Genomic DNA, 111,563 nt, shown 5'->3' on the forward strand with positions numbered 1-111,563 from the left:
TAGCTGAACAGCGACCCGCTCGTCTCGTCTGTCCCCCGCATACTCACCCCCGCCGCTAACGTGCTGAGGGTGAATCATGTTCTCAAACCGCTGTCGAGACAGGACTATTTCAGCAGCCTGTTAAGATTGTCTGATCTGGGAACGCGACTGATTTCCAGTGAGGGCGAGATCAGATTGCTCCAAATTCTCATTCCTGCAGATGAGACCACCGACACATTGATAACCCGGCTGGCAGGGATGATGGGCGTTCCTGGGAATAGGTCACACTACAAGGTCGCGCATTTCACGGCACTCACCAAGGATGCTGAGGGGAATGACCAGGTCAAGACGTCCTTCTTACTGGTCGACAGCGACAAACTTATCGACGCATCCATTGGATGGAGCGCGAAACCAGGTGGGCATCCCCTTTTGACCGACGAGCAGGCCTCTGTTGGCGCATGGGCAAATGCCGAGCTCTTCAAGCCCCTGGGCATCAGGGCTCTTCTGCAGATGGGGCTGCCAGCGTATTTTGAGTTTCAGCTCGAGGCTGTGGAAGACAATGTCTTTGACGGAGCCGGCCGACGGCTGGTTGAAGAGGCGCAAGACACGGGAATTTCAGCAAGGAAGAAAACACCTCGTGCCTACAAGCCCAAGATGTTCAAGCTCGTGCGCGCCCTGCGTTACCCGCGCAGGAACCTTGTTCCTGAAGAAATTGGATTTGAAGCAAGGGTTTTGTCTGGATCTCCACGAAAGGAACCGGAGACGCAGGTTTCGGTCAAAGGATTTTGGCGGCGTATTGGAGAGGGTTCGATTGGACGAGGCCCTGATGGCAACCCCGAAGTAGGAAGAACCTGGGTTGCTCCCCATGTGCGATGGGGAGACAAACCGCCAGCTCCTGAGTTGCCATATGCGAAGGAACCCTTGATGCCACATGTGACTGATCCGCGTCGCAAATCCAATTCTTCCTCGTGAGGTAAGTGAGCCGAGCTCGGCTTGAGCAAAGTCCGGAACTCGGTTCATATTTCTCAGAATCTCTACACTGTCCTGGACAGAAAGAGGTCGGCCTCACGAATTGCTGAGAGCTTGTCGTCGAGCGCAATCTTGGCTTTTTTGAACTGCTTCCAGCGATATGCGAGGTTCACATACTCGACGACTTTCTGATCTTGTTCCCAGACCAGATCCACGTCCTGCGTTATTGCTGTATCACCTTTGCCATCACGAATTTCATTCAGGGTTCTGCGGATCTGTTCACCCATGACGTCGATTAGATCCTGGTCGATCTGCTGAAGCCCCTGGCGCTCTCGGAGGGATTGAAGGCTATCCAGGATGGTTGATCTAATGGATCCTTTGGGGGTCAGGCTGCCTGCGAGCCATTCTTCGGCCAACAATCGCCCCAGAACGATTGCGTCGAGTGTCAACTTGTGTACGTCGCGTTCGATTTCGATGTCCAATTTGGTCTCCTTCGGTTTGAGAGGTCATCTGTCAGTGGTGAGCCGGCATTGCGCTGGCTCTCAAGTCGCCAACCCCAGATTGACAGGGGGTGACGCTGCGCCGTCATGCGACAGGATCTGTTTCGATCAATGCGATCAGATCCGGGTCCTGGTGCTGACAGATTGCTTCTTTCAATCCTTCGATGAGTAGACAGAGCTCCTCCATGATGGGCGATGCCGGGTCGATTTCGGCGAAGTATGCCGCTTCGAGAGTCTCGATGTCATGCACATTGCTCAGAGACAGAAGACCATGGAGTGCAGCAATCCTGTATCTCAGTCTTCGTGTCAGACTGCGTGCGCTCATGAGGTCGCCGAGTAGGGCCTGCGTCCGACGAAGGGCGGGCTGGCCACCTAAAAGGAGGGAAGCATTTTGCAGGGCTTGGTTATGAGACGACATGAAATCCCGAAGGCCTTTCAGTGCGTCCTGGTGAAAGTCGAACATTGTGTTCTCCTATGCAGCGCCAAAGCATGATGCCGTGGCTTCAAGGCGACTGAATTTCCTTTCGAATGCGCGGTTGTCGTGTGAGAGGCTGCTTTTCTCTCGGTTGATGGCTGGGCTGGTTGTTTCTTCGGGGTTCATGTCGAAATCCCGACGAAACACCTGCCGCTGCCAGTTCATCCTATTTGAATTCAAACATCTCGAGCTCTCCCTGGTTGGCTATCTCGCGGAGCTCGGCCTGTCCTTTCATGCGTTGGGCCATCGCCAGAGCTTCACCTTGGTATGCCTCAGCTGTCGTATGGTTACGTTGTCCGCTGGATGCCATCGCCAGGTCTGTTCCTGCTTGTCCCATTTCTATTCCCATGAAAGTGTGCAGAACCGTACGAGCGATGTGCTCTCCGGTTCCCACTTCTCGCCGCCAGCAATCCGAAACATATCCATAGGCGACAGGAGTTCCGTCGTTGTTGATAAACAGGGAACGTTTCTCTGCGAGGCAGGTCTGGCGCATGTGATCGAGCCAAGCTGGATTGGCACCACGCAGGATGAGAGCGTCGATCAGGAAATTGAGCCGTGGATCAATGTCTGTTGTCCACGCATAGCCGCTCTTGGAGAGTTCGGTTTCAATGGTGTATTGGGTGCCGGTCCAGAGCAGGTTTTCGCCAAAGACAAATCGCGTGTCAGCAAGGCGGACCGGCATGACGGAAAACAACGCCAATGCTGCCGCGCGGTTGCGCTGCGCATGGCGGCTTCTTGGGCAGTCGTGTTCTTCAGCACCCTGCAGAGTGTCACGAGCTTGCTCGATCAGCGCCACCGGCGAGTATCCGGTTTTCTGCAGGTGGTTGAATTTCTTGCCTTTCGTCTTGCGGGCTTGAGCTTCGTAAATTCGAACGAGATCGGCCAACAGATCGAGTGTTTCAGTACCAGCCGCCACGTACCGAGCGAACTTTTGCACAGCTGCGAACGAAGACCGGAGGGTTCCCGGGGCCACTCCTCGATTTCGAAGATCGCGTGCATATGCGCGCACTGCCTCGGTGGACAGAGCATCCGGTAGTCCAGCTGCGCGGGTCGAAAAAAGGAACTGACGCATTTTCATTTTGTGGGTATCCATCATTCCTTCTGCAGGGGGTAGTTCTCCGTTTTGATCGAAACCCGCATCCATGTCCGCGAATGCTTTTCGCCAGGCCGACGGCAATTGGTTGAACTCCACAGATTTGGACAGCCGGCGCGATTTGGGTTTCGACTTCTTCTTGCGTTTTGCTTCGCGCGATCGGATGGCTTCCTCCAGGGCCAAAACCGAAGGGTGGCTCGGGAAAATCGACATGATCGCATGTTTGAGACGACGAAGTCGGCTCTCCGATCCATTCCTGGCATCAAACTTCAGGAATTCCTGTGCAGACAGGGCTTCCATCGACGAAATTCCGCGTGTTTCGAGATAAGCCAGAAGATCATCGACCAACCTCAATTCCTGAACAGTGGCCGCGGCCAAATTGGGATCTCCAATCAGGAGATCCCAGCGTTGAAGCCTAAGAATGTCGTTTTTCGAGCGGTAGTCTGGGGTTTTCATCGGCTGAGGCTCGACAGATCCAGAATGAATTTTTGAACTTCCGAGCGTTTGGCGCGTTCATTCACCCAGGCATAATTCTTGCGAACGGTTGCGGGGGTGTCGTCGAGCAATCTCTCGAGGAGGTCCCATCTGCCTGGGTTATGTTGCAACAGAAGCGAGGCGAGGCCATGCCTGAATTTATGCGGTGTCATTGGCAATCCTGCGCTTCGGGTTTGGCGCTTAAACCAGCCCAGGAAGGTTCTGTATTCCAGTGCTTCTCCGTATTTGAAACCAGGAAACAGGTGAACGCTTTCTTCGTGGTTGGGAAAGAGGGGGCGAATTTTTTCGAGATACCAGAGGATGACTTCGAGGCCATTCAAATGGTTGGGCTGTATCGGGGCCCAGATCTCCACATCGTTCTTGGTGTGCTCGGGCCCGAGATCGATTGTGGCATGCTTGGTTTTTCGTGACGGGAGATGGAAGGTTCTGCCCGGGCCGCGAAATATCAACTCCAAAGCACTTTCGATTCTTATGGGAGCCCCGCGTGTTTCGAGGGCGCAGATGGCAGCGACCGTTCCGATCTGTCGGATCCGCGTAATCTCCTGCGATTTCGGGTTGAATTCAACGCCAGTAAGCCGGTCGAGCAGTTCATTGACCTGATTGCGCAAATGAACATGCATCGACAGGAATTTCATGGTCTGCTGTGGTGATGCCAATAGATTCTCACAGAATTTGCGTGAAGTGGGTGACATGTCGTTGCTGGCCTTCTTCCCATTTCTCAGGAACCGGTTGGCTCTGAGATGGCTTTTCATGAGGGAAGGATCGACGTCATTTCTGGCCATGACGACGTAGTTGGATTTGAGGTAGTCATACGCTGTTCTTGCCGAGATATGGCCCTTTTGATCTTCATGTTGGCTCCAAAACCGAACGACATCGGTCGCATACTCAGGCGTCATGAGGTCCTGTAGACCCAATTTTGTATGTGGCTGTAGCCGACCACTGCGAAAAAGTGTGCTGACGAATTTCCGCATCGCTGCCAGCTTGAAATTTACGCTCGAGACCGAGGCGGTGTTCACATGTTCCTGCTCAACAGGATCGAATTCGGTCAGCGTGGCGTCGCGCACCCAATCATCGATTTCATCAGCGATATGAGGAGGAATGAGATGAAGGTTATCCTGGCGGCGAGGTTCAGGGGAAGGAAAGGGAGCGACGGGAAGATAGCGGCACACATTGTCGTCGTGGCGGAATTTGTTCAGCGTCTTGAATGCGCGCTGAAGAGTTTTCCACTCGTTGGTTTCCAGGGTTGGCGAAACGGCGTCCAACCAGTCCTGACACACCTGGCTCGGTTTGATGTCGCTTGCCCGCGCTACGTCAGCCAGCTTCCTGACAGGGATGAGAATCTGTTTGGCGCGGTGTTTCCGTTCGCCTTCTGTGACGGCGTGAGGTTCCAGGGCGGTCAGAAGTTCCGCCCATTCGTCGACCCGGGCACGGCGTTCTCTGGCTGCTTCAGCTTCGCCTGTCGCGTTTTTGACCGCTGCAATGATCTTTCGCCTCGTTGCTTTGTAGGCCTTCTCTGATTTGCTGAGAGAGGGATCGAACCCATGGAGTGGCAGTTGCTGTTTTATCAACATCAGATCTGCGGGGATTTGATTGAGAACTGCACCATCAGTCAGGTGCGGGTAGCGACCTACAGCGTTGGCGTAGTCATTATTGCCTGCCGCCACCTCTCGGTCTTGAACGTCTTGCAGGGTCATTGCGGTGATTGGTTTATGAAAGCTCATTTGGGCCTCTTTTTTTGTCCGCTAAATGACAAATTGGCCGTTATCGCTGAAACCAAAGCGAAAAATGACAAAAACCTGCGGATAGTCCGGAACCGAATATTCGGCGGTGTTTGTCATTTTGCCCGCTATCGGTGTCATTGACCGATAATCATCCAATTCCGCGCCGGAGAGTCATTTTGCGAACGGAATATTGTTCAACCTTTTGGCGCTTGGCGTCGCAAAAGATTCCTTAAACGACAGGATGGAAGTGGGTCCAAATGACGGTTCGTGGAAATTGTTCGGAGACCTATTTTGCTGCGTTCGGAGGGAGAAAAATGGCTGTGACCGATGGGCGTGTGCCTGTGGGAGCAGGTTCATGCCTGGGGTTGTCCGTCTGGTGCGTTGGTGGCATCTCTCCGCGAAGAAAGGGATGCATAAGCTCATTCTTCCGGACAAATTTGGGTTGGGTGCCTGCGAGCCAAGCCTCAGCCTCGAAAGGAAAGATCATCCGTTTGCGGGGGCCGAAACGTAAGAAGTTAGTGAAGCTTTTGTCTTTGTGGGCGCCTTCGTACATGCGCCCAATTGTTTTCTCACATTCTCCTGTCTTCTTCGCTGCTGCTGGAGCATCAAGCAGGGTGCTCCAAATCTCCGGCGCATGGACCGGGTACGGTTGTTCGAACCCAAATGCTGCGAATATTCGGAGCCTGGGATAACCTTTCCCACGCTTTGGAATGTCGAGGTTTTTCATGAGGTTTCGAGCAAACCCGTCCGTAGAATTTAGAAATCCAGCAAGATCCTTCGTGCTGATTAGCAGTGCATGATCCTTTGCTGATTGATCTGAACACATTTCGATCTCCCTGACGTCTCGTCGGGAAGATGGGTGCATCGGCGTCAAACGAAAAACTTCTTTGGGCCTCAGATGGATTGACAGTGCATTGGTTCAAACAGTTGGGCAGCATGCCTTTAGGGCTTTAGGGGATTCTGGTGAACAATTAGCGCACTCGTTGGTTGAGTTGCATCAATGAAAGTGGAAAAACTGTGTGCAACAAGAGGGTTGCCAGAAAGACGATACCCTCAGATTTGGAGACGAAATGGATTTTGAAAGCGTAGGCGTCTGGGTTCGGGACTTTATCCTGTCGGCGGCCAACATGATCGTTGACGAGCACTGGCCTGGAATCATCAGCGCGGTTCTTTTCACAGCTATGATGCTCTTCGTCATTTGGGTCTCCTTCATTTCGCGGTCGCGCAAGCGAGCGCTTGCTGCCGCGCTGAAAGATGCAGAACGCGCTTCCGACAGTTCGGGTCATGGCCTGGATGCAGAAGCTCTGAGAGCCGCACTCAAACACCGGAAGGGCGCAGCTGACCGTGCATTGTCGACTGGATTTTCGGAATATTGTGAAACGCTTACAGTTGTCGGCAGGGGCGACGAGGCGCGGATTCACAACTCAATACGCCCATCAGCATTCTTGAACGTGGATGATCTTGGATTTTCTTTGAAATCTTTGCGATGGGTTCCGGGAGTCTTCGTTTCCCTTGGTCTGCTATTGACCTTCCTTGGTTTGGTGGCAGTGCTTCAACAGACCCAGGGTTTATTGAATGGCAACGATGCCGCAACAGTAAGTGCGTTGCGTGAACTTCTGGGGCAAGCTTCAGCCAAATTCACTATGTCTTTGAGTGGGCTGGCCTGTTCCATCATAATCAATTTTTGTCTGCGGTACTGGTCGACCAAGGTTGAAAAGGGGGCCGATTCCTTTGCCGCTGTACTTGAGAAAAATATGGCGTTCATCAGCTTGGAGGATCTTGCAGGGAAGCAGCTGAGGGCAATCGAGGACCAAACAGTACAACAGGCTGAACTGAATACACATTTGGTTGCGAAGCTGAGCGAGCCATTGAACAGGGTGGTGGAACAGTCGGTGCAGAATGTAGGCACCATGGTCGATCAACTGGGCAAAGACATTACCTCGGGGATTGGCGGTTCGTTGGACTCTGTTTCAGAGAGGATGGAAGCTGCTGCAAATGCCTTGTCTTCAATCGGAGACGACCTGAACTTGGCGGGTAAACAATTTGATGAGGCTCTTTCTTCTTCCACGAAGTCCCTGATTTCCGCACTCTCACGTCTCGAGGACGTGTCCGAAAAGCTGACAAGCGCAAGCGGAATGGTTGGCGACTTGGCCCCAACGGTCATGGAAACCGTCAAAGAAGGAAATGCGGCGAACTTGCGGGTAGCCGAAGGCGCAACCGAAATGGTTCACGCCGCCAAGACTGCGATTTCGGAGGAGAAACAGGTCGTTTTGGAGGCGATGCTGTCTATCAAAGGCCTGATTGAAGCCTTCGAGAGCCGAGCAGCCGCCTATGATGGGCAGCTTGAGAAAGCCTTTCAGACCTACCAGGTCGAAGTGGGTAAGACGATCGACAAGCTCGAAGATCACGGAAACGGCGTACAGGAGAGGTTCGCCGATGCGTTGTCAACTCTCCAGGCGGTCATAGAAAATGCGAAGGCGTTCGAGCCGGAAAGCCAGCCCAAGCCCTCGGTTGAGGCAATTGCAGAATGAGGCATGCGTTTCGCCAAAGGTTGTCGGAAGAGGAGGAAGAATCCGTCTTCGTGTCGATGACGGACATGACAGTGAGCTTTTTGTTCATCGTCATGATTTTGCTCGCCTTCTTCGCCACCCAGATTACGCCAGGGGAAACGGTTCCGAAACATATGCTCGATGAAGCAGAAAGCGTCATCGAGCAGCGGGATCTTCAGGTCAGACAGCTCCTTGAGGAGTTGGAAAGCTTTCGTTCAGGAGGCCCAAGCATCATCCCTAAGTTGCAGGCTGAAAAAGCGCAGCTTGAGGCCAGAGTGCGTGCGCTGGAAGAAGATATCGACGCAATTCATGCAGAGTTGGAACTGGCGGATGGGGACACCGCCGTGGCACGTATTTCACTGCTCCGAAACGAGCTGCAACGCTTACATGCGCTCTTAGCTGCCAGTTCAGACGAGAACTTGATTGAAAGATACAATACCGTTGTCTCTTTGCAGCGAGCCAAGATCCTTCATGTTTTGCGAGAAAGGATCGTTGCGGCTGATCCCTCAATCGATGTCAGCATTTCGCGCAACCAGGATGCACTCCAATTCAGAGGTGATGGGCTTTTTGCGTCAAATTCAACGACACCATCGCGCCAAGGACGGGCCAAAATGCGGCTCATTGCTGGTATCCTCCAGGATGTCATAGCTTGTTTCTCTCTGGGAGAACCATCGACGCTGGGCAGTACTTGCAACGAAGATATTGCTGTCATCGATGCGTTGCAGATTGAAGGTCACGCGGACAGTGTTGGAAGTGATAATCACAACATGGATCTGAGTGCCCGGCGTGGTGCGGCAATCTATGGCGAAATGATTGCGGCCAACCCGCAGTTGCTTGGGTTTATGAACCTGCGTGCACAGCCTGTGCTTTCCGTGTCAGGCTACGGCGAAGGCCGACCAATTGCTGATGAAGCCTTACCTGGTGGCCGGGATGCAAACCGGCGTATCGACATTCGTTTCATAATGTTCTCGCCGGTGGATGAAGCTTCGATACCGTCTGGTCTGGATGATCTGGCGCGCATTCAAAAACTTCTCCAGGGAGGAGAACTCGAATGAGCCTGGCCGATCGACTTGTCCTCAAACCTGACTTCAGTGTTGGCGTCAAAGGTGGAGCCCTGGATAAGGCCGCAGAACGGATCGCAGAAGCCTTTCCTGGGCTCGAGAAACGCGCGCCAGAGGATGTCCCGATCATTCTTCGTAAAGTAGAGGAGGCATATAAGGCGGGAATTTGGCAAGGTGTGACGTCCGGCGATGTTGGTATCGCGGTTTATGAGCATCTTCGAGAAAAGATCGAACTCCCACAGGAGTTGCGCCTTTTCCTGGATCAGGAAATGAAGGTTACAACGAACCCGACCCTGATCGATGCCATGTGCCGGGGATACTTTGTGAGTTGGTCAAAACGAGCGGCCAAGACACGTGTTCTTTCTAACCTTTTGCTTGAAAAGGCCTCCGTACTGCCGACGCGTTGGAAGACAATATTCGCAAAGCACCCGGCCTTTCTTGATATTGAAGATGGCGCAGAGAAGATGGCTGCACGAATGGTCGAAGCCTCGACGCCTTACCAGTGGCTCAAGTCTGAAGGTTTACCTGCCCCTCACGAAGAAGGCTTGATGAGAGAAACCCATCTCGCATTTCTCAGGCAAACCCCCATGCCACAGACTGAGATGGCCGTGGACAAGCTTCTGGGATGGGTAACGCCGCCAAACCGTCCGAAACTTTTTGACCCTTGGGCTGCTGAGACTGTCGAAAAAATTCTATCCCCCTGGGTTTCCGCCGACTGCCCTCAGAAGCTGCGCGAATTCAACCTGGAAAGGCTGGTGAATAGGTTTGGCGACCCTCGGACTGATCGCCCAGCTTTTTGGTCCATGGTCGGGCAGCCATATCGTCGGATCCTGCTGAAATGGTTGGCTCGCAAGAGCATGGAGGCGATTTTCGATATTGTAACCAGGGCAGAAGGAGGATCGGAACAGGGGCACCAATGGGCAAATCGAAAACGGTTCTGGATGGGGGTCTATGACAAGGGCCGTATTGAGGAAGCGTGGGTCGCACTCGGCAGCAAAGCCGTGCCCCATGCAAAGGAACTTTATGCTCGTACGGGTGATCCATCCTACATGAGCTTTGGCCACCAAGGCACTCGAAGTGATACCTGTCTGCTCATGATGAAGATCGGATCGAAGACAGTTGTCGAAGGCTCGCATAGTTTTCGGGTGCATGTTTTTCCGACACCATCTCGAGCAACTCCTGAGCTTTATCTCAGCAACTACGATCTTGACGATATCTTGCTGCCAGTGGGCCACCAGGATGCAAGAAGGCATGATCCACCCGGGCATTGGATGGAGTGGGTGCAAAGGCGGGTTTTGTAATGCATGAATTCCAGTTTGATATTGGAGAAAATGGCCTTCGAGTACGAATTTCACACCAAAAGGCAGGGTTGTTTGCACGCTTTCGGAAACGGGAACCTGTAGATCTAAAAACACTTGCAGGCGCTGAAAGAACCCTTGCAATTGCCCTTTCAAGGATCCGGGCTTTGGATCGTGACACAGATCATCACGAGCTTTCGGCTGATAACTTGTGGCTGGATCATTGGATGGTGTCGCGGCTGGATGACATGTCAGCTTCTGTGCTGGGCATACCCGGAAAACTCTCAGGTGTAGTGTTCCATGCGGAAATGCGAGGATCCCTTGGGAGCGAGAGCTTTGCTCTGCAGTGGTGGTGGGAGCGTGAAAAGCGGCAAATTCGGCTCAATCGTACGGGTGCGATAGTAGAATCTGGCGGCGTTTTCATGCGATTGCCTGCGCAGATTTATGACGCAATCATCTTGTCTGAAGCCTTCGACAGCGGCAGACCTCTGCCAGAACATTGGCACGCTCTTTCGGAATTTCGCGCGGCATTGGGTGATCTTGAAGATGACGGATTAACGCGGCCAGAACGTTATCTGGAAAAGGTGGAAATTGTCGCGTGTGACAAGGTGGGGTTGGCTGTCGATCCCGAGGATCCATTGGGATTTGCGCCGTTACCATTTGTATCTCAGCAAATCCGGCAAGGAGAAATGGCGTCCGAGGTTTCCGCCGCGCTCCAGGGCAATGAGCTTTCTGCGTTCAAAGACGATTCCAACCGCCGCGGCGCTCAACCAGCATATCGGGTAGGAGAGAACAGGTTCCTGATCCTGGACAAGTCTGTTGTGCCGGTTGTCGATGTGATTTCGCGCCATGCAAGAGGAACAGACCAGGAGAAGAGGAATTTCCTCGAAAATGCAGATCGCTTAGTTGCAGAAGCGATTGAGCAAGCTCTGATAGATGAGGGTCGGCTGAACGAACTGATGCCGTCTGCCGATCTGGTAGATGCGGTTGAAACAGAGTTCGAAAAAGCTTGGGCTGAAACGCGGGAGTGGACTGATCGCGTTATCGAGATCAGGAAGTGGACCAAGCCCGAGATCGAAATTCTTGAAGGATCTGGCACGTCGTGGCTGCCTGAAGACATTGACGCTGTCGTTGGTGAGATCCTGGGTACCATTCCAGAAGAGGATCTGGATACCGTGTTGAAGGCTCTCCTTGTTGCGCAGGAGAGCGGGGATCTGGAGGTCCTGCTTGAACAAGGAGTTCTTCCTGTCACGGAGTTGGTTATCCAGGCAGTGAGACGGCGTCTGGAACTGTATCTCAATCGAACCAGCCAGGATCAGGCAGAAGAAGGCGAGGTCACGGCCATTTTGCCGGTGACGCATGACAATTTCTGGGAACTCGAATTCCGCGAAAGGTTGCGCGACAGGCCATCAGCAACGGAGCAAGGGTTGCCCAGTTCGCTAAAGACATCTTTGCACGTGCATCAGAGAAACGCCTTTGATTGGCAAGTATCTGCATGGGAGGCCGGTCTCCCTGGAATCCTGAATGCTGATGAACAAGGCCTTGGAAAGACCGTTCAAACGCTTTCTTTCCTGGCTTGGTTGAATGAGAGGATGACGAAAGGTGAGTTGCCCACCAAACCGTTTCTCATTGTCGCCCCCACATCCTTGCTTAGGAATTGGGAAGATGAAACCAGGAAGCACCTTCTGCCGGGTATTATCGATGAGCCGGTTCGTCTCTATGGCCGCGAACTCAAGGCGTGGCGCGTTCAGGGTGAACGGGGCAGGGACATTCAGGATGGTCGCGCGAAACTTGACCTCTCCAGTCTTGTTGATTGCTCCGAGCCGCGACTCGTAATTACCACTTACCAAACTTTGGCAAATTACGCGGTGACCTTTGCCCAAACTCCTTTCGAAGTCGCCGTGTTTGATGAAATCCAGAATCTCAAGAACCCATCAACGTTGCGTTCGAATGCGGCGAAGGCTGTAAACGCTGACTTTCGAATTGGTTTGACTGGAACTCCCGTTGAGAATGCTACCCGCGACATTTGGGCTATCATGGATCAGCTGTTTCCCGGGGCTCTGGGTGCGCTCAACGATTTTCGTATCGCCTTTGACATTCCAAAGCAGGGTAACATGCAAGAGTTGCACCGTGCCGTGTTCTCATCGATCAACGGGTACCCGGCATTGGGCATTCGACGTACAAAAGAGAAAGCTGCATCGGATCTGCCACCCAAAGTGAGGGTGCTGCATCCACGCATCATGCCAGAGATCCAAGCGCTCAGATATGATGAGGCTCGTAAACCCGGGCAATCCCTGTTTGGCCTCCTGCACCACATCAGGAGAACATCCTTGCATCCGGGTTTGTTGGAAGGTGAAGCGCCTGAAACTTTTATCCACGCTTCAGCCCGTATTGAGGCTGCCATGGATGTCCTTCGAGCGATCCAGGCAAAGGGGGAAAAGGCGCTCGTGTTTGTCGAGAACAGGGATGTTCAAGCCTGGTTTGCTGAACTGGTCAAAATCGAATTCGGCTTGCCACGCGTCGAAATCATCAATGGATCAACACCGGTGTCGCATCGAAAGGAAATCACGGACCATTTTCAACGCCACATGCAGCATGATGAAGGTTTCGATGTCCTTGTATTGGGGCCGCGTGCGGCAGGTACGGGGTTGACCCTGACAGCGGCAAACCACGTGATCCATTTGACTCGCTGGTGGAATCCCGCGGTCGAAGAACAATGCAACGACCGAACTCACCGCATTGGACAGACCCGCCCGGTAACTGTGCATATCCCCTTGGCTATACACCCGCGCCTCCAGCGCGGTTCTTTTGATTGCCTGTTGCAGAACTTGATGAAGAACAAAAGATCCCTGGCAGACAGCGTTCTATGGCCTCCTGAAAGTGATGAAAGCGAGGTCCGCGCGCTTTACGACGCAATCGTTTCCGCTGAGGAGGAGGATGGTCTCGCCACAGATGAGGGGCTTGTACTCTCAGGCCGCCCGGACTTGGAAACGCAGGAGCTTGGCGAGAACATACTTCGGGTGTGCCTGAAGGGGGGAGGAGCCTCGGTCGTAGTAGCTCTGGATGGTGCAGACCTTCAGCGGGTTATCTTAAGGCCAGAGACGGATGCTGCGGCAATCGTCCTTTCTGACTTCCACAATCTTCCTGAAGGCACGAATGTTCCAACGTCAATTCTGGGTGGGGCTGCGCTCTGGCCAGAGTTCGTATTGCCGGATTGATGATTTGAAGTCAGTTGCTTTCCTTCCGCTCGTCCTTTCGGATCAACACGCATTCTCGTTGATCCGAAAGGCAGGGCGACTCTGGACACTATCTCTTCAACTTGCGGCTTCGAATATTGGGTCTTCATCCTCGCCAAGCGGCAGTTGGAAGTTCAGTACGTTGGAGGACGTCGATGAAATATGCAAATCTGCCGACCGGTAGGCCTCAAGCACCCTGGCAAGACGCTTCTTATTTCTCCAGTTTTCCTGTGTGTCTTCGTGCTTCTTGTTTGCCATGTGCCGCGAGTGCAAACGATCTGCAATCGTTTCGTTCTCCTGATTGAACAATGGTTGGTTATTCGGTTTTTCGAGGCTTTCAAGCAGCTCCATGATTTCCTTGATCTGGGCCGAATTCAGGATCTGACGAGCTTTGGAACTTAGGTTTTTCTGGATTTCTCGAGCAGTTGGCTCTTTGCCGGTTCTTTCGCGGTGACGCTCCCGCCGCTCAGCTACAATGCGAACCGGGTTTGACCAACCGGTGTCGTATTCCCGGATCATCACCAATGCACATTCCATGTGGTACTCTGCATAGCGCGTAGCGATCCGTGCCGTTTCAACGTCGATTTCCTTCTGCGATCTTCCGAGCAGGAAGTGAATGACCACCAAATACGACAGGACGGAAAAACCAATCCGGCGAATGAAGGATCCTGGCAGGAGGCTGTTGCCCCAAGTAGGGCGAAGCTCCTGCCACCACGCTTCAATGAAAGGCAGTGTCTCTGGGGCCAGCGTATAGTCGCCGCAGGAGTTCTTCTGCGCACAAAATGCATGCCACATTTCACGAAGGCCTTCCTGTTCTATCTTGTTCTTTTCTCCCTGGAAGAAAAGAAAATGATCGAACATGTCGGTGTCGGTCCGATTTTCAGCTATGACATAGTTGAAACGCTGGCAAAGGCCGTCGAGCATGCTCGGGAGATCAATGTTCATCTTCCACGTTTCGCGTACTGTTAGGCCCAGAAATGTGAAGTGCGGGTCGGTAACAGTGAGCTTGTTTTCCTCGCTCTTTAGCCGGTTGGCGATTTCCTCATGAGAGTACGCGTCGAGCATCCATGGTTTGATCCGCGCGTAATTTGAATGAGTTAGAACCAATTTGAAGAATTGGCCCACCTCGTCCTGGAACCAATAGGACCCGTTGTTCTCTTTCAGGTCGATAATCCATTGTGCATCGCTGCTGTATTTCGGGAACATCCGAACTGATGTGGTCTGGCCCTCACCAAACAGAGTGTCCTTAACCCGGTTTGTGGCCAGGGTTTTGGAACTTGCTGAAGAAGCCATGGCGATAGTCCAGAGGATCGGACTATGTGGCTTCATTCCTGGGATCATCAACGAGGCACCATTTTGTGTCAGCCAGGAAGACGCAATCATGATCAACTGGAACAAGGGGAGGGCGTAGCTGGTGTCTGTGGCATCGAAGTGCTTAAGCATGCGTTGGATGTAGGAGCCACGAGGCACGAGTGGCAGGATGTCCAGTGCCTCCGGGCGTTCCTTGACCGTGAGCATGGCGACGAGGTCGCTTTTCTCCTTCTCGGTCAACGCTCGCTTGCGCTTGCCATCGTTTACCCGAAGATCATTGAACAGGCTCGGCTTGGTCTTACGGGTTGTTGGGGTCTTGGATTTCTGTGCCATCTGCACGCCTTTCTACTTTTCTGCGTGCACGAGACGTGTTGTCATGAACCCAGATCAGGTAACTGGGTTTGATAGGGTGTCGAACTTCGGAAAATGCCAGGGGGCGACGACAACCGACAGTGTTTGTAAGTAACTGATATAAAAATGAAAAACTTGCAATTGCATCGCCGACAAACCGCCGACAAAATGCTGCTCAACGAGTTGCGGACAGGAAATTCCAACTTTTTTCTTTTCGATCCAGATCATTGAACCAACGATAAAAATCGGCCAAAACTCATCGCAAGGTTGTTCCGCCTCCAGGGCAGACCAGGAAGAATTTTCAAGGACAGATCATGAGCATCGAAAAGACGTTATTTGCCGCCGCTGACAAGATGCGCGGCTCCATGGATGCCGGCGAGTACAAACACATCGCCCTGGGTCTGCTGTTTCTGCGTCACGTCTCGATGTCCTTTGAGCGCTTGCACGATCAGCTCTCCAAGGAAGATTACTCCGACCCGGAGGATCCGGATGAATACCTGGCCGAGAGCATCTTCTGGGTGCCGGAAAAGGCGCGATGGTCGACGCTGGCCAAGCAATCCAAGGATCCCAAGATCGGGATCATGATCGACGATGCCATGCGGGCGATCGAAGCGGACAATGAAAGTCTCAAGGGCGCGCTGCCCAAAGTCTTCGGCAAGGAGAGCATCGACCGCACCATGCTCACCGGCCTGATCGACCTGTTCACCAACCTCAAGATGGAAGGGAGCAAAGCTGACTTCGACCTCATCGGACGCATCTACGAATACTGTATCGGCGAATTTGCCAGTTCCGAAGGCAAGCGTGGCGGCGAATTCTATACGCCCAAATCCGTCGTTGACACGTTGATCGAGATGATTGAGCCGACCAAGGGCCGTGTCTATGACCCATGCTGCGGCACCGGGGGATTCTTCGTTCAGTCCGAAAAATTCATCGACGCCCACTCCGGCCAGCGCAATGACATCGCCATCTACGGGCAGGAGCGCAACCACACCACCTTTGGCCTCGCGCGCATGAACCTGGCGATCCGGGGTATTTTTGGCGACATCCGCTGGAATTCCGAGGGTACCCTGGTTAAGGACGCCTTTGCGGACGAACGGTTCGACTATGTCCTGGCAAATCCGCCTTTCAACATTTCAGACTGGTCGGGCGAGCTGCTGCGCGAAGATGCGCGCTGGAAGTATGGTGCGCCGCCGGTAGGCAACGCCAACTTCGCCTGGATCCAGCATATCCATCACCACCTTTCGGCATCCGGAATTGGCGGTGTGGTCATGGCCAATGGCTCCATGTCGTCCATGTCCGGGGGCGAAGGCGACATCCGCCGGGCGCTGGTTGAAGGCGACGCGGTGGATGCCATGGTGGCGCTGCCGGGGCAGCTGTTCTATGGCACGCAAATTCCGGCCTGCCTGTGGATCATGGCCAAAGACAAATCCAACGGCATTGCCAAGGACGCCAAGCTGCGCGACCGGCGGGGTGAGGTGCTGTTCATCGATGCCCGCAAGATGGGTGCGCTGGTACCGGGCAGCCGCAAGCAGAAAGAACTGTCCGAGGAAGAGATCGCTCGTATTGCCACCGCCTATCACGCCTGGCGGGGAGAGCCGGACGCAGGCGCCTATGAGGACGTGCCGGGTTTCTGCAAATCGGCGGACAAAGACGAGATCGCCAAGCACAATTTCGTCCTGACCCCGGGCCGCTATGTGGGGGCAGGGGCCGCCGAGGAGGATGATGAACCCTTTGAGGAGAAGTTCACCCGCCTGATGGAAGAGCTACGCGGCCAGTTCGCCGAGGGACGCCGGTTGGAGAAGGAGATCGAGGACCGGCTGGGGGTGTTGGGATGAGCGCTTGGTGCAAAACATCCCTTGGTGAAGTTTTGGAACTTAAAAGGGGGTATGACCTCTCAAAGGCGAAAAGGCTTCCAGGACCTTACCCAGTAATCTCATCCTCTGGCCCCAGTGACTTTCATACTGAAGCCAAAGTGGATGGCCCCGGAGTGATCACTGGGCGCTATGGAACCATAGGTCAGGTGTTCTACACTGAAGTTCCGTTTTGGCCTTTGAATACAGCGCTTTACGTACGTGATTTCAAAGGAAATTGTCCCAGATTTTGTTTCTACTTTCTACAAACTTTGGACTGGAGCAAGTTCAACGACAAAAGCGGCGTCCCTGGCGTAAACAGAAATGACGCGCATCTGGAGCCTGTTGTGATTCCTCCTGTTGATGAGCAACGCCAAATTGCTGCGATCCTTGGGGCGCTGGATGACAAGATCGAGCTGAACCGCAAGACGGCAGCGACTTTGGAAGAGATGGCGCGGGCGCTGTACCGGTCGTGGTTCGTTGATTTCGACCCCGTCCACGCCAAAGCCGCTGGCCGCGTCCCAGCCCATATGGCGCCCCAAACCGCCGCCCTCTTCCCCGCCAGCTTTGGTGAGGATGGCCTGCCGGAAGGTTGGCAAGTGCAGCCACTACTTGAAGTCGTGGAGTTGTTGTCAGGTGGGACGCCGAAAACGTCGGTGCCGGAATTCTGGAATGGCGATATACCCTGGGCCAGTGCAAAAGACGTCAGTCAGTGCGGAAAGGCTTTCTTGATAACGACTGAGCGTACGATCACAGCGGAGGGCCTGAAGAAGAGTAGCACGAAGATCATTCCAAAGTTTTCCACGGTCGTCGTCGCTCGTGGGGCCACGACAGGGAGAGCCTGTATGTTTGGCGATGACATTGCGATGAATCAGACCTGCTACGCTCTAAGGTCTCGAAATGATCGACCCTTCTTTGCCAATTGCCTGTTCATGACCGAAGTCTTGGGCATAACTCTTGCCGCACATGGTTCGGTGTTTGACACGATCACGACGAAGACACTTCAAGCAGCTTCGGTGGTTTCGCCGTGCGAGGGACTGTCCGAGGTCTTTGAGAGGGAGGTTTCCCCCATGTTCAATCGAATTCTGGATTTGACCCGAGAAAACCAAACCCTCGCCACCCTCCGTGACACGCTCCTACCGCGCCTGATGTCTGGCGAATTACGTGTTGGAGAGGCGAAAGAGCGGGTGGAGGAGATCGTGTGATGGCTTTTTCGCCGGGAGATCTTCGAGACTATCTTCGTCACGTTTCCGCTTGGGTATGGCGAGAGCAGGATGATGCACTTCACTATGGCTTGAAGCTCCAGGAAGAAACGATCACTGAAATGCTCCTTCTTCGCATGGCGCGAGAGTGTTCTTCTTCAGGTTTGAACGTCAAGATGTTCAGTCGAACCGAAGAAGGTGGAAACAAGAAATACAAAAAAATCGGAAACGGAGCTGATTGGGAGTGGTTCGTCGAAACCCCATACTGTTCAGTCGGATTTCGGGTGCAGGCTAAGGTGTTGTCTTCTCGAATTACTCCCGTAAAACGGAGTTTGTCGTTTGGTAAATACGAGGGTTTTCCCCGTGACAAAAAGCAAACTGACGAGTTGATTTCGAGTGCCAGCAGCGCTGGGTACAACCCGATCTATGTTTTCTATAACCATCCCTGGATCTCTGACCGATCGATGTTTTCGTCGGCCTCCCACCCATTTTCCATAGCAGGAAGCGATTGGGGCTGTTCCATTGCTACAGCAAATTTTGTCAAATCTGCTCCAGACTACAAGTTGTCGTCTCTTATCAAAGGGATGTTGCCCTGGCACTTATTTTTTGGTGTGGATCGTGGATGCGTGACAAAGCGTGCTATGGGACATTTGCCTGGGGGACAAGATTTCATACCCGAAGCACCTCGACCAGAGTGGTTGTACTTTGCACATGATGGCCCTCATGCAGTCAATGAATACCTGATCGAGAGAAAACTCTCCGGGGTTGCGTATTTTCAATTTCAAGATTTTTGGGATGAGTAGATGTTCCAAGTAGACCTTTCAAAAAACCGTATTCAAAAGCTTGAAGAAAAAAAATTTTCTGACCTCAACCTGCGAGAACGGGAGCATCTCCAGGAATGGCTGGCTGGGCAGCCGGATGCCTTGGGCGAGGAGTTGCTGATCATCCAGAAAGAATTCGACGGTTTCGCCGACACGCGCGAACGACTCGACCTGCTGGCGCTCGACAAGGACGGGCAGTTGGTGGTGATCGAAAACAAGCTCGACGACAGCGGACGCGATGTGACCTGGCAGGCGCTGAAATACACCGCCTATGTTTCTGGGCTCACCAAAACGCAGATCATCGACATCTACCAGCAGTACCTGGACCGGTATTGCGGAGGCGGAAATGCTGCGGCGCAGATCTGCGAATTCCTGGATGTTGAAGAGCTTGGTGAGGTCATCCTGAATCCGGGGAATGACCAGCGTCTGATCTTCATCGCTGCCAACTTCAGGAAGGAAGTCACATCGACCGTCCTCTGGCTGCGTGAGCATCGCATTGATGCGCGGTGCTTCAAGGTCGTGCCGTATGCGTTTGGAGAAGAACTCTTTGTTGATATCCAGCCGGTGATCCCCACGCAAGAAGCCGCGGATTTCATGATCGGGATGGCAGAGAAAGAGACCGAGGCTAAGACTGTCCAGGGGGTTCAGCGGCGTAGCCACAAGTTGCGCCTTGAATTCTGGACCCAGGCGCTCGACGCCCTTCGGGCTCGAGGATTGAGCCGCTACAATAACATCAGCCCAACAAAAGATCATTGGTTGAGTTCAGGAACCGGCGTTTCGGGTGTCGTTTACAGCCTGATCTACTCGAAAGACGAGGCGCGGGTTGAGCTCAGTATCCAGAGAGCGGACAAGGCTGAGAACAAGTGGTTGTTTGACGAATTGAAGGAAGAGAAGGAAGAGATCGAAAGGGAATTTGGAGCCGAGCTGAATTGGAAACGGATGGACGAAAAAAAATCCAGCCGGATAGAGTACGCAAAGCCGTTTGATGGATTTAACAGAGAAAACTGGCCGGAAATGATAGATTGGCTGGCGCAGCACATTGCCAAGCTTGACGGGGCCCTCGGCGATCAATTGAAGCGCCTGAACCAGTCTCTCAAGTCAGGGGAGAACTTGATCTGATGGCCTGGGCAAGCGAAGCGGACCTTGAAGCTGTCTTCATGGAAGACCTTGGGGCGCTGGGGTACTCCGTCCACCACGGTTCTGAGATTTCGCCTGAAATGCGCAATCCGATGAGAACGAGTTTCCGAGAAACCTTTCTTCTGCCGGTGTTCTTCGATGCGCTGAAACGACTGAACCCTGAGCTGCCGGTCACTGCGGTGCAGGAGGCCGCGACGCGGGTACATGATGTCGTGTACGCCACTGACGTTGTCCAGGAAAACCGGCGTCTGCATGACCTTCTCGTCAATGGTGTGGCTCTGACCTATTTCGCCGATGGTGAAGAACGCAATGCGCGTGTTCAGATTGTCGATTGGGAAAACCAGAAGAATGACTGGCGTGCCGTCAATCAGGTTGATGTAGTCGGAAAGAACCCTCGGATACCGGATGTGGTGCTATTCCTGAACGGCCTGCCACTGGTCGTTGTTGAGCTGAAGGGGACGGAAGGGGCCGGAATTGACGCCGCCTATCGGCAGATTGACACATACAAAGAAGATATCCCTGATCTGTTTCGCACGTCGCTCCTCACCGTGATTTCGGATGGGCTGAACGCCCGCTATGGCTCGTTGTCGGCCGGATTGGATCGTTTCATGCGATGGCGTACCATCGACGGTGAAACCATAGTCGAAGAAAAAACGTCTCTTGCTCTCAAAACTCTGACCCAAGGGCTTTTGGATCCACAGACGCTTCTGGACCTGATACGCTGGTTTGTAGTGTTCGAGGATGAGGGTAGGGGACCGGTCAAGAAAATCGCCGGCTACCATCAATTCCATGCAGTACGGAAGGCGATCCAGACGATTCTGACGGCTCAGGGGGGCGATGGCAAAGGCGGTGTCATCTGGCACACACAAGGGTCTGGTAAGTCTCTGCTGATGACTTTCCTTGCCGGGCGCGTTATGCGGCACCCTGGCCTTGAAAACCCGACCCTGGTGGTTCTGACTGACCGTAATGATCTGGATAATCAGCTTTTTGCGACCTTCGGTCGGTGCAAGGATCTGTTTGGCGAAGATCCAGTCCAGGCCGACAGCATCAGTGATCTGAAAGACCTACTTAATCGTGAAGTGGGTGGCGTTGTCTTTTCCACGATTCAGAAATTCCGCCCGGAAACAGGTGAAGTTTTCCCGGAACTGACGGACCGGTCCAACGTGATCGTCATGGTCGATGAGGCGCACCGCACTCAATACGGGTTCGAGGCGAAGATGAAGAAGGAGACTGGGGAAGTCCGTCATGGACTTGCATACCAACTTCGTCAGGCGCTCCCCAATGCTGTTTACATCGCCTTCACAGGAACTCCTGTTGAGTTGGTCGGAGCTAACACAAGGGGTGTATTTGGCGAATACATTGATGTGTATGACATCGCTCAAGCCGTCGAGGATGGAGCGACGGTTCCAATCTACTATGAAGCAAGAGTTGCCAAGGTCGAGCTGGACGAGGAGTTTTCCAGGGAACTCGACGAGAAATTCGACGAAGCCACCGAAATAATGGAAGATACTGAGGCGGCGGCGATCGCTCGAAAATGGTCGCGTGTCGAAGCACTGGTTGGAGCCAACAAGCGCCTGGATACGGTGGTCGAAGACATCCTGGAGCATTTCGACGCGCGGCTTGAGGCGATGAACGGCAAGGCGATGATTGTTTGCATGAGCCGACGCATCTGCGTGGAAGTGTACAATAGGATCGTGGAACTGAGGCCTGAATGGCATGGGGACACTGACGAAACTGGTCAGGTCAAAGTCATCATGACTGGCAGCGCAACAGATCCCGCAGAATTTCGGCCCCATATTCGCTCGAAGTCCCGCCAGGAAGCGATCAGGAACCGCACCAAGGATCCAGCGGATCCGTTGAAGCTCGTCATCGTCCGTGACATGTGGTTGACCGGATTTGATGCACCCTGCATGCATACACTTTATGTCGACAAGCCGATGCGAGGGCATGGCCTCATGCAAGCTATCGCCCGGGTGAACCGTGTATTTCAGGACAAACCTGCAGGGCTGGTCGTTGATTACATTGGTATCGCTGCGGAATTGAAAAGTGCGCTTGCTCACTACAGTCAGTCCGACCAGCAACAGACAGGGATCAGTGAAGCCGAGGCCGTCGCGGCTTTCCTGGATGCGCTTGACGTGGCGCGCACCCAGTTCCATGGGTTTGACTACTCTCAAGCTTTGGGAGGGACGCCTGCGGAACGGCTTCGCGTACTACCGAGTGCTCTCGATCACATTTTGCAAAGCGACAGACTGGGTGAAGGCGGGGCAGTGAAACGCTTCAACGATGCCACTGCGGCCCTGGTAAAGGCCTTCAAACTCGCCTCAGGCAGTCCTCAAGCCACCGACCACACGGAAGAAGTAGCCTTTTTCTCTGCCATCAGATCAGGCCTGGAAAAAGTTGGGGCGGCGCCGGTTGGGCGGTCATCCCGGAATCCGGATTTCGCAATTCAGCAGCTTGTGAATCGTGCAGTTGCGTCAACAGAAGTTGTTGATATCCTTGAAGCTTGCGGCTTCGATCGTCCTGATATCAGCATTCTGTCTGATGCCTTCATGATCGAAATCCAAAATATGAAGTACAAGAACCTGGCGGTGGAAGCTCTCAAGAAGCTTCTGAACGGTGAGATCTCTGCGAAGACCAGAACGAATATCGTTCAGAAAGAGGAGTTTTCCTCTCGTCTGGAGCAAGCGATTGCTAAATATCACAATAGAAGTGTCGACGCCCTTCAGATCCTTCAGGAACTGATCGAAATTGCGAAGGACCTTCGGGATCAACCTGACGACGGTTTGTCTGCGGAAGAACGCGCATTTTATGATGCCCTGTCGCAAAATGACAGCGCGGTTGAGATCATGGACAATGATAAGTTGCGTGTAATAGCCGCGGAACTGGTGAATACGGTACGAAAGAATTCAGGTACGGATTGGTGGCGCCGGGATAATGTGCGAGCCAGGATGCGTATTGCAGTGAAGAAAATTCTTCAGCGGCATGGGTACCCGCCTGATCTTGCATCTGAGGCTGTGAAGACCGTTCTTCGTCAAGCCGAAGCCCTGGCAGTCGAGTTACGTTGAGCGACACGTTGAACCAAAGAGAGAGGCCTCACGGTCGTATGGTACCTCTTCAACTGTATCAGTTTCTTCTGACGAGCGGTGAGCGCTCTGTAATCCCGGCCTACGCGTGCCGGTGCAAATCTCATTCCCCAGAGTTTTCCTGGTGATATAGTTTGAGTGTTTTTTTGATGGAAAGAGATGAGCCATGGATGATAGAGCGCTGATTTCTGAAATTAGCAGAATTTTGGATACGCATGGTCTTGAGCATGGCAAGCGAGACGCGGCTTTGGGTGTGCTTTGGATCGTATTGCATCCAAATTCCACGCCGACCTCAAAAAAGAATATTTGCGACGATGGAAGTATCCTCAATAGTCAGCGCTGGACTCTATTCAACAATCAACGTGAGACCGAAATGAAAGTCGAACTCCACTATAATACTGACATAAAGTAGGCTTGCAGTGATTGGACACCGCCCCTTTCTCAGCAAGCTGAAATTGGGACGGCGCATCTCAAGACGGAGAAAGTGAGGATCCTTCAACCATTCGAAAATGGGGTTCGCATTGGCTGCATATCGCTGCGCCACCAGTGCTACTGAAATCCCCTGCGTCGTTGCCTGCGCTCAACTCTCGTGCTCTTCTTCGTCCGATTAAAACCCCTGCTTCCGCCCGCCCATAAATCACTCGTCAAGGCGCGGTCAGGTCGGGCTCAACGGGCGCTTGCGTCGAATGCGGCGTCTTCCCAGATAGAAACGAATTTCTCCTGCGCAGCTGTGAACTGAACGTCAATCAGTCGAGCGAGATCCGTGAGCTGTATGAATTTCTGAGCCTTCTGGCTGTTGTTCTCTACTCCAGTGTATGGCAAGCGGATGTCGCCGCCGTCGATTTTTTGCTTCAGCGTATCCGGCTTGTAGTTCAAATACTGCGCTACGTGTTCCAGCGGGATAATCGGATTTCCGCCGAAATGGGCGAGCAGCATGTCGATGGTTTTCATCTTGGTCTCCTTTGCTTGTGGAGAGGAAATGCGTTTCTGCTTCAAAAGGCGGAAAACTGGTTTGATAGGAGTTTGATGGCCGATGCATGGAACCCGGCCATCGGGGTTATCAGTGAAGTGACTTGCATCTCTCCAGGATCAGTTGATGCCAGTCCCAGTTGGCGAATTTGTCGCCTTCTTCTTCAACGTGTTCGTAGCGGTACAGACATCCACCATTCTTGTGACCTGAGATTTTTCTGACGAATGAAGCAGACTTTCCCATCTCGAATTGCCGACTGATGGCTTCGTGCCGAAAGTCATGGAAGCGCAGATCGACGACTCCGACCTTGTCCCGGTGGCGGCGGTATGCTGTCCCAACCGAGCGCGGATTGTAAGGGAAGATGAACTCAGACGTCCTGGGCATTGCCAGGATAATCTCCAACGCTTCGCTCGGAAGAGTGCACCAAACGTTGTTTCCCTTTTTTTGCCTGGGATGTTTCATGTCGCGCACGAGGATCGTGCCACTATTCACGCGCAGATCATCCCACCTCAGTCTGCAGATTTCGCTCAGACGACGCGCCGAATAGATTGCAAAGACCGCCAGGATGTCTGCAGGTATCTTCTGCCGAGGATTTTCCGAGATAGCAGTCAGGATTTTGTTCAGCTCACAGAGTTCTGGTCGGCGATCGCGCTCTTCGGATCGAGCCAGAACCTCATCTTCCCAAAGAGTTCGCATGGCCAGGCTGACCACTTCGATGGGAATCAAAGCTCCTCGGTCCTTGGCCCAGGAGAGTGTCCTCGCCAGGTGAGTCATGTATCCCGCGACAGTCTGCGGCATTCTTTCACCAGCCGACAATAGATCTGCATAGTCGTATAGCTGTTGCTGGGTCAGCGTTGATACCTTGGTCTTTCCGAACTCGTCGGCCTTGATGAACGTCAGCACTTGAAGGGCAGATCGGCCAAGGGTTTTTCCGCGCTTCAATCGATCGTCGATGACATCTGAGATTGTAGTTTCCGTCACGACTTGAATTGGAAACCCGTTTAGCTCGATGTCGCGGAGTTGGTTGTTTCGCCATTTTTTGGCGTTCGGTAAGTGCTTGAAGGTTTTCGTGAGGCTGTGCTGTTTGCCATCCACACGCTTTCGGATTTGTACCCGGTAGGAGAACTTTCCATTCTTACCTTCAAACCGAGTGATGTTCTGTTCCTCGAATTTTTTCCCAGGGATCTCCTTGCGAGGTTTCTTTTCTTTCTGCTCGGCCGACGAGATCGGCATGGTGCTTTCTGAAACCCCGGCAGCAGTCACAGTGGTTGCTTGAGAAGGGGAGCGGTGGAAGAGGTTCTGGGCAGTAATCGCTGCGAGCACATCCGTTGTGCTTTTGTTGATAGTGGTCATGGAATTCGTCCCATCTTGATTTCGATGACAGGGAATTCGGTTCGTCCACACGAAAAAAGATTCCGGGGTTTGATAGCCAAATTCCGAGGGAAGAAGGGAAGATGGAACCGGTGGTGCCCGGGCCAGGAACCAGCTGCATTTGGGCCGCTGTTTGTAGGCTTTGGATGTGCTACACCGTAGCACGCTCGAATCGAGAACCTCCGAAAATCCCCGGAAATACGGTGAAATCAGGGGAAATCGTGCTACGCCAAGTTTGGAGCTGAATGGAGTTAACGCTTTGAAAAATAACGCACAAAAAGCAGCGCGTTTAAGCGTGGCACCCATGATGGACTGGACCGACCGGCACTGCCGCTATCTGCACCGGCTGCTGAGCCAGCAGACGCTGCTGTATACCGAGATGGTCACCGCGCCGGCGCTGGTCCGGGGCGGCGCGCTGCATCTCTTGGACTTCAACGCCGAGGAGCATCCGGTTGCGCTGCAGCTGGGCGGCTCCGATCCTGCCGAGCTGGCAGAGGCCGCGCGGCTGGGGGCGCAGGCGGGCTATGACGAGATCAACCTCAACTGCGGTTGCCCCAGCGACCGGGTGCAATCCGGTGCCTTTGGCGCGGTGCTGATGCAGACGCCGGAACTGGTGGCGGATTGCGTGGCGGCCATGCGCGAGGCGGTTGAGGTCGAGGTCACCGTTAAGTGCCGCATTGGAGTGGACGAGCAGGAGCCGGAGCAAGTGCTTCCGGATTTCCTGGAGAAGATCCGCGAGGCCGGCTGCCAGCGGGTGACCATTCATGCCCGCAAGGCCTGGCTGCAGGGGCTGTCGCCCAAGGAGAACCGGGACATCCCGCCGCTGGATTATAATCTGGTGCACCGGATGAAGGCGGCCTTTCCGGATCTCCATGTCTCGATCAATGGCGGCATAGCCACGCTGGCCGATGCCAAGGCGCATCTGGACCAGGGCCTTGACGGGGTGATGGTGGGCCGTGCGGCCTATCACCAGCCTGCGGATGTTCTCTGCGCGGCAGACCCTGAGATTTACGGCATCGGTGCCGCCAGCAACCCGGCCTATGCTGTGCGGCAGATGCTGCCCTATATCGAGGCACGCCTTACCGAAGGCGCCAAGCTGAACCAGATCACCCGGCATATGCTGGGGTTGTTTGCCGGCAAGCCCGGCGCGCGCCAGTGGCGGCGGATGCTGTCCGAGGGCGCCTGCCGGGCCGGTGCAGGTCCGGATCTGGTGCTGGAAGCCCTGGCGCAGGTGGAGAGCCGCGCGGCGGCGTGACGCGGCGCCTCACGTGCGAGTGTCTTGTGAAAGAGGGCTGCGGCCGCTAACCCTTTGCCGCAGACGCAAAAGCCCGAGGTTCCTCTGATGACTGATCCTGCTGTGACCGCAGCCTTGCTGCCAGAGTCCGCTCTGCTGATGCAGATGGCGGCTCTGCTGGTTGTGATCGGCGGTTTTGCCGGTGTTCTGGCCGGGCTGTTGGGCGTCGGCGGCGGTATCGTGCTGGTGCCCGCCTTCTTCTACGCTTTCCAGACCCTGGGTTATGGTGGCGATCAGCTGATGCAGATCTGCCTGGCAACCTCGCTGGCAACCATCATCGTGACGTCACTGCGCTCTGTCATGAGCCACAACAAGAAAGGTGCGGTGGATTGGGAGATCCTCCGCAGCTGGGGGATCGGCATCGCCTTGGGCGCCGTGGTGGGCGTGCTGGCGGCTTCTGCTCTGCGCTCCACCGTGCTGCAGGGCGTCTTTGGCGGTCTGGCACTTGTGATCGGCTGTTATCTGGGGCTCGGCCGGTCCGAGTGGCGGCTGGCGGAAGAGATGCCAAAGGGAGCCAAGCGAATGGCGCTGTCGCCGGCCGTGGGCTTCCTATCGGTGCTGATGGGGATTGGCGGCGGCAGTTTCGGAGTGCCGCTGATGACCCTGCACGGGGTTGCGGTGCACCGGGCGGTGGCAACCGCTGCCGGGTTCGGCGTGATCATCGCGGTGCCGTCGGTTGCCGGTTTCCTGTTGTTGGACGTGGACCCCGCCACGCGGCCGCCTTTCACCATCGGGGCGGTCAATCTGGTGGCGTTCTTTATCGTGATTGCAATGACGCTGATCACCGCCCCCTGGGGCGTCAAACTGGCCCATGCGATGGACCCCAAACCGCTGAAACGGCTGTTCGGAGCGTTTCTGGTGCTGGTGGCGATCAATATGCTGCGCAAAGCTTTCGGGTACTAAGAGCATGAATGAGCAGTTTGAACAGTTCCAGGAGAAGGGCTGGGTGCGTTTTGCCGATGATTTGCAGGTATCGGCCTGGGCGGCGGATGCACTGCAGCATGGGGTGCGGGCGCTGGACGACCCGGCCTGTGCCGAATGGTTCCAATGCGAGCGGACCTGGTTCATCGGCGTTGATGCCTTGCCGAATGATGCCACCGGGCGGTTGCCGGATGGGCCGCCGCTGGCTGGCGCGCCGGTGGAGTTCATAACTCAGAACGTCGGCCCCATTCCGGACTTGCACCGGGCACAGGTGTCCTCGGTCTTTCCCGGCTATCCTCGGCCGCGCCCCGGCGAGGGCGAGGCCGCCTTCCGCTACCGCGTCAAACGCGATGCCGCGCATGTGGACGGGGTCAAAATGTACGGTGAGCACCGCCGCCGCAAGGTGGAGGAGCCGCATGCCTGGGTGCTGGGCATTCCGCTGAATGAAAGCAGCCCCGATGCTTCGCCCTTGGTGATCTGGGAGGGCAGCCACAGGATCATGCGCCGCGCCTTTGCAGCTGCGTTTGAGGGGGTATCGCCTGAGGACTGGGCGGATGTGGATGTGACCGATGCCTACACGGCAGCCCGCGCCGAAGTGTTTGAGACCTGTCCGCGGATCACGGTGCACGCCAAGCCCGGCGAAAGCTACCTGATGCACCGTCTGTGTCTGCACGGGGTTGCGCCCTGGGGCGAGGGGGCAAGCACGCCGGAAGAGGGCCGCATGATCGCCTATTTCCGCCCGGAGCTGGCGGATTGGACCACGGGGTGGCTGGCGGAAGGGTAGGCTTTCTGGGTAACAGAGATACAGCCGCTGCTTGCCGTGAAGATTCTACTTTGTGTCGAGATGCCGGTTTTCTGAGTCGTTCCAAAGCCGCATGCTCTGAGTCGAAAATACCACCTGCGGAGTTGTGCGCATGAAAGAAATGACCTGGAACAGCTCTATGAATACGGCCCAGCGGCTGATGCGCTACAAGGCTTGGGCAAACAACCGGACATTGGAATTTCTGGAAACCTTGCCAGAGGGCACTGCAGAGCAACCGCACAGCACGTTTTTCGGTTCTATCATCCAGACACTGCAGCACAATTACATCGTTGACGACATTTTCCGCTTTCATTGGCAGGGGGTGCCGCATGGTTATTCCTCCCGGCGCAGCGGCAATGTTCCTGCGCTGGTGCCGTTCCGGGATCAGGTGCGCGAGATGGATAGGTGGTGGATAGCTGAGGCAGATGCGCTGACGCCGGAAGCGCTGCATGAAGGAATCGACTTCAGGTTTCTGGACGGCAGCCAGGGGCATATGACCCGGCTGGAGATTGTTATGCACTTGGTCAATCATACCAGCTATTATCGGGGCTTTGCGGATGAAATCCTGGGGCAGATGGGACATGACGGTCCGGCTTGTGATCTACCTGTCTATCTGCAGGAAATGAAAGCGCCGGGCACTTGATGCCGTTGCAGCACCGGATAACTCACGGCCTAGTAGGGTAGGTCAGCATTACTGCCTAAATGTTTCGCGCGCGAAACATTGGGTCAGTGCTTATTCCGCATGATTGACAAGCGGTTACCTCACTGCGCGCCGCGTTAACCGCGCTTTAGCCTCGCGCCGCGGCCGCCGCGGCGCTTGACCAGTTTGCTGGCGCGGGCGGGCAGGTCGTTCATGATACCGGCGCGCTCTTCATTGGTCATCTTGGACCAGTCGCGGATCTCGTCGATAGAGCGGTAGCAGCCGGTGCAGATGCGGGCCTCGGGGTGGACGACGCAAATCTTGATGCAGGGGGATTGGATCTCGTCCCGTTTCCAAACGTCGTCAGTCATCTCTCACCCGTTCGTCAAATGCCGCATCCGGTCCAATGCGCCTTGCAAGATATAGGAGGCCGCGACGTGGTCGATAACCTCTGCGCGGCGTTTGCGTGTCGTATCTGCTTCAAGAAGCGCTTTTTCTGCCGCCACGGTGCTGAGGCGCTCGTCCCAGAAGCTGATCGGCAGATTGGTGAGCTGGCCCAGATTGCGGGCAAAGGCGCGGGTGGACTGGCAGCGGGGGCCTTCTGAGCCGTCCATGTTGCGGGGCAGGCCCAGCAGGATGCCGCTGATGTCGCGGGCTTGGATGATTTCCAGCAGGCGCGCGGCATCGAGCGAGAACTTCTTGCGCTTCACGGTTTCCAGTGGCGTTGCCACGGCGCCGATGCGGTCCGAGACGGCAACACCGATGGTCTTGGTGCCAAGGTCCAGCCCCATCAGCGCGTTCATCGGCGGCAGGGCGGCGGCAAAATCTTCAAAGGCGTCGTGAATCATTCTGTCAGTCCTGCCTGTGCGGCGATGGTTTCCAGCAGTGCCAGCGCTTCGGCGTCCGCCTCAAAGGCGCCGCGGGCCTCGTCATAGACGGTGCGGGCACGGTCGGTTTCGCCCAGAACCGACAGGGCACCGATCAGGCGGGCCCATTCCTCGGCGCTGCCGCCTTCGGTTGCCAGCCGGTCGGACAGGCGGGTGACCATGCCGCGGATCATTTCCTGCTGTTCTTCGGGGGTCAGTTCGCTGGCAGAGGACATCTCCTCCGCACTGGGGCCGGGCAGGGCGGGGGCGGTGCCGCCGCCGGGGGTGATCGGGCGGTATTCTACACCAGCGCGGAAGGCCATTTCCTCGATCTGGCCCTGAATGCCCTTGACCCACAGGGCATCCGCTGGGCCGTCGCGCAGGGTTGCGGCCCATTCGCGGTATGCCAGGTCCGGGCGGCCGATCTGGCCCAGCATCAGGCCCCAGTAGTAGCGGGCAGGCCCGTGGCTAGGATCAATGGCGCGGGCTTTTTGCAGGTCGGTCTGTGCCTCTGGTGACACGTAGCCGCCGGCCGCCATGATCTTGAGTTCGGCCAATTCGGTGAAGTCGCGGGCGTTCACTTTGCCCTCGGCCAGACGGATATAGTTGGTCTTGGCCTGATAGGCGGCCTTGAAGTTGCCGAGGTTGGCCTCGTGCTGGGCCAGCAGGGCCTGGCCGCGGGCATCATCTTTGCGCTCGCCGGCGGTTTGGCGCAGCTGTTCGACAAGCTGGAGATAGCCCTCTTCCACCTCGGGCCGCTGGATCGCCGGAACGTCGGCCTCGGCCTCAGCCTGCGAGGGGCGGTTTTCAGCGCGCTCGCCTGCCAGGCGGATACGGTCCTGCAGGCCCAGATCGCCATAACCCGGGGCGCCCAGCTGCCAGTACAGGCCCAGGGTGCCGCCGGTGATCAGCAGCGCGGTGGCAATGGCAAAGCCCAGTGACAGGGCACGGGGCTGGGCGGGGCCGGATTTGCGCTTTTGCAATTGCGCGTCAGCGGTCAGAATGCGGCGCGAGATCTCGGTTCGGATGCGCTCTGCGTCGGCTTCGGCAATGACGCCGCGGGCCAGATCCTTGTCCACTTCGCGCAATTGCTGGCGGTAGACACGCAGGTCGTAGGCCGCGGCAGGTTCGCCTTGCTCACGGGCGCGAATAATGATCATTGCCAGCAGCAGCGCGGCTGCAAAGGCGATTAGGGCGGTGACTGTCCAGAAAATCATGCCGTCTCCGAAGTTTGGTTTTCATCTATATGCGGGGCGGGGCGAACAAAAGGGCCAATCTGCCGCGGGATGCTGCAATGCGTCCTTTCGATATGTCGCAATAACGCAGAAACAGGGCGATAAACGGCACTGGTCAGCCATGCGTTTCGGGCATACCCGCTATCAGACACGAACCATCGGATTCGCTCATGAAACGCTATTCAGTCTTTGCTGTTGCGCGGGAAGCCCTGCGCTATCACACCGGATGGGAGCGCGCCTGGCGCTCGCCGGAACCCAAACGCCACTACGATGTCGTCATCGTGGGTGCGGGCGGGCATGGCCTCGCCACTGCCTACTACCTGGGTAAAAACTTCGGCATTACCAATGTCGCAATTATCGAGAAAGGCTGGCTGGGTGGCGGCAATACGGGCCGGAACACCACCATCATCCGCTCGAACTACCTGCAGGATCCCTCGGCTGCGATCTATGAAAAGGCGCGCAGCCTGTATGAGACCATGTCGCAGGACCTGAACTACAACGTGATGTTCAGCCCGCGCGGTGTGATCATGCTGGCCCAGACCGAGCATGAGATCCGCGGCTACAAGCGCACCGCGCATGCCAACCAGCAGCAGGGTGTGCAGACCGAATGGATCAGCCCGGAGCGCGTCAAGGAGATCGTGCCGATCATCAACCTGCACGGCCCGCGTTACCCCGTGCTGGGCGGCCTCTATCAGGAACGCGGCGGCACCGCCCGTCACGACGCCGTGGCCTGGGGCTATGCGCGTGCCTGCTCCGACATGGGCATGGACATCATCCAGAAGTGCGAAGTTACCGGTGTGCGCACCGAGAACGGCCGCACCGTGGGTGTCGACACCACCAAAGGCCCGATCGATTGCGACAAGATCGGCATGATCGTTGCCGGCAACGCCTCAGTGCTGTCGGAAATGGCGGGCTTCCGTCTGCCGATGGAATCCGTTGCCCTGCAGGCGATGGTGTCCGAGCCGATCAAACCCTGCATGGATGTGGTTGTGATGGCCAACACCGTGCACGGCTACATGTCCCAGTCCGACAAGGGCGAGATGGTCATTGGCGGCGGCACCGACGGGTTCAACAACTACACCCAGCGCGGTTCGTTCCACCACATCGAGGAAACCGTGCGCGCCCTGGTCGAAACCTTCCCGATGGTCAGCCGCTTGAAGATGCTGCGCCAGTGGGGCGGCATCGTGGACGTGACCGGCGACCGTTCGCCGATCATCTCCAAGACCCCGGTCCAGAACTGCTTCATCAACTGCGGCTGGGGCACCGGCGGCTTTAAATCCATCCCGGGTTCGGGCTGGGCGATGGCAGAGCTGATGGCCACAGGTCATTCGCCGCTGACCGAGGAGTTCTCGATCAACCGCTTCAAAGAAGGCAAGTTCATCGACGAGAGCGTCGCCGCGGGCGTGGCCCACTAATGAACGCGCTGCGCTCAATCCAGGCTGCTGCCGCTTCCAAACTTCATGTGGGGATGGGTGGTTTCGCCGTTCTTGCCGTAGGCCGTGTCATGGCCGCTGCGGCGGGGTGGCGGGTTGTCCTCCTTCCGGATTTCGGAGCGGAAGATGAACAATGCCAGAGCGCCGAAAAGCAAAAGAAAACCGAGAACTGTAATCGCTATCTCCATGCCCTCAACCTGGGCGTGCGGTCTGCAATTTTCAAGAGGGGAGTGGCAGCATGCTGATCCTTGAATGCCCATACTGCGGCGTCAAAGCCGAAGAAACCGAACTGGCCGCGGGCGGCGAAGCGCATCTGAAGCGCTATGGCCCCGGCTCCTCGGATGATGAGTTCCATGACTACCTGTTCATGCGCGAAAACCCCAAAGGCGTTCACTTTGAACGCTGGCGCCATGCCAACGGCTGCGGCAAGTGGTTCCACGCCGCCCGCTGCACCATGACGCTGGAGGTCTTTGGCACCTACACTGCACAGACCTCTGTGCCGACGCAGGAGATCCTGGACAAGATCGCTGCCAAACGCCCGGGCTGGACCTGGCGCGAATTTGCGGACGGCAAGAAATGAACCGCCGCCTGATTGAAACACCCGCTTTTCTTTTGAAAGGTCTGCGCCCATGAGCACGCGTCTTGCCAAACACGGCCGGCTGATCGACCGCTCCAAACAGATCGCCTTCACCTTCAACGGCAAATCCATGCAGGGTTTTGCCGGCGATACCCTGGCGTCCGCTCTGCTGGCCAACGGCCAGGTGATGATGGGCCGCTCGTTCAAATACCACCGCCCGCGCGGCGTCGTGGCATCGGGTTCGGAAGAGCCCAATGCGCTGATGCAGCTGGGTGTGGGCGACCGTTACGAGCCGAACCAGCGCGCCACCACCACCGAGCTGTTCTCGGGCCTGACCGCGCAGTCGCAGAACCACTGGCCGAGCCTGGAGTTCGACGTTCTGGCGGTGAACAACAAGCTGTCGCGTTTCCTGACCGCCGGCTTCTACTACAAGATGTTCATCCACCCGCGTCCGCTGTGGAAACACGTGTATGAGCCGATCATCCGGAAGTCCGCAGGTCTGGGCGCAGCTCCCGACAAGGAACTGAAGGACGCCGACACCTACGAGCATTTCTACTTCTTTGCAGATGTGCTTGTCATCGGCGGCGGTGTTGCCGGCCTGCAGGCAGCCAAGGCGGCTGCTGCATCGGGTGCCAAGGTTCTGGTGCTGGAGCAGAACAACTTCTGGGGCGGCCGCGCACCGGTCGACGGCGGCACCATCGACGGTGAAGCGCCCGAGGCCTGGATCGAAAAGACCCTGGCCGAGCTGCGCGGTATGGACAACGTCACCCTGCGCGACCGCTGCATGGGCTCCGGTGTTTATGACCACGGCTATGCCCTGGGCTATGAGCGCCTGACCGACCACGCACCGGGCCAGGGCGGACCGCGCCACCGTCTGTGGCGGATCCGTGCCTCCCAGATCGTCACCGCAACCGGTGCCATCGAACGTCCGCTGTCTTTTGCCGGCAACGATGTTCCCGGCGTGATGCTGGCGGCCTCGATGCGCGACTATGTGGTGAACTGGGGCATCAACCCGGGCCAGAAGGTCGTGGTTGCCACCAACAACGACGACGCCTACCGTACCGCTCTGGTGCTGCATGATGCAGGCGTCGAAGTGGTCCGCGTGGTCGACACACGCGAAACCGGCGGCGGCGCGCTGATGGAAGCGGTCCGCGAAAAGGGTATCCGGGTCGAACTGGGCCGGGCCATCGCCAAGGTGAAGGACGGCAAATGCGTGACCGAGGTTGCCATCTGCGCCCAGAACGGTGAAGGCGGCGCGCGCGAGACCGTGCAGGCTGACGCGGTTGCCATGTCCGGCGGCTGGTCGCCGGTGGTCCACCTGTGGTCCCACTGCGGCGGCAAGCTGATCTGGGACGAGGTGAACGCCAACTTCCGCCCCGATGCCTCCCGTCCGCCGCTGGGCGACAATGGCCAAGGCTTTGTGGTTCCGGCAGGTGCCGCAAACGGTGAGTTCGGCTTGGGTGCGCTGCTGGAAGACGCAGCTGCTGCTGGTGTGAAAGCAGCCGAAGCGGCTGGCTTCCCGGCGAAATCCGTTGCGGCTGCCAAGGGCGAGTCCGAGGCGGAAGCGCAGATGGAAGCGGTCTGGCTGATGCCTGCCAAAGCCGACATCAAGCTGCGCATGAAGTCCTGGCTGGACTATCAGAACGACGTCAAAGTGTCGGACGTGCAGCTGGCTGCCCGCGAAGGCTACGAAAGCGTCGAGCACACCAAGCGTTACACCACGCTGGGTATGGCCACCGACCAGGGCAAGCTTTCGAACATCAACGGCCTGGCCATTCTGGCCGACAGCCTGAACTCGGAAATCCCGCAGGTGGGCACCACAACCTTCCGTCCGCCGTACCACCCGATCTCGCTGGGCGCGATTGCAGGTGAGGCACGGGCCGAGATCTTCCAGCCGGTGCGCAAGACACCGATTGCCGACTGGCTGGACAAGAACGGCGCGGATTGGGAACCGGTTGGCCAGTGGCGCCGCCCGTTTGCCATCACCAAACCGGGCGAGGACCGTCATGCCGCGGTGAACCGCGAGGTGAAGAACACCCGCGAGAACCTGGGCCTGCTGGACGCCTCGACCCTGGGCAAGCTGGTGGTCAAAGGCCCCGATGCCGGCAAGTTCCTGGACATGATGTACACCAACATGATGTCCACGCTGAAGGTCGGCAAATGCCGCTATGGCCTGATGTGCACAGAGAACGGCTTCCTGATGGACGACGGCGTGGTTGCGCGCATCGACGAGGACACCTTCCTGTGCCACACCACCACCGGCGGCGCCGAGCGCATCCACGGTTGGATGGAAGAGTGGCTGCAGACCGAATGGTGGGACATGAAGGTCTATGTCGCCAACGTGACCGAGCAGTACGCCCAGATCGCCGTTGTCGGCCCCAACGCCCGCAAGGTGCTGGAGAAGCTGAACGCGGCAGCTGGCGGCGGCATGGATGTCTCGAAAGAGGCGCTGCCGTTCATGGAATGGCGCGACGGCAAGATCGGCGAATTCGACGCCCGGGCTTACCGGATCTCCTTCTCGGGCGAGCTGTCCTACGAGATCGCGGTTGCGGCCTCAGAAGGTCAGGCATTCTGGGATGCGCTGATGGAGGCAGGCAAGGAATTCGGCGTCATGCCTTACGGCACCGAGACCCTGCACATCCTGCGGGCCGAGAAGGGCTTCATCATGATCGGTGATGAAACCGATGGCACCGTGATCCCGCAGGATCTGGGGCTGCACTGGGCACTGTCGAAGAAGAAGGAAGACTATCTGGGCAAACGCGCGCAGCAGCGTTCGCACATGGTTGATCCGGAGCGCTGGCAGCTGGTTGGCCTGGAAACCGTCGACGGTTCGGTGCTGCCCGACGGCGCCTATGCACTGGGTGAAGGCGTCAACGCCAACGGTCAGCGCAACATGATCGGCCGGGTGACCTCGACCTACCACTCCGCGACCCTGGGCCGCGGAATCGCAATGGGCCTGGTCAAGCACGGTCCCAAGCGCATGGGCGAAGTGATCGAGTTCCCGGGCACTGACGGCAAGACCTACAAAGCCAAGATCGTTGATCCGGTCTTCTACGATAAGGATGGAGAGAAGCAGAATGTCTAAGGCTGTTTCCGTACTGAACGGCGCCCGTTTCTCGGGTCTAGCCACCGTCGAGGATGCCGGTCTGCAGGGCATGATCACCCTGCGCGGCGATCTGGGGTCCAAAGCGCTGAAGGCGGCTGTAAAAGCCGCCACCGGCGCCGGGGTTCCGGCACAGGGTTCCATCTCGGTTGCCGAAAACGGCGCCGCTGCGTGGATGTCTCCGGACGAGCTGCTGCTGCTGGTGCCTTATGAGGACGCTGTCGCCAAGACCGCGGAGGTGGCCGAGGCGCTGAAGGGCGAGCATGCGCTGGCAGTGAACGTCTCCGACGCCCGGGCCTTCTTCCGGCTGTCGGGCGAGGGCGCGCGCGAGGTACTGGGCAAGGTGAGCCCGGTGGACTTTGATGCCGCGGCCTTCAAACCGGGCCAGTTCCGCCGCTCGCGCCTGGCACAGGTGGCTGGCGCCTTCTGGTTGAACGAAGACGGCAGCTTCTACATCGTCTGCTTCCGCTCGGTTGGTGAATATGTGTTCAAACTGCTGAGCGCAGGGGCGCATCCTCAAAGTAAAGTGGGTGTTTACTAAAATTCTCACTCGCTTTCTGCTTGTGACGCCTTTGCGCGTCATTTACGGTGCCCTGGAGACCTTCCAGGGCACCGTTTTTTGTGGTGGCAGATCCAGGATGGTGTCTGTTGCAGGTATTGCAAACGGTTGAATTAAGGCCGTTTCCGAGAGGGGGACGGTGCGTGACGATGTTGCTGGGAGCGCCCCATGGTTCCGCTGAAATGCAGTGTCTTAATACTGGTCTTCACGCTTGCCGGGGCTGGTGTCATCGCAGGGCCGCGTTTCCAGTGCAGCTTGAAGCCTATATCGGGAAATGCGTGGATTCCCCGCGAGGTGAGCTTTCATTTCTCCGATGATTTCAAAACGGCCGAGATTAAAGATCTGGCTTTTGGCGTGCCGGTCACAGCCAGGATTGAGCGCCATAGTGAAACCTCTTTTGCGTTGAACTGGGCATTGCCGAAGCTGGCCGTAGCCGCAAATGCGGGGCTGCCGGGCCCGCGCTTCCGGGCTGTTCTGAATACCTCAAACCTGAAGATGAGCATTCAGGCAGTAAGGAAAGACAAGGACGGTGTACTGCCGCGCGGCAGCGGCCACTGCCAAGTGGATCAAAGCTTGTCTCTGCTGGCGCAGAGTGAAGGCTGATCAACAGGCCGCATTGAGCAGTGCGCTGACATTGCGCTATTTTCGAAGATTTTTTCTAACGCAGGATAACGCTTGCGACTCTTCGTTCCTGTTGCAATCAGCAGCGGGAAGAATTCGGAGAAATAGACTATGAAACGTTTAGCCCTATACGCGATTACAGCCGCCATTAGCATTTCCGGCCAGATGGCTTTTGCCGAAACTGTCTATGACTGTGAAGTTAAGCCTGCCACCAACGACGGTGGCGTTGCCCCGCGTGTTATCGTGCTGCTTGACGAAAACGGCGCCGGCGCAATGGTCTATGACGCCTTTATTCACGAAGCTGAGGGTGAACCGGTCCCGGCCAAGATCAGTCCGCGGAATGCGCACGCCTATGATTTGTCGTGGCGAGTGGATGAAATCCCGCTGCGGAACCGGGTCAGCACGACCGTTGGGCATTTTTCTGCTGTTCTGGACAAAAAGAAAAACACGCTTTCCGTGAGAGCAACATTTGCCGGTTTTGAAAACCTGTCGCGCGGCCGGGGCAAGTGCAAGGTCAAGACGGGTTAATGCCCGTGACCAATGGCCACTCCGGCTGAAGGCTGGAAATTGAAGGATATCTCAAAAGTGAAAAAGACAATTTGCGTGCTTGCAAGTTCCGCCGCGTTTTTCTCTGCTGAAATGGCACGCGCTGACACTTCGCCGGCCTCAGCATACTATTGTAAGATCGTGCCTTACGGAGGCGGAAAACCCTCTTCTGAAGGAGGCGGCGGATGGATACCGGATACCACTTCATTTGAATTTTCAGACGGCTGGAAAAGGGTGAAAGTGGAGAACTACATAGTTGAGGCATCCGCAGAAGGCGCAGCGCAAGCTGAAGTCAGGCAGCTCAAAAACGGGCTGGTTAAGTTTAAGTGGCGTTCGAGCCTGCCGACGACCCTGGATATTCCGACACCGGTTGGCTACCGGGTTGAATTCGATCCGGAGAAACTCACCGGCAGGATGCGGGCCACCGTGGCAGCGGGATACAGGTCCAGGATTGGCGGCATTATGAGTTGCAAAAAATCCTAGGCAGATGCGGGTCGATCAGGCTGCTGGAAGCGAATTTGAAGAAGCCATCGGCCGTCAGAGGCCGGGCTCCGGCAGCCGGCATATGTCCATTCGTTGTTACCAGAAATGCACATAGACCTTGCGGGGAATCTACCCCTAAGCTCTTGACCTGATAGCGCCCGCACCGCATGTATCTGCGCAGGAACGCAAACATATTTCACAGGGGGCCCAAATGGCTTTTGAACTTCCCGATCTTCCTTATGCACACGACGCTCTGGCTGCCAAAGGCATGTCGGCGGAAACCCTGGAATACCACCATGACCTGCACCACAAGGCCTATGTCGACAACGGCAACAAGCTGATTGCCGGCACCGAATGGGACGGCAAGTCGCTGGAAGAGATCATTGCCGGCACCTACGACGCCGGTGCCGTTGCCCAAAACGGCATCTTCAACAATATTTCGCAACTGTGGAACCACAACCAGTTCTGGGAAATGATGGGTCCGGGCGAAAGCAAAATGCCGGGCGAACTGGAAAAAGCACTGGTTGAATCCTTTGGCTCGGTCGATGAGTTCAAGTCGCAGTTCTCCGCTGCGGGCGCAGGCCAGTTCGGCTCCGGCTGGGCGTGGCTGGTCAAGAACGCCGACGGCTCGCTGGCGGTGACCAAGACCGAAAACGGCGTCAACCCGCTGTGCTTCAACCAGACCGCGCTGCTGGGCTGCGACGTGTGGGAGCACTCCTACTACATCGACTTCCGCAACAAGCGTCCGGCTTACCTGTCGAACTTCCTCGACAACCTAGTGAACTGGGAAAACGTCGCCTCGCGCATGTGATCGCATGACGCGGAGGAGCTTTCTCCGGGGCCTGCTGGCGGTGACGCTGGCAGGCCTTTTTACTGCTCTCTACGGGTTTTTCATTGAGCCTGCGCTGCGGCTGCGTGTCAGGAGGTGGAAGATCCGGAGGGAGGACTGGACTGCACCGCCGCTGCGCATTGCAGTGATAGCGGATCTTCATGCTGGCGAGCCCTGGGTGGGTGAGCGCCGTGTCCGGCAGGTTGTCCGGAGGGTGAATGCGGTCAATGCAGATCTGGTGCTGCTGCTGGGGGACTATGCGGCGGGGCACAGGTTCGTTACCAAACCGGTGAAGATCGCGGAAGTGGCGCCAATACTCGCGGAATGCCGGGCCAGGCACGGGGTTTTTGCTGTTCTGGGCAACCATGACTGGTGGGATGATCTTGCTGCGCAGAAACGGGGTGGAGGTCCGAACCTCTATGCCAAGGCACTTGAAACTGCGGGCATCAGCGTGCTGTCCAATCAGGCACTGCGGCTCGACGAGGCGGGCATTTGGCTCGCCGGGCTGGAAGATCAGCTCGCAATCCGCCGCAACGGCCGCTGGAACGGTCTTGATGACCTGCCGGGCACGCTGGCGCAGGTCACGGACGGTGCGCCAGTGGTGCTGATGGCACATGAGCCGGACATTTTTCCAAAGGTGCCCGCGCGCGTAGCCCTGACGCTGTCCGGACATACCCATGGCGGCCAGGTCCGGCTGTTCGGCTGGTCGCCGGTGGTGCCGTCAAGATTCGGCAACCGCTACGCCTACGGCCGCGTTCGGGAACAGGGTCGTGATCTGGTTGTCTCCGGGGGGATCGGCTGTTCGATTCTGCCGGTGCGCTTTGGATCTGTGCCGGAAGTTACGGTTATTGAAGTATCCTCTTGAAAGGCTTGCAGCTGCGGGGGAAGGCAGGATACGGATTGCCTGCGCCCGGCTTTAAAACGGGCGTTTCGTGTTTTGGGAAAAGCCCCGTGCGGTATACGCACCCGGCTGAAGCAGATGAGGGGCAATGACCGAGGCAGGCAAAGGTATTCTGGCTATGATTGCCTCCTGTACCGTTTGGGGGCTTTCGGGCATCTATTACAAGGCGCTGTCGCATGTGCCGCCGGAGCAGGTTCTGTCGCACCGGGCGCTGTGGTCCTTTGTGTTTTTTGCCATCGTGCTGCTGTGCCAGGGCCGCATCGCCGAGCTGGCGGCGGCGCTGTCCACCCGCCGCAGCGCGCTCTTACTGGCGTTTGCCTCGGCGATGATTTCGCTTAACTGGTTCATCTTCATCTCGGCTGTGCAGCTGGGCTATGCGACTGAGGCAAGCCTTGGCTATTACGTCTTTCCGCTGCTGAGCGTGCTGCTGGGTTGGCTCGCCTTCGGCGAGCGGCTGGCACCGGCGCAAGGGGTGGCGGTATGCCTGGCAGGCCTTGCGGTCGCCGTGCTGTCGTTCGGGCTGGGGGCCGCGCCCTGGATTCCTCTGGCGTTGAGCTTCAGTTTCACGCTTTACGGTGTTGTAAAGAAACAATTGCCGCTGGGGCCGGTGGTTTCCGTCACGGCCGAAGTTGCGCTGCTGTTGCCGGTTGCGCTGACAATCATTTGGATGACCGGCGGCGCTGGTTTCCTGGGCGGCGCTGGTGATGCAATGATGCTGATGTTTTCCGGCATCCTGACCGGGCTTCCGCTGATCCTGTTCGCCTACGCCGCCCGCAGGGTGCGGCTGGGCACCGTGGGTGTGCTGCAATACTTGAACCCGACGCTGCAGTTCCTGGTTGCGGTGCTAGTCTTTGCCGAACCTTTCACACCCTGGCACGGAACCGCTTTTGCGCTGATCTGGAGCGCTGTTGCGGTGTTTTCGGTCTCGGCGCTGCGTCAGGAGCGGGCATCGCGCAGGGCGGCGATGGCGGCCACAGGCGTGTCGGCCCAGATCAGGTAATCCGCGGTTTCCTGGCTGGCAAAACCCTGGCTTACCACCTGGTCCAGCAGGTCGCGCAGCTTGTCCCAGTAGCCGCCGGTGTTCAGGATCACGATCGGTTTGGAGTGCAGGCCCAGCTGACGCCACGTGAGGGCCTCGAACAGCTCGTCCAGTGATCCGGCGCCGCCGGGCAGCACAACCACCGCGTCGGCGTTCCACAGCATCACCTTCTTGCGCTCATGCATGGTCTCGGTCACCACATAGGTTGTGAGGTCGGTCTTACCGACCTCGCGCCGTTCCAGGTGGCCGGGGATCACGCCGAAGGTCTCTCCGCCGGCCTGCTGTGCCGCGCGGGCAACCTCGCCCATCAGGCCGACATCGCCGGCGCCATAGACCAGCCGCATGCCGTTTTCCGCCAGTGCGGTGCCGAATGCGCGGGCGGCTTCGGCATAGTCAGGCAGCAGCCCCGCGCGGGATCCGCAGTAGACGCAGACGGATTTGATGCTCATCGGCCAGCCTTTCCGTGGAATATCAAGGTGAAAACCAATTGGTGTTTTGACCCGTGATAGCGGGGTTGCTAGATTTCCTCAACTAAGCGGAAGGTCACATTCCGCAATTGCCGAAGGGAAAGACATGGCGGATGCATCTGGAAGCGGGGGTCTGGGGGCCCTCACACTTGGCGGTATTGCCGGGGCGGTCGTGGTTGTGGGCGGCGTCGTGCTGTATCAGCTGGGCATGTTTGGCTCAGTAGCACCTGATGGCGGGGCCGTGAGCGAACAGACAGCCGGGCAGGCATCGAATGGCGATGGTGAGTTCTCCGGTGACGGTGATGCATCCGGCCAGCCCCTGCAGAACCGTGCTGTACAGGACGCCGCCGGCAATCAGGTTGAAGCGGTGGATACGGTTGAGGCTGGCCAGTTGCTGGAAGACGCCGCGGAGACCAGCACAAATCAGCAACCGCAGATGCAAGATCAGGCCGGCGCTGTAACAGAAGGGAATGAAACGGAAACTGCCGTTGAAGGCAGAGAGGTTGCAGAGACCGCTGAAGGGGAGGCGCCGGAAGAAACCGGTCAGATCTCAGAGCAGGCTTCCCTGTCTGAGCCTGCTGAAACCGCCGTTGCCCCCGAGCTGGTACAAGAACCGGAAACAGAGCCTTTGAAGGAAGAGGTATTTGTCCTTCAGGCCCCGGAGCTGGATCTGGTGCGGGTGGACAGCGACGGCGCCGCGGTGATTGCCGGGCGGGCGCAAGAAGGTGTTCAAGTGTCGGTGCTGCTGGATGGTGAAGTTCTGGATCAGCTTGAGGTGCCCGCCGGTGGCGAATTTGTTTCTCTTGCGACCATAGCGCCAAGCGGAGCGGCACAGGTTGTGTCGCTGCGCGCCGAACATGAAGGGGAACAAGCGGCCTCAGGCGCAAGCTTCATCCTGGCTCCGGTCAGCCCTGTGGCAGCCCTTCCTTCAGAGGAGAACGAGGTGCAGGGTGAAGCGCAAGTTGCTGCGCTGGAGCAGGATGCGCCAGCGGTAGCGCCAGAGGAAGGCGGGCAAGCGGCAGATCAAGCGGGAGCAACCGGCACTGCACAAGAAACCGTGCAGGCAGGCAGTACCTCCGAAGCCGTGACACAGGCGACAGGTTCTGAGGAGTCTGTAATTGCTGCGGTGGACGGACAGCACATCACTGGAACCGAAGCCGTCGAAGCTTCACAGAGCCGTCCGGAAACCGCTCCAGAGCCCGAAGCAGCGCAGCCCCAAGATCAGGCCGTTGCAGTTCTGCGCGCGGACCAGGACGGGATCGAGGTGGTGCAGCCTGCTGTTCCGGCTGATGCTGAACTCAGCAAGGAAGTTGCGTTGGACGCTATCAGCTATAATGGCACTGGCGGGGTTGAGCTGACGGGCAGGGCGCGCCCCAAGGCGCGCGTGCGTGTCTATGTGGACAATCAGCCGGTCGCGGAATTGAATGCTGCGGAAGACGGGCAGTGGAACGGACGGCTGGAGGATGTGGCACCAGGTGTCTACACCCTTCGCCTGGATGAAATCGAAGCCGCAACCGGCAAGGTGGTGAGCCGTCTGGAAACTCCGTTCAAGCGCGAAGCGCCGGAGGCGCTGCCGCAGCCTGAGCCTGAGGAGGATCCGCAGCAGCCTGTGCCGCTGGTCAGGGCGGTGACGGTGCAGAAGGGCGATACGCTTTGGGCCATCTCACAACAGAAATTCGGCAGCGGTTTTCTGTATGTGCGGCTGTTTGAGGCCAACAAGGGTGCAATCCGCAATCCGGATCTGATCTACCCGGGGCAGGTTTTCACTATCCCCGAATGACGAAGGAAAACGCGCCCTTGCGGCGCGTTTTTTCTGCGCACCCCTCGCAAAACCGTGAACAGGTGAATATCTGGAGGTGTCTAGCCAGGAACAGCCATGACCCAGACCGATCAGGCCGCAGTGCCGCCGCAAGCCGACATTGCCCACGATGAACGCCGCTCTGGCCTGCGCACCCTGCGCAAGGTGGGCCCTTATCTTTGGCCCGAAGGCAACCGTGCCGTGAAGATCCGGGTGATGCTGGCACTGGCGGTTCTGGTTCTGGCAAAGCTGATCGCGGTCTATACACCAATGCTTTACAAGGGCGCTGTCGACAGCCTCGCGGGCGAGGGTGTTCCGCCGCTGGCACTGGGGGCCGTGGGCCTGACGGTGGCCTATGGCATGGCGCGGATCCTGACCATCGGGTTTCAGCAGCTGCGTGATGCGGTCTTTGCCCCAGTGGGGCAGCGAGCCTTGCGGCGGCTGGCACTAGAGACCTTCACCCACATTCACCGGCTCTCGATGCGCTATCATATTACCCGCAAGACCGGTGGCCTCAGCCGGATCATCGAGCGCGGGGTGAAGGGGGTAGAGTTCCTGCTGCGTTTCATGCTGTTCTCGATCGGGCCGCTGATCCTTGAACTCACGCTGGTGGCCATTATCCTGACAGTTCTGTTCGACGCATGGTATCTGGTTGTCGTGGCTGTCACCATTGGCCTCTATGTCTGGTTCACATTCGCCGTCACCGAATGGCGGGTGAAGCTGCGCCGGGAGATGAACAAGCAGGACACTGATGCCAATCAGAAGGCCATCGACAGCCTCTTGAACTTCGAAACCGTCAAGTACTTCGTTGCCGAGAAGCGCGAGGCGGAACGCTATGACAGCGCCATGAGGGGCTATGCGCAGGCGGCGCTCAAGACAGCGTATTCACTGGCGGCGCTGAACTTCGGCCAAAGCGTGCTGATCACCGCGGGCCTGGTCGGGGTGATGGTGATGGCAGCCATCGGGGTGGAGCAGGGCAATCTGACCGTCGGCGACTTTGTCATGGTCAACGCCTACATGATCCAGATCACCGTGCCGCTGAACTTCCTTGGCACTGTCTACCGCGAAATCCGCCAGAGCCTGGTGGATATGGGAGAGATGTTCGACCTGCTGGAGCAACCCGCCGATGTGAGCGACCGCCCCGATGCAGGGACGCTGCAGGTCACCGGAGGGCGCATCACGCTGGAAAACGTGCGGTTCTCATACGATGCCGGACGGGAGATCCTGAAGGGTATATCACTGGAGGCAGAACCGGGGCAGACGGTGGCCATAGTCGGCTCAACCGGGTCTGGCAAATCGACCATCGGGCGGCTGCTGTTCCGTTTCTATGACGTGACAGGCGGAGCGTTGAGGATCGACGGCCAGGACGTGCGAGACGTGACACAGCAAAGTCTGCATGAGGCCATCGGTGTGGTGCCGCAGGACACGGTGCTGTTCAACGACACCATCCGCTACAATATCGCCTATGGCCGCGACGGTGCCACCCAGCAGGAGGTCGAGCAAGCGGCGCAGGATGCGCAGATCCACGATTTCATCATGGCGCTGCCGGAGGGCTATGAAACTCAGGTGGGAGAGCGCGGACTGAAACTGTCGGGCGGTGAGAAGCAGCGGGTCGGCATTGCCCGGACACTCTTGAAGAACCCGCCGGTGCTCTTGCTGGACGAGGCGACCTCGGCGCTGGACACCGACACTGAACAGGAAATCAAGGAAGCGCTGGCACGTGCCGGTCAGGGGCGCACGGTAATCACCATCGCCCACCGCCTGTCCACAATTGCCGAGGCCGACCGGATTGTGGTGCTGGAACAGGGGGAGATTGCTGAGACCGGCACCCACGAGGAGCTTCTGGCCAAGGATGGCCGCTATGCCCGGCTGTGGCAGCGGCAGCAGGCAGACCAGGACGCAGCCTGACCGGCCTGGGCGCAGGGGGAACAGCAGCGGTTTCACAGGTGGACAGGCCGGCTCAAAGAACCGGCCTTGTTAATTTCACAGATGGTGAAGCCCGGTTTAGAAGTCTTCCCATCCTCCATTGGCTGCCTTGGCTGGCAGCGGTACTGGGCCGTCAAAATCCAAATCGGGGCCGTGTGCACTCGGCAGTTCCGGCGCAGCACTTGCCGCGGGTTTGCTGGTTACGGGGACCCCGGCCGCGCCAGAGATTTTGAACTGCGCCATCAGCTCTGCCAGCTTGCCCGCATCGCTGTGCAGCATGTGGCCGGCGGCTGTCGCTTCCTCTACCATAGCGGCGTTCTGCTGGGTGACCTGATCCAGCTGGCCAACACCGGTGTTGATCTCAGTGAGGCCGGTCGACTGTTCCGCGGCGCCTTCAGCGATGCTGGAAACCAGTTGAGAGATGTCATTGACCCGGTTCACGATGCTGGTCAGTGCTTCGCCCGTTTCACCGACCAGATCGACGCCCTGCTTCACATGTTTGGAGCTGTCGCCGATCAGGGCCTTGATCTCGGTCGCCGCGTCCGCAGAGCGTTGCGCCAATGCCCGCACCTCGCTGGCAACCACGGCGAAACCCTTGCCGGCCTCACCGGCCCGCGCAGCCTCGACACCGGCGTTGAGGGCCAGCAGGTTGGTCTGAAAGGCAATATCGTCGATCACCGAGATGATTTGCGAAATCTTGAGTGAAGACTGTTCAATCTCATTCATCGCCGTCACCGCATTGCGGACAACCTCACCGCTGGCCTCAGCCTCGCCGCGGGCATCCTGCATCGTCTGTTCCACCCCGCGGGCACCATCTGCGGAGGATTTGACCGATGCCGTCAGCTCTTCCAGCGCGGCGGCTGTTTCCTCAAGGGTGGCAGCCTGGCTTTCCGTGCGGCTCGACAGATCGTCGGAAGCGGTGCTGATTTCAGTCGCTCCGTTATGGATGCTGCTGGCCGCTGCCATTACCTGTTCAATGGTTTCCCTGAGGGTTGCCACAGTGGTGTTGAAGCTTTGCCTCAGCTGCTCGTAGTCTTCCGGGAAGACCTCCTCAATGGTGCAGTCCAGATCCCGGCGGGACAGGCGGGAGAGGTGGTCATCCAGCTTGCCCACAGCCGCACCGCGGTCGGCGATCCGGCTGGCCTCGATTTTGGCCAGCTTCTCGTCTGCTTCTGAGAGGGCTGCCCGGGTTTTCTCCATTGCACGGCTGAGCTTGCCGATCTCGGTCGTCGCTCCCAGGTTTGCGGGTTCGAAATTGAATTCTTTGCGGGCGAGCCGGTCCAGGTCTGCCTGCAAGGCACCGAACTGGCGGGTAAAAGCGGATATCAGGCGCAGCCCGATGGCGGCGCTGACAACCAGAGTCATCACGACCGCTGCAAGGGTTATGATCAGCGCTTGCCGGGCCTGGATTGCCTCCGCCGCGGAGATAGCGGTCATTTCGTCTGTTGCGGACATTTCTGCATCGCGAAGAGCGCTGACCCATTGCGTGGCCCGGCTGAACCAGTCCTTGGCGGCATAGGAGGGTGCCGGCGCGCCCGGTCCTGCCTCCAGAACTTCATCACGTATGCCCGGCAGCCCCGAAGGCGCCAGCCCCGCACGCAGATCCAATTCGGCCAGGTTTTGACCGAAGGAAAGGCCTGCAATGTCCAGCAATTGGTTTTCTACCGCGCCGGTCCGGGTGAACCAGCGGTAAAGTGTCAGATTAAAACTGCCCATGTTGAAACCGGCGGCGCCCGCTGCGCGCTGCTGCCCGGCGGCTTCCTTGGCGTATGCAAGGCTGACAAGTCCGGCACCAAGCTGTGCGATGCGGGCATTCTTCTGCTGCAGCAACAGGGCGCTGGCATCCTGCAAAAGCGATCCGATCATCGCGGAATAACGGCCCCCCATCTGACCAGGTTCCAGCGTCATGCTGCTGACCGCTTGCCGCAATGCGGTGAGTTCTGAAACGTTCTGAAGGGCCGTTGCTGCGGACTCCGGCACGTTTTGCAAAGCAGCATCAACCGATGACCGGGCATCTTCCAGCTCCGGCATGGCGGAGGCGCCACCGGAGGACAGGAAAACAGCCGACAATCCGCGTTCGACCTGCAGGTGGTGAATTACATCCATCAATGCCACAGCGCTTTGGGTTTCGCTCTGCGTTACCTGTGCATTGCTGAAACGCTCCCAGTCGGCTGCTGCCTTGAACCCGCCAATTGCGGCCAGGGCAATGAAGGGCACCGCGATGAGCGCCAGAATCTGCGCGCGTAGTGACATCGGCTTTTTCCTCAAATTGAAACACGCTATGCGGGAGTAATCCCGTTTGGAATGTTCATATGCATGTAAAGAATAACGGTGTGTGAATGATACAATTCAACGGATTGCACGAGGCGCTACTGGGCGCAGCGGTGCTATGGCAGATGCGGCAAAGTCGGAGACCTGGTGACGCAAATTGCGTTATTGATGTGGATCCGCTGTATGATTTCGGATGGTTGGAGATCTTTATTGCGAGAAAAGTATAATTAAACCAAGTGCTTGTATATAATATTGGAGCTGAGCATGTAACGTTTGGGGAATGACTAAAATATTTTCATTTTGACGCCGAAGGCAGCAGACGTTCCTGCTCCTCCTCTCATGAACAGCATCAGACAGCCGGTGTTGCGGGTTGATCGCCAGGGCGGAGGCTTCAAACGGGGAGCATTCAAACAGGATTCCCATTGACCGCCTCCCATGCGGCCTTAGGCTATGCGCACTCAGGGCCGTGGCGGCAATTGAGACTGCCGGCCCGAATACAAGGACATGTGTATGAAGACCCTACTGTTTGCAGCCTCCGCGGCTGCTCTGCTTGCCTTTCAAGCGCCCGCTTACGCCGAAGATCTTGAGTTTCTGCTGGTGAATGACAGCAGCGCCGATCTGGTTGAGTTCAATGTATCGCCTGCGTCTTCAGACAACTGGGAAGGCAACCTGATGGAAGGCGGCTACCTGGCCCCGGGTTATGAGATCGATGTGGAGATTGCGGATGGCGCAACCACCTGCGTCTATGACATCCGCGGACGCTTCTCCGATGGCTCTGAGGCTGAGGACTATGGCCTCGATCTGTGCGATTTGGGTGAATACACCTTCACCGACTGATCTTTGCTGTGCGCCGGAACCGGCGGCATGCAGAAAGGAAAAGCCCCGCCGGAGCGGGGCTTTTTTGTTTGTCTGGCTATTCCGCTGCGCGCAAGCGGCCGCTGGGGGCTGGCGGTTGCGGTTCGTCCTCTTCGGCTTCGTTCGCCTTTTCGCCGGTCTCAGGCATGGCGTCTTCCACCCACTGGATTTCGGTGGTCGGCAGCTGACGCGCCTTCTTGAACAGCTTGGAGTCCTGCGCGATGCGGCTGGAGCGGCCGCGGGTGATCCGCGACAGCATCCGGCCGAGGGCCCGCATGTAGGTGGAGAACCACACCCGGATCGACAAGAGCGAGGGCGTCACCACCAGGGTCAGTACGGTAGCGATGCCCAGGCCAAAGACCACGGCGGTCGCCAGCTGTTTCCACCACAGCGCGGTGGGGCTGTCGATTGAGTAGCCGCCGTTGATGAAGTCCAGACTGACGCCGAACATCATCGGAGTGAGGCCCGCCATCGTGGTGATAGTGGTCAGAAGAACCGGACGGATCCGTGCCTCTGCGGTGCGGATGATCGCTTCGATCCGCGGCATCTGCTGGCTGAACTCCTGATAGGTGTCGATCAGTACGATGTTGTTGTTCACCACAATGCCTGCCAGTGCAACGATGCCGGTGCCGGTCATGATGATCGAGAACGGCTGCTGCATCACCATCATGCCGATCAGCACGCCGGTGGTGGACAGCACCACCGCCAGCAGCACCAGCACCGAGTTGTAGAAGCTGTTGAACTGGGCCAGCAGGATAACGAACATCAGCGCCAGCGCGCCGGCAAAGGCCTTGGACAGGAAGGCACCGGATTCCTCCTGCTCCTCCTGGTCTCCGGTCCATTCCCAGCCGATGCTGCGCGGCAGCGGATCACTTTCCAGCCATTCGGTGAGCACCGCGATCCGCTCGTTCGGATTCACGGGGCTGATCTTGGCGCCGCTGTCTATTGCTGCCAGCACCGCGTCAAAGCTCTCGGCACCTGTCAGTTGCAGCAATTGCATGGTCTTTCCGTTTGGCGCCACCAGGGTATCACCCGTCGCAGCGCTTCCTTCCGGAAGCTCCTTGAGGACCGCCAGGCGGGTCATTTCACCGCTGTCGGCATCCTCGATCACAACCTTATTCAGGCCCGGCTCCACATCCGCCTTGACGTCATAGAAGCGCTCCTGGCCAATGCGGTTGATCTGGGCGAGCTTCGGCACCGGCTGGCGGGTCACGAAGTTCGACAGTGGCACCAGCCCGTCCGAGGTGCGGACCTTAAGGTTGTCGAGCGTTGACAGCACCCTGTCCTGTTCCGGCAGGCGGACGCGGATCTCGATCTCCTCGTCGGAGCTGTCGACCCGCATGGTGTCCAGCAGGATGCCGCGGGTGACCAGCTGCACCATCGCCCCAACGGTTGCTACATCGGCGCCGTAGCGGCCGGCCTTTTCGACGTCCACGTTGATCTGCCAGTCGATGCCGGGCAGGGGCAGGCTGTCTTCAATCAGGATCAGGCCGGGTGTGTTTTCGAACTGCTCACGTGCGCTCAGCGCCGCTGTGGTCAGATCCTCCCAGCCGTCACCGCGCAGGCGCAGATGCACCGGCTTGCCGGAGGCGGGACCCTGCGCCAGGGCGCGGACCTCGACCTCGAAGCCGGGCAGCTTGCCAAGCACCGCGTTCAGCTCGTCAATCACGGTGTTGCCGTCGTATTCCTCGGCGATCACCTTCTTTTCAAAGCCCAGGTATTTGCTCAGCAGCCCGCCAAACCATCCGTCCAGCGGCTCGCTCTCGGTGGGGCGTTCCTCCCAGGGGATGATCTCGAACTGGACCTGGCCGATGGTGTCCGGCGGCAGTTGCGCGCCGGAACTGTCGGTGTTGAGGCCGCCATCGCCGGCAAAGGAGAAGACGTTGATCACCGCATGGTGATTCAGAATCACCTCTTCGGCGGCGCGGACCATCTCGTCTTTCTCGTGCAGGGAGATGTTGCCGCGGGCCCGGACATAGGCCGTGGCCTGTTCCGGCTCCGAGTCGACAAAGAATTCAACGCCGTAGTTGTTCTCGCTGAAGGTCGAGAAGACGGTCATGATGGCAAAGCCCACAGCGGCGATGGTTACCACGGGCATCACAGGATTGCCCGCAATGAACTTGATCACATGGCCGAACGGGGTGTGGTGGTAGCCGGGGGCAACTTCCTGCTCTTCGCGCTCCATCTTGACGGAACTGAGCGTGATCGAGGCCGCAAAGGATGCCAGCGTGAACACCAGCCCGCCGAACAGCACACCCGCCATCGGAGCGGCGCCTTCGCCCAGAAGGTAGGTGGGGTTCAGCATCTGCATGGCGCCCGCGAACATGCCCCACATGGCGACCGGCACCAGCACCGCACGCAGCCACCAAGGCGCAATCATCCGCAGCGCGCGCGAGGCGCCCTCAAAGGTGCGGCTGATGCGGCCGGTGACGCCGCCCATGACGGGCAGGTAGATCAGGGCCACCACCAGCGAGGCGGAGAGAACGAAGATCAGCGTCACGGGCAGCATGCCCATGAACTCGCCCGGCACACCGGGCCAGAACAGCATCGGCAGGAAGGCGCAGAGCGTGGTTGCTGTGGACGACACGATCGGCCAGAACATCCGCTGCGCCGCCTCGACATAGGCGTGCATCGGGCCGGTGCCTTCCTTGATCCGCTTGTCGGCGTATTCCACCACCACGATGGCACCGTCGACCAGCATCCCCACAGCGAGGATCAGGCCGAACATCACGATGTTGGAGATTGAGATACCCATCAGCGCCAGGAAGGCGAAGCACAACAGGAACGACGTCGGGATCGCAAAACCCACCAAGAGCGCAGCCCGGCTGCCAAGCGCGGACAGCACCACGATCATCACCAGCGCGATGGCCGTCAGGACGGAGCCTTCGAGCTGGCTGACCATCGAGCCGACAACCCTGCTTTGGTCGTTGGAGGTGCCGACTTCAATCGCTGCCTGCAGTTCCTGCGGCCATTTGGATTTGGATACTTCCAGGGTCTCTTTCACCAGGTTCACGGTGTCGATCAGGTTGTAGCCCTTGCGCTTCACCACCTGCAGGGCAACCGTGTCCTCGCCGTTGAAGCGGGCGGTGCCCTCGCGGTCCTCGAAGGTAAAGTTGATCTGTGCCAGCTCGCCCAGCTTGACCACACGGTCGCCGTTGGTCTTGACCGGCAGCTGGTAGATGTCCTGCACGTCGTCGAAAGAGGAGGGGATCTTGACCGAAAACGCGCCCTGGCTGGTTTCGACCTCACCTGCCGCGATCAGCTGGTTGTTGTTCTGCACAACATTGATCAGCTCCAGTGCGGTGACGTTATAGGCCTCCAGCCGCAACGGATCTATCAGCACCTCAACCATCTCGTCGCGGTTGCCGGCGATCCCGGCCTCCAGCACGGCATCCAGAGCTTCAAGGTCGTCCTGCAGGTCCTTGGCGATACGCGCCATTGTCCGCTCCGGCACGGCGCCGGTCAGGTTCACGATGACAATCGGGAACTCGGAGAAGTTGATCTCGGTGATCGAGTATTTCTCGGCGCCTTCCGGGAATTCGGCCTCGGCCTTGTCCATGGCGTCGCGCACGTCGGCCATGATGGCGGTCTTGTCCCAGCCGAACTCGAACTCCAGCGCCACCCCGGCATAACCCTCGGCGGCGGTTGAGGTCATTTTGTCGAGCCCGTCGAGGTCGGCAAGCTCGGTCTCCATCACCTTGACCATCAGCGATTCGGCGTCCTCGGCAGAGATGCCGGGGAAGGGGACCGAGATGAACAGGGCCGGGATTTCAATGTCCGGCTCGCCTTCCTTGGGCAGCATCGAATAGGCGAAGCCGCCGACAAGCAGCGAGATTGCGATAAACGCAAGGACCATCCGGGCGCGGCCGGCGGCCCAATCGACGATGCCAATCACTGTTCAGTCTCCCGGTAGGTGGCCGCCACGGCGACGCCTTCGGTTACAAAGTCCTGTCCCACCACGATCACATCTGCATTCTCTGGCAGGCCGCCCAGCCAGACGCCATCCACATCATCCCGCAGAAGCTGCACGGGGTAGAATACCACGGTGCTGCCGGATCCGACAACGCGCACGCCCAGCTGGCCCTCGTTGTTCAGCGTCAGTGCGGATTGCGGCAGCTTGTGCGCCAGCGAACCGGCCGAAGAAATTGCGATGTCAGCGGTCTGGCCGTCCCGGATGCTGAGGTCAGTGTTCGGAACGGTGATCTCCACCTCAAACGTGCGGGTGGTCGGGTCGGCAGACCGGCTGAGGAAGGTAACCTCGCCCTGGACCTGCTGGCCGGTGGACAGTTCTGCGCCAGCAATGGCGCCCAGTTCCACCTTATTGACCTCAGCCTCCGGAACATAGCCGACCAGCTTGATGGTATCGAGCTGAATGACCGTGCCGCAGAGGCTGCCGGGCTGCAGCAAGCTGCCAAGTTCGGCGGTGTCGCTTTCCAGAAGGCCATCAAAAGGCGCACTGATGGTCAAATGCCCGATTTCCCTTTCCGCAGCGGCCACTGCGGCTTGCGCGGAACGCTCAGCCGCTTCTGCTGAGGCCAGGCGGGTCTCAGACGCATAACCGCCTTCCGACAGCTTGGCGGCGGCGGTCAGGTTGATTTCGGCTTCTTTCAGCTGTGCCTGTGCCTGCAGCAGCGATGCAGGCCGGGTGCCGGGATCCAGCTCGCACAGAAGGTCGCCCTTCTTGACGTGTGCACCCTTGCGCAGGGGTTCAGAAATGACAGTTGAGGTCGTTTCGGCCCGCACCTCCACCTGCCGGATGGCCTGGGTTTGGCCGCGCAGGATCACCGCATTACCGATGGTGCGCGCCTTGCTTTGAATGGCGACAACTCCGACGCGCGTTTCTTCGGCCTCTGCCAGTTGTTCGCCTTCTACTGGCGTTTCGGTCCCGGTCGCCTCCGTTGCGTCTTCCCCGCGGGCAAAGGCCATCAGATCGTCGCGCTCGAAAACCACCAGGTAAAGGCTGGCGGATACCGCCACAGCGGTCAGTATCGGTACAATGCGCATGTCGGGCCTTTCCTGTTTTCTGTCTTCTTCCACGTGCGAACGGCTGTTGTCCGTCGGGCGGGCAGACCTGTTCACAGCGGAGTCGCGCGTATGTGATAGGGCTGATATAGGAGATGTCCATTCTAAACTAAGTGGTTTAGTTCACATTTCTTGCCTTTCCGCGGCAAATCACGAAGTTTCTGGTGCAAACGGGCCACTTGGCTTGTCCTTTGAGCCGGGGTAAGAGGGGCGCGACGCATTCAATACCGGTGCGGGCGGCAGCCCGGGCCGCGCATATCAGGGGCTTTTCATGAGCGATACCGACAGCTTTATCGACGAAGTGACCGAAGAGGTCCGCCGTGACCGGCTTTTCCTGATGCTGAAACGCTATGGCTGGATCGGCGGTGCTGCGGTGGTGCTGATCGTTGGCGGCGCCGCACTTCGGGAATACAACAAGTCCAAGGACCGGGCCGCAGCGGAAAAACTTGGGGACGGCATAACGGCTGCACTTAAGATCGACGGCAGCTCGGAACAGGCCGAAGCTTTGAATTCTGTTTCAGCTGAGAGCGCAGGCGGCGCGGCCATTCTGAACATGCTGGAAGCAGGGGCGCTGGCGGAAGCGGGCAAGACCGCTGAGGCAGTGGCACAGCTGAACGAGGTTGCAGTTGATGGCGGGCTGCCGCTGATCTACCGCCACGTCGCCAGTTTCAAGGCACTGGCGCTGCAGGCCGGCAGCCTGAGCGTTGCGGACCGACGCGTTCAATATGAAGCGCTGGCCCAGCCTGGGGCGCCACTGGCGCTGCTCGCCTCGGAGCAATTGGCGCTGCTGGACGTCGAAGAGGGCAACAAAGAGGCTGCCATCAGCCGGTTGCGCGGTATCGTTGCGGATGCAACGGTCACTGCAGACTTGAAAGACCGCGCGTCTCAGGTGATTGTGGCGCTTGGCGGCTCGGTCAACGAGGACGCCGCGCCTGAGGGGTAAGGCGCTCCGCAGATGGGAACTTGCGGAACAAGTAGGGCAGACAGGGCAGGGCAATGACAATAATTAAAACTTTCTCCCGGGCACGGGTTCTTCTTTGCACAACCGCAGCTGCGGCCATTCTGGTGGCCTGCGCAGAGAAAGAGGTCATCCTTCGCGGTGAGCGTGAGGACATCCGGCCTGACGCTGCGGTTGAAATCGTCAACCAGTCCCGCGCTATTTCCCTGCCGCAGCAATCCGCGAACGCAAGCTGGGAACAGGGCCACGGCGCCGAAGCCGGGCGGACCGCGCATCCGGCGCTGGCTGCTGCGCCGCAGCGCATCTGGTCCGCGTCCATCGGCTCAGGCGACAGCCGCCGCCAGCGCATCACCGCAACCCCTGCCGTGGGCGGCGGTCTCATTTACACGCTGGACAGCGCCGCACAGGTTTCGGCGGTTTCGCCGCAGGGCCAGGTCCTGTGGCAGAGCGAGTTTGTTCCGGCAGAGGATGATGAAGGCCAGGCCACTGGCGGCGGATTGGCTTATGCAGATGGCGTGCTTTATGTCTCTTCCGGCTTCGGCGTGCTGACGGCGCTGAATGCGGCGGATGGCACTTTGGTCTGGCGGCAGGAACTGGACGCGACCGGCTCCGGCCAGCCGCGGATCAGCGGCGGGCTGGTCTACTTGGTTGCGGGCGACGACACCGGATGGGCCGTGAACGCCAAGGATGGACGTATTGCCTGGCAGATTGATGCCACGCCCTCGCCAGCCAATGTTCTGGGCGCCCCGGCCCCGGTCGTAACGAGCGATCTCGCGGTCTTTGCCTTCGGTTCCGGGGACTTGATTGCCACTTTCCGCCGCGGCGGCCTGCGCCGCTGGAGCGCATCTGTTGCGGGCCAGCGCACCGGCCAGACCCTGTCGCGGATCAGTGATGTGACCGGCGCCCCGGTGGTGTCCGGGGGCCGTCTGTATGCAGGCAACAACTCCGGCCGCACCGTGGCGATCGACCTGGAATCCGGCGACCGGCTGTGGACTGCGCGCGAAGGTGCCGCCGGAGCTGCATGGCCTGTTGGCGGCAGCCTGTTCCAGGTCAGCGACCTGAACCAGCTGTTGCGGCTGGATGCAGGCAGCGGTGAGGTGATCTGGGCTGTGGACCTGCCGGGCTACCTGAAGGACAAGCCACGGAAGCGCGGCCAGATTCATGTGCACCACGGTCCCGTAGTGGCGGGCGGCCAGGTGGTTGTTGCATCCAATGACGGGCTGCTGCGCTTCTTCAGCCCTGTTGACGGCAGCCTGGCCCGCACGGTGGAAGTGCCCGGCGGCGCGACCACAGCACCGGTCGTTGCGGGGCGCACGCTCTATGTTGTTTCTACCAAGGGCGATTTGCTGGCATACCGGTGACGGTCTTTCCGGGTGGCACAAGCCGCGCGGATGCGCTATGAGCCGCGTCTGAATCGCAGAAAGCTGGTCTGATGTCCTTTACCCTCGCCATCGTGGGCCGTCCCAATGTGGGCAAGTCCACCCTGTTCAACCGCCTTGTGGGCAAGAAGCTGGCTCTGGTCGATGACCAGCCGGGCGTGACGCGCGACCTGCGCGAAGGCGCGGCGCGGCTGGGTGATCTGCGCTTTACGGTGATTGACACTGCGGGTCTGGAAGACGCCACCGACAACTCTCTGGAAGGCCGCATGCGCCGCCTGACTGAACGGGCGGTGGACATGGCCGACATCTGCCTGTTCATGATCGACGCCCGAACCGGCGTAACCCCGACTGACGAGATCTTTGCCGATATCCTGCGCCGCAAGTCCGCGCATGTGATCCTGGCCGCCAACAAGGCCGAGGGCAACGCCGCTGAGGCTGGCGTGCTGGAAGCCTACGGCCTGGGCCTGGGCGAGCCGCTGCGCCTGTCGGGCGAGCACGGCGAGGGGATGCCGGACCTTTACGGCATTCTGCTGCCGCTGGCTGAGAAATTCGAGGCCGCGGCAGAAGAGCACGCGCCGGTCACCGACGTCGAGGTCTATGAAGAGATTGGCGAGGACGAGGAAGAGGTCATTCCGGTTCCGACCGATGCCAAGCCCTTGCAGGTCGCCGTTGTGGGCCGCCCGAATGCGGGCAAATCCACGCTGATCAACAAGATCCTGGGTGAGGACCGGCTGCTGACCGGACCCGAGGCCGGGATCACCCGCGATGCGATCTCGCTCAAGATCAACTGGAAAGACACGCCGATGCGGGTGTTCGACACCGCCGGCATGCGCAAGAAGGCCAAGGTGCAGGAGAAGCTGGAAAAGCTTTCGGTCTCCGACGGCCTGCGCGCGGTAAAATTTGCAGAGGTCGTGGTGGTGCTATTGGACGCCAGCATCCCCTTTGAACAGCAGGACCTTCGGATCGCCGATCTGGCCGAACGCGAAGGGCGTGCGGTTGTGGTCGCGGTGAACAAATGGGACGCTGAGGAGCACAAGCAGGAAAAGCTTCGGGACCTGAAAGAAACCTTCGGCCGCCTGCTGCCCCAGTTGCGCGGCGCGCCGCTGGTGACAGTGTCCGCCAAGACCGGCAAGGGACTGGACCGGCTCCATGAGGCGATCATGCGCGCCTATGGCACCTGGAACCGCCGGGTCCCCACTGCGGCGCTGAATCGCTGGCTGGTTGGCATGCTGGAACAGCACCCGCCGCCAGCACCGCAGGGCAAGCGGATCAAACTGCGCTACATGACCCAGGCCAAGAGCCGTCCGCCGGGGTTCGTGGTGATGTGCTCGCATCCCGACAAGCTGCCGGAAAGCTATACCCGCTATCTGGTCAACGGCTTGCGCGAGGACTTCGACATGCCCGGAACGCCGATCCGCCTGTACATGCGCGGGCAGGGCGACAAGAACCCCTACAAGGGCAAGCGGGCAAAAAACGCCGGCGCGCTGGAAAAGCACCTGAAAAAACGCGGCGGATAAGGCTGCAAAGAGCAGAGGCTCCCGCCCGGCCAGCGGCATTCACAGAATACCTTGGCCCGTTGGGCCCGGCGCCGCCGCAAGGGGCGGCGTTTTCACGTTGCGAACAGGCGATTCCGTCCCGCCTTCGGCATGCATCCGCCGTCCTGCACCGGCCTGCGCCGGGCTATTCCCTCCAGAGTGGCGCAGTGATACCCCTATAGTTGAGGTGCGTTGCCTCAGCCTCCTTGTCTTTGGCCGCGCCAGAATTATCTGAGGTCTATCTTGGGTAGACTGCGCCTTTTTGCATGTCTGTCACATCGCGCATTTATGGAAGAATTCATGGATCTGAGGGCACATACGCGCAAATTCACGGAAAAGGACAACCGGCTGGCATCGCTCAGCTACTTTGGAACGTTCGCCGTCTATTTCCTGTCGCTCTGCCTTGCCATCGCCTATGCCGACCGCTGGTATGTGATGCTGCCCGCCGGCGTTGTCTTTGCTTTTGCCGCGGTGCGCCTTTATGTGCTGCAGCATGACACAGGCCACCATTCCCTGTTCGAGACCCGCCTGCAGAACGAGATTGCGGGCCATGTGCTGTCGCCCTTTACCTTTGCGCCGTTTGAGGTGATGAAGCAGAACCACAACCTGCATCATTCCAACATTGGCAATCTGGAGCACCGGGAGACCGGCGAGATTCATACCATGACGGTGCGGGAATGGCAGGCCGCGGGGTTCTGGGAGCGGCTGGGCTACCGTCTGTACCGCAACCCGTTTGTGCTGGTGCCGCTGGGCTCGGCCTTCACCTATTTCATCCGCTACCGCTGGCCCAAGAACACAACGCAATTCGGTGCTGCCGGTGTCATCCTGCATAATCTGGTGATTGTTGCTCTGCTGGGCCTGCTCTATTGGGTTGCAGGAATGACCGGCATCTGGATCTGGCTGTCGTTTTCCTTCTTTGGCGGCATGATCGGCGTGTTTCTGGTCTACTTGCAGCACAATTTCGAGGACACTTACTGGGACCGCCGCCCGGATTTGAACCCGCAGGTGGCGGCACTGCAGGGATCGTCCTGCCTGGACTTTGGCTGGTTCTTTGACATGGCGGTGGCCAATATCACCCTGCACGATATCCATCATTACAACGCCCGCATTCCCTCCTACCGGCTGCGCCAGTGCCATTACAGCCTGCCGCCTGAGCTGGGTCTGCGACGCATCAAGTTCCCGGAGGCAGTCCGGGCGCTGACGCTAAAGCTTTGGGATGAAGAGAAGAAATGCCTGGTCCCCTTTCCGGCTTGAGCATTTTTTGCAATGATCATCAGGCAAGAAGCGGAATTGGATGGGGGAAGTGGCGGCATGACTGCAATTTTGGAATTGAAAGGGGTGGGGCCGGCGCTGGCCCGCATTCTTCAGGAGAACGGGGTGCAATCCGTCGAGGCGCTGGCCGGGATGGATGAGCAGCAGTTGCGCAGCATTCCCGGGATTGGCGCCAGCCGGGCGGGCTTGCTGCAAGATGCCGCCCGGGCTCACAACGGGTCCGCAGAAGCTGACGGTGCGGACCTGAGCAGCCGCCTGGCTGCCGCGGAAGCAGCGCTTCAGGCGGCTGAGGAAAAGGCAGCCAAGGCGCAGGCCAAGGCAAAGAAAGCCAAAAGGCAGGCTGCTCAATTGATGGAGGACTTTGCCGAGGCCAAGGTCAAGGCCAAGAAGAAGGCCAAGAAAGTGAAGGCCAAGGCAAAGAAAGCCATTGAGAAGGAAAAGGCCAAAGCGAAGGCGATTCTGGAAGGTAACGGCACAGAGAAGAAAAAGAAGAAGCTGAAGAAATAGCTTCAACCATCTGAACTTAAAAGAAAACCGGCGCCACTGGCGCCGGTTTCTGTTTGGGGGTGGGGCCTTGGATCAGACCAGATTCCCCTCAGCTGTCAGGGTCAGCTTGCCGCCCAGGTACGGTGCCAGCACCTCAGGGAGCTTGACAGAGCCATCCGCCTGCTGGCCGTTCTCCAGCACCGCAATCAGACAGCGCCCGACAGCCAGGCCGGAGCCGTTCAGCGTATGCACAAACTGCGGTTTGCCGCCATCGGCAGGCTTGAAACGCGCGTTCATCCGGCGGGCCTGGAAATCGCCGCAGACCGAGACCGAGGAGATCTCACGGTAGGTTTTCTGGCCGGGCACCCAAACCTCGATGTCGTGGGTCTTACGCGCGCCAAAGCCCATGTCGCCGGTGCACAGAACGATGGTGCGGTAGGGCAGGCCCAGGCGCTCCAGGATGTCCTCGGCGCAGCGCGTCATGCGCTCATGCTCCTCGACGCTCTTGTCCGGATGGGTGACGGAAACCATCTCGACCTTCTCGAACTGGTGCTGGCGCAGCATACCTGCAGTGTCCTTGCCCGCGCTGCCGGCCTCGGACCGGAAGCACTGGGTGTGCGCCACATAGCGGCGCGGCAGGTAGCTTTCCTCGACGGTCAGGCCGTTGACGATGTTGGTCAGCGTCACCTCAGCCGTTGGCACCAGCCACCAGCCATTGGTGGTCTTGTAGCTGTCCTCGCCGAACTTGGGCAGCTGGCCGGTGCCGTACATCATCTCTTCGCGCACCAGCACAGGGGTCCAGGTTTCCGTCAGGCCGTTCTCGTCCACATGGGTGTTGATCATGAACTGCGCCAGCGCGCGGTGGATACGGGCGACCGCGCTGGACAGCACCACGAAACGGCTGCCCGAGAGCTTGGCCGCAACTTCGAAATCCATGCCCGGCTTCACGCCTTCGATCTCGAAATGCTCTTTGGCCTCGAAATCCAGCACTTTCGGCTCGCCCCAGGTGCGGATTTCGACGTTGTCGTCCTCATCCGCCCCGTCCGGCACATCGTCGAACGCCAGGTTCGGGATGGTCATCAGCATGTCGTTAAGCTGCTGATCCAGCTCTTTGGCCTCGGTGTTCATCGCCGCCACTTCGGCCTTCTTCTCGGCCACCAGCGCACGCAGACGCTCAAATTCGGCCTCGTCGCCGCGGCCCTTGGCGGCGCCTACTTCCTTGGAGGCCTTGTTCTGCTCGGCCTGAGCCGTCTCGGCGGCCAGGATCTTGGCGCGGCGCGCCTCATCCAGCGTCAGGATCTCGGATGACACGCCCGCATCCCCGCGCCGCGCCACAGCGGCGTCGAAAGCGGCAGGATTTTCGCGGATAGCGCGGATGTCATGCATGAGAGTCTCTCCTAGCGTTGGAAGAATTGAATCAGTTCGCCCATCCTATGACGTAAGGGGGCAGGAAGGGGAAGAGGGTGAACTTCGTGGAGCCTCACAGTTCCCGAATTGCAGCTCCCGCCGAACCCGGAAAGGGCAAGTTCCTTCTTAAAGAAATGCTGCCCGGGCAGCTTTTGAGCAGAAAAGTTTACCGGCGTGGGAAAGTGACGCTGAAGACCTGCAGAAAGCCCACGCCAAAGTGATCAATTCTATCTTGCGAAAAGGGGGGCAATATCTGAAACGCTCCTGAATTGGAGGAGGCGCCCGAATGCCCAAGGCCGTACTTTACCGCATGGATTTGCCCAACTACACCTGTGGCTACGGCACAGGCGCGCGTGATCTGCTGCACCGCGAGAAGTTCGAAGTTGAAGAGCATATCCTTCGAACACGGCATGAAACCGATGCGTTCAAAGACAAGCACCATATCACTACAACGCCACTTGTATTTATAGATGGCGTCAGAATTGGCGGCTATTCCGACCTTAAGAAACACCTCAAGGCGCAAAAGCCCAAGAAACGGTTCTGGAAGCGCTAATTTGCACTGCCTGACGGGTTTCACGCGGACGCAGGTGCATCTCTTAACCGCAACCTCGCTGATTAGCCATAACGAAGCCCGAAACGCTCAATTGACCAGTGGCGAAAGGGGCGGCCGCCTTAAGATCGGCTAACAACGCATGCTGGAGGCGGATTTGGTCTCTTTGGGCTTGCTGTGAGCCTTGCAACCCTTCCCCCCAGCGCATAGGTTCCGCTGCAAATTTCCGGCGCTAACGTCTGCGCCGCTTTGACAGAAGGAATATCCCATGGACGCTGGCGCAATCGGCCAATTTCTCCCGCTTATCCTGATCTTCGCGATCATGTACTTCCTGCTGATCCGCCCGCAGCAGAAGAAGATGAAGCAGCATCAGGCGATGGTGGACGGCCTGCGCCGGGGTGACCAGGTGGTGACTCAGGGCGGCGTGATCGGCAAGGTGGCCAAGGTCAAGGAAGACGGCGAGATCGAAGTTGAGATCGCGGATGGCGTCAAGGTGCGCGTGGTCAAGGCGACCATTGCCCAGGTTCTGAGCAAGACTGAGCCGGCAGCTTAAGCACCCTGAATAACCATCTGAAAAGGCAGGGCAATGCTGCAAATTGATCTCTGGAAACGGGTGCTGATCTGGCTGGTATGCGCAGCTGGTATCATGCTTGCCCTGCCAAACGGCTTTTACACCCGCGTCGAACAGGCCAACGACGCGGCCGCCGATATTATTGCCAAGGGCGAAACGCCGGAACGGCTGGAAATTGCAGGCCAATGGCCGTCTTACCTGCCGTCCGGACTGGTGAACCTCGGGCTCGACCTGCGGGGCGGCGCGCATTTGCTGGCTGAGGTGAAGGTCGAAGATGTCTATGAAGCGCGGATGGATGCGCTGTGGCCCGAGGTGCGCGATGCGCTGCGGCCTGAGCGCTCCACTGTCGGCACCTTCCGCCGCCAGCCTGGCCCTGCGGACCAGATTCGGCTGAAAATTTCCAAACCCGACGGCATGGCCCGCGCGCTGGAAGTGGTGCGCGGTCTGGCCAATCCGGTGACCAGCCTGACCGGGGCCGGGGCAACCGATATTGAGGTCTCCGCAGATAGCGACATCCTGGTGGTGCAGCTGAGTGAAGCCGAGAAGCTTGCCTCCGACGACCGCACCGTGCGCCAGTCACTGGAAATCGTGCGCCGCCGCATCGACGAGGTCGGCACACGCGAGCCGACCATCCAGCGCCAGGGTGCTGACCGCATCCTGATCCAGGTGCCGGGCATCGGCTCTGCCTCGGAGCTGAAAGCGATCATCGGCACCACCGCGCAGCTGACCTTTAACCCCGTTGCCGGTCCCCCCGGAAACGATCCGGACGCGGCGCCGGGGGTCGGCAACAAGGTGATCCCCTCGCTGGATGAAGAGGGCATCTATTACACCATAGAGGCTGCCGCGGTTGTGACCGGCGAGGACCTGGTGGATGCGCAGCCGTCGTTTGACCAGAACGGCCGCCCTGCGGTGACCTTCCGCTTCAACACCTCCGGCGCGCGCCGGTTCGGGGATTACACGGCTGAGAACATCGGCTCGCCCTTTGCCATTGTGCTGGATGACGAGGTGGTGTCTGCCCCGGTAATCCAGTCGCATATCCCGGGCGGCTCCGGCATCATCACCGGTAACTTCACCGTTGAGGAAAGCACCAACCTCGCCGTGCTGCTGCGCGCAGGCGCTCTGCCCGCCGGGCTGGAGTTCCTCGAAGAGCGGACCATCGGCCCTGAATTGGGTCAGGACAGCATTGATGCGGGCAAGATCGCGACTATCGTGGCCTTTGCCGCAGTGCTGGTGTTCATGGGACTCAGCTATGGCCTTTTTGGCCTGTTTGCCAATGTGGCACTGATCCTGAACATCGCGCTGATCTTCGGCATGCTCAGCCTCATTGGCGGCACCCTGACGCTGCCGGGCATCGCAGGTATCGTGCTGACAGTCGGCATGGCGGTGGACGCCAACGTGCTGATCTTTGAGCGTATCCGCGAGGAGCTGAAGGCGGGGCGCGGTCCGGCCAAGGCCATCGACGAAGGCTACTCCAAGGCGCTCAGCGCCATTCTCGACGCCAATATCACCACCTTCATCACTGCGGTGATCCTGTTCGCCATGGGCTCCGGCCCGGTGCGCGGCTTTGCGATCACCCTTGGCCTGGGCATCCTGACCTCGGTGTTCACCGCGATCTTTGTGACCCGCCTGATGATCGTCATGTGGTTTGAACGGCGCCGTCCGAAAACGATTGAGGTGTGATATGCGGCTGAGACTTGTTCCCCAAGAAACCTCATTCGATTTCTTCAAACGCGCCAAGCTCTGGCTGGGCATTTCGGCCCTGATGATGGTGGTGGGCTTTGCCTCCTTCCTGTTTCAGGGGCTGAACTTCGGCATCGACTTCCGCGGCGGCACCACCATCCGCACCGAGGCATCGGAAACCGTGGACGTCGGTGCCTACCGCGATGCGCTGGCCGTGCACGGTCTGGGTGATGTGTCGATCACCGAGGTGTTCGATCCGGCTTTCGAGGAAGACCAGCACGTCGCCATGATCCGCATTCAGGCACAGGACGACGGCGAGGCAATCTCCGGCGAGATGATCGAAACGCTGAAGGCCTCGCTGGACGCGGTCGCGCCGGGCATCAAATTCGTGTCCGTCGAATCCGTTGGCCCCAAGGTCTCGGGCGAACTGATCACAACCGCGATCATTGCGGTCGCCTTGGCGATTGCTGCGGTGCTGGTCTACATCTGGCTGCGGTTTGAGTGGCAGTTCGCCCTCGGCGCGGTAGCAGCGCTGGTGCATGACGTGGTGCTGACCATCGGTGTGTTCTCGGAGCTGCAGATCAAGTTTGACCTGGCGATCATTGCGGCGCTGCTGACCATCGTCGGCTACTCGCTGAACGATACCGTGGTTGTGTTCGACCGGGTGCGCGAGAACCTGCGCCGCTACAAGAAGAAAGACCTGGCCGAGGTTCTGAACATCTCGATCAACGAAACGCTGAGCCGGACCATGATGACCTCCGTCACCACGCTGCTGGCGCTGATCTCGCTCTATGTGCTGGGCGGCGACGTGATCCGCGGCTTCGTCTTTGCGATGATCTGGGGCGTTATTGTCGGGACCTACTCGTCGGTCTTCGTCGCCTCCACCATCCTCTTGAAACTGGGTGTGAAGCGCGACTGGTCGAAGCAGGCGAACACCACCGGCAACCAGTTCGGCAACATTGATGCCTGAGGCATTTCAGGCAGCCCTGCAGACACCGGGGCTGTTCTGGCTGCTGATCACTATTGGAGCCGCGGGTCTTGTCCGCGGCTTCACTGGTTTTGGCACCGCGATGATCTTTGTGCCGGTAGGTGCCCAGTTCCTGCCGTCTGCCGATTTGGTGTTCCTGATGGTGCTGATGGGGGTGTTTTCCACCATCACCCTGTTCCCGCAGGCCTGGAGCAAGGCCGACAGGGCAGAGGTTGGCGCCTTGTCCATGGCCGCTGCAGTCACCGTGCCGGCGGGTTTGTGGCTGATGTCGCAGATGGACCCGCTGACTCTGCGCTGGGTGGCCGCCGGGGTGATTGGCGTGACCTTGGCCGCGGTGGTCTCCGGCTGGCGCTGGCAGGGCAAGCTTGGCTGGCCAGGGCGGTTCGCCATCGGCGGAGCCGCAGGCGTTGTTGGCGGTATGACCGGCCTCACGGGACCGGTGATCATCGTTTTCTACCTTGCCAACGTGCGCGACGTGGCGCGGGTGCGGGCCAACACAATCGTTTTCCTGGCGGCGCTGGATGTGGTGATCGCTGCCAACCTGATCTTCGGCGGCATGGCCAGCCTAAAAGCGGTGATCCTGGCCTGTCTTCTTGGCATCCCTTACATAATCACCACGCTTACCGGCAAGACGCTGTTTGACCCCAAGCTCGAGAAGATCTACCGCTTTGCCTCCTATTCCGTGATTGCGCTGGCCGTGCTATCCAGCCTCCCGGTATTTGACTGAAAGGACCGCCGATGCGCCTGAACGAAGTGAGCTATTCCGATGCGCAGCCCATTGACGGCTATGGCGAGGGGTTCTTCCGCATCGGCGGCCAGGTGCATCAGGGCGCGGTGTTGACTTCAGCTGCGGGCACGGCGGCCTGGTCCGGTCTGGAAGACGCCGCGCCGCTGCTGGCGCTGGCCGGAGAGATAGACGTGCTTTTCATCGGCACCGGACCTGAGATTGCCCATATCCCTGCGGCGCTGCGTAAAGCGCTGGAAGACGCGGGACTGGGTGTCGAGGCAATGAATTCGCCTGCTGCTTGCCGCACTTACAATGTGCTGTTGTCCGAAGGTCGCAGGATTGCTTTGGCCGCCTTGCCGGTCTGAAGATGAATTTCTGATGTATTTGACCTGCCGCAAAGCGGGCATCTGCTGAATGGTCTTTTCATGCGCCGGAGCAATGGGATAAGCGAACCTCATGACATTGACTGTGACGGATCTGGGCGTGGCCCGCGGCGGCATCCCGGTGCTGGAGGGCCTGAGCTTTGCGCTGGAGCCCGGCAAGGCGCTGATCCTGCGCGGACCCAATGGCATCGGCAAGACCACGCTGCTGCGGACCGTTGCAGGCCTGCAGCCGCCGCTGAAGGGCCGGGTTGAGGGGGCTGAGGACCAGATTGCCTATGCCGCCCATTCCGACGGGCTGAAACCAACGCTGAGTGTGGCAGAAAACCTGACCTTCTGGGCCAGCGTCTTTGGCCGCAATGGTATAGAACAGGCGCTGGACGGGTTTGATCTGCAAAGCTTGCGCGACCGGCAGGCCGGGGCGCTGTCTGCGGGCCAAAAACGCCGTCTCGGCCTCAGCCGGATGCTGGTCACCGGCCGCCCCATCTGGATCATGGATGAGCCGACCGTGAGCCTTGATGTGAACTCCGTTGCCATGTTCGCGGATGCCGTGCGGGCGCATTTGGGGCAGGGCGGCTCTGCCCTGATCGCCACCCATATCGATCTGGGGCTGGAGGCAGAGGTGCTGGACGTGGGCCCCTACAAGGCTAAGCCGCCTGAGATTGACGATTTTGACGGAGGCTTCCTGTGATTGCGCTTCTCCTGCGGGATCTGAAGCTCGCCTTCCGGGCTGGCGGTGGTTTCGGCCTCGGTCTTGCGTTCTTTTTGATCGTGACTGTGATGGTGCCGTTCTCTGTCGGCCCGCAGTCGGAGCTGCTGTCCCGCATTGCCCCCGGCGTTTTGTGGCTGGGTGCGCTGCTGGCGTGCCTGCTGTCGCTCGACAGGCTGCTGGCGCTGGACTGGGAGGACGGCTCGCTCGACCTCCTGGCCACCGCACCGCTGCCGCTGGAAAGCACTGTTACGATCAAGGCGCTGGCCCACTGGATCACCACCGGCCTGCCGCTGGTACTGGCGGCACCGGTGCTGGGCGTTCTGCTGAACCTGCCGCTGCAGGGCTTCCAGTGGCTGGTGGTCTCCTTACTGCTGGGCACGCCTGCGCTGTCTGTCATCGGCACTTTTGGTGCCGCGCTGACCGTGGGGCTGAAGCGCGGCGGCCTGCTGATGTCCTTGCTGGTGATGCCGCTTTATGTGCCGACGCTGATCTTCGGCTCCGAGGTCGCGCGCCGCGGCGCGGAGGGCATGGCAGTGCAGACGCCGCTGCTGCTGCTGGCAGGCATCTCCGCCGCCTCCATCGCTTTGCTGCCCTTCGCCAGCGCCGCCGTCCTGCGCGTCAATTTGCGCTAGGACATTTGCCGGACACGTGAATTGAGAAACCCGAGAACAAGAGCTAAATAGCCACCATGTCGATCTGGGAATACGCCAACCCGAAGAAGTTTCTGGCCACCTCCGAAAAGGTGATGCCGGCCCTCTGGGTCAGTTCTGCGGTGCTGATCACCGTTGGCCTTGTCTGGGGGTTTTTCTTTACGCCTGATGACTACCGGCAGGGCTCCACCGTCAAGATCATCTTCCTGCATGTGCCCTCGGCGCTGATGGCGATCAACGCCTGGTTCATGATGCTGGTCGCCTCGCTGGTCTGGGTGATCCGCCGCCACCATGTCAGCGCATTGGCTGCCCGCGCCGCCGCCCCTGTTGGCGTGATCATGACCGTGATTGCCCTGATCACCGGCGCGATCTGGGGCCAGCCGATGTGGGGCACCTGGTGGGCGTGGGATCCGCGGCTGACGTCCTTCCTGGTGCTGTTCCTGTTCTACCTCGGCTACATCGCCCTGTGGGAGGCCATCGACAATCCGGACACTGCCGCAGATCTGACCTCGATCCTTTGCCTGGTGGGCTCGGTCTTTGCCGTGCTCAGCCGTTATGCGGTGAACTTCTGGAACCAGGGGCTGCATCAGGGGGCGTCGCTGTCTCTTGATGAAAAGGAGAACGTGCATGATGCCTTCTCCTCGCCGCTCTACGTCTGCATGGCAGGTTTTGTTCTCTTGTTTCTCGCCTTGGTGCTTTACCGCACCGGAACTGAAATCCGCGCCCGCCGCATCAAGGCACTGATGGCGCGCGAACGGCTGGAGGCATGATGCCCGATCTTGGAAAATACGCCGACACGGTGCTATCGGCCTATGGTGCCTCGCTGTTGCTGCTGGTTGCACTGGTGGTGCTGACGATCCTGCGCGGCCGCAAGGTGCGCCGGGAGATGGAAACCCTGGAAACCCGGATGAAGCGCAATGGCTAAGATTTCTCCTTTGATGGCGGTGCCCGGCGTGGTGTTTGCTGGCTTTGTCGGCCTGGCACTGGTGGGCATGTTCCGCGAGGACCCGAACAGCCTGCCCTCCGCCCGCGAAGGTCAGCCTGCACCGCCAGTTGTTCTTGACGAGTTTCCGGGCAAGGAAATGTTCAGCGATGCCACACTGCGTGACGGCACCGTAAAGCTGGTGAATTACTGGGCCAGCTGGTGCGCGCCATGCCGGGTGGAGCATCCGAACCTTGAAGCACTGTCGAAAGAAGGCATTCCCATCTACGGCATCAACTACAAGGACCAGCTTGCCAATGCCGAGGTTTTCCTGAACGAGCTGGGCGATCCCTATCAAGCGATCGGCCGGGACGAGAAGGGCCGGATGGCGATTGACTGGGGTCTATACGGTGTGCCGGAAACCTATGTGGTGGACGGCAACGGCAAAATAATTTTGCGTTTTGCCGGGCCAATCACCCAGCGGGTGATTGAAAGCACCCTGCGCCCGGCGATGGAGAAGGCTGCCGCTCAGTAACCGGGCTGCGATGCCTTTGGCGGTGTAATCAGCGTGAAGCTGCTGAAATCCGGTTCAGAGACCGATAGATAATAGACCCGATCCAGATGGTCCTGCTTGGACCGCCAGATCAGATACTCGCTGAATGCCTCCGTGTTTTCCCACCGTTGAAACACAGCGATCTCGTTCCGGTCCGGTGCCAGCATGGCTTCGGCCTGCAGGCATCCGGCGTGTTTCCGGACCTCTTCCACCATCTGTTTGACAAGCGACGCCAGCTCTTCGAACTTTCCGGGCCGGGGTTGCATTCCTATAACTACAGCTTCCGCCATTGAAGCCTCCGGATCTTGTGAGTTCCGGTAGTTTTCCAGCAACCCGGAAATTTCCGGTAAATTTGCGATGGCGTTCATTCGAATATGCTCAGGTCAAGCTCCAACCCTGCGCCCAGCCAGATCCCGTGGTCGCGGTGATCAGCCAGCTCGTCGCCGGTTTCGGGGTGGGCAAAGATAATCAGACCGTTCCGGTTCAGCGAGAGCCAGGGAAGAAGCCCGGCAAACTGTTCCGGCGTTGCGGCCAGCTGACATGACCACATGGGGTGCGGTCCAACGTTCTTTTCATGAATGCGGCCCATCTTGGCGCCGAAACTCTCAGCGGCCTTCTGGCACAGATTTCGGGCCTGATCCACCGTGGCGGCGTCGAAATAGATATGGGCGTGGTAGCCGCTGATGCTGTCCGTGTGTTTCATGGATTTAGTCTTCCAGTGAATTGAACCGCAGGCAAGGCAGCAGATCCGAACAGTTTCTGTGCAGCCGCTTGCTACGGTACGGAATAGGTGCGGAAATCCTGCTCTTTGCGCATGGTAGCGCTGCGGGCGTCAAGATCCCCGCGATTGGCCCGCCAGTTCAGATAGCGCTCGAGATGTTCAGGGGTCTCCCATAAATGGAAGACGGCAATCTCGAACCGGTCGTGATTCACACCGATGTGCGCCTCCAGGCAGCCCGGGAAAGCCAGGGTGTCCGGGAGCATTTCCAGAACAGCCTTTGCATGATCGTCAAATGTGGCAAAGTCCGGGTAAACGATTGCAAAAGCGGCCTCTTTCATAAGGGCGTCCAGCCTTTCAGGGAACCGCAAGGATTCCTAACATGTATTTTGAATAGACATTTGCACAGGAGAACTGGACGGTACAGCCGGTAAAAACCTTCTGCGATTCATCTAAAAGGTGTATACAGGATACACTTTGTTTAGCAGTAAACTTGCTGGTCTGCCGGACAAAGGCTGCGGATGAGTTTCTGTCGGGCAGAAAAAAACATGCACCCCGCGGGGTGCATGTCCAATAGCTTAGATTTGGCAGGCTTTACGACTTGGCCAGGTTGCGCAGCACGTAGTGCAGAACGCCGCCGTGTTCAATGTATTCGATCTCCGGCGCGGTATCGATGCGGCACTTCAAGGTGATCTCTTTCACCGAACCGTCGGCAAAGGTGATCGAGCAGGGCACTTCCTGCAGCGGCTGGATGGTGTCCAGACCGCTGATCGAGACGGTTTCCTCACCGGTCAGACCCAGCGACTTGCGGCTGTCGCCAGCGGTGAATTCGAACGGGATCACGCCCATGCCAACCAGGTTGGAGCGGTGAATACGTTCAAAGCTCTCCGCGATCACGGCCTTGACGCCCAGCAGTGCGGTGCCTTTGGCTGCCCAATCGCGAGAGGAGCCTGCACCATACTGTTCGCCGCCGAACACCACCAGCGGAGTTCCATTGGCCTGATGCGCCATCGAGGCCTCGTAGATCGAGGTCTGCGCTCCATCGGGGCCTTTGGTGTAGCCGCCTTCGACGCCGTCCAGCATCTCGTTCTTGATGCGGATGTTGGCGAAGGTGCCGCGCATCATGATCTCGTGGTTGCCGCGGCGCGAGCCGTAGGAGTTGAACTCACGCGGCTGAACCTGGCGCTCCAGCAGGTACTGGCCTGCAGGCGTGGTGGTGGCAAAGGAGCCGGCAGGGGAGATGTGGTCGGTGGTGACCATGTCGCCCAGAACCGCCAGAACCTTGGCGTTCTCGATGTTCGAGATGGTGCCCGGCTCCGTGCCCATGCCCTGGAAGTACGGCGGGTTCTGGATGTAGGTCGAGGTTGCGGGCCAGTCATAGGTTTCCGCATCGGTGGTCTCGACCGCCTGCCATTTCTCGTCGCCCTTGAAGACGTCGGCGTATTTCGACTGGAAGGCTTCGCGGGTGACGGTCTGCTCGACCAGCTCCGCTACTTCCTGTGTCGAGGGCCAGATGTCTTTCAGGTAGACGTCATTGCCGTCCTTATCCTGCGCAATCGGGTCGGAGGCCAGGTTGATGTCCATGGTGCCGGCCAGCGCATAGGCCACGACCAGCGGCGGCGAGGCCAGGTAGTTGGCGCGCACATCGGGGCTGATGCGGCCTTCGAAGTTGCGGTTGCCCGACAGAACAGAAGTTGCCACCAGATCGCCCTCGGCAATCGCCTCGGAGATCTCCTGCTGAATCGGGCCGGAGTTGCCGATGCAGGTGGTGCAGCCGTAGCCCACCAGGTTGAAGCCGACCTTGTCCAGATCCTCCTGCAGGCCCGCGGCCTCCAGATAGGCGGAGACAACCTGCGAACCCGGTGCCAGCGAGGTCTTGACCCAGGGTTTGCGGTCGAGGCCCAGCGCGGCAGCCTTGCGCGCGACCAGGCCGGCGCCGATCATCACATAGGGGTTAGAGGTGTTGGTGCAGGAGGTGATCGAGGCGATCACGACCTTGCCCGATTCCATGGTGTAGTCTTCGCCCTTGACGGCGACTTCCTTGCCCATCGGACGCTTGAAGGTCTCTTCCATTTCCTGGCGGAAGGCGGCCTTGGCGTTGGTCAGCGGCACATAGTCCTGCGGGCGTTTCGGGCCGGAGATCGCCGGCACGATGGAGCCCATGTCAAGGGTCAGGGTGTCGGTGTAGACTGGGTTGTAGTCCGCGCCGCGCCAGAAGCCGTTTTCCTTGGCATAAGCTTCGACCAGCGCAATGCGGTCCTCGTCGCGGCCGGTGTTGCGCAGGTAGCGCAGGGTCTCACCGTCGATCGGGAAGAAGCCGCAGGTGGCGCCGTATTCCGGGGCCATGTTGGCGATGGTCGCGCGGTCTGCCAGCGGCAGGCGGTCCAGGCCGGTCCCGTAGAATTCGACGAATTTGCCGACCACGCCCTTGGCGCGCAGCATTTCCACAACTTTCAGAACCAGGTCGGTGCCGGTGGTGCCTTCGACCATTTCGCCGGTCAGCTCAAAGCCGATGACTTCGGGGATCAGCATGGAGATCGGCTGGCCCAGCATCGCCGCTTCGGCCTCGATGCCGCCAACGCCCCAGCCCAGCACCGCGGCGCCGTTGACCATGGTGGTGTGCGAGTCGGTGCCGACCAGCGTGTCCGGATAGGCGACTTCCTCGCCGTTCTGGTCGGTGTCGGTCCAGACGGTCTGCGCCAGGTATTCCAGGTTCACCTGGTGGCAGATGCCGGTGCCCGGCGGCACAACGCGGAAGTTGTTGAACGCGTTCTGGCCCCATTTCAGGAACTGGTAGCGCTCCATGTTGCGCTCATACTCGCGGTCCACGTTCATCTGGAACGCGCGCGGGTTGCCGAACTCGTCGATCATCACCGAGTGGTCGATGACCAGGTCCACGGGAACCAGCGGGTTGATCTTGGCGGCCGAACCTTTCAGCCCGACGATACCGTCGCGCATTGCGGCCAGGTCGACAACGGCGGGAACGCCGGTGAAATCCTGCATCAGCACGCGGGCAGGGCGGTAGGCGATCTCACGCGGGTTCTTACCGCCGTTGGCGCCCCATTCGGCAAAGGCCTTGATGTCATCGGTGGAGACGGAGAAACCGCCATCCTCGAACCGCAGCATGTTTTCCAGCACCACCTTCAGCGCGGCAGGCAGCTTGGAGAAGTCGCCAAAGCCGGCCTCAGTGGCGGCGGGAATGGAGTAATAGGAGATCGACTTGCCGTTGACGCTGAGCGTTTTGCGCGCCTTGGCATTGTCCTGTCCGACGGTGATAGGCATGGTTGGCCTCCCTCAAGAATTTGAAATCCGGGAATTCGCTGCCTGCTAAATGCATGAGGAAGATGAAGCATTCAATAGCCCAAACGCCGCAGGCGGCACTTTTGTATGCGATTGTACACATTTTTTGCGGAGCAGTGCCTCGGGCTGCCCTCAAAAATGATTGATTGGCCAGTTCGCAGGCAAGTCTTTAGACCTGATGCCTGACACACAGAGAAGGCGATTCATGAAATTCCTGCTCCCGATCGTGGCCATGCTGGGCCTTGCCATGCCGGTTTACGGCCAATCCGCAGATGAGCCTGTTGTGGTTGAACTCTATACCTCGCAGGGCTGCTCGTCCTGTCCGCCCGCTGATGCGCTGCTGCATGAGCTTGCGGCGCGGCAGGATGTTCTGCCGCTGGCGCTGCACGTGGATTACTGGGACTACATCGGCTGGAAGGACAAGTTTGCCGATCCGTCCCACACGAAGCGTCAAAAGGGGTATGCACATGCAGGCGGGCGGCGGATGATCTATACCCCGCAGATGATCATCATGGGGCAGGACGATGTGGTTGGCGCTGATGCGCTCGCAGTTGATAGTGCCATTGCCCGGCACCACGAAACACCTCGCCAGGTGTCGCTGGACCTTAGCCGGACAGGCGGGGATCTGGTGATCCGGCTGGAGCCGCGGGAGCAGATGGACACCGGGTCTTACCTTGTACAGGTTGTGCGGTTCACGCCGCAGCGCAAGGTCAGCATCACACGGGGTGAGCTGGCGGGCAAATCCTTCACTTATGCAAATGTGGTGGAGGACTGGCAGGTCGCTGCAAATTGGGACGGTGCCGGCAGTCTGGAGATTTCTGTTCCCGCGCCCGGCAGTAATCCCGCTGCAGTTCTTGTGCAGGCTGCGCCGTTCGGCAGGATCATCGCAGCGGCGCGGGCGGACTGAATACGTGCTTCAATCCACCGGACTATCGGGCTGCCGGGCGGCCTTGCCGACTGCGACATAAGGCTTCCAGCGGCGGTGAATCCAGAACCATTGCCCAGTGTGCTTCCGGACAATCGATTCCAAATCCGCGCTCAGAGCCTTGGTCATGGTCAGCGGATCTGACGGCGGCACCTCGGCATTCATCACGATCTCGAAATCCAGCCCGTTCTCCTGCCGCACGGCATAGACCGGGATCAGCGCAGCGCCGAATTTCAGTGCCAGTTCTGCGGGCACGGTGGAGGTGACAGCCGGTTTGCCGAAGAAATCGACCAGCTGGCCGCCCTGTGCATGCAGATCAGTGACAATGGCTGCGATGCCGCCTTTTTTCAGATGGCGCACCAGCTCCACCATGCCGCGCTTGCCCTGTTCGAACATCGGCTCGCCGTTCTGCTTGATGGCGTCAACATAGTGCTCGTTGAAATACGGGTTGGCCATCCGGCGGTACAGGGCGCCCATCTCGTGGCCTCGGGCCACAAGTGCGGCACGGGCTGCGTCATAGTTGCCGAAATGGGCGGTCGCCAGCAGCACCGGCCGGCCTTCAGCCCGGGCCGCTTCCAGGGCTTGCAGGCCGGGACCGGTGATAGGCGCGGACCTGGCCCGTTCGTGAAAAGGTTTGCCTGCGTAGATTTCCGCAATCATCCGGCCTGCGTTGTCGCTGACGTCCCGGTAGAGGTCTGCAGGGTCCAGGTCCGACAGCTCCGGGCTGACAAGATTCAGGTTGTCGCGCACACGCTTGTCAAAGCGTGCAAGCCGTCCCATGGCAGTGACCAGACGCCCCATCATCGGCACCCGCAAGCGATAGGGCACAAGCCCGGCGCCCAGCAGAAGGCCGCGCAGGAACAGGTTGCTGCCAAAATATTTGACATGGCTCCAGGTGGAGAGCTCGGAAGGATTTGCGGGCATGGCGTCTGGATACTTGCGGCGCGGAACTGCGCCCGGAAGCCTGCATCATACGCAGCAGCGGCAGCAGGTACAAGCAACTCGCGAAGGCGCTCCGGCACGGCAGCTGCGGCCAGCAGCCTGCCATTATTCAGCGCTTTGCGGCAATCGTGCCTTTCGGACGTCAGCCGCCGTCTTGTTCCTCGTCTTCTTCAACCGATTTGAGTTCAATCTCACCAGTGGCGACGAGATCGCGCATGGCGCTGATAATCAGGCTGAAGGCAGTCTCGCCGTCGCTGCGCTTGACCTTGCCGCGCTCGGCGACTTCCTCGCGGATGTTGTCGGCCATGCGGCTCGACATGTTCTTGAGCAGGAACTCGGACGTAGCCACGTCTTCCTCGTCGGTGGCAAAGGCAATGGCGGTCACCAGGTCTGGCTGCGACAGAACCCGGATCAGCTTGGGCACATCCAGCGGGTTCATACGTTCGGCAACCAGTGCATAGGTGAAGATCGCCTTGCGCACAGAAACGGCAAATTCTTCGTCTTCCTCGTCCAGCGCGGTCAGCACTTCGTCCCGTTTGGCAGCCGCGGCTTCGGTCAGGACGGCGCCCAGGCGCTGGCCCGGTGTCTGGTCAAATGCAAGATCAGGCCGTGCCTCCACCTGGGCGGCCAGCGACAGGCCAATGCGGTCCACAGTGTCCGGCGTTACATTGGCGGTCTGGCTGACCGCATAGGTGATGCGGCGGGCGATCGGGCCTGGAAGATGGATCAGCATCTGTGCCGCCTTCGCCGTGTCCAGCTTGGATAGCAGAACGGCTGCAACTTCGGTGCTTTCGGCCTGGGCCAATTCAGCCAGATCCTCAGGCGGCAGCTGCTTCAGCCGCTCCCAGGGGTCACCGAACTGACGCACGCCGGCTTCACGGCGCAAGCGGGTATGGGTGTGGCGGCTGATCTTGCCTTCCATCGCGCTCAAGGCGCCGGCCAGGCCGTTGGGAAAATGCAGGCCGACATTGTCCAGCAAATCGGCAAATTCACCTGCCACTGAATTCAGTGTGTCACGGTCGACAATCCGCATCCGGCCCATCTGCTGGGTCAGTTCCAGCTGCAGGTCGTCGGGCAGTTCCTCCAAGGGGATCTCGGCGCCTTCGTTCAGCAGCAGCCGGACAATAATGGCGGCTTTTGCTTTGCCGCTGAGGCCAGAGGCGGCTGCAGGATTCGCCAGCGCTCCGCCGCCCATACCGTCGCCGAGGCCGCCCGCATCCAGGCCGCCCAGAGGCGCCGGAGCGGCGAAATCGCCCATGTCCATACCGCCCATTCCGCCCATGTCGCCCCCGCCCAGATCCATCGGAAGCGCCAGCATATCGTCTTGAGGCATTCTCGCACCCTAGAAAAGATTCTTCTCAATCATTCAAAGGCAGCATAGGCCGCAAGCCGTAAAGAAAGGCTGAAGCCTAGTAGCTGTAGGAGGTGCCCGTCTCCAGCGCACTGCGCAATGAGGCCTCTGCCCAGCTGCCATCGCCCCCACGTGCCCGGATTTCCTTCCATTGGGCAAGGGCAGCGCCGTATTTCCCCTGTTCGACAAAGCCTTGACCCATGTAGGACCGTGCAAGGATATTGTCCGGATCTTGCATCAGCGCCTGATCATAAAAGGCCTGCGCCAGCTTTATGTTGCCCAGTTTGCGGTGGGTGAAACCCCAGTAGGTCAGCACCATGCTGCTTTCTTGATCTGCCATTGCACTCAGCACCGCCTGGGCGTCTTCCTGTCGTCCGGCATAGGCCAGTTCCCGGGCCGCATCCAACAGCCCCTCTTGGTTCAGAGAAGACTTCCGAGGCCGCACGCAGCGTTTCTTATCCTCGTCCCAGACCCGTTTACCCTTGCAGGTCTTGGTGGTCTCAGAGGGTTTGGGCGGGTTCCAGTCGTTGCCGCTGGCGGCAAGGGCCGCAACCGGAAGGGTCAGGGCAGCAGTCAAAATGAAAATACGCATCTCAAGCACTCCAAATGCAATGTCTTGCTTATACTATCCTCTGAAACACGGCTTGGATCTGTATTTTTGTTCACAAAGACGTTTGCCCCGGTGGCAGGATCAACCGTCAAGAGGCTGGGAAAACGCACTTTCAAGCCGCGCAAGCAATACATCAAACCTTTTGCGGGCTCTCGGGTTTTCCTCCACCTCGATAGCCCGGCAATGGGCCAGTTTCAAAAGCAGCCTGGCCCGTAAGTGAAAGTTGAGAATGGAGGCGCTGAACGGGCGCCGGTATGTCTTGAAGAAGAACTCGGTGCTGGCCCGGCGGACGCCTCCGGGGCCAATCTCCGCGGGTTCCGCCGGGGTGGTGATATCGCTGGCTAAAAAGTCTGCAACGTCGTAAATCGCGGGCTTATGCTTGGCATAGGCCAGGTCCAGACCGCAGGCATTGCCGCTGCCGAGGATCAGATTGTCGCTGTGAAAGTCGCCGTGCGAAAACACGCGCGGGCAGGGGCTGCCCTGCAAGCTTCGGGATTGATCCAGCAACTGCGATGCATAACGGCCGTAGTGATCCTGAGAGATCATGCCGCTGCTGTCCGCGGCCGTCTTTTCCAGCTCATCAAAAACCCACTGCATCCAGATATTTTCGGGCTCTTCTGGAGAGAAGCTGTGCAGACGGTAAAGCCAGGCGCCAGCCCTTCGGAACACTTGGTTGACCTGTGCCGGGGAGCTAGGCGTGAGAAGAATGTCGGTTGCCGTCCGGCCTTCCGCGAATTCCGTGATGTGAAAGCTTTTGTCTGCAGCCAGGTAAACGGGCGTGACTATGCGGTTCTTGCCTGAGGACCCAAAGTGCGGCTGAAGTTTTTCGAACAAGCGGTACTCCCGTTCGATCCAGCTTTTACCGGCCTGAAAGTCCTTTTTCAGCACAAGCGTTCTGCCGGTTTCGTGCATCAGGGCAAAAACCATCTGATCCCGGCCCGGATCCCGCGCTTTGTGAATGCAGTTCACGCTGAAAGTTCCCGCAACTCCGGCCGCGGCCTGAAATTCTTCCACATGGCTTTGCAGAAGGGTTTCGTCGTATTCAGCAAAGAGTAGCATTGCGGGAACTGTGCAGGCCTGAAAAGAGAACGTTTTTCCCGAACTCATAACAGCTAAGGGGTGAAATCAGAATGAAAAACGCCCCGTCAAGCTGACGGGGCGTTCTGTAAGTCCTTAGCTTTGACCGGCTTACTCGCCGAACACACGTTTGAAAATTGTGTCGACATGTTTGGTGTGGTAGCCCATGTCGAATTTCTCGTTGATCGCCTCTTCGCCAAGCGCCGCAACCACATCGGTGTCCGCCAGCAGCAGCTCACGGAAATCGACGCGTTCTTCCCAAACCTTCAGAGCGTTGCGCTGCACCATGGAATAGGCGTCCTCACGGCTGACGCCTGCCTGGGTCAGCGCCAGCAGCACTCGCTGCGACATCACCAGGCCGGGGAATTTGTTCATGTTGTCCAGCATGTTCTCCGGGAACACCAGCATCTTGTCGACAACACCAGCCAGGCGGTGCAGGGCGAAATCCAGGGTGATGGTCGCATCCGGGCCGATGCCGCGCTCGACGGAGGAGTGGGAGATGTCGCGCTCATGCCACAGCGCCACGTTCTCCATCGCGGGGATCACCGCCATGCGCACCAGACGGGCAAGGCCGGTCAGGTTCTCGGTCAGAACCGGGTTTTTCTTGTGCGGCATCGCTGAGGAGCCCTTCTGGCCCATCGAGAAGAATTCCGCGCCTTCCAGCACCTCGGTGCGCTGCATGTGGCGGATTTCCACGGCGACGTTCTCGATCGAGGAGGCAATGACGCCCAGGGTGGCAAAGAACATCGCGTGGCGGTCGCGCGGGATCACCTGGGTGGAGATCGGCTCCGGGCGCAGGCCCAGCTGCTCGCAGACGTGTTCCTCGACCGCCGGGTCGATGTTGGCGAAGGTGCCCACCGCGCCGGAGATCGCACCGGTGGCGACTTCCCAGCGGGCCTTTTCCAGGCGGTTCTTGTTGCGGTCCATCTCCGCATAGAAGCGGGCAAAGGTCAGGCCCATGGTGGTGGGTTCGGCGTGGATGCCGTGGGAGCGGCCGACGCGCACGGTGTTCTTGTGCTCCAGCGCGCGTTTCTTCAGCGCCGCAAGCACCTTGTCCATGCCATCGAGCAGAATGTCGGCTGCACGCACCAGCTGCACGTTCAGGCAGGTGTCCAGCACGTCCGACGAGGTCATGCCCTGGTGCACAAACCGGGCTTCTTCGGAGCCGACATGCTCCGCAAGATGGGTGAGGAAGGCGATAACGTCATGCTTGGTGACGGCTTCGATCTCGTCGATGCGGGCGACGTCGAATTCCACGTCCTTGGCTTTCCACACCGCGTCGGCGTTTTCGCGCGGGATCACGCCGAGGTTGGCCATGGCTTCGCAGGCATGCGCCTCGATCTCGTACCAGATCTTGAATTTGGTCTCCGGCGACCAGATTGCGACCATCTCGGGGCGGGAATAGCGGGGGATCATGGGCGAAGGCACCTTTATGTGATTGCGCAGCAGATGCCCGGCCTCTTAGATCAGCGGAGACGGGACAGCAAGGCTGGGAGAGGGCCATGAGGCAGTTTGCCCTGATGATTGCGTTATCATGCACCGTTTCGCCGGTTTGGGGCGGCGGATGGCGGGAACTGAACGGCGATGAGGTGCAGGCTGCGCTGGAAGGGAGGCGGCTGGTCTACGGCAGCGGCGCCTGGCAGGAGTTCTTTGCCTCGGGCAGGACGCTTTATAATACGGGGCATGACAGCTGGGGGTACTGGGGCGTTCGGGACGGCAAATACTGCTCCACCTGGCCGCCCTCGGACCTGTGGGCCTGTTATGCGCTGGAAAGCGACGGCGAGGCCATCCGCTTTGTCGGCGAAGGCGGTGACATCACCACCGGCCAGTACGCTGAGACCGCGGAGTGAGCCGGCGCGAAAGTCCGCTCACTGGAAACCGGAGTGATCACAGCAGATGCGAGCAGCCGTCCAGGAAGGGTCAGCTTCCCCGCAAGTGCGCCAGCAGCTGCGCGTTGCGACAGTAGGACGGCGCCTCAGCCAGTTCTGCTGTCTCCCGCTGCAAGTCACTGCAGCCGTCCTGATTGCGGCAGGTGCTGCAGCGCAGGATTGCGCGCATGTACTTCTGGCCTTGCGCTTGCGGATCAGCGGCGACGATTTCGCCATAGTCGATGCCGAGACGGCTGGCCATGCCCTGCACCAGATCGCTGCTGCGCCCGAGTTTTGCAAAAAGTCCCATGTGTCTCCTCCCATGCCCGGCCGCCGCCGGGATGGGCACAGCATGAACGGGACTGCGTTCCGGCACTTTGATGTGGCGCAAATTCCGCAGCCGTCAGTTCTCCCGCCCGCGCTACGGCCTTCTCGCGAAGTCCTGCCGCAGTTGGGCCGGGCACCGCGCATGGCGCGGTGCCCGGCCCAAACCCGCTGATGGGGCAGGTTTCCTGCACCGTCCGGGCGCGGGAGGCCCGCCGGCGGTCCGGTATGTCAGATCGCGGGCTGCTCTGCGGCCTCCAGCCGTGTCACCACTTTGGCGCCGCTTTCCAGCGTCCGGTGCACAGGGCATTTGTCGGCGATTTCCAGCAGCCGCGCGCGCTGGTCGTCGCTTAGCGGGCCGCAGAGGCGCACCACCCGGGTGAACTGATCGATCTTGGCAGGCCCCGAAGGTAAAGCATCCTGCGCATGCACCTTGTCATGGCACACATCAACGCTGATCCCCTCCAAAGGCCAGCCCTTGCGGCGGGCATACATCCTGAGTGTCATTGAGGTACAGGCGCCAAGGCCCGCCGCCACGAAACCATATGGCGACATGCCGCGGTTGGTGCCGCCATAGGCCAGCGGTTCATCAGCGAAAGCGTGATGGTAGGGACCGGACTGCACGTCCTGAAGGAACCCCTCCGGATCCGCCTCCGTCACCCGCAGAACGCCTTCCGGCGCGCCCGGCGGCGGTGCGGGCGGCGCCATTTTGACATAACGCCCGGCCCAGGCGGCAATGACTTCTGCCGCGTATTCGGCATCCGCGGGGCGCGAGATCAGGTGGTCGGCATCATCCAATGTGACAAAGCTTTTGGGATGCTTGGCGGCGGTGAAGATCGACGCGGCATTGTCTATGCTCACGGTTTCATCGCGCGGCGCATGCAGCACCAGCAGCGCGGCCTTCAGCTCGGCAATTGCAGGCGCCAGCGCCTCGGCATTGATGTCGTCAACAAACTCCTTGCCGATTACAAACGGACGCCCGCCCAGGCAGACCTCGGCGCGGCCTTGTGCCTCAATATCCGGCAGGGCGGCATCGAAGTGGTGCGAGACATGGCCCGGATCAAACGGCGCCCCCAGTGTCACCACGCCTTTGACCGAAGGGATACCCGCCCGCGCCCGCAGCACCGCGGCACCGCCCAGCGAATGTCCGATCAGCAAAGAGGGTGCCATTCCGCGGCTGGCAAGGTACTGGGCGGCCTTTTTCAGATCGGAAACGTTGGAGCTGAAGGTGGTGTTTTCAAACTCGCCCTCGGAATGCCCCAGACCGGTGAAATCGAAGCGCAGAACCGCAATCCCCATCGCTGCAAGACGCCCCGCAATGCGCCGTGCAGCGGGAATATCCTTGGAACAAGTGAAACAATGGGCAAAGAGGGCAGTCGCCAAAACCGGGCCTTCGGGCAGGTCGAGGCGGGCAGCAAGGGTGTTTCCGGCGTGGCCGGAGAAAGTGATCCGTTCCGTGGGCATGGGCGTGGCCTTTGTTTGATGTTCCGCCTAGATTGAGCGCTGATTGGGTCCGGAACAAGGCAATGGACTGGAACGTCACGGGAAGGTGAAGGCAGATGAGCGGCAGCGCCTTAGAAGGCATCGGATGTTACAGTCCGCGAGACGCCCGGGACCGCGCAATGTGGGCGCGTTTGCAGGCATTCTGCGCCAGGGAGCCGCAGGCCTTTGGACGCAATCCGGAAACGGGCCATGTGACCGGGTCTGCCTTTGTGATGTCGCCGGACCGGAAATGCGTGCTGCTGACCCATCACAAGAAGCTTGACCGCTGGTTCCAGCTAGGCGGCCATTGCGACGGCATTGCCGATGTGCCCTTTGTTGCCCTGAAGGAAGCCTATGAGGAAAGCGGGCTAACGCGGATCAAGCCGTTGTCGCCGCAGGTATTCGACGTCGACATCCACGAAATCCCGGCGGGTTCAAAGGAATGCGCCCATCTGCACTATGACGTGCGCTATCTGTTTCAGGCGGAAGCAGGGGAGATTGCGGCCAGCGGTGAATCCCACGCGCTGGCCTGGGTTCCGCTGGCACAGCTGGAAGAAGTGACGGATTCGCCAGGCGTGCTGGTGCTGCGGGAAAAGCTGGAGCCTTTCCTCTCCGCGTACTGCTGAAAGGAGGCGCCTGACGGCGCCGCAGGCTGTCCCGGCCCCTCCTGGCGGGAGGGACCGGCTGTTTGGGGTCAGGTTTCGCCCAGCAGCGCCTTGTCGAAAGGATAGCTGGTCAGGTTCTCATAGCCGTCTTCGGTGATCAGTACCTGGTCCTCCAGCTTGATCGAGAAATCGCCGCCCTCAGGCGAAACCAGCGCCTCGACGCACAGCACCATGCCCGGCTCCAGCTCATAATCAAAGGCGCCTTCGACCAGCTGGTCCGGATAGGCCACCAGCGGCCATTCATCGCACAGGCCTACACCGTGCATCATGCAGCCGTATTTCTGCTTCTGGAACTGTGCGTCCAGCGGGTGGCAGTTGCGCGACAGCTCCTGAATATTCACACCGGGCTTCAGCATCTCCATGTTGTGGCGGATGTGCTCCAGACCGTGCTGCATGGCATAGATCATGTCAGGCCGCGGTTTCTCGTCGCCAATCCACCAGCTGCGGGAGATGTCGATGCAAATCCCGTAAGAGCCGACCAGATCGGTGTCAAAGCTGATCATCTCGTTGTTCTGGATGATGCGGGGGCCGCATTCCTGGAACCAGGGATTGGTGCGCGGACCGGACGCCAGAAGCCGGGTTTCGATCCATTCGCCGCCGCGGCGGATATTTTCCGCGTGCAGTACTGCCCAGACGTCATCCTCGGAGACATTGCCGCCGGGGATCTGCTCGCGGGCGAATTTTTCCATTGCCGCCACTGCAGTTTCACAGGCGTGATGGGCGCAGCGCATTGCCAGGATCTCATCCGGGCCTTTCACCGCGCGGCATTTCTCGGTCAGCTCCTCGCCGGGGAAGATCTCCAGCCCCTGCGCCTCAAGTGCGCGCAGTCCGTGCAGCATCACCTTGTCCACTGCCAGCCGCTTGTTGCTGCCGCTGTGTTCTTCCAGCAGGATGCGGACCTCATTGGAAAACTTGTCGGCGGCTACGTCGATCTTGTCGCCGCGGTCGAAATAGAACAGGTCGGCGCCCGCGCGCTGCTCGCGCACCAGCGGGTTGAATTCGCTGAGGAATGGCGACTGTTTGTAGTCCCAAAGCACCATGTAGCCATCAGCGCAAATCAGCAGGGCGCGGAACGGGTTATGGGTATTCCACAACTGCATATTGGTGCTGTCGGTGGCATAGCGGATGTTCAGGGGGTCGAAGACCAGGAGGCCACCGTAACCGCGATCATTGATGAAACGGGTCAGCCGGTCCCAGCGGAAGCTGCGCAGCGCCTGAAGGTCAGGAAGTTGCAGTCCGGCCTCAGCCCATTCGCCAAAAGCCAGCTGGGTCGGGCCGATCTCGACACGGTCATTGTCGTTCGGTGTGTTGTCGCCCAGTCTGGCGCCGCGGGTGGGATCGATCTTGCGGATGTCGCGGTAATGCTCGTTCATGCCGGGAAGTCCTTGCTGCACAGTCCTGTACAGTCTGCAGCAAAGGCGTCGGCGGATTCGCTGCTGAAAGCGACGGTTTTGGCCGTCGTTTCTGACCTGTGGCAGCTAGGCAGGGGCAGGGGATCTGATGATCCCCTGCAAATTCTGCGGCTTTAGGGAAGAAGCGGCCGGGCAGCCTGAACCATGCCTGCGCTTTCGAGATAAAGGAGCAGCGCAGTTAAAAACAGAAGATGACTGATAAGCCGCAGCCGCCGCGGGCGGGTCAGCGTCATTGCAGTCAGCATGGGCGACTGTATCTGCCTGCTCCATTTTGACCGCAGATCCATAATTAAGGCGGAGACACGCATACCGCCTGAAGACCTGCCGGAGGCCGGCACTGCCGTGCTTGCCGCTTTGCGGATTTCGGCCTCGTGAAAGGCGCGGTCGCAGTGTGCGTCCAGAACCAGTGCAGTTTGATCCACCGGTGTAAAGCACTCCTTGCCGCGGGGGCGTGGATGCACATTGCGGACCATCTCAGGCGGGCGGGCAACTGCCGCAGCCGCGGCGGCAACCGGTTCCTTTCCGTTACCGGTCTGGGGATCAAACGCGCTCAGGAACTGTTCGCAAGTGAGCGCGATCCCGGTGTCGAGCCATTCAACAAAGGTTGCCTCAACCGTGTCCAGCAGGCGGCGCAGCATTTCAGCCAGAAGCAGTTCCGAGATTTCCTGGTCGCAATAGCCGGGATAGGCCGGAGCCAGTGACAATTCCAGCAGGGCCGAGGGCTGCATTACACTGCCGGGCAGCTTGCTGGTGCGGCGCAGGGGAACCCGGCGCAGGCGCACGGTCGCCAGATAATGATCGCATTGAAGTTGCGCAGTGTTTTCCGCACGCGCTGCTATCATCTCCGCCGGGTGGCCAAAATCATCCAGCGTGTCCACGACTGCAGTAACCGCAGCCGAAAGAGTATTACCGTCGCGGCTTTCCAGCCCGATCCGGCCTGTATATTGCACTTTCTCTGCCACTGTCCGGATCCTCCGTTCTGGGTGCCGACCAAGAAACTATAAAATTTGAAGTAGTTAAAAGTGGGGCACAGCTGGCTGAATTCAGGCAGAGGGGACAAGTTTTGAGGGTGAAATAGGGGTCCTCCCAAGTCGTTGAATTAAAAGAAATTTGCGTAAAATCCCCAGAAGCGGTGCCCGGAATGCGGCTCAACTGTGACGGTAGGAGGTCACATTGATGCCCTAAGGCCTACAATGGCGCCGGAATTGCTGGCACTGTCCGTCGGGTAAGCTGAAACGCAAAACGCCCGCCAAACGGCGGGCGCGATTCTCAGCTTTCCGCTTTACGGAAAAGGGTCTTCAGCCTTCGATCTGACGCCCCATGATCGCCAGTGACTGCTGATACACGGTGGCGGCGTTCCATTCCTTCAGAACGCGGTAGTTCGGCTCTCCCTCCTGATAGCCTTTGCCGGGTTTCCAGCCCTTCTGGCGCAAGTAATTGGCAGTAGAGGCAAGCGCATCGCCCATGTTGTAGAAATCAACCCGGCCGTTGCCATCCCAGTCGACGCCGTACTCCAGCGCGTTGCCGGGCAGGAATTGGGTATGGCCAAGTTCGCCGTGTTTGGCGCCAACAGTGGCCGGGGTAATGGTGCCCTGATCCACAAGCTTCAGTGCGCCCAGCGCGTGAGGGCGGAAAAAGTCGGAGCGGCGGCAGTCATAGGTGAGCGTCACGATGGCGGAGACCACCTGGCTGTCGCCCATGTAATTGCCAAAGGCGGTTTCCATCCCGTGGATCGCAATCAGGATACCTGCAGGCACACCGTATTTGCGTTCAAGCGCTGCGTAGAAATCCGGGTTGCGCGCTTTGCGCTTGCGGCCTTGCGCCACGATGGTGGCTGAGCCTCGGATCTGCATGAATTTCTCCAGCGAGTATTTGAAGCTCTTCTGGTTGCGGTCAGCGGAGATGGTGCGGCGGGCGTATTGCGCATTGGCCAGCGCCTGAAGGCCTGCCTTGCGCACACCCGCGCGTTTGGCTTCGCGCTGGAATTCCTGCTTCCAGGCATCAAACCCGGCAGAGGTATTGCCGCAGGTCGCAGCGAGGGCAGGGGAAGCAAGCAGGGCGGAAATCAGGGCAGGGGCAATCAGCCGTCGCATGAAGAAAACTCTCAAAATGTGACTCGTGACTCGCAGCCTAACGCGCCGGCGGCCCTTGTCTAACGGGAAAAGCCGCCATTGCTTCCCATTTCTTCAGGCAAAGGCGCTGCCGGCGGCCAGTGCGAGCCCGTCAGCAACCGCAGTCATCGCATTTCCCGTTTCAAGCCGGGCATTTGGGCACAAGCTGCGCATTTCCGCCTGCACCGCTGCCAGCAGCGAAGAGCCGCCGACCAGAACGATCCTCTCAACCTTGCCGGGTGCAATCCCGGCGAGCGCCAGCGTCTCTGCCGCGCAGGCACCGATGGCAGAGGTCTGTTCCGCCAGGGTCTGAGACATTGCCTCGGCCGCCAGCGGCACCGACAGGCCGCGCTCCAGAAGTTTCAGATCGATGAGGGCCTGGTCATCTCTGCCATTGGCGCGGATCTTGCCGTGTTCCACCGCAAAGGCCAGCTCATGGCCCAATTCGTCCTCCAGAACTGCGACCAGACGCGCAAGTTTCTCCGGCTCAACTGCATTGGCGGCCAGGTCTTTGGCTGCCCGGCGGCTTTCCGGCGCGTAGAGGAAGGGGATCATTTGCCAGGTCGCCAGATCGTTAAACAGCCGGTTCGGCGCGGGCAGGGCGCCGCCGCCGAATGCGTTGCGGATCTGGCTGCCCCGGCCCAAGAGCGGCATCACGTGATGGATGCTCAGCTGCCGGTCGAAATCGGTCCCGCCCAGCCGCACACCATGCGAGGCCTGGATGCGGGTCGCGCCATCGTCCCCCTGTTCAAAGGCGGTGAAGTCGGAGGTGCCGCCGCCGATATCGACGATCAGGCCGAGGCCGGGCGCCGGGGCGGCTGCGCGTAACGCGGCCTCAGGTTCATACATGAACATCACATCCTGAAACCCGGCCTCCAGGTAGCATGCGCGCAGGTCGGCCTCTGCCTGCGCGTTGCGCTCCTCGTCCTTGGAATGAAACCGCACCGGCCGCCCCGACAGCGCATGGGTGAAATCAATATGCGTCGCCGCCTCAGCCCGCCGCTTCATCTCTGCCAGGAACCGCGAGATGAGTGTGGCAAAGCTGATCCGCTCGCCGCCGAGCCGCCGTTCTTCCTGCAACAGCGGCGTGCCCAGAAGGCTTTTCAGTGCCCGCATGAACCGCCCCTCGTCGCCATTGATCAGCGCCCGCGTGGCACTGTGGCCGACCCGCATGGCGCGGCTGCCCTCCTCAAAGAACACCGCGGTGGGCAGGGTTTTCTCGCCCGGCTCCATCTCCACCAGCCAGGGGCGGCCCGCAACGGCAATCCCGGCCGCCGAGTTCGAGGTGCCAAAGTCGATGCCAAGGGTATTCGGGATGGTCATGGCGCGCTCCTGTTCAACCGGGGGAGCGGACCGCACTACCGGGTCCGGCGGCGCCATGCAAGCTCAAGCGCGCTGCTGCATCTCAGGCGCAGAGTTTCAGAACATCCTTACGCTTCATGTAGGGGCGTGCCGGAGTTCCGTAGAGACCGGCAGCAGTCTGCTCCTGCAGCGCAACCTGCGCCAGGGACGGGAACAGCAACAGCAGCTCGTTCAGCGCGGGCCGGTCCAGCGCATTCAGCGCGATGGGGCCGGGGTAGAAGGATTCCGTCGGTGCGCCTTCGGCAAAGATCACCTCATGGCGGTCGAACATGATATGGACATAGGTCACCTGCTCGCAGCGGCGGTCGACCCGCGCGACCTGGCCGCCCATCGCCTCAGCTGCGTGCTTGGCGCGGATCAGATGCTCGCGCCCTTTGCCCAGAACGGCAAAGGCGTGCTGCGGGGACACCCGGATCGTGCGGCGGTTGCCAAAGGCGTTCTTGCGGATCACCACCGGACGCAGTTCGGGGTGCCGGGCCAGATCCAGCTGGGTCAGGCTGCGGCTGCCGGTCCAGCGCACCGGCTGGTAGCCATTGTCCGCGGTCAACACCATGTCGCCGGGACGGATGTCCTCGACTGCGACCTCGCCCCGGTCCGTGGCGATCATGACGCCCGGGGTGAAACATGGAATGCCGATGGCGCGCATTTCCTGCAGGCTGTCGACCTGGTCCGGCGTGACGCCCCGCAGGGTCACGCTTTCCCCGTTCGGGAAGGTCAGGACCGCATCGCCGGTGCCGTCGCCGTTGGTGTCCGTGACGGTGACATCCCAGGCATTGGCCGGGTTGCCGTCCGCATCGGTCAGGCTGGTGACATCGAATTGGTCGTAACCGGTAAAGGTGCCGTCGCCATTGTCAGTCGGCGCGGCAAAGTCATGAACGGTGTCATTTCCGCTGCCGTCGGCCAGAACGATGGTATCCGCATCACCATCGCCATCGCCCAGGTGCAGCTCGTCGTTGCCGGTGCCGCCGGTGATCGTATCCGCACCGTCGCCGCCAAATACGGTATCATTGCCTTCGCCGCCATCAATGACATCGGCTGAGGTGTCGGCATCCACCGGAACCTGATAGTCGGCATCCACACGGTCTGAGGCCAGATTGGTATTGTCGATGGATACGCTGTCGAGGCTGACAGAGACAATCGGCTGGCTGGTCAGCAGCGTGTTGTCAGCATTGTCCGTCATCTCCGGCGCCAGGTAGACCTCGCCGGTGGTGGTTTGAAACACCACTGCAGTGAAGCTGCCGGTGGTTCCGTCGGCAAAGGTCACGGTGGCATTGTAAACCTGATTGCTGTCCGCAAAATAGTTCACACCGTCAATGGTGAAGGCCTCTGGCGTGCCGCCGCTGTCGTTATCGTTGACGCTGGTGTTGCCATCCGTGTCAGTGGTGACCATGGTCTGCAAGTTGTTGTACAACTCAGACCCTTCACCGCCGTAAGTACCCAGCAGGCTGCCGGCGTTTTCGCTGATTCCGTTGGTTTCGTCCGGGTCGATATCGGCAAAACTGCCCAGGCTGATAACCGTGAAGGTGTTGCCAACGGTGCTTGAGCCGCCAGTGCCTGCGCTGCTCAGTCCCGGGTCTCCGCCGTAAATCAGATCATCGCCTGCACCGCCGTCGATGGTATCGCTGCCGCCGCCGCCATAGATCGTATCGTCGTTTGTGCCCGTGGCATTGTCATTGTTGTCGACACGGTCATCTTCCGGGTCGCCGGTATAGCTGCCATCGATCAGGTCGCCGCCGGTGGTGCCTTCGACAATGTAATCCGAATTTGCCGCATCGCGGAAATCCAGGTCATGCACCAGAGGTGTAGCGCCGGATCCGTCCGCGGCGGTGTCGTTGTCGCTGTCAGCCAGGGTAAAGTCGCCGCTGCCGGTAACGTCGGCATCGTTCACATCGTGACCGGTGACGTCATCCACGGCATCCATGATGCCGTCGCCATCGGAATCGCCTGAGGCATCGATCACCGATTGATCCACGCCGTGCCCGGCCTCTTCGGCATCGGTCAGCCCGTCGTTGTCGGAATCCGTATCCAAATAATCCGCGACGCCGTCGCCGTCGGTGTCCACCGGCGTCAGCCCGCCGGTCTCATAAGCATCGTCCAGACCGTCGCCGTCGCTGTCTGTTCCGGAGGGGGCAACATAGCTGCCGGTGGCCTGTGATTCGACATTGTCGGTAATGCCGTCGTTGTCACTATCCAGATCCAGGTGATCGGCAATACCGTCGCCATCACTGTCCCGGGTTGTGACCGTGGTCTCGACCGTGAAGGTCTCGGTGACACTGGAACCGAAGTCCGGATTTGGACCGGAGTCGATCACGGTGACGCCATCCACCTTGATAGTGTAGCTGGCTGTGTCGCTGCCGCTGATGCCGTCTCCGAAATTGTCAAAGACGGTAAAGGAGTATTCGCCGGCTTGGGGGATGGCGATGTTGGTGAATTCGACTGAGCTGTTGATGGTGGAATCGCTGGCAATCAGCGTCCCGTCCGGTGCCCGCAGTTCCCACCTTGTATTGTCACTGTCCGCCCATTCATCGCCGTCAAAGGTGATGGTTATGGTGCTGGGGGTGCTTTCGCTGTAGCCTTCCTCGCTGTCCAGAATACCGTCGCCGTCTGAATCCAGGTCATCGCCATCGGCGACGCCGTCTCCATCCGTATCAGGCTCCGGAATGGTAAAGCTAAGATCGCTGATTCCGGACCCGCCGGTTGTTGAACCGTCCGGACCGGGTTCAAAAATCAGCTCTAGCCCGGACACCAGGCCAGGCAGCGTCAGGTCGACATCATTGGCGGTTGTACCCGCTGAAATGATCGAAACGGACCCGTCCGGGTTGGTGACAACGTTTTCGTCGTCGATACCGCTGAGGCCGGCGATGACATCAGTGGCCGCCAGCAGATCGCCGTTTTCGTCGTAGGCGTAGATGGTCCACTGGTCATCATAGGTGGAGCCGCCGTCATCATTTACATGATTAAAGGTGAAGGACAGGTCCTCAACCGGCTCGGAGAACTGGTAATCCGCGGAAATCGGATCTGCTGTGGCGAAGGCGCCGAACTCCGAGACGGTGTTACCGCCCTGGCTGTCATCCCAGGCATTGCCGGTGAAGGTTGCGGTTACAGTCGTGCTGTTTCCGTTTTCGGAAATGACGGTGCTGCCGCTTTCCGCGGTGCCGTCGCCAGCCGTCAGCCAGATTGCATTATCGAGAATTGCCAAAAGCCAACCCCACCTTGTTATTCTCAGGCCCCGATGGCAGGCCTTCGAATGACTTCACCCTCATCAACTCACCAGCCCCAACTGGCGGATTTTCCTAAAAGTTGATGTTTCGGCTGCTGTTTTTGAAGGGGATTTCAGGCCTTGGCGGGGCCGGAATGTGGCAAAACTTGGACGGGCAGCAAAAAAGGCGCCCGCAAGGGCGCCTTTTCTTCTGATTTCAGCAGCCGCTTAGCAGCTGTAGTACATGCCGAATTCCACCGGGTGCGGGGTGTGCTCGTACTTGTGGACCTCTTCCATCTTCAGCTCGATGTAGCCGTCGATCTGGTCCTTGGTAAACACGTCGCCCTGCAGCAGGAAGTCGTGGTCGGCGGCCAGGGCGTCCATGGCTTCACGCAGGGAGCCGCAGACGGTCGGGATGCCTTCCAGCTCCTCGGCCGGCAGATCATACAGGTTCTTGTCCATGGCTTCGCCCGGATCGATCTTGTTCTTGATGCCGTCCAGGCCGGCCATCAGCAGCGCGGCAAAGCACAGGTAGGGGTTCGCCGCCGGATCGGGGAAGCGGGCTTCGACGCGCTTGGCTTTCGGGCTTTCGGTCCACGGAATACGCACGCAGCCGGAGCGGTTGCGGGCGGAGTAGGCGCGCAGAACCGGAGCTTCAAAGCCCGGGATCAGGCGCTTGTAGGAGTTGGTGGACGGGTTGGTGAAGGCATTCAGGGTCTTGGAATGCTTCAGGATGCCGCCGATGAAGTACAGAGCTTCCTGGGACAGGTCGGCGTATTTGTCGCCTGCAAACAGCGGCTTGCCGTCTTTCCAGATCGACATGTTGACGTGCATGCCCGAGCCGTTGTCGCCGTAGATCGGCTTCGGCATGAAGGTTGCCGACTTGCCATAGGCGTGCGCCACGTTGTGGATCACGTATTTGTACTTCTGCAGCTCGTCGGCCTGCTTGGTCAGGCTGTCGAAGATCAGGCCCAGCTCGTGCTGGCAGGAGGCCACTTCGTGGTGGTGCTTGTCGACCTTCATGCCGAGGCGCTTCATGGTGGACAGCATCTCGGAACGCAGGTCCTGCGCTTCGTCGGTCGGGTTGACCGGGAAGTAGCCGCCCTTCAGGCCCGGGCGGTGGCCCATGTTGCCCATCTCGAACTCGGCGTCGGTGTTCCAGGAGCCGTCGGTTGCGTCAACTTCATAAGACACCTTGTTGATGGTGTTGGAGTAACGCACGTCGTCGAACAGGAAAAATTCCGCTTCCGGGCCCATGTAGGCCACGTCGCCGATGCCGGAGGACTTCAGGTACGCCTCGGCCTTCTGGGCGGTGCCGCGCGGATCGCGCTCATAGGCTTCACCGGTGTCGGGCTCAACGATGGAGCAATGGATGCAGAGGGTTTTCTCGGCATAAAACGGGTCGATATAAGCAGAGGTGGTGTCCGCCATCAGTTTCATGTCGGAGTTTTCGATCGACTTCCAGCCGGCGATCGAAGAGCCGTCGAACATGAAGCCTTCTTCCAGGAAGTCTTCGTCCACCAGATCCACGTCCACGGTCACGTGCTGCAGCTTGCCGCGCACGTCGGTGAAACGGATGTCGACATAGGCGACGTCTTCTTCTTTGAGTGTCTTGAGAACTGCGTCTACGCTCATTCCCTCGGTCCTTCTGATTTAGATGTCAGGATATTGGTTGAATTCGTTTACAGCGCGTCCGGGCCGGTCTCGCCGGTGCGGATGCGGATGGCTTGCTCGACGGGCGAGACAAAGATCTTGCCGTCGCCGATCTTGTCGGTCTTGGCAGCGTCGACAATGGCTTCGATCGCCTGGTCGACCTGATCGTCGTCCAGCACAACCTCGACCTTCACCTTGGGCAGGAAGTCGACCACATATTCGGCGCCGCGGTAAAGCTCGGTGTGGCCCTTCTGGCGGCCGAAACCCTTGACCTCGATGACGGAAAGCCCCTGGACGCCGACGTCCTGCAACGCTTCCTTCACCTCATCCAGTTTAAAAGGCTTGATGATGGCTTCGATCTTTTTCATGCCTGGGCTCCTCGCAAGCTTGTTGGAGGTGTCTTTTCACTTCTAAATGAACGCAGCAATGCAGGAGGCTGCGGCTGCGGCAATTGAGGGCAGGATTTGAACACGTGTGCCTAAAAATTAAGCACTGCGCCCGGAAATTGCGCAGAAATGAATCGGGGAAGGGCAAAACATGACCGAACTGCTGACCGCAGCCCAGATGCGGGCCATTGAACAGTCCGCCATAGAGTCCGGCGAAGTCACCGGGCTGGAGCTGATGGAGCGGGCCGGGCAGGGGGTGGTTGAGGCCATCTTTGAGGAGTGGCCGGAATATGAAAGCGCTCCTCAAAGTGTGGCTGTCTTATGCGGTCCCGGCAACAATGGCGGAGATGGTTTTGTAGTGGCCCGGCTGCTTGCTGGGAAAGGCTGGGCTGTAAAGGTTTTCTTGTACGGTGATCCAGATAAGCTTCCACCTGATGCTCGCACCAATTATGAGATTTGGCTGGCTGACAATCAGGTCGAAGAGCTTACCGAAAGAGCGTTTCGAAAGGAGCCTTACAGCTTGTTTATTGATGCCCTGTTCGGGGCCGGGCTATCTCGCCCCCTGGAGGGTGAAGCCTTTAATGTTGCTTCCCATATGTCAGGGCGCAACGGTGATGATTACAGTGATAGCGTTGTCGCCATAGATGCCCCTTCCGGCCTCTGCTTGGATAGCGGAACTGTTCTTGAGGAAACGCCGCTCAGCCTGGGCCACCCGATCTTTGACCAACAGGGGCAGGAACCTCGAGGTCGTAAGCCGTTTCAAGACAGATTTGCAGCCCTGACAGTTACGTTCGACAGCCCAAAGTTCGGTCATTTTGTAAATGAAGGCCCGTCTGTGTGTGGCCAAGTCGTTGTTAAAGACATTGGGTTGGGGCAATGGCGAGTGCTGAAAGAAACCAAACCCGGTACGCCTCCTCGGTCAATGCGACTGCCTAATTCAGTTTTACTGGGTGAGTGGCCGTTAGTCGAAGATCGTCGTAAGCCGTGGATCTCTCGTTTTGATTCCGTCCGATGCAAAAAAGCATCCTCAAAGGGCCACAAATACACCCACGGACACGCCCTCGTCCTCTCCGGCGGCCACGGCAAGACCGGCGCTGCCCGGCTGGCCGCCCGCGGCGCCCTGCGGATCGGGGCTGGGCTGGTCACTGTCGGCTCGCCTCGCTCAGCGATGTTTGAGAATGCAGCCAATCTAACCGCCATTATGCTGCAGCAGATCGACGGGGCGCATGGGGTCAGCGAATTGCTGGAGGACAGACGTTTCAACGCAGTCTGTCTCGGCCCGGGCCTCGGGCGCGGCGCGGATACCCAGGCGGTGGTGATGGCGGTCCTGAAGGAAAACCGCGCCACCGTGCTGGACGCTGATGCGCTCACAAGGTTTGAACTGAAGCCGGAAGCGTTGTTTGAAATCCTGCACGAGAACTGCGTCCTCACCCCGCATGGCGGCGAATTTGCCAGGCTGTTCCCGGACCTCGCGGAAAAGCTGAACGCACCCGCCACCACCGGCCCTGCCTATTCCAAGGTCGACGCCACCCGCGAGGCCGCCAAACGGGCGGGCTGCGTGGTGCTGTTCAAGGGGCCGGACACGGTGATCGCCGCGCCGGACGGGCGCTGCTCGGTGAATTCCGCCCATTACGAGCGCTCCGCCCCCTGGCTGGCCACTGCCGGGTCGGGCGATGTGCTGGCGGGGTTCATTACCGGGCTGATGGCGCGCGGGTTTTCCCCGATGCAGGCAGCAGAGACCGCCGCCTATATTCATGTGGAATGCGCGCTGGAGTTTGGCCCCGGCCTGATTGCCGAGGACCTGCCGGAGCAGATCCCCGCGGTGTTCCGCAAGCTGGGCCTCTGACGGTCAGGCCGCCGGGCGCAGGTCCTCTTGCGGTGCTGCGGCGGCGGACAGCTCCAGCCCGCCTGCATAAATCACATGCGGGCGGGAAAACTCCAGCACCGTCAGATCCATCATCTGCAGGCCCAGGTCGCGGATGAATTCGCCATCCACCAGTTCATAGGCCGGAACCACCGCCTGCGGCTGGCCGAACATCGCCTTGGCGCGCCAGTCGCGCACCAGGATGCGCTGGTCCCAGGGCACCACGAGGTCACCATCCGCCCGCGTGTCGCCGAGCGACCCGGCAGCGATGCACACGGCCTGCAGCATTGCGCGGCGTGTCCGAACAGCTTCCACTTGGGCCATTCCCTGGGTGCGGGTGATCAGGCTGTCGCCCGATTTGATTTCCTCAGCCATGCGCTCTCCCTCGCGGGTCAGCACGATGGTGCCGCGCAGAAGACTGATGTTCTGGCTGCCTTGAAACAGCCGCCGGGGCTGTGCCTGGACACGCATCGCCAATTGCGCGCGCAGGGCCGCATTTCCAAACGGTTTCATATTGTTGCTCGCTTTGTCTGCCTCAGACTTTTTTGCCAAACTACCGCACAAGCGGATTCCGCGCCCAGCCTTTTTGCGCGAAAACCCGCCGATTGTTGCGATATTCCGCACCGATTGTTGCCGTTTTGCACATCGGCAATCCGGGCACGATTTCCCCTCGCATCCGCCGCCAAGCTTTGCTATTCAGCGCGTCACGCGGCGGGTTTGCCCCGGCGCATGTGCGGGTGTGGCGGAATTGGTAGACGCACCAGATTTAGGTTCTGGCGCCTTTGGCGTGGGGGTTCGAGTCCCTTCACCCGCACCATTTTCCAAAAACGGCCGGGTCAATTGTGCCGGATCAGCAGCGGCTGATGGCCGTTCCGCCTGTCTAGGCTGATAAATTATCCGTCCCGGCCTCCGGTATGCTATACTGGACCCCCGGCCGGCCTGCGGGCAGCGGCCGGCCCAAGCGTTTATCAGTACATTGTTACAAAAGGGGATGGCCATGAAACGTCTTCTGCAAATCTCCACTGCGGCTGCGGGGCTGTGCGCCATTGCGGCCCCGGCGTCAGCCGAACTGCGGTATGACAACAAATCCGGCGGTTATGTTGAAATCTATGGCCAGTTCAATCCGGCCATCATCTCCGTTGACGACGGCCAGCAGACTGAGACCAACCTGCTCGACAATGACCTGTCCCGTTCCCGGATCGGTCTTCGCCTTATGCAGCCGATCGGGGCCAATACGTTCGGGTTCCGCTTCGAGACCGGACTGGGCTTTCCGAACTCGACCGAAGTTAACCAGTTCGGCTCCAACTACAGCGGCTGGACCCGCGCAGACCTGCGCCACGTGGACTTCTGGCTGGAAGGCAGCTGGGGCAGGTTCTCGGCCGGGCAGGGCAGCATGGTGGCCGACGGCGCGGCTGAGACCGATCTGTCCTATGTCGGCACCGCCCTGTATTCCTATACCGTCGATTCCAACGCAGGCTTCCTGATCCGCGATACCGCCGGCGTTCTCAGCGGTCCCGCGCTGGTGGATGCCTTTGACAACCTCGACGGCTCCCGCCGCGGCCGGATCCGCTATGACACTCCGGATCTGAACGGCTTTTCCGTCGGCATCGCCTGGGGGCAGAACATCCTGTCGTCCGGCGATGATGCTGACTACTACGACATCGGCCTGCGCTACGGGCAGGAATTCGGCTCCACCAATTTCGCGGCGTCTCTGGCTTATCAGGTGCGTGACGACGCGGGCGCAGAACGCTCGGACGTGATCGGATCGGCCTCTGTCCTGCTGGACAGCGGCATCAGCTTTACCGTTGCGGGCGGCAGCCGGGACAACGACGCGGCTGGTTCCAGCGATCCCAGTTATTACTACGCCAAGATCGGCTATGAGACCGGCAACTGGCTGCCCTGGGGCAAAACCGGGTTCGGCGTGCATTACTATGACGGCGAGGATTTCAACGTCACCGGTTCCAGCGCCAAGGGCTGGGGCATCGGCGCGGTGCAGAAGGTCGACAGTATCAATACAGACATCTACCTGACCTATCAGGAATATGACTATGAGGATGCCGCCGCGACCTACCAGGATCTGACAACCTGGGTTCTGGGTGCCCGCTGGCGGTTCTGAACTGCGGGCAGGAATTCTATGAAAAAGCGCTCTGGGCAGCCGGAGCGCTTTACGCCGCCCAAGGCCCAGCGGTCTCCGCCCCCGGCAGTCCTCGCCGGAATCCGGCCAAGGGTTGCGCAAACAGCATAGCAGCTTTGCGTCTGGCGGGGCGCCAACGTAATCGTCTTCACATCTCCCGGTCCGCGCCAGGGCTACGGTGCAGGTGATTTTTTGCCACGCGCAGATTTTCACAAATGCCGCAGCGGCCACCTGGCCCGGACTTCACGCCATGCGGACGGAACCTGTCTTGGCTCCGCCGCCGGTTTGTGCCGGACAGCAGCCGTAAGCGGCGGAACAGGAGACAGAAAATGAAAACCAAGATTGCCGCCCGCGCCGGCGCAGCCTCCCTCGCAGCCGCACTCGCGGCCCCGGCATTTGCAGGCCCCACCTACACCAATGACACTGGCGGCAGCTTCCGCTGGTATGGCCAATTCAATCCTGCCTACCAGTCGTTTGACGACGGCGAACAGGACTTCAACCGCCTGACCGACAACGCGGCCTCCAATTCGCGCATCGGCTTTGAGCTGGAGCAGGAATACGGCGAAAACACCCTGCGGTTCCGTTTTGAAACCGCCTTCGGCTTCCGCTCCTCGGACGGGGTCAGCCAGACCTCGACCGGCGACAACCTGAGCTGGGACCGCACCAACATCCGCCACGTCGACTTCCAGTTCGACACCGCGCGCTATGGCCGCTTTTCGGCGGGTCAGGGCTCGATGGCGACGGACGGCATCACCGGGGCTGATTTCTCCGGCACCGGCCTCGGCGCTTCCAACGCGGTTGCCGACTCCGCGGGCGGCTATGCCTTCCGCACCGGCGCGGGCGCGCTCAGCAGCGTGGATATCGGCGATGCCTTCAACGACTTCGACGGCAGCCGCCTGGGCCGTGTCCGTTACGATTCGCCGGAGCTTGCGGGCTTCACCCTCTCGACCTCCTGGGGCACCGATATCCTGAAGGACGCCAACGACCGCGAAAGCTATGACGTTGCGGTCCGCTGGGCCAATGACGACGCGGCCGGCTTTGCCATCGACACCGGCATCGGCGCCTCCTGGACCGAGGAAACCGGCGAGCAGGACTACCGTGATATCTCCGGCTCCTTCGCGGTGCTGCACAAGGCCACCGGCCTGTCGCTGAACATCGCCGCAGGCGAGCGCGACATCGCGGGCACCTACGCTTATGCCAAGCTGGGCTACTCTGCAGACCTGATTGCGGCCGGCTCCACTTCCTTCTCGGTGGACTATTACGACGGCTCCGACATGGTCAGCAACGGCGACAGCGCCGAGTCCTGGGGTATCGCCGCGGTTCAGAAAATCGACGCCTATAATGTCGAGACCTACCTGGCCTACCGCGACTATTCCTATGCCGATACCAGCGCCACCACCTACCAGGACGCCAACGTCATCCTGGCTGGTGCCCGCTGGAAGTTCTGAACCGCAACTCCCTCGGTTTCAGATCAGGAAACACGCCCCTTTGCGGGCGTGTTTTTTCGTTTTCAGGCTTCGGAAATCCGCGCGATTGCGCAGGAAAGGGGCAATCCCCCTTGCGCCGCCGCGCCGGGGGAAATAGAAGACCGCAAATTGTCTGGGGGCACCTCGCGAGGGAGCCCCGAATCTCTATGGGGAATAGGATGCAGGTCACCGAGACGCTGAACGAAGGTCTGAAACGCGGCTACGCCATCACCGTCACCGCCGCCGAGCTGGACGAGAAGGTCAACGAAAAGCTGGTCGAAGCCCAGCCGGAAATCGAAATGAAAGGTTTCCGCAAGGGCAAGGTGCCGATGGCCCTGCTGAAAAAGCAGTTCGGCCAGCGCCTGATGGGCGAAGCGATGCAGGAATCCATCGACGGCGCCATGAACAAGCATTTCGAGGACAGCGGCGACCGCCCGGCGCTGCAGCCCCAAGTCAAGATGACCAACGAAGACTGGAAAGAAGGCGACGACGTCAACGTCGAGATGTCCTACGAGGCACTGCCGGAAATCCCCGAAGTCGACTTCTCCGGCGTCGAGCTGGAAAAGCTGGTTGTGAAGGCTGAAGACGAAGCCGTCACCGAGGCGCTGGCCAACCTGGCCGAAACCGCCAAGGAATTCGAAGCCCGCGAAGAGGGCGCAGCAGCCGAAGACGGCGACCAGGTCGTGATCGACTTCGTGGGCCGTATCGACGGCGAAGCCTTTGAAGGCGGCGCAGGCGACGACTACCCGCTGACCCTGGGCTCCAACTCCTTCATCCCCGGCTTCGAAGAGCAGCTGGTCGGCACCAAGGCCGGTGAAGAAAAAGACGTGACCGTGTCCTTCCCCGAGGAATACGGCGCAGAGCACCTGGCCGGCAAAGAGGCCGTATTCTCCTGCACCGTCAAGGAGGTCAAAGCCCCGAAAGCGGCTGAGATCGACGACGAGCTGGCCAAGAAATTCGGCGCCGACGATCTGGACGCGCTGAAAGGCCAGATCTCCGAGCGCCTGGAAGCCGAATACGCCGGTGCCGCCCGCGCAGTGCTGAAGCGCGGCCTGCTGGACAAGCTGGACACCCTGGTTTCCTTCGACCTGCCGCCGTCGCTGGTCGACGCCGAAGCCAAGCAGATCGCGCACCAGCTGTGGCACGAGGACAACCCGGAAGTGGAAGGCCACGACCACGGTGAAATCGAGACCACCGAAGAGCACACCAAACTGGCCGAGCGCCGCGTCCGTCTGGGCCTGCTGCTGGCCGAGCTGGGCCAGAAAGCCGAGGTCGAAGTGACCGACGCTGAGATGACCCAGGCGATCATGGCGCAAGCCCGCCAGTACCCGGGCCAGGAACGCCAGTTCTTCGAGTTCATCCAGCAGAACGCCCAGATGCAGCAGCAGCTGCGCGCGCCGATCTTCGAGGACAAGGTTGTCGACCATATCGTTGGCCAGGCCAAAGTGACCGAGAGAGAGATCTCCAAGGACGATCTGCAAAAGGCCGTTGAAGAGCTGGAAGAGGAATAATCCTCTCCTCAGAACGCATTACGGAAAGGCCGCCCGGGTGGGCGGCCTTTTTCATTGGGTCCTTGGCCAGGCGGGGCCGACGGTCAGAGAATAACCCGCTCCTGCAGCCACAGAAGCGACGGATAGGCCGCCAGCCAGATCCAAAAAAACCGGTTCAGCCCGAACAGGCAGGCATTGGCCAGATGAAACAGGGCAGCCGTAAACAAGGCCAGAATCAGCGTTTCGCGGCTGAACAGCGCCAGTGGAAACAGGACCTCGAACAGCATCACCGCCCAGCCCATTGCCCACAGTAGACGCGGCTGGTCAGCAAATGCGCGCAAACCCTCGCTGACCGGATAGGCGGAGAAGCGGAACACATCCTGAAGCGCCCGGCCTGAGCGCCACTCCGGCTTCACGATCTTGACCTGACCGGAGATGAAGTAGCAGATCACCAGCTGTCCGGCGAGATAGGCAAAGGCATATTCCTTCCAGTGCTCCTGCGGCAGCCAGCGGGCGGCGGTCAGACAGCACAGGATCAGCAGGCTCATCTTGTCGCTGCCGCCATTGTACGGCCCCTGGAACCGCTGCAGGATCAGCAGCCCCAGAAGAACCAGCGCCAGCAGAACCCACGGGCTGGCAATGCCAAACAGCAGCAGCGCACATAGAATGGCCCGCAGGCCGTAAATCAGCCTCTCATCGCGGAAGCCCGCCAGATGCTCTGCGCTTTGCTGCAGAAAGGCCAGCGCCATCAGAATTTCGGTTGCGCGCAGGGCGGCGTCCAGGGTCATGGCGCGGCCAGCCCGGCCATCAGATGCGGCTCTGACTGATAGGTGATGGCCTTGATCAGGCCGCCGTCCTCCGCCCGGTCCAGAAAGACCAGGCGGAATTGCAGGTAGGGCAGGCAGGCACCGGGCGGCAGGCTGCGCTGCAGCTCGGCTGTGATCCTGCGCAGGATCTCCTGCTCACTGTGTTCAGTTGGCGTAAGCGTCAGCCGTTCGGCGCAGGAAACCAGGAACAGGCTTTCGTTCCAGCGCGGGTTCCACAGCATCCGGCGGAGCATTGCCAGTGGTGTCAGCTGTTGCGGACGGGGCCGGAATTCGCGCCAGCTTTGCGGTGCGCTGGCGGCGCTGGCCAGCATGGCCCATTCCACCCGGGGCGAGGGGTCGACCGATTTGAAGAACCGCCAGGACGGCATCAGGGCAGGCAGCAGGAGTTTCAACAGGCTCAGCATCGCGCCAGTTAAGCCGCAACCGGTTAGAATTCCGCTAAAATCCGGGCCGTGCCGCGGCCGGACGCTCCCGCCCGTCCTTGGCGCCGTCCTGCGGACAGCGCCGCGTTCCGTTGGGCCTGGCAGCGCCCCTGCGGGGCGCTGCGGTTGCGGCAGGGGCCGCCGTCAGCTTCCGGGCCGCAGGCCGGTTTCCACCAGCATGCCGCGGCGCTTGGCCTCGTAGTAGTACCCGCGTGAGTAGTGCTTCACCGCCATATCCTGACTGCCATCGGCCAGCAGCCAGGCGCCGCGCAGGTATTTCACGGAAAACTGCAGGTTTGTATCGGCATCCAGCAGATCCTTGGGCTCCCCCTTGAAGCCCATCGACCGCGCTGTCGCGGGAAGGATCTGCAGCAGCCCGTAGTAGGGGCGGTTCACCGCATGCGGACGGTGGGTGCTTTCGCGGACCGCCAGCCGGTGCACCAGGCTGCGCGGCACTTCGTAGTGGTCGGCCCAGTAGTTGATCTTCCGGCGCAGCTCCGGCGTCTCGTTCGGATAGAGCGGCGGGCCGGCTCTGGACACCTCGGGCGGGGAGGCGGTGCTGGCGCAGGCTGACAGAACAGCAGCAGCAATAAACAAAAGGAAGGTGGTCCGGCGCGTCATGCGGCCTCCAAAAGCGGTTTCTCTCTCGCGGGCCAGATTAGCCGCATCTCTGCGGGCCGCAATGCTGACCGGGCAGCCACCGGGCTGCAGCGGCGGGGAACCGCCATTCCGGCAGGCGGAAACTGCCTGAAACAAGGTCCGGTGCAGGTCGGTCAAACTTTAATCATTAGACATTTGTTAAATATGGCATCCCACTACATATTGGGGGTGCGCATTGAGGCAGAAACAACCCTCAGGGCAGTTCGCCCCTCACGCCTGTGGGGCGGCTGATCCCTTCGGGCAGAACAGGGGCCGCGGCTGTTTCCCAAAATTTCGCGGCCCCTACAACGCGCAAGCAGCCCCTGAAAGCAGCGGCAGCCGTGCCGCCCGATGGGCAGCGGCCGTCTGTCTGAACGCCGCGCTCGCGGGCAATCAGACGGGTTTCTGCAGGGCAGCCGGTTGCTTGAACAGGCTCTTCTCAGGCTGAAGCAGCCCCGTCGGCACCAGATCCGACACCGCCTCTGTCCTGAACGACGGCCGGTCGAACCGGTGGCCGCGCAGCAGACGGAACAACAGCCGCCGGCGCAGCGCCAGCTCTTCACTTTCCAATGCGTCCTGCATGGCGCATCCCCCTTTCTCACTCCACACAGGCAGTATTCTTGCGGAATACGGCAAACAGATGGTTATTCGGGGGCAGGGATTTCCGTGCAATTTGGCGCGTCTTTTCAAACTGCGCACAGGCAAAGAAAAAGGCCGCCCATCAGGCGGCCCTTCCCATGTCTCACTGTCCCGGTGAGGATCAGTTGGTTTCTTCGCCAGCGGCGTCAGCAACCGGTGCGTCGTCGTCGGACGCAGCAGAGCCGATGTCGTCGAACAGCTCGGAGATTTCGTATTCCGCAGCGGCTTCCTCTTCGGCGGCCAGCTCCTGGATCGATTTGCCCGATGCCTGCAGTTCGGCTTCTTCTGCCGAACGTGCGACGTTCAGTTCGATGGTTGCTTCGACTTCCGGGTGCAGTTTCACGGAGACCGAGTGCAGGCCAAGGTCCTTGATCGGAGCGATCAGGGCGACCTGTTTCTTGTCGACCGAGAAACCGGCTTCGGTTGCAGCATCAGCCGCGTCGCGCGGAGTGACGGAGCCGTACAGCGCGCCTGCGTCCGAAGCGGAGCGAATCACGATGAACTGCTGGCCGTCCAGCTTCTCTGCCAGAGCCTCGGCCTCTTTCTTGGTTTCCAGGTTGCGCGCTTCCAGCTGCGCTTTCTGGGCTTCGAAAGAAGCGATGTTGGCTTCGGAGGCGGTTTTCGCCTTGCCCTGCGGCAGCAGGAAGTTGCGGGCGAACCCGGGCTTCACGTCAACGACGTCGCCCATCTGGCCCAGCTTTGCAACGCGCTCAAGAAGGATAACTTGCATCTGCTTATCTCCTTACTTCACGGCGTAGGGCAGCAAGGCGAGGAAGCGGGCGCGCTTGATAGCACGGGCCAGCTCACGCTGCTTCTTTGCCGAAACGGCGGTGATGCGCGAAGGCACGATCTTGCCGCGCTCAGAGATGTAGCGCTGCAGCAGACGGGTGTCTTTGTAGTCGATCTTCGGCGCGTTGTCGCCCGAGAACGGGCAAACCTTGCGGCGGCGGAAAAACGGTTTGGCTGCCATGATTTAGCGTCCTTTTCTCAAGCGTTGATCAGCGGCGCTCGCGACGGCCGTCGCGTTCGTCGCGCTTCTGCATCTGGACCGAAGGGCCCTCGGCGTGCTCGTCGACCTTGATGGTCAGGACGCGCATCACGTCATCATGCAGACGCATCAGGCGCTCCATTTCCTGAACGGCGGCCGACGGTGCGTCGGTCTTCAGGAAGGCATAGTGGCCCTTGCGGTTCTTGTTGATCTTGTAGGCCATGGTCTTTACGCCCCAGTACTCCTGCTCGACCAGCTTGCCGCCGTTGTCGGACAGAACAGCACCGAAATGTTCGATGAGGCCTTCAGCTTGCGAGTTGGACAGGTCCTGACGCGCAATCATGACATGCTCATAGAGTGGCATGCGAACTCCTGTTTGTGTCTAGGCGCATTTCATAGACCGGGCATTTGCTGCTTCCGCTGCCAGGTCACGAGAGTCTGCGCGGATCGAAGATGTCGCGGAAGCAGGGCCTCCTATACAGGCTGCGGCCGAAAGAGCAAGGCCAAAGGGCTTTTTGCGCAGGCTTCGATGACCCGCCGCGGCAAAACCGCAAGCCCGCCCCATTGCTGCCTCAATGCAGGTCTTCACTCCTTAACGAAGCCTTAACGCGGTGAAACACGCGGCGCCTGCTTTCCAGGAGGGAAGCGTCAGCAAGGCAGAAGCAGACAGACCGCAGCAGAAGGGCAGTCAAATGGCCGTGACAGACAACACCCCGCCGCAGATTTCCGGGATGCCCGGCGCCCGGGCACTAGGTGCGATTTCAGGGCCGGAGCCGCTGCGCCTGCGGTTTCAGGCGAACTGGAAGGTCCGGGTCGCGATGTTCCGTCTGCTTGGCGCTGCCATGATCCTCAGCTCCGCCGGACTGTGGCTCGTGCAGGGGGCCGGAGCCGATCCGGAAATGAACCTGATCCGCTTTGGTGTCTCCATTGTTTTCCTGCTGGCTGGGGTGGTGCTGATGACCGCGCATGAGCCCGCGGCCCGGCCAGAGGCCTGCTTCGATCCCGTCCGCCGCGAGTTGCGGGTTCTGAAACATGATGCCCAGGGCAGCCCGCGCACCGTTTTGCGCCGCAGCTATGACTCGCTGGGTGCCGCAAGGCTGACCGGCAGCGCCGTACAGCTGTTTGAGGATGACGGCAGCCTGCTGATGGAACTGCCGCTGGACTCCGCCGCCACCCGCGGCCGACTGCGCGATCAGCTCAGCGGTGCAGTGAAGATCCTGACCTGAAGCCCCATCACATTTGCGCGAGACCGGACCCGGCTGCCTGCAGCCGGGTTTTGTGTTCGCGCGCTCACAGATAATGTTGGTTTTTGCGGTCTTCCTTTTGAGGCCGAAACCGTCACATCTGTTGCTATGAAAATTCTTCAACCCGGAGCCTTTGAAATGAAAAAGACACTGCTTGCCGCCGCCCTGGCCGCTGTTGCTGCAACCGGCGCTGCCGCCGCACCGGAAAAATACGTGCTGGACGCAAGCCACAGCCAGATTCTGTTCGATTACAACCATCTCGGCTACTCGACCACTTATGGCCTGTTCTCCGGCTTTGAGGGCGAAATCATGTTCGACCAGGAAGACCCGGCGAACTCCTCCGTTTCCGTGTCGATGCCGCTCAGCATGATGTTCACAGGCTGGCAGGCGCGTTTTGATCACTTCATGACCAAGGATTTCTTCGACGCGACAGACGACGAAACCATCAGCTTCACCTCCACCGGCATCGAAGTGACCGGCGACAACACCGCCAAGATCACCGGCGACCTGACCCTGAACGGCGTCACCAAACCCGTGGTGCTGGACGCCAAGCTGAACCAGGCGGGCGAGCATCCGATGGCCAAGAAGCCCTGGGCGGGCTTTGACGCCACCACCCGGATCCTGCGCACCGACTACAATCTGGGCCAGTTCGCGCCCTTCGTCAGTGACGAGGTCAACATCAAGATCTCCGTCGAGGCGATGAAGGCCGACAGCTGATCCAGCTGCAAATTGCCGGAAATTCTGCCGCCGGCTCCCTCAGGGGCCGGCGGTTTTCTCTTTCTGCCGGACACGCACCGGGCCTCCCCAAAGTGTGAGCGGAGTTCATTGGCGTTTGCTGCGCTGCTGGAGCAGCCTGAAAGCGGCCTCACGGGCCACCTCAGAAAGGAGGTTCCCATGTTCCGCTTTGGTATTTCCGCATCAGCTGCGGCCTTGGCCTTCGCTGCCAGTCTGGCCTTTGCGGCACCGGCAGCCGCTCTTGAAACAGGCAACGGCTCGGCGCGTGTCGTCACCGGGCTGGTAGAACTGGGCTTCGCAGCCAAGAGCCAGGACATCCGAAAGCACCGCCGGCACGGCTACAATCGCGGCTATTCCCCGCGCACCTATTACAAACCCTACCGCGGCCGTCACTATGTCAAACGGCACCGGCACCATTCCCGCGGTCTGCACCGGCACCGTTCCCGCGGTCTGCACCGGCACCGTGCGCGCCACGGCGGCTACTACCGGCACCGCCATTAATCCCCCATTCCGGTTGCAGCTGATTGGCGGTTGCAATCATGGCGAGTTGATTGGACCGGATTTTTTGTGCAACTGACTGGGCGGGGCAAGCAGTGCTTCGGTCAGCAGGAGATGCCGGTGGTAAAAGGCACGTATCAAGGTGAATGCCTCCGGTACCGCCGGTCGCAGCGCGGAGACGCGCAGACCGTGTTTGATCTCGTGATCGCGTCAGTCAGCCGTTTGGCGCCCGATCCTTACCCGCACGATGTGGTGGGCAGCTGGATGTCGGGCCGCGCAGCGGCTGACTACCAGACGGATTGTGAAGCTGGTGAAATCTGGATCGCTGAGGCAGGTTGCGATGCCGTGGGGTTCTCCCATGGGGTGCCGGGTGAGATTAAGCGCCTGTTTGTTTCAGCAGCGTTCACGGGCCTGGGAGCCGGGGCCGGGCTGATGCAGCGCGCGCTGGAGGATGCGCTGAAGGATGGCGCAGGCCATGTGCGGATTGAAGCAACCCTGAACGCGGTTCCGTTTTATCAAAAATGGGGCTTTTCTGTAACCGGCCGGGGGGGTGTTTTCCGGCCGGGACGAAGCTTTGCCCGTCATCGGCGTCGCCATCCTGGAAAAGGTTTTCTGAATATCCGCAACGGGTCGCAATCAGCGGCGCCAGGCCCAAGGCTGCCAGAGGTGCCGGCCTTGCCGGCGCAGCTGCCGGGCGCGGGAGCATTCGGCTCCCGGTTCCGGCCGTTATTCCGCCCGCCTGGCGTCCAGTTCCACTTCCACATCAACGGCAAACGCCAGCGAGCTTTCATCCGGCAGGCTCTTGCCTACCCCGAAATCCAGCCGGTTCAGGGTCAGCCCGCCACGCATCTTGGCGGTGTCGCCGTTCAGCTCCAGATCAAAGGGCAGGGTGGCCGGCACGGTTTCGCCCTTGATGGTCAGGGTGCCCACCGCCTGATAGCCCTCTGCCAGCTTCTCGATCTCTGCCGTGAACTGCGCGGTGGGGAAATTGGCGCTGTCGAAGTAATCCGCGCCCATTGCCTGGCTGGCAACGGACCCAAGCTCCAGCGAAGCGATCGCGATGGTCACCTCCACATCGCCCGCCGGGCCGGGGGCGGCAGGTTCTTCGAAGTTGATCACCGCCGACCATTCGCCAAAGCTGCCATTGATGACGCTGCCCATCTGGGTGACGGCAATGCCCAGTGTGCCGGATTGCACCACCCAGCTGCCGGCACCCACGGGCGCAGCGGCCACCACCGGGGCAACGGTGCCTTCCGTTCCGTGGTCGTGGCTGTGGTCATGGCCGCCCAGAATGCCCAGCGCCGCACCGCCGCCCAGCACGCCGCCCCAGACCACCACTGCGGCCAGCAGCGGTGCCAGGCTGTGCGCCTGCGCTGGCGGCTTGGGCAGGGTGCCGCTGCCCGGCAGCATCCGCCGCAGGGTCGCGTCGCGGTCAATGACATGGTGCTTCAGCGCGCCGGCAATATGCAGAGCCAGCGCCGCCGCCAGCGTCCACACCAGAAGCCAGTGCAAGCCCCCAAAGAACCCCGCCACATGGTCGGACTTCGGCACAAACGGCAGATTCTGTCCGAACGGCCACCAGATCGGCGCAAAGCCTGTGGTCGCGGCATGATGGATCCAGCCCGACAGCGGCGCCGCCACCAGCGAGCCGTATAGGAGCCAATGCACCACCTCCGCCGCCAGCGCCTCTGCCTTGCGGTCCGGATGCAGCAGTCCGGGCTTCGGCTGGCTCAGCGCCCACAGGATCCGCAGCAGCGCAGTAAGGAACACCGCGACCCCAACTGTCTTGTGCAGCGAGAACAGCAGCGTTGCCCGCTCGATCACCGCCTGGCTGCCGTCAAACCCGGGGCTCTGGATCTCATGCGCCAGTTCATTGGCGAAATAGCCCAGCGGAAAGGCCGAGAAGATCAGCAGGGCGGTCAGCCAATGAAATCCTTTGGCGACAGATCCATAAGACGAAAACGTGTTGGAGCGGGACATAAAGCGCATTTCCTGGTCAGGGTCCGGTTGACCTTAACCTAACCGCGCGCACCCGGGATGCAACGCATGAGGCTGTCCGCCCATGCACAGCTTTCGTGCGCAATATGCACCTTTGCTTGTACGTTAGGGAAAGGGCGGGTACATCAGGCAAAACGCTAAAACGGACGAGGTCTTCAATGACGATCGCATTTGTGTTCCCCGGGCAGGGCGCCCAGACAATCGGCATGGGCAAGGCGCTGGCAGAGGCCTATCCGGCCGCCAAAGCCATCTTTGACGAGGTCGACAGCGCTCTGGGCGAAAGCCTGAGCCAGCTGATCTGGGAGGGCGACATCGAAACCCTGACCTTGACCCAGAACGCCCAGCCCGCCCTGATGGCCACCTCGATGGCCGCCATGCGCGCGCTGGAGGCTGAAGGTGTCACCATCGGCAAAGCCGACTTTGTGGCCGGCCACTCCTTGGGTGAATACTCCGCTCTTGCTGCCGCCGGCGCCATTTCGGTTGCCGACACCGCCCGCCTGCTGCGCACCCGCGGGCTCGCGATGCAAAGCGCCGTGCCGGTGGGCGAGGGCGCCATGGCCGCGATCCTAGGCCTCGACCTCGACGCCGTGCGCGCAGTTGCTGAGGAAGCCGCGCAAGGCGAGGTCTGCCAGGCCGCCAACGACAACGACCCCACCCAGGTGGTGGTCTCCGGCGCCAAGGCCGCGGTCGAACGCGCCGCTGAGATCGCCAAGGCGAAAGGCGCCAAACGCGCGGTGATGCTGCCGGTGTCCGCCCCCTTCCACTGCGCCCTGATGCAGCCTGCCGCCGATGCCATGGCCGAGGCGCTGGCAGGCGTCGATATCAAATCCCCCGCGGTGCCGCTCATTGCCAACGTCCGCGCCGATGCGGTCACCAGCCCGGATGAGATCCGCCAGCTGCTGGTCGAACAGGTGACCGGCTCCGTGCGCTGGCGCGAAAGCGTGCAGGCGATGGCCTCTAAAGGCGTCACCGAATTCTGGGAAATCGGCGCCGGCAAGGCACTCTCGGGCATGATCCGCAAGATCAACCGCAATCTGGCCTGCCGCCAGGTCGGCGCCCCGGACGACGCTAAAGCCGCCGCTGAGGCCTGAAACAGATTTGTCGGCGCCCGCTCCGTGGCGCGCGCCGGCTCCGCACATAAAGGACAAGAACATGTTTGATCTGACTGGCAAGACTGCCCTCATCACCGGCGCCTCCGGCGGCATCGGCGGCGACATCGCCCGCGCCCTGCACGCCGCCGGCGCCACCGTTGCCCTCTCCGGCACCCGCGAAGAACCGCTGCAGGCGCTGGCCGCCGAACTGGGCGGGCGCGCCCATGTGCTGCCCTGCAACCTGTCTGATGCCGAAGCCGTCGAAGCTCTGCCGAAGCAGGCGGCTGAGGCGATGGGCTCCGTCGACATTCTGGTCAACAACGCAGGCATCACCCGCGACAATCTCTTCATGCGCATGAAGGACGAAGAGTGGCAGAGCGTGCTGGACGTGAACCTCACCTCCACCATGCGCCTGTGCCGCGGTGTTCTGCGCGGAATGATGAAGGCGCGCTGGGGCCGCATCATCAACATCTCGTCTGTGGTTGGCGCCACCGGCAACCCCGGCCAGGGCAACTATGCCGCCTCCAAGGCAGGCATGGTCGGCATGTCCAAGTCGCTCGCCTATGAGGTCGCCAACCGCGGCATCACCGTGAATGCCGTCGCGCCGGGCTTCATTGCCACTGCCATGACCGACAAGCTGAACGACAACCAGAAAGACGCGATCCTCACCCAAATCCCGGCCGGCCGCATGGGGGATTCGAAGGAAATCGCCTCTGCCGTTCTGTATCTGGCCAGCCAGGAGGCAGGCTATGTCACCGGCACAACCCTGCATGTGAACGGCGGCATGGCGATGATCTGATCGCCCCTCCGTGCCCGGATTTTGAAAACCCCGCAGCCTGTCTGCGGGGTTTTTTCGTCCTGGAGGCTCTGTACAAGACCCTCGGCGCGGGCGAGACTCAGCCGCCAAATGGTTGAAATCCGGTGAAAAAGCAAAAAAGATCCGGCGCAAGCCTTGCAACCACTTGATTACAAGGCCATCTGCACGCTTCATAGCGGCCACAGGCAAGCCGCGCCGCCGCCTGATGACCGCGCGAAACCGTTTGCCTTGGCTGCGGTCTATGCTATAGGCGGCCCGTATCCGTCGGCATTTCCTAACGGAAACGCCGCACTGTCCCCGTCCCGCGGGGATCACACCGCCCGCTCCGGGCAAAACCACGCCGCCCGGCAGGGCAGGGCAGAACCGGGCAGAGTGCCCTGTAAAACGAGGAAGAGACATGAGCGACGTCGCAGATCGCGTTAAAAAGATCGTTGTTGAGCACCTGGGTGTTGAAGAAGACAAGGTCACCGAAAACGCCTCCTTCATTGACGATCTGGGCGCAGACAGCCTGGACACCGTGGAACTGGTGATGGCGTTTGAAGAAGAGTTCGGCATCGAGATCCCGGACGACGCAGCCGAAACCATCCAGACCTTCGGCGACGCGGTCAAGTTCATCTCCGAAGCGTCCTAAGCCACGCTTCCGGATGACCGGATTTAACGGCGCTCTCCTGCACGGAGGGCGCCGTTTTCTTATGGTTTTGCGGGGTGGCGAATCTGTTTCTGCGGCAATCTGGCGCCTTGTGATTTGGCTGCGTGTTTGCGCTATCGGCCAGCCTGGAAACCCGCGCCGCAATTGGTCCACAAATGGTCAGGATACGGCGTTCCGCCGGGAAATTTCCGTGCTACTCTGATCTCATGAGGCATTACATGAGGAGACTGGCAATATGATCATCTACCCCACGATGGAAATTCAGAACGGCCGTTGCGTGACCCTCGAAAAAGGCCGCCTGGATGAGCCGCAGATCTGGCATGTGGACCCGGTAGAAACCGCCAAGGGCTTTGCAGCGGCGGGGGCTGAATGGATGCACCTGACCGATTTCAATGCCCTCGAAGGCGACAACAGCAATGAGGACCTGGTTGCCCAGATAATCCGCGGTGCCGGTATCCCGGTGCAGCTTGGCGGCGGTATGCGTTCGCGCGAACAGGTTGAGCATTGGATCGACAAAGGGGCAGGGCGTATTGTGATCGGCACCCTGGCAGCCCGCGATCCGCATCTTGTTCAGGAACTGGCGAAACACCACCCGGACCAGATCGTGCTGGCGGTGGACATCTGGCAGGGCCAGGTGATGACCGATGGCTGGCGCAAATCCGGCGCCTTCACCCCCGAAGCCTACCTCGAGGCCTTTGCGGGCGCGCCCTTTGCGGGCATCATCATTACCGACATCGATTCCGATGTTTCCGATACCGAAGCACAGATGGGGCTGATCTCGCATCTCGCTTCGCTGGTGAAACTTCCGGTGATCGCCAGCGGTGTGGTGCGCAATGCTGATGACATTTCACGGCTCAAGTACATTTCCAACATCGCCGGGGTTCAGGTCGGCCGGGCCCTGTTCCGCAAGACCCTCTCAGTCGAGGAAGCGCTGGCTGTTGCCCGCCCGGAGCCGGAACCGGTGGCAGAATTCCAGTAACCGCCGCCTACGGCGGAAATGAGCCCGGGAACAATCAGTCCGGAAAAAAATCTGCAAAGGGCGTCTGCACTCAGGCGCCCTTTCCGCATTGGCCGGGCAGTCTTGCCTGCAGCGGCGCTGCCGGGATGCGGCTTGGCGCCAGCCGCGCTCAGGCCTGAACGCTGGACGGCATGGCGCTTGTCCCTGTTTCCGCCTCAGCCGCCGGGGCGGTCGTCTGCTTAGACAACCGGAGCAGCATCTGCAGGTCCTCCGCAGTCATCAGCTTGCTGAATTTCACACCGGCATAATCGGCGTTTTGCCATGTTACCTGGGCGCGGATCTCCTCCAGCCCGGGAAACAGGGCCGTCACCTCATCCTTGGGAGAGAGCGCGGGGATGCCTGGCAGCTGCCAGACCCGGATCTTGGCGCCCAGGCGGCTGATATCAACCAGCTTGGCTTGCAGTGTCTGCCCGCCGCGCTCCAGGCTGCAGCTCAGCGAACAGGGATGCCGCCTGCGCCTGCGCCGGTGGCGCCGGGCAATCCGTTCCGCAAGGAACAGAAATCCGCCGCCCAGAAGCAGCGCCGACACGGAGCTGGCAATCGCCGTTTCCTGGGAAATACTCCGGATCCGCCCCAGCCCGGAAGGTGTGTTCGCCGCTTGCTTCCGGACCGGGGCGAAATCACAGGGCAGCGGAATGATCCGGGCTGCAAATTCTTCCAGCAGCGCCGCGGTGCCAAGCCGTTCGGCGCTGGTTTCGGCCTTGGCAATGCCGTGCCGGTTGTAGACTTGCAGCAGCCCTTTCTGCTGGGTGATCAGCCGCATGGCCAGCGGCTCGTACATTTCCATCCCGGACCGGCGCATGCTCATCCGCAGCGTCACCACCGGATGATCCTCCAGCCAGTGCTGCAGCTCCCTTGCCTTGGCTGGATCTTTGCCGGTCCTCAGATGCTCAAGGAAGCCGCGTGCCTCATGCTGAAAAATCACCAGGTCGGACTGCAGCAAACAGGTCGCCCTGGACGCTTCGGCAGGAGGTGCACCAGCCCAGGCCAATACAGGGGCTGCAAGTGCTGCCAGGATCAAGGGCCAGGGGTTCATCAAAGGGTCTCGCTTTGCAGCTGGGGCCGAACCGGCGTGGGAAATCTATGTAAATGAAACTACCATAGGCGGTGATCGCATTGATTAAGATCGCTTTTCGGGGGAGTTAATTCGCCGCAAAAGTCAACGCCGCACCCGGGGCGCGGCTGTTTCAGAGGTTCAGGGAAATAATGCCTGCCCGGCGGCTGCGGCT

105 protein-coding genes, 1 tRNA gene and 1 pseudogene are annotated in these 111,563 nt (G+C 59.7%); 60 read left to right on the forward strand and 47 right to left on the reverse strand.

Annotation, left to right across the window (positions count from 1 at the left end; genetic code table 11):
* Nucleotides 1-126: 126 nt before the first annotated feature.
* Nucleotides 127-951, forward strand: coding sequence for a hypothetical protein (locus tag N6L27_RS00005; protein WP_271904986.1), 825 nt, complete (start codon nucleotides 127-129; stop codon nucleotides 949-951).
* Between the two features lie 62 nt (nucleotides 952-1,013).
* On the opposite strand, the gene N6L27_RS00010 is transcribed toward N6L27_RS00005, so the two are convergent.
* The 5 genes from N6L27_RS00010 to N6L27_RS00030 all read right to left on the reverse strand — a co-directional run bounded on the left by N6L27_RS00010 (nucleotide 1,014) and on the right by N6L27_RS00030 (nucleotide 5,959).
* Nucleotides 1,014-1,430 carry a hypothetical protein gene (locus N6L27_RS00010; protein WP_271904987.1) on the reverse strand — a complete coding sequence of 139 codons (417 nt, stop codon included), beginning with the start codon at nucleotides 1,428-1,430 and terminating at the stop codon, nucleotides 1,014-1,016.
* 103 nt (nucleotides 1,431-1,533) lie between these two features.
* Nucleotides 1,534-1,911, reverse strand: a complete 378-nt coding sequence (locus N6L27_RS00015) for a hypothetical protein (RefSeq protein ID WP_271904989.1) — start codon at nucleotides 1,909-1,911, stop codon at nucleotides 1,534-1,536.
* A gap of 178 nt (nucleotides 1,912-2,089) precedes the next feature.
* Nucleotides 2,090-3,472 (reverse strand): hypothetical protein, encoded by a 1,383-nt coding sequence (locus N6L27_RS00020; RefSeq protein WP_271904991.1) that lies wholly within the window; start codon nucleotides 3,470-3,472, stop codon nucleotides 2,090-2,092.
* Nucleotides 3,469-5,205 (reverse strand): hypothetical protein, encoded by a 1,737-nt coding sequence (locus N6L27_RS00025; RefSeq protein ID WP_271904992.1) that lies wholly within the window; start codon nucleotides 5,203-5,205, stop codon nucleotides 3,469-3,471. The genes N6L27_RS00020 and N6L27_RS00025 overlap by 4 nt, the downstream gene beginning before the upstream one ends.
* A gap of 313 nt (nucleotides 5,206-5,518) precedes the next feature.
* Nucleotides 5,519-5,959 (reverse strand): hypothetical protein, encoded by a 441-nt coding sequence (locus N6L27_RS00030; protein ID WP_271904993.1) that lies wholly within the window; start codon nucleotides 5,957-5,959, stop codon nucleotides 5,519-5,521.
* Between the two features lie 343 nt (nucleotides 5,960-6,302).
* Between N6L27_RS00030 and N6L27_RS00035 the strand changes: the two genes are divergently transcribed.
* Genes N6L27_RS00035 through N6L27_RS00050 form a run of 4 tightly spaced genes read left to right on the forward strand, consistent with a single transcriptional unit; the run spans nucleotide 6,303 to nucleotide 13,358 of the window.
* Nucleotides 6,303-7,763, forward strand: a complete 1,461-nt coding sequence (locus N6L27_RS00035) for a hypothetical protein (protein WP_271904994.1) — start codon at nucleotides 6,303-6,305, stop codon at nucleotides 7,761-7,763.
* 56 nt (nucleotides 7,764-7,819) lie between these two features.
* The gene (locus tag N6L27_RS00040; RefSeq protein ID WP_271904995.1) at nucleotides 7,820-8,836 is read left to right on the forward strand and encodes an OmpA family protein; all 1,017 of its coding nucleotides are present in this window, start codon (nucleotides 7,820-7,822) and stop codon (nucleotides 8,834-8,836) included.
* Nucleotides 8,833-10,143 (forward strand): EH signature domain-containing protein, encoded by a 1,311-nt coding sequence (locus N6L27_RS00045; protein WP_271904996.1) that lies wholly within the window; start codon nucleotides 8,833-8,835, stop codon nucleotides 10,141-10,143. Before N6L27_RS00040 ends, N6L27_RS00045 begins: the two co-directional genes overlap by 4 nt.
* Nucleotides 10,143-13,358, forward strand: coding sequence for a DEAD/DEAH box helicase (locus N6L27_RS00050; RefSeq protein ID WP_271904998.1), 3,216 nt, complete (start codon nucleotides 10,143-10,145; stop codon nucleotides 13,356-13,358). The genes N6L27_RS00045 and N6L27_RS00050 overlap by 1 nt, the downstream gene beginning before the upstream one ends.
* Before the next feature lie 96 nt (nucleotides 13,359-13,454).
* Here the strand turns inward: N6L27_RS00050 and N6L27_RS00055 are convergent, their stop codons facing one another.
* Nucleotides 13,455-15,020 carry a hypothetical protein gene (locus N6L27_RS00055; RefSeq protein ID WP_271904999.1) on the reverse strand — a complete coding sequence of 522 codons (1,566 nt, stop codon included), beginning with the start codon at nucleotides 15,018-15,020 and terminating at the stop codon, nucleotides 13,455-13,457.
* 54 nt (nucleotides 15,021-15,074) lie between these two features.
* Complete coding sequence (locus N6L27_RS00060) at nucleotides 15,075-15,266, reverse strand: hypothetical protein (protein ID WP_271905000.1); 192 nt, start codon at nucleotides 15,264-15,266, stop codon at nucleotides 15,075-15,077.
* An 86-nt stretch (nucleotides 15,267-15,352) separates the two neighbouring features.
* Here N6L27_RS00060 and N6L27_RS00065 point away from each other — a divergent pair, with 86 nt between their 5' ends.
* The 6 genes from N6L27_RS00065 (at nucleotide 15,353) to N6L27_RS00090 (ending at nucleotide 23,543) form a co-directional block, all read left to right on the forward strand.
* Nucleotides 15,353-16,873: a type I restriction-modification system subunit M gene (locus N6L27_RS00065; RefSeq protein ID WP_271905001.1), complete on the forward strand. Its 1,521-nt coding sequence runs from the start codon at nucleotides 15,353-15,355 to the stop codon at nucleotides 16,871-16,873.
* Nucleotides 16,870-18,093, forward strand: coding sequence for a restriction endonuclease subunit S (locus tag N6L27_RS00070; protein ID WP_271905002.1), 1,224 nt, complete (start codon nucleotides 16,870-16,872; stop codon nucleotides 18,091-18,093). The genes N6L27_RS00065 and N6L27_RS00070 overlap by 4 nt, the downstream gene beginning before the upstream one ends.
* A complete protein-coding gene (locus N6L27_RS00075; protein WP_271905003.1) occupies nucleotides 18,093-18,893 on the forward strand; it encodes a DUF6615 family protein in 801 nt (266 codons plus the stop codon). The genes N6L27_RS00070 and N6L27_RS00075 overlap by 1 nt, the downstream gene beginning before the upstream one ends.
* Entirely contained in the window at nucleotides 18,894-20,030 is a 1,137-nt protein-coding gene (locus tag N6L27_RS00080; RefSeq protein WP_271905004.1) for a DUF4268 domain-containing protein, read from the forward strand.
* Nucleotides 20,030-23,113 carry a type I restriction endonuclease subunit R gene (locus N6L27_RS00085; RefSeq protein WP_271905005.1) on the forward strand — a complete coding sequence of 1,028 codons (3,084 nt, stop codon included), beginning with the start codon at nucleotides 20,030-20,032 and terminating at the stop codon, nucleotides 23,111-23,113. The genes N6L27_RS00080 and N6L27_RS00085 overlap by 1 nt, the downstream gene beginning before the upstream one ends.
* A gap of 184 nt (nucleotides 23,114-23,297) precedes the next feature.
* A complete protein-coding gene (locus N6L27_RS00090; protein ID WP_271905006.1) occupies nucleotides 23,298-23,543 on the forward strand; it encodes a hypothetical protein in 246 nt (81 codons plus the stop codon).
* A 254-nt stretch (nucleotides 23,544-23,797) separates the two neighbouring features.
* Here N6L27_RS00090 and N6L27_RS00095 read toward each other — a convergent pair whose 3' ends face one another.
* Nucleotides 23,798-24,082, reverse strand: coding sequence for a pyocin activator PrtN family protein (locus N6L27_RS00095; RefSeq protein ID WP_271905007.1), 285 nt, complete (start codon nucleotides 24,080-24,082; stop codon nucleotides 23,798-23,800).
* A 109-nt stretch (nucleotides 24,083-24,191) separates the two neighbouring features.
* The gene (locus N6L27_RS00100; protein ID WP_271905008.1) at nucleotides 24,192-25,454 is read right to left on the reverse strand and encodes a tyrosine-type recombinase/integrase; all 1,263 of its coding nucleotides are present in this window, start codon (nucleotides 25,452-25,454) and stop codon (nucleotides 24,192-24,194) included.
* A gap of 277 nt (nucleotides 25,455-25,731) precedes the next feature.
* Here N6L27_RS00100 and dusA point away from each other — a divergent pair, with 277 nt between their 5' ends.
* The 4 genes from dusA (at nucleotide 25,732) to N6L27_RS00120 (ending at nucleotide 29,132) form a co-directional block, all read left to right on the forward strand.
* Nucleotides 25,732-26,727 (forward strand): tRNA dihydrouridine(20/20a) synthase DusA, encoded by a 996-nt coding sequence (dusA, locus tag N6L27_RS00105; RefSeq protein WP_271905009.1) that lies wholly within the window; start codon nucleotides 25,732-25,734, stop codon nucleotides 26,725-26,727.
* 87 nt (nucleotides 26,728-26,814) lie between these two features.
* Entirely contained in the window at nucleotides 26,815-27,669 is an 855-nt protein-coding gene (locus N6L27_RS00110; protein WP_271905010.1) for a sulfite exporter TauE/SafE family protein, read from the forward strand.
* Nucleotides 27,670-27,673: 4 nt separating this feature from the next.
* Nucleotides 27,674-28,471: a hypothetical protein gene (locus tag N6L27_RS00115; RefSeq protein WP_271905011.1), complete on the forward strand. Its 798-nt coding sequence runs from the start codon at nucleotides 27,674-27,676 to the stop codon at nucleotides 28,469-28,471.
* Nucleotides 28,472-28,628: 157 nt separating this feature from the next.
* A complete protein-coding gene (locus N6L27_RS00120; protein ID WP_271906221.1) occupies nucleotides 28,629-29,132 on the forward strand; it encodes a DinB family protein in 504 nt (167 codons plus the stop codon).
* 134 nt (nucleotides 29,133-29,266) lie between these two features.
* Here N6L27_RS00120 and N6L27_RS00125 read toward each other — a convergent pair whose 3' ends face one another.
* From N6L27_RS00125 to ccmI, 3 genes are read right to left on the reverse strand one after another with little or no spacing between them, the layout of a single operon-like run.
* Complete coding sequence (locus N6L27_RS00125) at nucleotides 29,267-29,500, reverse strand: DUF1289 domain-containing protein (RefSeq protein ID WP_222503026.1); 234 nt, start codon at nucleotides 29,498-29,500, stop codon at nucleotides 29,267-29,269.
* Between the two features lie 3 nt (nucleotides 29,501-29,503).
* The gene (gene ruvX, locus N6L27_RS00130) at nucleotides 29,504-29,977 is read right to left on the reverse strand and encodes a Holliday junction resolvase RuvX (RefSeq protein WP_271905013.1); all 474 of its coding nucleotides are present in this window, start codon (nucleotides 29,975-29,977) and stop codon (nucleotides 29,504-29,506) included.
* Nucleotides 29,974-31,212 carry a c-type cytochrome biogenesis protein CcmI gene (ccmI, locus tag N6L27_RS00135; protein WP_271905014.1) on the reverse strand — a complete coding sequence of 413 codons (1,239 nt, stop codon included), beginning with the start codon at nucleotides 31,210-31,212 and terminating at the stop codon, nucleotides 29,974-29,976. The genes ruvX and ccmI overlap by 4 nt, the downstream gene beginning before the upstream one ends.
* Nucleotides 31,213-31,400: 188 nt before the next feature.
* Here ccmI and N6L27_RS00140 point away from each other — a divergent pair, with 188 nt between their 5' ends.
* Nucleotides 31,401-32,645 carry a sarcosine oxidase subunit beta family protein gene (locus N6L27_RS00140; protein ID WP_039182516.1) on the forward strand — a complete coding sequence of 415 codons (1,245 nt, stop codon included), beginning with the start codon at nucleotides 31,401-31,403 and terminating at the stop codon, nucleotides 32,643-32,645.
* A 14-nt stretch (nucleotides 32,646-32,659) separates the two neighbouring features.
* Here N6L27_RS00140 and N6L27_RS00145 read toward each other — a convergent pair whose 3' ends face one another.
* A complete protein-coding gene (locus N6L27_RS00145; protein ID WP_271905015.1) occupies nucleotides 32,660-32,851 on the reverse strand; it encodes a hypothetical protein in 192 nt (63 codons plus the stop codon).
* A 50-nt stretch (nucleotides 32,852-32,901) separates the two neighbouring features.
* Between N6L27_RS00145 and N6L27_RS00150 the strand changes: the two genes are divergently transcribed.
* The 9 genes from N6L27_RS00150 (at nucleotide 32,902) to rarD (ending at nucleotide 41,282) form a co-directional block, all read left to right on the forward strand.
* Nucleotides 32,902-33,243 carry a sarcosine oxidase subunit delta gene (locus N6L27_RS00150; protein ID WP_019295426.1) on the forward strand — a complete coding sequence of 114 codons (342 nt, stop codon included), beginning with the start codon at nucleotides 32,902-32,904 and terminating at the stop codon, nucleotides 33,241-33,243.
* A gap of 49 nt (nucleotides 33,244-33,292) precedes the next feature.
* Nucleotides 33,293-36,325 (forward strand): sarcosine oxidase subunit alpha family protein, encoded by a 3,033-nt coding sequence (locus N6L27_RS00155; protein ID WP_271905016.1) that lies wholly within the window; start codon nucleotides 33,293-33,295, stop codon nucleotides 36,323-36,325.
* Nucleotides 36,318-36,884 (forward strand): sarcosine oxidase subunit gamma, encoded by a 567-nt coding sequence (locus N6L27_RS00160; protein WP_271905018.1) that lies wholly within the window; start codon nucleotides 36,318-36,320, stop codon nucleotides 36,882-36,884. Before N6L27_RS00155 ends, N6L27_RS00160 begins: the two co-directional genes overlap by 8 nt.
* Before the next feature lie 186 nt (nucleotides 36,885-37,070).
* On the forward strand, nucleotides 37,071-37,505 hold the full coding sequence (locus N6L27_RS00165) for a hypothetical protein (RefSeq protein WP_271905019.1): 435 nt from the start codon (nucleotides 37,071-37,073) through the stop codon (nucleotides 37,503-37,505).
* 129 nt (nucleotides 37,506-37,634) lie between these two features.
* A complete protein-coding gene (locus N6L27_RS00170; RefSeq protein WP_271905020.1) occupies nucleotides 37,635-38,051 on the forward strand; it encodes a hypothetical protein in 417 nt (138 codons plus the stop codon).
* A 12-nt stretch (nucleotides 38,052-38,063) separates the two neighbouring features.
* Entirely contained in the window at nucleotides 38,064-38,552 is a 489-nt protein-coding gene (locus N6L27_RS00175) for a hypothetical protein (protein WP_271905021.1), read from the forward strand.
* A 211-nt stretch (nucleotides 38,553-38,763) separates the two neighbouring features.
* Nucleotides 38,764-39,363 carry a superoxide dismutase gene (locus N6L27_RS00180; RefSeq protein ID WP_271905022.1) on the forward strand — a complete coding sequence of 200 codons (600 nt, stop codon included), beginning with the start codon at nucleotides 38,764-38,766 and terminating at the stop codon, nucleotides 39,361-39,363.
* 4 nt (nucleotides 39,364-39,367) lie between these two features.
* Nucleotides 39,368-40,246 (forward strand): metallophosphoesterase, encoded by an 879-nt coding sequence (locus tag N6L27_RS00185; RefSeq protein ID WP_271905023.1) that lies wholly within the window; start codon nucleotides 39,368-39,370, stop codon nucleotides 40,244-40,246.
* Nucleotides 40,247-40,370: 124 nt separating this feature from the next.
* Entirely contained in the window at nucleotides 40,371-41,282 is a 912-nt protein-coding gene (gene rarD / locus N6L27_RS00190; RefSeq protein ID WP_271905024.1) for an EamA family transporter RarD, read from the forward strand.
* Here rarD and N6L27_RS00195 read toward each other — a convergent pair.
* On the reverse strand, nucleotides 41,219-41,770 hold the full coding sequence (locus tag N6L27_RS00195; protein WP_271905025.1) for a TIGR00730 family Rossman fold protein: 552 nt from the start codon (nucleotides 41,768-41,770) through the stop codon (nucleotides 41,219-41,221). The genes rarD and N6L27_RS00195 overlap by 64 nt on opposite strands.
* A 124-nt stretch (nucleotides 41,771-41,894) precedes the next feature.
* Between N6L27_RS00195 and N6L27_RS00200 the strand changes: the two genes are divergently transcribed.
* Both N6L27_RS00200 and N6L27_RS00205 read left to right on the forward strand, forming a co-directional pair.
* Nucleotides 41,895-43,568, forward strand: a complete 1,674-nt coding sequence (locus N6L27_RS00200) for a LysM peptidoglycan-binding domain-containing protein (RefSeq protein WP_271905026.1) — start codon at nucleotides 41,895-41,897, stop codon at nucleotides 43,566-43,568.
* Between the two features lie 96 nt (nucleotides 43,569-43,664).
* Nucleotides 43,665-45,494, forward strand: coding sequence for an ABCB family ABC transporter ATP-binding protein/permease (locus N6L27_RS00205; protein WP_271905027.1), 1,830 nt, complete (start codon nucleotides 43,665-43,667; stop codon nucleotides 45,492-45,494).
* A 96-nt stretch (nucleotides 45,495-45,590) separates the two neighbouring features.
* Here N6L27_RS00205 and N6L27_RS00210 read toward each other — a convergent pair whose 3' ends face one another.
* A complete protein-coding gene (locus N6L27_RS00210; protein WP_271905028.1) occupies nucleotides 45,591-47,765 on the reverse strand; it encodes a methyl-accepting chemotaxis protein in 2,175 nt (724 codons plus the stop codon).
* Between the two features lie 528 nt (nucleotides 47,766-48,293).
* Between N6L27_RS00210 and N6L27_RS00215 the strand changes: the two genes are divergently transcribed.
* Nucleotides 48,294-48,620 carry a hypothetical protein gene (locus N6L27_RS00215; protein WP_271905030.1) on the forward strand — a complete coding sequence of 109 codons (327 nt, stop codon included), beginning with the start codon at nucleotides 48,294-48,296 and terminating at the stop codon, nucleotides 48,618-48,620.
* A gap of 76 nt (nucleotides 48,621-48,696) precedes the next feature.
* Here the strand turns inward: N6L27_RS00215 and N6L27_RS00220 are convergent, their stop codons facing one another.
* Together N6L27_RS00220 and N6L27_RS00225 are read right to left on the reverse strand one after the other, a co-directional pair.
* A complete protein-coding gene (locus N6L27_RS00220) occupies nucleotides 48,697-52,533 on the reverse strand; it encodes an efflux RND transporter permease subunit (protein ID WP_271905031.1) in 3,837 nt (1,278 codons plus the stop codon).
* On the reverse strand, nucleotides 52,530-53,642 hold the full coding sequence (locus N6L27_RS00225) for an efflux RND transporter periplasmic adaptor subunit (protein ID WP_271905032.1): 1,113 nt from the start codon (nucleotides 53,640-53,642) through the stop codon (nucleotides 52,530-52,532). The genes N6L27_RS00220 and N6L27_RS00225 overlap by 4 nt, the downstream gene beginning before the upstream one ends.
* Nucleotides 53,643-53,931: 289 nt before the next feature.
* Between N6L27_RS00225 and N6L27_RS00230 the strand changes: the two genes are divergently transcribed.
* The 5 genes from N6L27_RS00230 to N6L27_RS00250 all read left to right on the forward strand — a co-directional run bounded on the left by N6L27_RS00230 (nucleotide 53,932) and on the right by N6L27_RS00250 (nucleotide 59,311).
* Nucleotides 53,932-54,603, forward strand: coding sequence for a hypothetical protein (locus N6L27_RS00230; RefSeq protein ID WP_271905033.1), 672 nt, complete (start codon nucleotides 53,932-53,934; stop codon nucleotides 54,601-54,603).
* 53 nt (nucleotides 54,604-54,656) lie between these two features.
* Nucleotides 54,657-55,979, forward strand: a complete 1,323-nt coding sequence (locus N6L27_RS00235; protein ID WP_271905035.1) for a PQQ-like beta-propeller repeat protein — start codon at nucleotides 54,657-54,659, stop codon at nucleotides 55,977-55,979.
* 71 nt (nucleotides 55,980-56,050) lie between these two features.
* Nucleotides 56,051-57,514: a ribosome biogenesis GTPase Der gene (gene der / locus N6L27_RS00240; protein ID WP_271905037.1), complete on the forward strand. Its 1,464-nt coding sequence runs from the start codon at nucleotides 56,051-56,053 to the stop codon at nucleotides 57,512-57,514.
* Between the two features lie 318 nt (nucleotides 57,515-57,832).
* Complete coding sequence (locus N6L27_RS00245; RefSeq protein ID WP_271905038.1) at nucleotides 57,833-58,786, forward strand: fatty acid desaturase; 954 nt, start codon at nucleotides 57,833-57,835, stop codon at nucleotides 58,784-58,786.
* Between the two features lie 57 nt (nucleotides 58,787-58,843).
* On the forward strand, nucleotides 58,844-59,311 hold the full coding sequence (locus N6L27_RS00250; RefSeq protein ID WP_271905039.1) for a helix-hairpin-helix domain-containing protein: 468 nt from the start codon (nucleotides 58,844-58,846) through the stop codon (nucleotides 59,309-59,311).
* 72 nt (nucleotides 59,312-59,383) lie between these two features.
* On the opposite strand, the gene serS is transcribed toward N6L27_RS00250, so the two are convergent.
* The gene (serS, locus tag N6L27_RS00255; protein WP_271905040.1) at nucleotides 59,384-60,676 is read right to left on the reverse strand and encodes a serine--tRNA ligase; all 1,293 of its coding nucleotides are present in this window, start codon (nucleotides 60,674-60,676) and stop codon (nucleotides 59,384-59,386) included.
* Nucleotides 60,677-60,983: 307 nt separating this feature from the next.
* On the opposite strand from serS, the gene N6L27_RS00260 reads away from it, so the two are divergent.
* The 11 genes from N6L27_RS00260 to N6L27_RS00310 all read left to right on the forward strand — a co-directional run bounded on the left by N6L27_RS00260 (nucleotide 60,984) and on the right by N6L27_RS00310 (nucleotide 68,412).
* Nucleotides 60,984-61,250: a glutaredoxin family protein gene (locus N6L27_RS00260; RefSeq protein ID WP_271905041.1), complete on the forward strand. Its 267-nt coding sequence runs from the start codon at nucleotides 60,984-60,986 to the stop codon at nucleotides 61,248-61,250.
* 265 nt (nucleotides 61,251-61,515) lie between these two features.
* Nucleotides 61,516-61,800 carry a preprotein translocase subunit YajC gene (gene yajC / locus N6L27_RS00265; RefSeq protein WP_019295449.1) on the forward strand — a complete coding sequence of 95 codons (285 nt, stop codon included), beginning with the start codon at nucleotides 61,516-61,518 and terminating at the stop codon, nucleotides 61,798-61,800.
* A gap of 33 nt (nucleotides 61,801-61,833) precedes the next feature.
* On the forward strand, nucleotides 61,834-63,498 hold the full coding sequence (secD, locus tag N6L27_RS00270) for a protein translocase subunit SecD (protein ID WP_271905043.1): 1,665 nt from the start codon (nucleotides 61,834-61,836) through the stop codon (nucleotides 63,496-63,498).
* Nucleotide 63,499: 1 nt separating this feature from the next.
* Complete coding sequence (gene secF / locus N6L27_RS00275) at nucleotides 63,500-64,468, forward strand: protein translocase subunit SecF (protein WP_271905044.1); 969 nt, start codon at nucleotides 63,500-63,502, stop codon at nucleotides 64,466-64,468.
* Nucleotides 64,461-65,213, forward strand: a complete 753-nt coding sequence (locus N6L27_RS00280; protein ID WP_271905045.1) for a TSUP family transporter — start codon at nucleotides 64,461-64,463, stop codon at nucleotides 65,211-65,213. The genes secF and N6L27_RS00280 overlap by 8 nt, the downstream gene beginning before the upstream one ends.
* Before the next feature lie 11 nt (nucleotides 65,214-65,224).
* Nucleotides 65,225-65,578, forward strand: a complete 354-nt coding sequence (locus tag N6L27_RS00285) for an Mth938-like domain-containing protein (protein ID WP_271905047.1) — start codon at nucleotides 65,225-65,227, stop codon at nucleotides 65,576-65,578.
* A 91-nt stretch (nucleotides 65,579-65,669) separates the two neighbouring features.
* A complete protein-coding gene (ccmA, locus tag N6L27_RS00290; RefSeq protein ID WP_271905049.1) occupies nucleotides 65,670-66,284 on the forward strand; it encodes a heme ABC exporter ATP-binding protein CcmA in 615 nt (204 codons plus the stop codon).
* Nucleotides 66,281-66,937 (forward strand): heme exporter protein CcmB, encoded by a 657-nt coding sequence (ccmB, locus tag N6L27_RS00295; protein WP_271905050.1) that lies wholly within the window; start codon nucleotides 66,281-66,283, stop codon nucleotides 66,935-66,937. Before ccmA ends, ccmB begins: the two co-directional genes overlap by 4 nt.
* 56 nt (nucleotides 66,938-66,993) lie before the next feature.
* Nucleotides 66,994-67,725: a heme ABC transporter permease gene (locus N6L27_RS00300; RefSeq protein ID WP_271905051.1), complete on the forward strand. Its 732-nt coding sequence runs from the start codon at nucleotides 66,994-66,996 to the stop codon at nucleotides 67,723-67,725.
* Nucleotides 67,725-67,880: a heme exporter protein CcmD gene (gene ccmD / locus N6L27_RS00305; protein ID WP_271905052.1), complete on the forward strand. Its 156-nt coding sequence runs from the start codon at nucleotides 67,725-67,727 to the stop codon at nucleotides 67,878-67,880. Before N6L27_RS00300 ends, ccmD begins: the two co-directional genes overlap by 1 nt.
* Complete coding sequence (locus N6L27_RS00310) at nucleotides 67,873-68,412, forward strand: DsbE family thiol:disulfide interchange protein (protein ID WP_271905053.1); 540 nt, start codon at nucleotides 67,873-67,875, stop codon at nucleotides 68,410-68,412. Before ccmD ends, N6L27_RS00310 begins: the two co-directional genes overlap by 8 nt.
* Here the strand turns inward: N6L27_RS00310 and N6L27_RS00315 are convergent.
* From N6L27_RS00315 to acnA, 4 genes are all read right to left on the reverse strand, one after another.
* Nucleotides 68,406-68,696, reverse strand: a complete 291-nt coding sequence (locus N6L27_RS00315) for a putative quinol monooxygenase (protein ID WP_271905054.1) — start codon at nucleotides 68,694-68,696, stop codon at nucleotides 68,406-68,408. The genes N6L27_RS00310 and N6L27_RS00315 overlap by 7 nt on opposite strands.
* A 98-nt stretch (nucleotides 68,697-68,794) precedes the next feature.
* A complete protein-coding gene (locus N6L27_RS00320) occupies nucleotides 68,795-69,133 on the reverse strand; it encodes a DOPA 4,5-dioxygenase family protein (protein ID WP_271905055.1) in 339 nt (112 codons plus the stop codon).
* Nucleotides 69,134-69,204: 71 nt separating this feature from the next.
* Nucleotides 69,205-69,489 carry an antibiotic biosynthesis monooxygenase gene (locus N6L27_RS00325; RefSeq protein WP_271905057.1) on the reverse strand — a complete coding sequence of 95 codons (285 nt, stop codon included), beginning with the start codon at nucleotides 69,487-69,489 and terminating at the stop codon, nucleotides 69,205-69,207.
* A gap of 253 nt (nucleotides 69,490-69,742) precedes the next feature.
* Entirely contained in the window at nucleotides 69,743-72,430 is a 2,688-nt protein-coding gene (gene acnA / locus N6L27_RS00330) for an aconitate hydratase AcnA (protein ID WP_271905058.1), read from the reverse strand.
* A 223-nt stretch (nucleotides 72,431-72,653) separates the two neighbouring features.
* On the opposite strand from acnA, the gene N6L27_RS00335 reads away from it, so the two are divergent.
* Entirely contained in the window at nucleotides 72,654-73,355 is a 702-nt protein-coding gene (locus tag N6L27_RS00335; RefSeq protein ID WP_271905060.1) for a DUF1223 domain-containing protein, read from the forward strand.
* Nucleotides 73,356-73,364: 9 nt separating this feature from the next.
* On the opposite strand, the gene N6L27_RS00340 is transcribed toward N6L27_RS00335, so the two are convergent.
* The 5 genes from N6L27_RS00340 to purB form a co-directional block, all read right to left on the reverse strand.
* A complete protein-coding gene (locus N6L27_RS00340; RefSeq protein ID WP_271905061.1) occupies nucleotides 73,365-74,297 on the reverse strand; it encodes a lysophospholipid acyltransferase family protein in 933 nt (310 codons plus the stop codon).
* A 160-nt stretch (nucleotides 74,298-74,457) separates the two neighbouring features.
* Nucleotides 74,458-75,648: a flagellar motor switch protein FliG gene (locus N6L27_RS00345; protein ID WP_271905062.1), complete on the reverse strand. Its 1,191-nt coding sequence runs from the start codon at nucleotides 75,646-75,648 to the stop codon at nucleotides 74,458-74,460.
* A 76-nt stretch (nucleotides 75,649-75,724) separates the two neighbouring features.
* On the reverse strand, nucleotides 75,725-76,258 hold the full coding sequence (locus N6L27_RS00350) for a tetratricopeptide repeat protein (RefSeq protein ID WP_271905063.1): 534 nt from the start codon (nucleotides 76,256-76,258) through the stop codon (nucleotides 75,725-75,727).
* A 99-nt stretch (nucleotides 76,259-76,357) separates the two neighbouring features.
* The gene (locus tag N6L27_RS00355; protein WP_271905064.1) at nucleotides 76,358-77,335 is read right to left on the reverse strand and encodes a phosphotransferase family protein; all 978 of its coding nucleotides are present in this window, start codon (nucleotides 77,333-77,335) and stop codon (nucleotides 76,358-76,360) included.
* A gap of 129 nt (nucleotides 77,336-77,464) precedes the next feature.
* Complete coding sequence (gene purB, locus N6L27_RS00360) at nucleotides 77,465-78,769, reverse strand: adenylosuccinate lyase (RefSeq protein WP_271905066.1); 1,305 nt, start codon at nucleotides 78,767-78,769, stop codon at nucleotides 77,465-77,467.
* 86 nt (nucleotides 78,770-78,855) lie between these two features.
* Here purB and N6L27_RS00365 point away from each other — a divergent pair, with 86 nt between their 5' ends.
* Nucleotides 78,856-79,203, forward strand: coding sequence for a hypothetical protein (locus N6L27_RS00365; protein ID WP_271905068.1), 348 nt, complete (start codon nucleotides 78,856-78,858; stop codon nucleotides 79,201-79,203).
* A 70-nt stretch (nucleotides 79,204-79,273) separates the two neighbouring features.
* Here the strand turns inward: N6L27_RS00365 and N6L27_RS00370 are convergent, their stop codons facing one another.
* Together N6L27_RS00370 and N6L27_RS00375 are read right to left on the reverse strand one after the other, a co-directional pair.
* A complete protein-coding gene (locus tag N6L27_RS00370; RefSeq protein WP_271905069.1) occupies nucleotides 79,274-79,531 on the reverse strand; it encodes a DUF6455 family protein in 258 nt (85 codons plus the stop codon).
* A gap of 245 nt (nucleotides 79,532-79,776) precedes the next feature.
* The gene (locus N6L27_RS00375) at nucleotides 79,777-81,009 is read right to left on the reverse strand and encodes a bifunctional alpha/beta hydrolase/OsmC family protein (protein ID WP_271905071.1); all 1,233 of its coding nucleotides are present in this window, start codon (nucleotides 81,007-81,009) and stop codon (nucleotides 79,777-79,779) included.
* Between the two features lie 95 nt (nucleotides 81,010-81,104).
* On the opposite strand from N6L27_RS00375, the gene N6L27_RS00380 reads away from it, so the two are divergent.
* Nucleotides 81,105-81,653 (forward strand): NUDIX hydrolase, encoded by a 549-nt coding sequence (locus tag N6L27_RS00380; RefSeq protein WP_271905072.1) that lies wholly within the window; start codon nucleotides 81,105-81,107, stop codon nucleotides 81,651-81,653.
* 68 nt (nucleotides 81,654-81,721) lie between these two features.
* Here the strand turns inward: N6L27_RS00380 and dddP are convergent, their stop codons facing one another.
* From dddP to N6L27_RS00415, 7 genes are all read right to left on the reverse strand, one after another.
* On the reverse strand, nucleotides 81,722-83,065 hold the full coding sequence (gene dddP, locus N6L27_RS00385) for a dimethylsulfonioproprionate lyase DddP (RefSeq protein WP_271905074.1): 1,344 nt from the start codon (nucleotides 83,063-83,065) through the stop codon (nucleotides 81,722-81,724).
* Nucleotides 83,066-83,217: 152 nt separating this feature from the next.
* Complete coding sequence (locus N6L27_RS00390; RefSeq protein WP_271905076.1) at nucleotides 83,218-84,066, reverse strand: hypothetical protein; 849 nt, start codon at nucleotides 84,064-84,066, stop codon at nucleotides 83,218-83,220.
* A 336-nt stretch (nucleotides 84,067-84,402) separates the two neighbouring features.
* On the reverse strand, nucleotides 84,403-85,197 hold the full coding sequence (locus N6L27_RS00395; RefSeq protein ID WP_271905077.1) for a lytic murein transglycosylase: 795 nt from the start codon (nucleotides 85,195-85,197) through the stop codon (nucleotides 84,403-84,405).
* A gap of 93 nt (nucleotides 85,198-85,290) precedes the next feature.
* Complete coding sequence (locus tag N6L27_RS00400) at nucleotides 85,291-86,538, reverse strand: Hsp70 family protein (RefSeq protein WP_271905078.1); 1,248 nt, start codon at nucleotides 86,536-86,538, stop codon at nucleotides 85,291-85,293.
* 82 nt (nucleotides 86,539-86,620) lie between these two features.
* Complete coding sequence (locus N6L27_RS00405) at nucleotides 86,621-89,776, reverse strand: Hint domain-containing protein (RefSeq protein WP_271905079.1); 3,156 nt, start codon at nucleotides 89,774-89,776, stop codon at nucleotides 86,621-86,623.
* Between the two features lie 228 nt (nucleotides 89,777-90,004).
* Nucleotides 90,005-91,411 carry a type I glutamate--ammonia ligase gene (gene glnA, locus N6L27_RS00410; protein ID WP_039182651.1) on the reverse strand — a complete coding sequence of 469 codons (1,407 nt, stop codon included), beginning with the start codon at nucleotides 91,409-91,411 and terminating at the stop codon, nucleotides 90,005-90,007.
* Between the two features lie 47 nt (nucleotides 91,412-91,458).
* A complete protein-coding gene (locus N6L27_RS00415) occupies nucleotides 91,459-91,797 on the reverse strand; it encodes a P-II family nitrogen regulator (protein WP_008554830.1) in 339 nt (112 codons plus the stop codon).
* Between the two features lie 169 nt (nucleotides 91,798-91,966).
* Between N6L27_RS00415 and N6L27_RS00420 the strand changes: the two genes are divergently transcribed.
* Nucleotides 91,967-93,661, forward strand: coding sequence for an NAD(P)H-hydrate dehydratase (locus tag N6L27_RS00420; RefSeq protein WP_271905081.1), 1,695 nt, complete (start codon nucleotides 91,967-91,969; stop codon nucleotides 93,659-93,661).
* A gap of 3 nt (nucleotides 93,662-93,664) precedes the next feature.
* Here N6L27_RS00420 and N6L27_RS00425 read toward each other — a convergent pair whose 3' ends face one another.
* Complete coding sequence (locus N6L27_RS00425; protein ID WP_271905082.1) at nucleotides 93,665-94,192, reverse strand: Hint domain-containing protein; 528 nt, start codon at nucleotides 94,190-94,192, stop codon at nucleotides 93,665-93,667.
* Between the two features lie 220 nt (nucleotides 94,193-94,412).
* Between N6L27_RS00425 and N6L27_RS00430 the strand changes: the two genes are divergently transcribed.
* The 4 genes from N6L27_RS00430 to tig all read left to right on the forward strand — a co-directional run bounded on the left by N6L27_RS00430 (nucleotide 94,413) and on the right by tig (nucleotide 98,790).
* Nucleotides 94,413-94,496 (forward strand) — tRNA-Leu (locus N6L27_RS00430).
* Nucleotides 94,497-94,676: 180 nt separating this feature from the next.
* Entirely contained in the window at nucleotides 94,677-95,795 is a 1,119-nt protein-coding gene (locus N6L27_RS00435) for a porin (RefSeq protein WP_271905083.1), read from the forward strand.
* Between the two features lie 347 nt (nucleotides 95,796-96,142).
* The gene (locus tag N6L27_RS00440; protein WP_271905084.1) at nucleotides 96,143-97,261 is read left to right on the forward strand and encodes a porin; all 1,119 of its coding nucleotides are present in this window, start codon (nucleotides 96,143-96,145) and stop codon (nucleotides 97,259-97,261) included.
* Nucleotides 97,262-97,458: 197 nt separating this feature from the next.
* A complete protein-coding gene (gene tig, locus N6L27_RS00445) occupies nucleotides 97,459-98,790 on the forward strand; it encodes a trigger factor (RefSeq protein WP_271905085.1) in 1,332 nt (443 codons plus the stop codon).
* Nucleotides 98,791-98,873: 83 nt separating this feature from the next.
* Here tig and N6L27_RS00450 read toward each other — a convergent pair whose 3' ends face one another.
* The 7 genes from N6L27_RS00450 to rpsF form a co-directional block, all read right to left on the reverse strand.
* Nucleotides 98,874-99,557: an HTTM domain-containing protein gene (locus tag N6L27_RS00450; protein WP_271905086.1), complete on the reverse strand. Its 684-nt coding sequence runs from the start codon at nucleotides 99,555-99,557 to the stop codon at nucleotides 98,874-98,876.
* Entirely contained in the window at nucleotides 99,554-100,000 is a 447-nt protein-coding gene (locus tag N6L27_RS00455; RefSeq protein WP_271905087.1) for a hypothetical protein, read from the reverse strand. The genes N6L27_RS00450 and N6L27_RS00455 overlap by 4 nt, the downstream gene beginning before the upstream one ends.
* 162 nt (nucleotides 100,001-100,162) lie before the next feature.
* Nucleotides 100,163-100,639, reverse strand: a complete 477-nt coding sequence (locus N6L27_RS00460) for a lytic transglycosylase domain-containing protein (protein WP_271905088.1) — start codon at nucleotides 100,637-100,639, stop codon at nucleotides 100,163-100,165.
* Nucleotides 100,640-101,050: 411 nt separating this feature from the next.
* On the reverse strand, nucleotides 101,051-101,239 hold the full coding sequence (locus tag N6L27_RS00465; RefSeq protein WP_271905089.1) for a hypothetical protein: 189 nt from the start codon (nucleotides 101,237-101,239) through the stop codon (nucleotides 101,051-101,053).
* A 178-nt stretch (nucleotides 101,240-101,417) separates the two neighbouring features.
* A complete protein-coding gene (gene rplI / locus N6L27_RS00470) occupies nucleotides 101,418-102,026 on the reverse strand; it encodes a 50S ribosomal protein L9 (RefSeq protein ID WP_271905090.1) in 609 nt (202 codons plus the stop codon).
* A 12-nt stretch (nucleotides 102,027-102,038) separates the two neighbouring features.
* Nucleotides 102,039-102,266: a 30S ribosomal protein S18 gene (rpsR, locus tag N6L27_RS00475; RefSeq protein WP_005982441.1), complete on the reverse strand. Its 228-nt coding sequence runs from the start codon at nucleotides 102,264-102,266 to the stop codon at nucleotides 102,039-102,041.
* Nucleotides 102,267-102,294: 28 nt separating this feature from the next.
* On the reverse strand, nucleotides 102,295-102,648 hold the full coding sequence (gene rpsF / locus N6L27_RS00480) for a 30S ribosomal protein S6 (RefSeq protein WP_271905091.1): 354 nt from the start codon (nucleotides 102,646-102,648) through the stop codon (nucleotides 102,295-102,297).
* A 328-nt stretch (nucleotides 102,649-102,976) separates the two neighbouring features.
* Between rpsF and N6L27_RS00485 the strand changes: the two genes are divergently transcribed.
* From N6L27_RS00485 to N6L27_RS23265, 4 genes and pseudogenes are all read left to right on the forward strand, one after another.
* Nucleotides 102,977-103,510 (forward strand): hypothetical protein, encoded by a 534-nt coding sequence (locus tag N6L27_RS00485; RefSeq protein ID WP_271905092.1) that lies wholly within the window; start codon nucleotides 102,977-102,979, stop codon nucleotides 103,508-103,510.
* A 156-nt stretch (nucleotides 103,511-103,666) separates the two neighbouring features.
* Nucleotides 103,667-104,245 (forward strand): YceI family protein, encoded by a 579-nt coding sequence (locus tag N6L27_RS00490; protein ID WP_271905093.1) that lies wholly within the window; start codon nucleotides 103,667-103,669, stop codon nucleotides 104,243-104,245.
* Nucleotides 104,246-104,422: 177 nt separating this feature from the next.
* Nucleotides 104,423-104,764 (forward strand): hypothetical protein, encoded by a 342-nt coding sequence (locus tag N6L27_RS00495; RefSeq protein WP_271905094.1) that lies wholly within the window; start codon nucleotides 104,423-104,425, stop codon nucleotides 104,762-104,764.
* Nucleotides 104,765-105,025: 261 nt separating this feature from the next.
* A pseudogene (locus tag N6L27_RS23265) lies at nucleotides 105,026-105,247 on the forward strand (GNAT family N-acetyltransferase); the annotation flags it as partial.
* Here N6L27_RS23265 and N6L27_RS00500 read toward each other — a convergent pair.
* Both N6L27_RS00500 and N6L27_RS00505 read right to left on the reverse strand, forming a co-directional pair.
* Entirely contained in the window at nucleotides 105,155-105,358 is a 204-nt protein-coding gene (locus N6L27_RS00500) for a hypothetical protein (protein WP_271905095.1), read from the reverse strand. The pseudogene N6L27_RS23265 and the gene N6L27_RS00500 overlap by 93 nt on opposite strands.
* A gap of 129 nt (nucleotides 105,359-105,487) precedes the next feature.
* Complete coding sequence (locus tag N6L27_RS00505) at nucleotides 105,488-106,741, reverse strand: cytochrome b/b6 domain-containing protein (RefSeq protein WP_271905096.1); 1,254 nt, start codon at nucleotides 106,739-106,741, stop codon at nucleotides 105,488-105,490.
* A gap of 176 nt (nucleotides 106,742-106,917) precedes the next feature.
* On the opposite strand from N6L27_RS00505, the gene fabD reads away from it, so the two are divergent.
* From fabD to N6L27_RS00525, 4 genes are all read left to right on the forward strand, one after another.
* Nucleotides 106,918-107,850, forward strand: a complete 933-nt coding sequence (gene fabD / locus N6L27_RS00510) for an ACP S-malonyltransferase (RefSeq protein WP_271905097.1) — start codon at nucleotides 106,918-106,920, stop codon at nucleotides 107,848-107,850.
* Between the two features lie 61 nt (nucleotides 107,851-107,911).
* Nucleotides 107,912-108,649 carry a 3-oxoacyl-ACP reductase FabG gene (gene fabG, locus N6L27_RS00515; RefSeq protein ID WP_271905098.1) on the forward strand — a complete coding sequence of 246 codons (738 nt, stop codon included), beginning with the start codon at nucleotides 107,912-107,914 and terminating at the stop codon, nucleotides 108,647-108,649.
* 415 nt (nucleotides 108,650-109,064) lie between these two features.
* Nucleotides 109,065-109,298, forward strand: a complete 234-nt coding sequence (locus N6L27_RS00520) for an acyl carrier protein (protein WP_005982462.1) — start codon at nucleotides 109,065-109,067, stop codon at nucleotides 109,296-109,298.
* A gap of 253 nt (nucleotides 109,299-109,551) precedes the next feature.
* A complete protein-coding gene (locus N6L27_RS00525) occupies nucleotides 109,552-110,295 on the forward strand; it encodes a 1-(5-phosphoribosyl)-5-[(5-phosphoribosylamino)methylideneamino]imidazole-4-carboxamide isomerase (protein ID WP_271905099.1) in 744 nt (247 codons plus the stop codon).
* A 148-nt stretch (nucleotides 110,296-110,443) separates the two neighbouring features.
* Here N6L27_RS00525 and N6L27_RS00530 read toward each other — a convergent pair whose 3' ends face one another.
* Complete coding sequence (locus N6L27_RS00530) at nucleotides 110,444-111,370, reverse strand: PilZ domain-containing protein (protein ID WP_271905100.1); 927 nt, start codon at nucleotides 111,368-111,370, stop codon at nucleotides 110,444-110,446.
* Between the last annotated feature and the right edge of the window lie 193 nt (nucleotides 111,371-111,563).

The organism is Leisingera sp. SS27, assembly GCF_028368855.1.
GTDB lineage: Bacteria > Pseudomonadota > Alphaproteobacteria > Rhodobacterales > Rhodobacteraceae > Leisingera.

What these genes read in the sequence shown, in the direction of transcription:
- N6L27_RS00250 (WP_271905039.1), top strand. Translation starts at nt 58,844, where the DNA reads ATGACTGCAATTTTGGAATTGAAAGGGGTGGGGCCGGCGCTGGCCCGC.
- N6L27_RS00180 (WP_271905022.1), top strand. Translation starts at nt 38,764, where the DNA reads ATGGCTTTTGAACTTCCCGATCTTCCTTATGCACACGACGCTCTGGCT.
- N6L27_RS00155 (WP_271905016.1), top strand. Translation starts at nt 33,293, where the DNA reads ATGAGCACGCGTCTTGCCAAACACGGCCGGCTGATCGACCGCTCCAAA.
- N6L27_RS00530 (WP_271905100.1), bottom strand. Translation starts at nt 111,370, where the DNA reads ATGAACCCCTGGCCCTTGATCCTGGCAGCACTTGCAGCCCCTGTATTG.
- N6L27_RS00225 (WP_271905032.1), bottom strand. Translation starts at nt 53,642, where the DNA reads ATGCGCATTGTACCGATACTGACCGCTGTGGCGGTATCCGCCAGCCTT.
- serS (WP_271905040.1), bottom strand. Translation starts at nt 60,676, where the DNA reads ATGCATGACATCCGCGCTATCCGCGAAAATCCTGCCGCTTTCGACGCC.
- N6L27_RS00335 (WP_271905060.1), top strand. Translation starts at nt 72,654, where the DNA reads ATGAAATTCCTGCTCCCGATCGTGGCCATGCTGGGCCTTGCCATGCCG.
- N6L27_RS00160 (WP_271905018.1), top strand. Translation starts at nt 36,318, where the DNA reads ATGTCTAAGGCTGTTTCCGTACTGAACGGCGCCCGTTTCTCGGGTCTA.
- N6L27_RS00125 (WP_222503026.1), bottom strand. Translation starts at nt 29,500, where the DNA reads ATGACTGACGACGTTTGGAAACGGGACGAGATCCAATCCCCCTGCATC.
- N6L27_RS00490 (WP_271905093.1), top strand. Translation starts at nt 103,667, where the DNA reads ATGAAAAAGACACTGCTTGCCGCCGCCCTGGCCGCTGTTGCTGCAACC.
- N6L27_RS00095 (WP_271905007.1), bottom strand. Translation starts at nt 24,082, where the DNA reads ATGAAAACCATCGACATGCTGCTCGCCCATTTCGGCGGAAATCCGATT.
- rplI (WP_271905090.1), bottom strand. Translation starts at nt 102,026, where the DNA reads ATGCAAGTTATCCTTCTTGAGCGCGTTGCAAAGCTGGGCCAGATGGGC.
- N6L27_RS00460 (WP_271905088.1), bottom strand. Translation starts at nt 100,639, where the DNA reads ATGACGCGCCGGACCACCTTCCTTTTGTTTATTGCTGCTGCTGTTCTG.
- N6L27_RS00205 (WP_271905027.1), top strand. Translation starts at nt 43,665, where the DNA reads ATGACCCAGACCGATCAGGCCGCAGTGCCGCCGCAAGCCGACATTGCC.
- acnA (WP_271905058.1), bottom strand. Translation starts at nt 72,430, where the DNA reads ATGCCTATCACCGTCGGACAGGACAATGCCAAGGCGCGCAAAACGCTC.
- N6L27_RS00525 (WP_271905099.1), top strand. Translation starts at nt 109,552, where the DNA reads ATGATCATCTACCCCACGATGGAAATTCAGAACGGCCGTTGCGTGACC.
- N6L27_RS00285 (WP_271905047.1), top strand. Translation starts at nt 65,225, where the DNA reads ATGCGCCTGAACGAAGTGAGCTATTCCGATGCGCAGCCCATTGACGGC.
- fabG (WP_271905098.1), top strand. Translation starts at nt 107,912, where the DNA reads ATGTTTGATCTGACTGGCAAGACTGCCCTCATCACCGGCGCCTCCGGC.
- purB (WP_271905066.1), bottom strand. Translation starts at nt 78,769, where the DNA reads ATGATCCCCCGCTATTCCCGCCCCGAGATGGTCGCAATCTGGTCGCCG.
- N6L27_RS00235 (WP_271905035.1), top strand. Translation starts at nt 54,657, where the DNA reads ATGACAATAATTAAAACTTTCTCCCGGGCACGGGTTCTTCTTTGCACA.
- N6L27_RS00365 (WP_271905068.1), top strand. Translation starts at nt 78,856, where the DNA reads ATGAGGCAGTTTGCCCTGATGATTGCGTTATCATGCACCGTTTCGCCG.
- N6L27_RS00140 (WP_039182516.1), top strand. Translation starts at nt 31,401, where the DNA reads ATGAAACGCTATTCAGTCTTTGCTGTTGCGCGGGAAGCCCTGCGCTAT.
- N6L27_RS00495 (WP_271905094.1), top strand. Translation starts at nt 104,423, where the DNA reads ATGTTCCGCTTTGGTATTTCCGCATCAGCTGCGGCCTTGGCCTTCGCT.
- N6L27_RS00415 (WP_008554830.1), bottom strand. Translation starts at nt 91,797, where the DNA reads ATGAAAAAGATCGAAGCCATCATCAAGCCTTTTAAACTGGATGAGGTG.
- N6L27_RS00165 (WP_271905019.1), top strand. Translation starts at nt 37,071, where the DNA reads ATGGTTCCGCTGAAATGCAGTGTCTTAATACTGGTCTTCACGCTTGCC.
- N6L27_RS00085 (WP_271905005.1), top strand. Translation starts at nt 20,030, where the DNA reads ATGGCCTGGGCAAGCGAAGCGGACCTTGAAGCTGTCTTCATGGAAGAC.
- N6L27_RS00060 (WP_271905000.1), bottom strand. Translation starts at nt 15,266, where the DNA reads ATGATCTGGATCGAAAAGAAAAAAGTTGGAATTTCCTGTCCGCAACTC.
- N6L27_RS00320 (WP_271905055.1), bottom strand. Translation starts at nt 69,133, where the DNA reads ATGAAACACACGGACAGCATCAGCGGCTACCACGCCCATATCTATTTC.
- ccmA (WP_271905049.1), top strand. Translation starts at nt 65,670, where the DNA reads ATGACATTGACTGTGACGGATCTGGGCGTGGCCCGCGGCGGCATCCCG.
- N6L27_RS00370 (WP_271905069.1), bottom strand. Translation starts at nt 79,531, where the DNA reads ATGGGACTTTTTGCAAAACTCGGGCGCAGCAGCGATCTGGTGCAGGGC.
- dddP (WP_271905074.1), bottom strand. Translation starts at nt 83,065, where the DNA reads ATGAACGAGCATTACCGCGACATCCGCAAGATCGATCCCACCCGCGGC.
- N6L27_RS00435 (WP_271905083.1), top strand. Translation starts at nt 94,677, where the DNA reads ATGAAACGTCTTCTGCAAATCTCCACTGCGGCTGCGGGGCTGTGCGCC.
- N6L27_RS00100 (WP_271905008.1), bottom strand. Translation starts at nt 25,454, where the DNA reads ATGACCACTATCAACAAAAGCACAACGGATGTGCTCGCAGCGATTACT.
- N6L27_RS00170 (WP_271905020.1), top strand. Translation starts at nt 37,635, where the DNA reads ATGAAACGTTTAGCCCTATACGCGATTACAGCCGCCATTAGCATTTCC.
- ccmI (WP_271905014.1), bottom strand. Translation starts at nt 31,212, where the DNA reads ATGATTTTCTGGACAGTCACCGCCCTAATCGCCTTTGCAGCCGCGCTG.
- N6L27_RS00020 (WP_271904991.1), bottom strand. Translation starts at nt 3,472, where the DNA reads ATGAAAACCCCAGACTACCGCTCGAAAAACGACATTCTTAGGCTTCAA.
- N6L27_RS00355 (WP_271905064.1), bottom strand. Translation starts at nt 77,335, where the DNA reads ATGCTACTCTTTGCTGAATACGACGAAACCCTTCTGCAAAGCCATGTG.
- N6L27_RS00450 (WP_271905086.1), bottom strand. Translation starts at nt 99,557, where the DNA reads ATGACCCTGGACGCCGCCCTGCGCGCAACCGAAATTCTGATGGCGCTG.
- N6L27_RS00340 (WP_271905061.1), bottom strand. Translation starts at nt 74,297, where the DNA reads ATGCCCGCAAATCCTTCCGAGCTCTCCACCTGGAGCCATGTCAAATAT.
- tig (WP_271905085.1), top strand. Translation starts at nt 97,459, where the DNA reads ATGCAGGTCACCGAGACGCTGAACGAAGGTCTGAAACGCGGCTACGCC.
- rpsR (WP_005982441.1), bottom strand. Translation starts at nt 102,266, where the DNA reads ATGGCAGCCAAACCGTTTTTCCGCCGCCGCAAGGTTTGCCCGTTCTCG.
- fabD (WP_271905097.1), top strand. Translation starts at nt 106,918, where the DNA reads ATGACGATCGCATTTGTGTTCCCCGGGCAGGGCGCCCAGACAATCGGC.
- N6L27_RS00110 (WP_271905010.1), top strand. Translation starts at nt 26,815, where the DNA reads ATGACTGATCCTGCTGTGACCGCAGCCTTGCTGCCAGAGTCCGCTCTG.
- N6L27_RS00150 (WP_019295426.1), top strand. Translation starts at nt 32,902, where the DNA reads ATGCTGATCCTTGAATGCCCATACTGCGGCGTCAAAGCCGAAGAAACC.
- ccmD (WP_271905052.1), top strand. Translation starts at nt 67,725, where the DNA reads ATGCCCGATCTTGGAAAATACGCCGACACGGTGCTATCGGCCTATGGT.
- N6L27_RS00030 (WP_271904993.1), bottom strand. Translation starts at nt 5,959, where the DNA reads ATGAAAAACCTCGACATTCCAAAGCGTGGGAAAGGTTATCCCAGGCTC.
- N6L27_RS00040 (WP_271904995.1), top strand. Translation starts at nt 7,820, where the DNA reads ATGACGGACATGACAGTGAGCTTTTTGTTCATCGTCATGATTTTGCTC.
- N6L27_RS00465 (WP_271905089.1), bottom strand. Translation starts at nt 101,239, where the DNA reads ATGCAGGACGCATTGGAAAGTGAAGAGCTGGCGCTGCGCCGGCGGCTG.
- ruvX (WP_271905013.1), bottom strand. Translation starts at nt 29,977, where the DNA reads ATGATTCACGACGCCTTTGAAGATTTTGCCGCCGCCCTGCCGCCGATG.
- N6L27_RS00315 (WP_271905054.1), bottom strand. Translation starts at nt 68,696, where the DNA reads ATGCAACCCCGGCCCGGAAAGTTCGAAGAGCTGGCGTCGCTTGTCAAA.
- N6L27_RS00015 (WP_271904989.1), bottom strand. Translation starts at nt 1,911, where the DNA reads ATGTTCGACTTTCACCAGGACGCACTGAAAGGCCTTCGGGATTTCATG.
- N6L27_RS00065 (WP_271905001.1), top strand. Translation starts at nt 15,353, where the DNA reads ATGAGCATCGAAAAGACGTTATTTGCCGCCGCTGACAAGATGCGCGGC.
- N6L27_RS00050 (WP_271904998.1), top strand. Translation starts at nt 10,143, where the DNA reads ATGCATGAATTCCAGTTTGATATTGGAGAAAATGGCCTTCGAGTACGA.
- N6L27_RS00300 (WP_271905051.1), top strand. Translation starts at nt 66,994, where the DNA reads ATGTCGATCTGGGAATACGCCAACCCGAAGAAGTTTCTGGCCACCTCC.
- N6L27_RS00375 (WP_271905071.1), bottom strand. Translation starts at nt 81,009, where the DNA reads ATGCCCACGGAACGGATCACTTTCTCCGGCCACGCCGGAAACACCCTT.
- N6L27_RS00045 (WP_271904996.1), top strand. Translation starts at nt 8,833, where the DNA reads ATGAGCCTGGCCGATCGACTTGTCCTCAAACCTGACTTCAGTGTTGGC.
- secF (WP_271905044.1), top strand. Translation starts at nt 63,500, where the DNA reads ATGCGGCTGAGACTTGTTCCCCAAGAAACCTCATTCGATTTCTTCAAA.
- N6L27_RS00055 (WP_271904999.1), bottom strand. Translation starts at nt 15,020, where the DNA reads ATGGCACAGAAATCCAAGACCCCAACAACCCGTAAGACCAAGCCGAGC.
- N6L27_RS00075 (WP_271905003.1), top strand. Translation starts at nt 18,093, where the DNA reads ATGGCTTTTTCGCCGGGAGATCTTCGAGACTATCTTCGTCACGTTTCC.
- N6L27_RS00350 (WP_271905063.1), bottom strand. Translation starts at nt 76,258, where the DNA reads ATGCGTATTTTCATTTTGACTGCTGCCCTGACCCTTCCGGTTGCGGCC.
- N6L27_RS00440 (WP_271905084.1), top strand. Translation starts at nt 96,143, where the DNA reads ATGAAAACCAAGATTGCCGCCCGCGCCGGCGCAGCCTCCCTCGCAGCC.
- N6L27_RS00145 (WP_271905015.1), bottom strand. Translation starts at nt 32,851, where the DNA reads ATGGAGATAGCGATTACAGTTCTCGGTTTTCTTTTGCTTTTCGGCGCT.
- N6L27_RS00215 (WP_271905030.1), top strand. Translation starts at nt 48,294, where the DNA reads ATGAAGACCCTACTGTTTGCAGCCTCCGCGGCTGCTCTGCTTGCCTTT.
- N6L27_RS00325 (WP_271905057.1), bottom strand. Translation starts at nt 69,489, where the DNA reads ATGAAAGAGGCCGCTTTTGCAATCGTTTACCCGGACTTTGCCACATTT.
- secD (WP_271905043.1), top strand. Translation starts at nt 61,834, where the DNA reads ATGCTGCAAATTGATCTCTGGAAACGGGTGCTGATCTGGCTGGTATGC.
- N6L27_RS00425 (WP_271905082.1), bottom strand. Translation starts at nt 94,192, where the DNA reads ATGAAACCGTTTGGAAATGCGGCCCTGCGCGCGCAATTGGCGATGCGT.
- N6L27_RS00395 (WP_271905077.1), bottom strand. Translation starts at nt 85,197, where the DNA reads ATGCGACGGCTGATTGCCCCTGCCCTGATTTCCGCCCTGCTTGCTTCC.
- N6L27_RS00500 (WP_271905095.1), bottom strand. Translation starts at nt 105,358, where the DNA reads ATGGCGACGCCGATGACGGGCAAAGCTTCGTCCCGGCCGGAAAACACC.
- N6L27_RS00210 (WP_271905028.1), bottom strand. Translation starts at nt 47,765, where the DNA reads ATGTCACTACGCGCGCAGATTCTGGCGCTCATCGCGGTGCCCTTCATT.
- N6L27_RS00520 (WP_005982462.1), top strand. Translation starts at nt 109,065, where the DNA reads ATGAGCGACGTCGCAGATCGCGTTAAAAAGATCGTTGTTGAGCACCTG.
- N6L27_RS00455 (WP_271905087.1), bottom strand. Translation starts at nt 100,000, where the DNA reads ATGCTGAGCCTGTTGAAACTCCTGCTGCCTGCCCTGATGCCGTCCTGG.
- N6L27_RS00080 (WP_271905004.1), top strand. Translation starts at nt 18,894, where the DNA reads ATGTTCCAAGTAGACCTTTCAAAAAACCGTATTCAAAAGCTTGAAGAA.
- N6L27_RS00420 (WP_271905081.1), top strand. Translation starts at nt 91,967, where the DNA reads ATGACCGAACTGCTGACCGCAGCCCAGATGCGGGCCATTGAACAGTCC.
- N6L27_RS00345 (WP_271905062.1), bottom strand. Translation starts at nt 75,648, where the DNA reads ATGCCTCAAGACGATATGCTGGCGCTTCCGATGGATCTGGGCGGGGGC.
- N6L27_RS00230 (WP_271905033.1), top strand. Translation starts at nt 53,932, where the DNA reads ATGAGCGATACCGACAGCTTTATCGACGAAGTGACCGAAGAGGTCCGC.
- N6L27_RS00245 (WP_271905038.1), top strand. Translation starts at nt 57,833, where the DNA reads ATGGATCTGAGGGCACATACGCGCAAATTCACGGAAAAGGACAACCGG.
- glnA (WP_039182651.1), bottom strand. Translation starts at nt 91,411, where the DNA reads ATGAGCGTAGACGCAGTTCTCAAGACACTCAAAGAAGAAGACGTCGCC.
- N6L27_RS00200 (WP_271905026.1), top strand. Translation starts at nt 41,895, where the DNA reads ATGGCGGATGCATCTGGAAGCGGGGGTCTGGGGGCCCTCACACTTGGC.
- rarD (WP_271905024.1), top strand. Translation starts at nt 40,371, where the DNA reads ATGACCGAGGCAGGCAAAGGTATTCTGGCTATGATTGCCTCCTGTACC.
- N6L27_RS00400 (WP_271905078.1), bottom strand. Translation starts at nt 86,538, where the DNA reads ATGACCATCCCGAATACCCTTGGCATCGACTTTGGCACCTCGAACTCG.
- N6L27_RS00310 (WP_271905053.1), top strand. Translation starts at nt 67,873, where the DNA reads ATGGCTAAGATTTCTCCTTTGATGGCGGTGCCCGGCGTGGTGTTTGCT.
- N6L27_RS00485 (WP_271905092.1), top strand. Translation starts at nt 102,977, where the DNA reads ATGGCCGTGACAGACAACACCCCGCCGCAGATTTCCGGGATGCCCGGC.
- N6L27_RS00185 (WP_271905023.1), top strand. Translation starts at nt 39,368, where the DNA reads ATGACGCGGAGGAGCTTTCTCCGGGGCCTGCTGGCGGTGACGCTGGCA.
- N6L27_RS00090 (WP_271905006.1), top strand. Translation starts at nt 23,298, where the DNA reads ATGGATGATAGAGCGCTGATTTCTGAAATTAGCAGAATTTTGGATACG.
- N6L27_RS00035 (WP_271904994.1), top strand. Translation starts at nt 6,303, where the DNA reads ATGGATTTTGAAAGCGTAGGCGTCTGGGTTCGGGACTTTATCCTGTCG.
- N6L27_RS00260 (WP_271905041.1), top strand. Translation starts at nt 60,984, where the DNA reads ATGCCCAAGGCCGTACTTTACCGCATGGATTTGCCCAACTACACCTGT.
- N6L27_RS00120 (WP_271906221.1), top strand. Translation starts at nt 28,629, where the DNA reads ATGAATACGGCCCAGCGGCTGATGCGCTACAAGGCTTGGGCAAACAAC.
- N6L27_RS00380 (WP_271905072.1), top strand. Translation starts at nt 81,105, where the DNA reads ATGAGCGGCAGCGCCTTAGAAGGCATCGGATGTTACAGTCCGCGAGAC.
- N6L27_RS00070 (WP_271905002.1), top strand. Translation starts at nt 16,870, where the DNA reads ATGAGCGCTTGGTGCAAAACATCCCTTGGTGAAGTTTTGGAACTTAAA.
- yajC (WP_019295449.1), top strand. Translation starts at nt 61,516, where the DNA reads ATGGACGCTGGCGCAATCGGCCAATTTCTCCCGCTTATCCTGATCTTC.
- rpsF (WP_271905091.1), bottom strand. Translation starts at nt 102,648, where the DNA reads ATGCCACTCTATGAGCATGTCATGATTGCGCGTCAGGACCTGTCCAAC.
- N6L27_RS00505 (WP_271905096.1), bottom strand. Translation starts at nt 106,741, where the DNA reads ATGTCCCGCTCCAACACGTTTTCGTCTTATGGATCTGTCGCCAAAGGA.
- N6L27_RS00115 (WP_271905011.1), top strand. Translation starts at nt 27,674, where the DNA reads ATGAATGAGCAGTTTGAACAGTTCCAGGAGAAGGGCTGGGTGCGTTTT.
- N6L27_RS00280 (WP_271905045.1), top strand. Translation starts at nt 64,461, where the DNA reads ATGCCTGAGGCATTTCAGGCAGCCCTGCAGACACCGGGGCTGTTCTGG.
- N6L27_RS00025 (WP_271904992.1), bottom strand. Translation starts at nt 5,205, where the DNA reads ATGACCCTGCAAGACGTTCAAGACCGAGAGGTGGCGGCAGGCAATAAT.
- der (WP_271905037.1), top strand. Translation starts at nt 56,051, where the DNA reads ATGTCCTTTACCCTCGCCATCGTGGGCCGTCCCAATGTGGGCAAGTCC.
- N6L27_RS00175 (WP_271905021.1), top strand. Translation starts at nt 38,064, where the DNA reads ATGGCCACTCCGGCTGAAGGCTGGAAATTGAAGGATATCTCAAAAGTG.
- N6L27_RS00195 (WP_271905025.1), bottom strand. Translation starts at nt 41,770, where the DNA reads ATGAGCATCAAATCCGTCTGCGTCTACTGCGGATCCCGCGCGGGGCTG.